General features: G+C 74.6%; 89 protein-coding genes and 1 pseudogene. 37 read left to right on the top strand and 53 right to left on the bottom strand.

Annotated elements, in window-relative coordinates:
* The first annotated feature begins 118 nt into the window (after positions 1–118).
* Entirely contained in the window at positions 119–691 is a 573-nt protein-coding gene (locus tag ACZ55U_RS20265) for an alpha/beta hydrolase (protein WP_465527521.1), read from the top strand.
* Between the two features lie 147 nt (positions 692–838).
* Here the strand turns inward: ACZ55U_RS20265 and ACZ55U_RS20260 are convergent, their stop codons facing one another.
* A complete protein-coding gene (locus tag ACZ55U_RS20260; protein WP_465527520.1) occupies positions 839–1,231 on the bottom strand; it encodes a ribonuclease domain-containing protein in 393 nt (130 codons plus the stop codon).
* Positions 1,232–1,352: 121 nt separating this feature from the next.
* Positions 1,353–2,423 carry a phosphatidylinositol-specific phospholipase C domain-containing protein gene (locus tag ACZ55U_RS20255; RefSeq protein WP_465527519.1) on the bottom strand — a complete coding sequence of 357 codons (1,071 nt, stop codon included), beginning with the start codon at positions 2,421–2,423 and terminating at the stop codon, positions 1,353–1,355.
* Between the two features lie 285 nt (positions 2,424–2,708).
* On the opposite strand from ACZ55U_RS20255, the gene ACZ55U_RS20250 reads away from it, so the two are divergent.
* Complete coding sequence (locus tag ACZ55U_RS20250; protein ID WP_465527518.1) at positions 2,709–3,353, top strand: dihydrofolate reductase family protein; 645 nt, start codon at positions 2,709–2,711, stop codon at positions 3,351–3,353.
* Positions 3,354–3,438: 85 nt separating this feature from the next.
* On the opposite strand, the gene ACZ55U_RS20245 is transcribed toward ACZ55U_RS20250, so the two are convergent.
* Together ACZ55U_RS20245 and ACZ55U_RS20240 are read right to left on the bottom strand one after the other, a co-directional pair.
* Positions 3,439–4,317, bottom strand: coding sequence for a geranyl diphosphate 2-C-methyltransferase (locus tag ACZ55U_RS20245; protein WP_465527517.1), 879 nt, complete (start codon positions 4,315–4,317; stop codon positions 3,439–3,441).
* Between the two features lie 96 nt (positions 4,318–4,413).
* Entirely contained in the window at positions 4,414–5,907 is a 1,494-nt protein-coding gene (locus ACZ55U_RS20240) for a family 2 encapsulin nanocompartment cargo protein terpene cyclase (RefSeq protein WP_465527516.1), read from the bottom strand.
* Positions 5,908–6,416: 509 nt separating this feature from the next.
* Between ACZ55U_RS20240 and ACZ55U_RS20235 the strand changes: the two genes are divergently transcribed.
* Complete coding sequence (locus ACZ55U_RS20235) at positions 6,417–7,736, top strand: radical SAM protein (RefSeq protein ID WP_465527515.1); 1,320 nt, start codon at positions 6,417–6,419, stop codon at positions 7,734–7,736.
* A 73-nt stretch (positions 7,737–7,809) separates the two neighbouring features.
* Here the strand turns inward: ACZ55U_RS20235 and ACZ55U_RS20230 are convergent, their stop codons facing one another.
* Both ACZ55U_RS20230 and sph read right to left on the bottom strand, forming a co-directional pair.
* Entirely contained in the window at positions 7,810–8,613 is an 804-nt protein-coding gene (locus tag ACZ55U_RS20230; protein ID WP_465527514.1) for a thioesterase family protein, read from the bottom strand.
* Between the two features lie 152 nt (positions 8,614–8,765).
* Complete coding sequence (sph, locus tag ACZ55U_RS20225; RefSeq protein ID WP_465527513.1) at positions 8,766–9,743, bottom strand: sphingomyelin phosphodiesterase; 978 nt, start codon at positions 9,741–9,743, stop codon at positions 8,766–8,768.
* A 262-nt stretch (positions 9,744–10,005) separates the two neighbouring features.
* On the opposite strand from sph, the gene ACZ55U_RS20220 reads away from it, so the two are divergent.
* Together ACZ55U_RS20220 and ACZ55U_RS20215 are read left to right on the top strand one after the other, a co-directional pair.
* Positions 10,006–11,238: a GNAT family N-acetyltransferase gene (locus ACZ55U_RS20220; RefSeq protein ID WP_465527512.1), complete on the top strand. Its 1,233-nt coding sequence runs from the start codon at positions 10,006–10,008 to the stop codon at positions 11,236–11,238.
* 337 nt (positions 11,239–11,575) lie between these two features.
* Positions 11,576–12,868, top strand: a complete 1,293-nt coding sequence (locus ACZ55U_RS20215) for a hypothetical protein (RefSeq protein WP_465527511.1) — start codon at positions 11,576–11,578, stop codon at positions 12,866–12,868.
* A 179-nt stretch (positions 12,869–13,047) separates the two neighbouring features.
* On the opposite strand, the gene ACZ55U_RS20210 is transcribed toward ACZ55U_RS20215, so the two are convergent.
* Genes ACZ55U_RS20210 through ACZ55U_RS20185 form a run of 6 tightly spaced genes read right to left on the bottom strand, consistent with a single transcriptional unit; the run spans position 13,048 to position 21,268 of the window.
* Complete coding sequence (locus tag ACZ55U_RS20210; RefSeq protein WP_465527510.1) at positions 13,048–13,758, bottom strand: ribonuclease H family protein; 711 nt, start codon at positions 13,756–13,758, stop codon at positions 13,048–13,050.
* Positions 13,759–13,800: 42 nt separating this feature from the next.
* A complete protein-coding gene (locus ACZ55U_RS20205; RefSeq protein ID WP_465527509.1) occupies positions 13,801–16,011 on the bottom strand; it encodes an MGH1-like glycoside hydrolase domain-containing protein in 2,211 nt (736 codons plus the stop codon).
* Positions 16,008–18,122, bottom strand: coding sequence for a beta-galactosidase (locus ACZ55U_RS20200; RefSeq protein WP_465527508.1), 2,115 nt, complete (start codon positions 18,120–18,122; stop codon positions 16,008–16,010). Before ACZ55U_RS20200 ends, ACZ55U_RS20205 begins: the two co-directional genes overlap by 4 nt.
* A complete protein-coding gene (locus ACZ55U_RS20195; protein WP_465527507.1) occupies positions 18,119–18,991 on the bottom strand; it encodes a carbohydrate ABC transporter permease in 873 nt (290 codons plus the stop codon). The genes ACZ55U_RS20200 and ACZ55U_RS20195 overlap by 4 nt, the downstream gene beginning before the upstream one ends.
* The gene (locus ACZ55U_RS20190) at positions 18,988–19,929 is read right to left on the bottom strand and encodes a carbohydrate ABC transporter permease (protein ID WP_465527506.1); all 942 of its coding nucleotides are present in this window, start codon (positions 19,927–19,929) and stop codon (positions 18,988–18,990) included. Before ACZ55U_RS20190 ends, ACZ55U_RS20195 begins: the two co-directional genes overlap by 4 nt.
* Positions 19,930–19,939: 10 nt before the next feature.
* Positions 19,940–21,268, bottom strand: coding sequence for an ABC transporter substrate-binding protein (locus ACZ55U_RS20185; protein ID WP_465527505.1), 1,329 nt, complete (start codon positions 21,266–21,268; stop codon positions 19,940–19,942).
* A 159-nt stretch (positions 21,269–21,427) separates the two neighbouring features.
* On the opposite strand from ACZ55U_RS20185, the gene gcvPA reads away from it, so the two are divergent.
* From gcvPA to ACZ55U_RS20150, 7 genes are all read left to right on the top strand, one after another.
* The gene (gene gcvPA / locus ACZ55U_RS20180; protein WP_465527504.1) at positions 21,428–22,786 is read left to right on the top strand and encodes an aminomethyl-transferring glycine dehydrogenase subunit GcvPA; all 1,359 of its coding nucleotides are present in this window, start codon (positions 21,428–21,430) and stop codon (positions 22,784–22,786) included.
* Positions 22,783–24,369 carry an aminomethyl-transferring glycine dehydrogenase subunit GcvPB gene (gene gcvPB / locus ACZ55U_RS20175; protein WP_465527503.1) on the top strand — a complete coding sequence of 529 codons (1,587 nt, stop codon included), beginning with the start codon at positions 22,783–22,785 and terminating at the stop codon, positions 24,367–24,369. Before gcvPA ends, gcvPB begins: the two co-directional genes overlap by 4 nt.
* A complete protein-coding gene (locus ACZ55U_RS20170; RefSeq protein WP_465527502.1) occupies positions 24,366–25,577 on the top strand; it encodes an ATP-NAD kinase family protein in 1,212 nt (403 codons plus the stop codon). Before gcvPB ends, ACZ55U_RS20170 begins: the two co-directional genes overlap by 4 nt.
* Positions 25,578–25,596: 19 nt before the next feature.
* Positions 25,597–26,343 carry an SDR family NAD(P)-dependent oxidoreductase gene (locus ACZ55U_RS20165; protein WP_465527501.1) on the top strand — a complete coding sequence of 249 codons (747 nt, stop codon included), beginning with the start codon at positions 25,597–25,599 and terminating at the stop codon, positions 26,341–26,343.
* Positions 26,344–26,501: 158 nt separating this feature from the next.
* Positions 26,502–27,155, top strand: coding sequence for a GntR family transcriptional regulator (locus ACZ55U_RS20160; RefSeq protein ID WP_465527500.1), 654 nt, complete (start codon positions 26,502–26,504; stop codon positions 27,153–27,155).
* Between the two features lie 352 nt (positions 27,156–27,507).
* On the top strand, positions 27,508–28,164 hold the full coding sequence (locus ACZ55U_RS20155; RefSeq protein ID WP_465527499.1) for a DUF4937 domain-containing protein: 657 nt from the start codon (positions 27,508–27,510) through the stop codon (positions 28,162–28,164).
* An 11-nt stretch (positions 28,165–28,175) separates the two neighbouring features.
* Positions 28,176–28,661, top strand: a complete 486-nt coding sequence (locus tag ACZ55U_RS20150) for a hypothetical protein (protein ID WP_465527498.1) — start codon at positions 28,176–28,178, stop codon at positions 28,659–28,661.
* Positions 28,662–28,929: 268 nt separating this feature from the next.
* Here the strand turns inward: ACZ55U_RS20150 and ACZ55U_RS20145 are convergent, their stop codons facing one another.
* From ACZ55U_RS20145 to ACZ55U_RS20085, 13 genes and pseudogenes are all read right to left on the bottom strand, one after another.
* Positions 28,930–29,550, bottom strand: a complete 621-nt coding sequence (locus ACZ55U_RS20145) for a hypothetical protein (protein WP_465527497.1) — start codon at positions 29,548–29,550, stop codon at positions 28,930–28,932.
* Between the two features lie 62 nt (positions 29,551–29,612).
* Complete coding sequence (locus ACZ55U_RS20140) at positions 29,613–31,889, bottom strand: hypothetical protein (protein WP_465527496.1); 2,277 nt, start codon at positions 31,887–31,889, stop codon at positions 29,613–29,615.
* A 52-nt stretch (positions 31,890–31,941) separates the two neighbouring features.
* Complete coding sequence (locus ACZ55U_RS20135) at positions 31,942–32,739, bottom strand: hypothetical protein (protein ID WP_465527495.1); 798 nt, start codon at positions 32,737–32,739, stop codon at positions 31,942–31,944.
* Positions 32,740–32,866: 127 nt separating this feature from the next.
* On the bottom strand, positions 32,867–33,523 hold the full coding sequence (locus ACZ55U_RS20130) for a Crp/Fnr family transcriptional regulator (RefSeq protein ID WP_465527494.1): 657 nt from the start codon (positions 33,521–33,523) through the stop codon (positions 32,867–32,869).
* A 31-nt stretch (positions 33,524–33,554) separates the two neighbouring features.
* Entirely contained in the window at positions 33,555–34,109 is a 555-nt protein-coding gene (locus ACZ55U_RS20125) for a Pycsar system effector family protein (protein WP_465527493.1), read from the bottom strand.
* Positions 34,110–34,346: 237 nt separating this feature from the next.
* The gene (locus ACZ55U_RS20120) at positions 34,347–34,754 is read right to left on the bottom strand and encodes a baeRF2 domain-containing protein (protein WP_465527492.1); all 408 of its coding nucleotides are present in this window, start codon (positions 34,752–34,754) and stop codon (positions 34,347–34,349) included.
* 338 nt (positions 34,755–35,092) lie between these two features.
* Entirely contained in the window at positions 35,093–35,497 is a 405-nt protein-coding gene (locus ACZ55U_RS20115) for a hypothetical protein (protein ID WP_465527491.1), read from the bottom strand.
* A gap of 156 nt (positions 35,498–35,653) precedes the next feature.
* Positions 35,654–36,570, bottom strand: a pseudogene (locus ACZ55U_RS20110) (aminoglycoside phosphotransferase family protein).
* 159 nt (positions 36,571–36,729) lie between these two features.
* Complete coding sequence (locus ACZ55U_RS20105) at positions 36,730–39,102, bottom strand: PP2C family protein-serine/threonine phosphatase (protein WP_465527490.1); 2,373 nt, start codon at positions 39,100–39,102, stop codon at positions 36,730–36,732.
* Positions 39,103–39,148: 46 nt separating this feature from the next.
* Entirely contained in the window at positions 39,149–43,474 is a 4,326-nt protein-coding gene (locus ACZ55U_RS20100; RefSeq protein ID WP_465527489.1) for a HAMP domain-containing protein, read from the bottom strand.
* Between the two features lie 150 nt (positions 43,475–43,624).
* Positions 43,625–43,996 (bottom strand): STAS domain-containing protein, encoded by a 372-nt coding sequence (locus ACZ55U_RS20095; RefSeq protein ID WP_465527488.1) that lies wholly within the window; start codon positions 43,994–43,996, stop codon positions 43,625–43,627.
* A gap of 123 nt (positions 43,997–44,119) precedes the next feature.
* A complete protein-coding gene (locus tag ACZ55U_RS20090) occupies positions 44,120–44,605 on the bottom strand; it encodes an ATP-binding protein (protein ID WP_465527487.1) in 486 nt (161 codons plus the stop codon).
* Positions 44,606–44,616: 11 nt separating this feature from the next.
* Entirely contained in the window at positions 44,617–45,066 is a 450-nt protein-coding gene (locus ACZ55U_RS20085; protein ID WP_465527486.1) for an STAS domain-containing protein, read from the bottom strand.
* Positions 45,067–45,455: 389 nt separating this feature from the next.
* Here ACZ55U_RS20085 and ACZ55U_RS20080 point away from each other — a divergent pair, with 389 nt between their 5' ends.
* The 7 genes from ACZ55U_RS20080 to ACZ55U_RS20050 all read left to right on the top strand — a co-directional run bounded on the left by ACZ55U_RS20080 (position 45,456) and on the right by ACZ55U_RS20050 (position 51,471).
* Positions 45,456–46,136 carry a phosphoribosyltransferase gene (locus tag ACZ55U_RS20080; RefSeq protein ID WP_465527485.1) on the top strand — a complete coding sequence of 227 codons (681 nt, stop codon included), beginning with the start codon at positions 45,456–45,458 and terminating at the stop codon, positions 46,134–46,136.
* Between the two features lie 173 nt (positions 46,137–46,309).
* Positions 46,310–46,867 carry a GNAT family N-acetyltransferase gene (locus ACZ55U_RS20075; protein ID WP_465527484.1) on the top strand — a complete coding sequence of 186 codons (558 nt, stop codon included), beginning with the start codon at positions 46,310–46,312 and terminating at the stop codon, positions 46,865–46,867.
* 100 nt (positions 46,868–46,967) lie between these two features.
* Complete coding sequence (locus ACZ55U_RS20070; protein ID WP_465527483.1) at positions 46,968–47,405, top strand: hypothetical protein; 438 nt, start codon at positions 46,968–46,970, stop codon at positions 47,403–47,405.
* 114 nt (positions 47,406–47,519) lie between these two features.
* Positions 47,520–47,876: a hypothetical protein gene (locus tag ACZ55U_RS20065; protein WP_465527482.1), complete on the top strand. Its 357-nt coding sequence runs from the start codon at positions 47,520–47,522 to the stop codon at positions 47,874–47,876.
* Positions 47,877–47,933: 57 nt separating this feature from the next.
* A complete protein-coding gene (locus tag ACZ55U_RS20060) occupies positions 47,934–49,025 on the top strand; it encodes a PLP-dependent cysteine synthase family protein (RefSeq protein WP_465527481.1) in 1,092 nt (363 codons plus the stop codon).
* A 50-nt stretch (positions 49,026–49,075) separates the two neighbouring features.
* Positions 49,076–50,317 (top strand): MFS transporter, encoded by a 1,242-nt coding sequence (locus ACZ55U_RS20055; RefSeq protein WP_465527522.1) that lies wholly within the window; start codon positions 49,076–49,078, stop codon positions 50,315–50,317.
* A 275-nt stretch (positions 50,318–50,592) separates the two neighbouring features.
* On the top strand, positions 50,593–51,471 hold the full coding sequence (locus ACZ55U_RS20050; RefSeq protein ID WP_465527480.1) for a S1 family peptidase: 879 nt from the start codon (positions 50,593–50,595) through the stop codon (positions 51,469–51,471).
* 69 nt (positions 51,472–51,540) lie between these two features.
* Here the strand turns inward: ACZ55U_RS20050 and ACZ55U_RS20045 are convergent, their stop codons facing one another.
* Positions 51,541–54,729 carry a cytochrome P450 gene (locus ACZ55U_RS20045; RefSeq protein WP_465527479.1) on the bottom strand — a complete coding sequence of 1,063 codons (3,189 nt, stop codon included), beginning with the start codon at positions 54,727–54,729 and terminating at the stop codon, positions 51,541–51,543.
* Between the two features lie 174 nt (positions 54,730–54,903).
* Here ACZ55U_RS20045 and ACZ55U_RS20040 point away from each other — a divergent pair, with 174 nt between their 5' ends.
* Positions 54,904–55,572, top strand: a complete 669-nt coding sequence (locus ACZ55U_RS20040; RefSeq protein WP_465527478.1) for a helix-turn-helix transcriptional regulator — start codon at positions 54,904–54,906, stop codon at positions 55,570–55,572.
* A 9-nt stretch (positions 55,573–55,581) separates the two neighbouring features.
* Here ACZ55U_RS20040 and ACZ55U_RS20035 read toward each other — a convergent pair whose 3' ends face one another.
* Positions 55,582–56,385, bottom strand: coding sequence for an SAM-dependent methyltransferase (locus ACZ55U_RS20035; protein WP_465527477.1), 804 nt, complete (start codon positions 56,383–56,385; stop codon positions 55,582–55,584).
* Between the two features lie 264 nt (positions 56,386–56,649).
* Here ACZ55U_RS20035 and ACZ55U_RS20030 point away from each other — a divergent pair, with 264 nt between their 5' ends.
* Both ACZ55U_RS20030 and ACZ55U_RS20025 read left to right on the top strand, forming a co-directional pair.
* Positions 56,650–57,399, top strand: a complete 750-nt coding sequence (locus ACZ55U_RS20030) for a hypothetical protein (protein WP_465527476.1) — start codon at positions 56,650–56,652, stop codon at positions 57,397–57,399.
* Positions 57,400–57,649: 250 nt separating this feature from the next.
* On the top strand, positions 57,650–58,912 hold the full coding sequence (locus ACZ55U_RS20025; protein ID WP_465527475.1) for an MFS transporter: 1,263 nt from the start codon (positions 57,650–57,652) through the stop codon (positions 58,910–58,912).
* A 4-nt stretch (positions 58,913–58,916) separates the two neighbouring features.
* Here ACZ55U_RS20025 and ACZ55U_RS20020 read toward each other — a convergent pair whose 3' ends face one another.
* The 7 genes from ACZ55U_RS20020 to ACZ55U_RS19990 form a co-directional block, all read right to left on the bottom strand.
* The gene (locus tag ACZ55U_RS20020; RefSeq protein ID WP_465527474.1) at positions 58,917–59,792 is read right to left on the bottom strand and encodes a helix-turn-helix domain-containing protein; all 876 of its coding nucleotides are present in this window, start codon (positions 59,790–59,792) and stop codon (positions 58,917–58,919) included.
* Between the two features lie 105 nt (positions 59,793–59,897).
* Positions 59,898–60,743, bottom strand: coding sequence for a class I SAM-dependent methyltransferase (locus tag ACZ55U_RS20015; RefSeq protein WP_465527473.1), 846 nt, complete (start codon positions 60,741–60,743; stop codon positions 59,898–59,900).
* Positions 60,740–62,239 carry a 4-hydroxyphenylacetate 3-hydroxylase family protein gene (locus ACZ55U_RS20010; protein WP_465527472.1) on the bottom strand — a complete coding sequence of 500 codons (1,500 nt, stop codon included), beginning with the start codon at positions 62,237–62,239 and terminating at the stop codon, positions 60,740–60,742. The genes ACZ55U_RS20015 and ACZ55U_RS20010 overlap by 4 nt, the downstream gene beginning before the upstream one ends.
* Complete coding sequence (locus ACZ55U_RS20005) at positions 62,236–62,781, bottom strand: flavin reductase family protein (RefSeq protein WP_465527471.1); 546 nt, start codon at positions 62,779–62,781, stop codon at positions 62,236–62,238. Before ACZ55U_RS20005 ends, ACZ55U_RS20010 begins: the two co-directional genes overlap by 4 nt.
* A complete protein-coding gene (asnB, locus tag ACZ55U_RS20000) occupies positions 62,778–64,613 on the bottom strand; it encodes an asparagine synthase (glutamine-hydrolyzing) (RefSeq protein ID WP_465527470.1) in 1,836 nt (611 codons plus the stop codon). The genes ACZ55U_RS20005 and asnB overlap by 4 nt, the downstream gene beginning before the upstream one ends.
* A 1-nt stretch (position 64,614) precedes the next feature.
* Positions 64,615–65,412, bottom strand: a complete 798-nt coding sequence (locus ACZ55U_RS19995) for a hypothetical protein (protein ID WP_465527469.1) — start codon at positions 65,410–65,412, stop codon at positions 64,615–64,617.
* A gap of 282 nt (positions 65,413–65,694) precedes the next feature.
* A complete protein-coding gene (locus ACZ55U_RS19990; protein WP_465527468.1) occupies positions 65,695–66,603 on the bottom strand; it encodes a LuxR C-terminal-related transcriptional regulator in 909 nt (302 codons plus the stop codon).
* 653 nt (positions 66,604–67,256) lie between these two features.
* On the opposite strand from ACZ55U_RS19990, the gene ACZ55U_RS19985 reads away from it, so the two are divergent.
* The 7 genes from ACZ55U_RS19985 (at position 67,257) to ACZ55U_RS19955 (ending at position 74,604) form a co-directional block, all read left to right on the top strand.
* Entirely contained in the window at positions 67,257–68,201 is a 945-nt protein-coding gene (locus ACZ55U_RS19985) for an ABC transporter permease (RefSeq protein WP_465527467.1), read from the top strand.
* A 1-nt stretch (position 68,202) separates the two neighbouring features.
* Positions 68,203–69,105 carry an ABC transporter permease gene (locus tag ACZ55U_RS19980; protein WP_465527466.1) on the top strand — a complete coding sequence of 301 codons (903 nt, stop codon included), beginning with the start codon at positions 68,203–68,205 and terminating at the stop codon, positions 69,103–69,105.
* Entirely contained in the window at positions 69,102–69,884 is a 783-nt protein-coding gene (locus ACZ55U_RS19975) for an ABC transporter ATP-binding protein (RefSeq protein WP_465527465.1), read from the top strand. Before ACZ55U_RS19980 ends, ACZ55U_RS19975 begins: the two co-directional genes overlap by 4 nt.
* The gene (locus ACZ55U_RS19970; RefSeq protein WP_465527464.1) at positions 69,881–70,714 is read left to right on the top strand and encodes an ABC transporter ATP-binding protein; all 834 of its coding nucleotides are present in this window, start codon (positions 69,881–69,883) and stop codon (positions 70,712–70,714) included. Before ACZ55U_RS19975 ends, ACZ55U_RS19970 begins: the two co-directional genes overlap by 4 nt.
* Positions 70,715–70,780: 66 nt before the next feature.
* The gene (locus tag ACZ55U_RS19965; protein ID WP_465527463.1) at positions 70,781–72,394 is read left to right on the top strand and encodes an ABC transporter substrate-binding protein; all 1,614 of its coding nucleotides are present in this window, start codon (positions 70,781–70,783) and stop codon (positions 72,392–72,394) included.
* Positions 72,395–72,450: 56 nt separating this feature from the next.
* Complete coding sequence (locus ACZ55U_RS19960; RefSeq protein ID WP_465527462.1) at positions 72,451–73,476, top strand: LLM class F420-dependent oxidoreductase; 1,026 nt, start codon at positions 72,451–72,453, stop codon at positions 73,474–73,476.
* A 33-nt stretch (positions 73,477–73,509) separates the two neighbouring features.
* A complete protein-coding gene (locus tag ACZ55U_RS19955; RefSeq protein WP_465527461.1) occupies positions 73,510–74,604 on the top strand; it encodes an LLM class flavin-dependent oxidoreductase in 1,095 nt (364 codons plus the stop codon).
* Positions 74,605–74,686: 82 nt separating this feature from the next.
* Here ACZ55U_RS19955 and hypE read toward each other — a convergent pair whose 3' ends face one another.
* From hypE to ACZ55U_RS19880, 15 genes are all read right to left on the bottom strand, one after another.
* Complete coding sequence (gene hypE, locus ACZ55U_RS19950) at positions 74,687–75,775, bottom strand: hydrogenase expression/formation protein HypE (RefSeq protein ID WP_465527460.1); 1,089 nt, start codon at positions 75,773–75,775, stop codon at positions 74,687–74,689.
* A complete protein-coding gene (hypD, locus tag ACZ55U_RS19945; RefSeq protein ID WP_465527459.1) occupies positions 75,768–76,910 on the bottom strand; it encodes a hydrogenase formation protein HypD in 1,143 nt (380 codons plus the stop codon). The genes hypE and hypD overlap by 8 nt, the downstream gene beginning before the upstream one ends.
* Entirely contained in the window at positions 76,907–77,197 is a 291-nt protein-coding gene (locus tag ACZ55U_RS19940; protein ID WP_465527458.1) for a HypC/HybG/HupF family hydrogenase formation chaperone, read from the bottom strand. Before ACZ55U_RS19940 ends, hypD begins: the two co-directional genes overlap by 4 nt.
* Before the next feature lie 6 nt (positions 77,198–77,203).
* Positions 77,204–79,516, bottom strand: coding sequence for a carbamoyltransferase HypF (hypF, locus tag ACZ55U_RS19935; RefSeq protein ID WP_465527457.1), 2,313 nt, complete (start codon positions 79,514–79,516; stop codon positions 77,204–77,206).
* The gene (gene hypB / locus ACZ55U_RS19930; protein WP_465527456.1) at positions 79,513–80,292 is read right to left on the bottom strand and encodes a hydrogenase nickel incorporation protein HypB; all 780 of its coding nucleotides are present in this window, start codon (positions 80,290–80,292) and stop codon (positions 79,513–79,515) included. The genes hypF and hypB overlap by 4 nt, the downstream gene beginning before the upstream one ends.
* A 5-nt stretch (positions 80,293–80,297) precedes the next feature.
* Complete coding sequence (locus ACZ55U_RS19925) at positions 80,298–80,678, bottom strand: hydrogenase maturation nickel metallochaperone HypA/HybF (RefSeq protein ID WP_465527455.1); 381 nt, start codon at positions 80,676–80,678, stop codon at positions 80,298–80,300.
* Positions 80,679–80,794: 116 nt separating this feature from the next.
* Positions 80,795–80,899, bottom strand: a complete 105-nt coding sequence (locus ACZ55U_RS19920) for a DUF6893 family small protein (protein WP_380733517.1) — start codon at positions 80,897–80,899, stop codon at positions 80,795–80,797.
* On the bottom strand, positions 80,893–81,393 hold the full coding sequence (locus ACZ55U_RS19915; protein WP_465527454.1) for a hydrogenase maturation protease: 501 nt from the start codon (positions 81,391–81,393) through the stop codon (positions 80,893–80,895). Before ACZ55U_RS19915 ends, ACZ55U_RS19920 begins: the two co-directional genes overlap by 7 nt.
* Positions 81,390–82,760, bottom strand: a complete 1,371-nt coding sequence (locus ACZ55U_RS19910) for a hypothetical protein (protein ID WP_465527453.1) — start codon at positions 82,758–82,760, stop codon at positions 81,390–81,392. Before ACZ55U_RS19910 ends, ACZ55U_RS19915 begins: the two co-directional genes overlap by 4 nt.
* Complete coding sequence (locus tag ACZ55U_RS19905; RefSeq protein WP_465527452.1) at positions 82,757–83,401, bottom strand: DUF6084 family protein; 645 nt, start codon at positions 83,399–83,401, stop codon at positions 82,757–82,759. Before ACZ55U_RS19905 ends, ACZ55U_RS19910 begins: the two co-directional genes overlap by 4 nt.
* Positions 83,398–84,045, bottom strand: coding sequence for a DUF5947 family protein (locus tag ACZ55U_RS19900; protein WP_465527451.1), 648 nt, complete (start codon positions 84,043–84,045; stop codon positions 83,398–83,400). Before ACZ55U_RS19900 ends, ACZ55U_RS19905 begins: the two co-directional genes overlap by 4 nt.
* Positions 84,042–84,515: a thioredoxin gene (locus tag ACZ55U_RS19895; RefSeq protein ID WP_465527450.1), complete on the bottom strand. Its 474-nt coding sequence runs from the start codon at positions 84,513–84,515 to the stop codon at positions 84,042–84,044. Before ACZ55U_RS19895 ends, ACZ55U_RS19900 begins: the two co-directional genes overlap by 4 nt.
* Positions 84,512–86,299 (bottom strand): nickel-dependent hydrogenase large subunit, encoded by a 1,788-nt coding sequence (locus ACZ55U_RS19890; protein WP_465527449.1) that lies wholly within the window; start codon positions 86,297–86,299, stop codon positions 84,512–84,514. Before ACZ55U_RS19890 ends, ACZ55U_RS19895 begins: the two co-directional genes overlap by 4 nt.
* A 95-nt stretch (positions 86,300–86,394) precedes the next feature.
* On the bottom strand, positions 86,395–87,492 hold the full coding sequence (locus ACZ55U_RS19885; protein ID WP_465527448.1) for an NADH-quinone oxidoreductase subunit B family protein: 1,098 nt from the start codon (positions 87,490–87,492) through the stop codon (positions 86,395–86,397).
* Positions 87,493–87,625: 133 nt separating this feature from the next.
* Complete coding sequence (locus tag ACZ55U_RS19880; RefSeq protein ID WP_465527447.1) at positions 87,626–89,314, bottom strand: hydrogenase maturation protein; 1,689 nt, start codon at positions 89,312–89,314, stop codon at positions 87,626–87,628.
* Here ACZ55U_RS19880 and ACZ55U_RS19875 point away from each other — a divergent pair.
* Together ACZ55U_RS19875 and ACZ55U_RS19870 are read left to right on the top strand one after the other, a co-directional pair.
* Positions 89,313–89,438 (top strand): hypothetical protein, encoded by a 126-nt coding sequence (locus ACZ55U_RS19875; RefSeq protein WP_465527446.1) that lies wholly within the window; start codon positions 89,313–89,315, stop codon positions 89,436–89,438. The genes ACZ55U_RS19880 and ACZ55U_RS19875 overlap by 2 nt on opposite strands.
* 24 nt (positions 89,439–89,462) lie before the next feature.
* Positions 89,463–89,894 carry a GNAT family N-acetyltransferase gene (locus tag ACZ55U_RS19870; protein WP_465527445.1) on the top strand — a complete coding sequence of 144 codons (432 nt, stop codon included), beginning with the start codon at positions 89,463–89,465 and terminating at the stop codon, positions 89,892–89,894.
* Positions 89,895–89,915: 21 nt separating this feature from the next.
* Here ACZ55U_RS19870 and ACZ55U_RS19865 read toward each other — a convergent pair whose 3' ends face one another.
* Positions 89,916–91,058: a PP2C family protein-serine/threonine phosphatase gene (locus ACZ55U_RS19865; RefSeq protein WP_465527444.1), complete on the bottom strand. Its 1,143-nt coding sequence runs from the start codon at positions 91,056–91,058 to the stop codon at positions 89,916–89,918.
* Between the two features lie 316 nt (positions 91,059–91,374).
* Here ACZ55U_RS19865 and ACZ55U_RS19860 point away from each other — a divergent pair, with 316 nt between their 5' ends.
* A complete protein-coding gene (locus ACZ55U_RS19860) occupies positions 91,375–91,851 on the top strand; it encodes a signal peptide protein (RefSeq protein ID WP_465527443.1) in 477 nt (158 codons plus the stop codon).
* A gap of 240 nt (positions 91,852–92,091) precedes the next feature.
* Positions 92,092–93,345, top strand: coding sequence for a PP2C family protein-serine/threonine phosphatase (locus ACZ55U_RS19855; protein ID WP_465527442.1), 1,254 nt, complete (start codon positions 92,092–92,094; stop codon positions 93,343–93,345).
* Positions 93,346–93,390: 45 nt separating this feature from the next.
* Here ACZ55U_RS19855 and ACZ55U_RS19850 read toward each other — a convergent pair whose 3' ends face one another.
* From ACZ55U_RS19850 to ACZ55U_RS19840, 3 genes are all read right to left on the bottom strand, one after another.
* Positions 93,391–94,023, bottom strand: coding sequence for an AAA family ATPase (locus ACZ55U_RS19850; RefSeq protein WP_465527441.1), 633 nt, complete (start codon positions 94,021–94,023; stop codon positions 93,391–93,393).
* Between the two features lie 25 nt (positions 94,024–94,048).
* Entirely contained in the window at positions 94,049–94,627 is a 579-nt protein-coding gene (locus ACZ55U_RS19845; protein ID WP_465527440.1) for a hypothetical protein, read from the bottom strand.
* A gap of 176 nt (positions 94,628–94,803) precedes the next feature.
* Positions 94,804–96,012, bottom strand: coding sequence for a GNAT family N-acetyltransferase (locus ACZ55U_RS19840; RefSeq protein ID WP_465527439.1), 1,209 nt, complete (start codon positions 96,010–96,012; stop codon positions 94,804–94,806).
* A 526-nt stretch (positions 96,013–96,538) separates the two neighbouring features.
* Between ACZ55U_RS19840 and ACZ55U_RS19835 the strand changes: the two genes are divergently transcribed.
* The 4 genes from ACZ55U_RS19835 to ACZ55U_RS19820 all read left to right on the top strand — a co-directional run bounded on the left by ACZ55U_RS19835 (position 96,539) and on the right by ACZ55U_RS19820 (position 98,912).
* Positions 96,539–97,261 (top strand): DUF5709 domain-containing protein, encoded by a 723-nt coding sequence (locus ACZ55U_RS19835; protein ID WP_465527438.1) that lies wholly within the window; start codon positions 96,539–96,541, stop codon positions 97,259–97,261.
* Between the two features lie 130 nt (positions 97,262–97,391).
* Positions 97,392–98,087: a DedA family protein gene (locus ACZ55U_RS19830; RefSeq protein WP_465527437.1), complete on the top strand. Its 696-nt coding sequence runs from the start codon at positions 97,392–97,394 to the stop codon at positions 98,085–98,087.
* A gap of 93 nt (positions 98,088–98,180) precedes the next feature.
* Positions 98,181–98,525, top strand: a complete 345-nt coding sequence (locus ACZ55U_RS19825) for a hypothetical protein (RefSeq protein ID WP_465527436.1) — start codon at positions 98,181–98,183, stop codon at positions 98,523–98,525.
* 141 nt (positions 98,526–98,666) lie between these two features.
* Entirely contained in the window at positions 98,667–98,912 is a 246-nt protein-coding gene (locus tag ACZ55U_RS19820; RefSeq protein ID WP_465527435.1) for a hypothetical protein, read from the top strand.
* Positions 98,913–99,001 lie beyond the last annotated feature (89 nt).

The following is a 99,001-nucleotide window of genomic DNA, read 5'->3' as shown; positions in this document are numbered from 1 at the left end:
AGACGCTCGGCTGGGAAACCCCAGCCGAGCGTCTGGCTAAACTCCTCGCGGCCTAGACAACCGACCACGTGTTGCAACGACCGCTAGAAACCGCCCCTCCAACGCGGCCTGGAACGGTGTGCTCGGCCGACTCTACGGCGGCGAGAAGGCCTGGAGCGGTCTGCGCAACGCCCTCGGCTGGGCCATGGTGCGCGGCAAGGGCGACGACCTGCTCGCCCTCGCCGACGGCATGAACGGCCGCGACAAGGAGGGCCACTACAGCCCCTCGGTGGACGCCTACACCGCCATCCACTGCATGGACGGCGCCACCGACGCGCCGACCGGTGAACAGCTCCAGGCCGCACTGACCGACCTCGCCGCCAAGGCCCCGCTGGTCAGCAAGCACGACCCGACGGGCGCGCTGTTCGACCCGGACTGCCGGGTCTGGCCGGCGAGCGCCACCGAGAAGCCGCACGTGATCAAGTCCACCGCCGCCACCCCGATCGTGGTCGTCGGCTCCACCGGCGACCCGGCCACCCCGTACGCCTGGGCCGAGAAGCTCACGGCCGAACTCGGCAACGCCGTCCTGATCAGCCGCGACGGCGAGGGCCACACCGGATACGGCGCGAGCAAGTGCATCCGCGCCTCGGTGGACGCCTTCCTGCTGGACGGAACCGTCCCGGCCGCGGGCATCCACTGCCCGACGGACTGATCCCGTCCCCCGTTCCGCCGGCGGCGCCGGGCCCGTGAGCCCGGCGCCGCCTCCGCCTCCTCACCGCCGGGCGCCGGGACGCGCCCGGGCCCCGGCGCGGGTGCTTCGCCGGGGCCCAGGGGTTCCTGCGGTGGACCGGCGGCCCGGTCAGCAGCCGAAGTCGACCTTGCGGAAGGTCACGTAGTGGTCGGCGGTGTAGTAGTCCTCGTGGTACTGCTGGCCGGTGACAATGCGACGGGTGCCGCGGGTCGGCGAGCCCGGGGTGACCACGGTGTACTCGTGGTAGTAGCCGGTCGACCGGGCGGGCAGCACGCCCTCCCGGTTCTGGAAGACCACGCCGTCCTGGCTGTAGGGGAAGGGACCGCCGGAGGCGATCAGGTCGAGGGTGGTGTGGGCCTGGGCGGGCAGGGCGGACAGGCACACCGAGCCGCTCACCGCGGCCTGCGCCTCGGTGGCGACGGCGATCGGCGCGAGGGTCACCAGGGCGACGGCGGCGGTGGCGGCGACACGAGTCTTCCACGCGCGTAGAGTTCGGTTCATGACAACCAGGATGACGACCGGACGCAACCACCGGAAGCCCCGTTCCGACTCTTCACCCGCAGTCAACTCGGCGTACGCTCCGGCGCCTTGACCTGGTCAGCCGTCGCTCGCTCCCGACGCCTCAGCCGCGCGGCAGCACCAGGGACTGCACCGAGGGCAGCTTGCGCCAGTCACTGGAGACGATGCTCGCGTGCGCCTTCGCCAACTGTTCGGTGCGGGCCCGCGCCTGGTCGGCCGTCGGATCGGTGTTGCTGATCGCCGGCGCGACCAGGTGGGCGTCCGTCATCACCAGCAGGTAGTGGGCGTTGTCGTACCAGGAGGTGTCGACGGTGTTGACGTAGGTGGAGGCGTCGCCGTCGAAGACCACGAACCAGGGGCGGATCGAGGCGTCCGCGCCGGTGTACTGGGCGCGCGGGTCACCGGTGGCGGCGCCGAGCACGGAGGGGAACACCTCGGCCTGGCCGATCCGCCCGGCCGCCGCCAGGTCACGCAGGTGCCGGCCCTGCTCGACGTCGGTGTGCAGGGTGTCGAAGGGGTTGCCCAGCTCGACCGTGCCCGGGATCGCGTACAGCAGCACCTTCCCCGCCAGCGCCGAGCGGCTCGGCCAGTTGCCCGCCCGCACCGCCTCGTCGACGCTCGCGTACGCGCCACCGCCGGGCTTGGCCAGCAGGTCGGCCGGGCGCAGCACGGCGGAGCCGAGGTGCTGGGCGATCACCGCGTCCAGCTGGTCCGGGCCCATCCCGAGGTTGGCCGAGTAGCCCGGCTTGAGCTCCAGCTTGATCACCAGCGGTCCGGCGCCCGGGTGCGCGGCGAGCCAGACCCGGACGTCGTCCAGGCAGCTCTCCAGGTTCTGGTCGGTGCTGCCGGCGTAGAGCTGCGCGGGGGTGCTCGCGGCGGTGCAGTTGTTGGAGTTGCCGAACGGGTTGGAGTGGCTGACCTGCCACTGCTTGGTCACCACGTTGGGCCAGAGGTCCAGTTCGATCATCCCGGTGCCGGTGTCCAGGCCCTGGGCGAGGTACTGGTAGGCGGCCGGGTCGTAGGTGTTGTGCAGGCCGACGGTGGTCGCGGAGCCGAACGGCAGGTCCCCCGGGCCGGCGGGGGTGGCGTCCGCCGGGGCGGTCGCGATCAGCGCCGCGGCGGCGGCGATCACGCCGGCGGCGAGGAGTCCGGTCAGGGTGCGGCGTGCGGTCATCGTTGTGGTTCCCCCAGGTCGTGGCGTCGGCCGCCCTGCTCCCGGGCGGCCTGACGAAGCATCGCGCACCCGGGCGTGCTCCGGATGAAGAAGGCACGACAATAACGTGACGGCCGCACCGCTTCTCCCCGGCTCGCCTCCCCTTCCTCCACCCGGCCCCCATCCACCCCGCCCGCCACGCCCACGGCGGTGACGGAGCGTCATGGCGCCCGGGTGCCGGGTTAGCGTGGCCCGCGAACGGGGGCGGCCGGTCCCGCCCCGAGGTGCCAGCAGCGGAGGAAGCCGATGTCCCTGGTCCGGGTCCACAACTTCTCGATCTCCCTGGACGGCTACGGCACGGGCGAGGGCCAGAGCCTCGACGCGCCGTTCGGCCACGCCGCCGACCGGCTGCACCGCTGGTTCTTCCGCACCCGGACGTTCCGGCGGATGCAGGGCCAGGAGGGCGGTGAGACCGGCGTGGACGACGCCATGGCCCGGACCTGGGCCGACGGCATCGGCGCGGAGATCATGGGCCGCAACAAGTTCGGCCCGCAGCGCGGGCCGTGGCAGGACGAGGACTGGCGCGGCTGGTGGGGGCCGAACCCGCCGTTCCACACCCCGGTCATCGTGCTCACCCACCACCCGCGCCCCGTGCTGGAGATGGACGGCGGGACGGTCTTCCACTTCCTCGAAGCCTCCCCCGAGGAGGCGCTGCGTCGGGCCCGGGAGCTCGCGGGCGGCCTGGACGTGCGGATCGGCGGCGGTCCGAGCACCGTCCGGGCCTTCCTGGCGGCCGATCTGGTCGACCACCTGCACGTGGTCGTGGTGCCGGTGCTGCTCGGCCGGGGCGAACCGCTCTGGGCCGGGCTCGAAGGGCTGGAGCAGCGCTTCCGCACCGAGGCGGTGTCCAGTCCGAGCGGTGTCACCCACCTCACCTTCACCCGGCGGTAGCGGGCTCCCGGGAGCGGACGACGGCGGCCTCCCCGCGCCACGCGGGGAGGCCGCCGTCGCCTTGCCGCTCTCCGGTCAGACCTTGTCAGACCCGGTCGGCGGCGATCAGCACGTACTGGAAGGAGCCGTCCTTGTAGGACTCGATGAACGCCTCCTCGATGCCGGTGACCAGCGAGGTGGTGTTGCGCAGCTCCCAGTAGGGCAGGGTGTCCGGGGTCAGGTCGATGACGGCCTGCGGCACCAGGCGGTTGTCGGCCATCGCCCGCAGGTACTCGCGGCGCGAGTGGATGTTGCACTCGAAGTGGGCGTTGATCTGCGAGACCCACTTCGACGGCTGGCCGTAGCGCGGGTTCCAGCAGCCGGTGATGGTCACGTACCGGCCGCCGACGCTCAGCACCCGGGCGTGCTCGGCGAACAGGTCGTGCAGGTCGACGTACATGCTGGACTCGTTGTTCCAGGAGCCCGCGATCGAGCCGGTCTCGATGGGCATGTTCAGCATGTTGGCGACCCGGGAGCGGACGAAGTCGCCGATGCCCAGCTCACCGGCGCGCCGGTTGCCGAAGTCGGCCTGCTGGGTGGAGAGGGTCAGGCCCTCGACCCGGCAGCCGAAGCGCTGGTGGGCCATCACCATCGAGCCGCCGCGGCCGCAGCCCGCGTCGACCAGGGTGTGGTCGGCGCGGATGTCGCCGAGGTGGTCGAGCAGCACCTCCGCCTGGGCGGACTCCAGGCGGTGCAGCTCGGCGATCACCTTCTTCTCCCGCTCGCTGTCGGCCGGGTCCCCGATCGCGGCCTGGTCGATCTCGCCGATGCCGTAGTGGTGGTGGTACAGGCCGTCGACGTCACCCAGGCGGAGGTTGACCGGACGGGCCTCGTGGTCCCAGTAGCGCGCGATGTCGCCCTGGTACGGAGTCGCCGGGCCGGGGATGGCGTCGCCGGGGGTGGTGATGTCGTCGGTCACGGACATGGGTCAGCTCCTAGCGGATGGTCAGGGGAAGGATCGGAAATGGTCATCGGCGGCCGCGCGTCGCCGGCCGGAGGTGGCCCCACCGCGGGGGTGGTGTCACCAGAAGTCGGGCAGGGTGTAGCGGTAGCTGTTGGTCTGGTGCCAGAAGTGGTTGCCGTCGACCCACGCGGCCACACCACGCAGGAACCGTACGAGGGTCGGCACGGGGCAGGACACGGCCAGCGCCGCCGCCTCGGCCTCGAAGGCGTGCATCAGCTCGTTGTGGACCTCGACCGCCTTCAGGTAGCCGTCCTTGCGGGAGACGCCCTCGCGCTCGGAGATCACCACCGGCAGGTTCAGGTGCAGTCCGGGGCTGGACAGCTCCTTCACGTACGAGTAGAGGTCGTTGACGATGGTGGTCGCGTTGCCGGCCAGGGCGATCACCCGTTGCATGGCGGGCAGCGCGTGTAGCTCGGCGGGCAGCTCGTAGCCGCCGACGGTGTCCGTGATCGTCGGGCAGGGGCGGAAGTTGTTGAACTGGCGCATGGCCAGGTACTCCCACACCTCCGGGACGTGGCCGGCCTCGTCCCAGGCGGCCTCGGCCAGGTATCCCAGGTGCAGCCGTGCCATGTCGTGCCGGAAGCGGTCCGACTGGGAGGGCGTGGCGGCCCGGCTGAAGTACTCCATCGCCGAGTGGTAGGCGCGCCGGGGCGCGTCCGAGGACAGCGAGGCCTCCCAGCCGGGGTGGTACTCGGGGGTGGTGTGCAGCGGGTCGAGCGCGGTGTGGGCGAGCAGCAGGCGGCTGCCCAGGCCGACCGGCGAACCGCCGAGGTCCTCGCAGTAGCAGTCGTCCACCGCGTTCTCGGCCACCATCAGGCGGGCCGCGAGCATCAGGTGGTCGATGCTCGGGGCGTCCGGGTGGCAGGCCACCATGTAGCGCCCGGTGGAGAAGCCGTCGAAGTCCTTCTCCCACTCCGGCGGGTAGAGCTCGATCTCCTCCATCGCCCAGACCTTGAGCTTCGCGCTCAGCGCCTCCACCCGGACCGGGTCGGGCTCGGCGATCGGGTGGTGGTACAGGCCGGGGATCGCGTCGCCGGGCTTGGGCTTGCCACCGCCGGGCGCTTCGGCGGCCGGGGGTTCGACGGGGGAGGTCAGGGCGGGCGGGACGGGGAGGACGTGGCCGGACGGCACCGTGAACCCGGGGGTCCCGAGCACCGCGCCCCCGGGCACCGTGGCCTCGGGCACCGTAGCCCCGGGTACCGCGGCCTCGGGCACGGCGGTCTCCGCGGCCGAGACGGCGGGCACGGCGGCCACCGGCGCCGTCGTCACGGGCACCGAGGTCACGGGCATCGAGGTCACGGACTCCGCGACCTCCGGCTCCGGGACCTGCGGCTCCGGGACCTGCGGCTCCGGGACCTGCGGCCGGAAGAACAGGCCGGAGGTGCCCAGCCCGGTGGGCCCGGCCAGTGCCCGGTCGATCGCCGGGGAGCTCATGGGCCCACCGCCGGGGCGGGGGCGGGCCCGGGTGGGGCGTCCGGTCTGGCGCGCAGGGGCATGGAGCCTCCTCTGAGGGGGATCACGATCGTGACGGGTCGTCAGCCCGCCTGCCACGAAGGGGACTCCGGCCGCTCGGGCTCCGCCCCGTTCGGTCCCCTACCGTAGGCGCGAAGGCGCGTTCCGCATCGCACCGGACGATCTTCCTCACCCGATAGGGTGAACGTTCCGGAGGGCGACGTTTGGACGTGCCCCTGTCGTGCATCCGTCCGCCCAGCGCCTGTGCGCCCCGTCGGCGAGCCCGCCCGCCCCGGCCGGCCGCCGCACGCGTCAACCCGGCGAACACCCCCGTGTCCCGACCGGACCGCCCGGACCGCACCGGGCCGCACCGGGCCGCACCGCTCGCGGCCCAGGCCGTTCGACCGCGAAACGGGAGCGCGCCCTCCCGGACCTACGTCCGGAGCCCCTGCTCCCCCGGGACCACGGGCCGAGGCGCGGGCCCGCCACGGCCCCCACCATGGACGAGTCGATCTTCCCCGGCGGCACCGGCGCACGCCCGGGCGCGTAAGGGGGACCAGAATGGGCGGGGCGCCGTGAGGAAGCGGGGCCAGGAAGGAAGACCGCGCATGGAGAGCCAGGCCCGCAACCGCACCGCGCTCGTCGAGGAGCTCATGGAGCGCTATCCCGACGTGCCCCGGGAGGCGGTGATCAAGGAGGACCTGCTGCGCGGCGGCATGGCCTTCGACGAGTCCGCGCTCAGCGGCAGCGCCGACGGGGGCGGCGAGGTCAAGCCGAAGTCGTACTTCATCTTCTCCTTCGACCACCGCACGCTGCCCGAGCTGGGCGCCGCCGCGCTCAACCGGCCGCCGGAGGAGGTCGTGCTGACCGGCGGGCCGTACGGGCTGCGCCGCACGGTGGTGTCGGTGCGGGTGAACCCGGACTCGCCGTACCGGGTCGGCGCCGGGGAGGACGGCACGCTCGGCCTCTACCTGGACGGCACGCGGATCGCCGACGTCGGCCTGCCGCCGATGCCGGACTACTACCGGCACACCCTGGCCAACGGGAAGTCGGTGATGGAGGTCGCCCCGACCATCCAGTGGGGCTACCTGATCTACCTCACGGTGTTCCGGGTCTGCCAGTACTTCGGCGCCAAGGAGGAGTGCCAGTACTGCGACATCAACCACAACTGGCGCCAGCACAAGGCCGCCGGCCGCCCGTACACCGGGGTCAAGCCGGTCGAGGAGGTGCTGGAGGCGCTGGCGCTGATCGACCGGCACGACACCGCCCGCGCCTCCCAGGCGTACACCCTCACCGGCGGCGCGATCACCTCGCACGTGGGCGGCCGGGACGAGGCCGACTTCTACGGGCAGTACGCCAAGGCCATCGAGGAGCGCTTCCCCGGCCGATGGATCGGCAAGGTGGTCGCCCAGGCGCTGCCGCGCGAGGACGTCCAGCGCTTCCACGACTACGGCGTGCGGATCTACCACCCCAACTTCGAGGTGTGGGACAAGCGGCTGTTCGAGCTCTACTGCCCCGGCAAGGAGCGCTACGTCGGCCGCGACGAGTGGCACCGCCGGATCCTCGACTCCACCGAGGTGTTCGGGCCCCAGAACGTGATCCCCAACTTCGTCGCGGGCGTGGAGATGGCCGAGCCCTTCGGCTTCACCACGGTGGACGAGGCGATCGCCTCCACCGAGGAGGGCCTGCGCTTCTTCATGTCGCACGGCGTCGTCCCGCGCTTCACCACCTGGTGCCCCGAACCCACCACCCCGCTCGGCAAGGCCAACCCCCAGGGCGCGCCGCTGGAGTACCACATCCGGCTGCTGCGGACCTACCGGGCGACCCTGGAGGAGTTCGGCCTCTCCTCCCCGCCCGGCTACGGCCCGGCCGGCCCGGGCAACGCCGTCTTCTCGGTGAGCTCCTTCATGGACTCGCTGCCCGGCTGAGGGCACACCCCAGTGGTGCGGGCCGCGGCGCCCGCACCACCGGGCCGCGTCAGCTCGCGTTCAGCGGGCCGCGTCAGCTCCCGCTCAGCGGGCGGACGGTGAGGATCTGCTCCGCCCGGCCGACCGGGCCGTGGAGGTCGTGCAGCACGGTGCTGGTGATGCCGTGCCCGGCCGGGCCGAAGCTGACGCTGGTGTCCAGGCCGGTCCAGCGGCCCTCGGGCCGGCGGTGGAAGTGGATCGTCAGGTCCGTGTTGGGGAACATCCACTCGGTGGGGTCCTGCCGCACGGCGATGCCGTTGGCGGTGTCCACCAGCATGACGAAGGAGGCGTGCGGGCCGCTGGGCTCCCCCGCGACCAGCTCCGCCGGGCTGGAGATCCAGGCGGCGGCCCGGCCCGGGGCGCTCGACCGGCGGCGGACGTCGATCGAGGCGATGTAGCCGCCGCCCCACACCCCGCCCATCGTCCAGGGCTCGAACTCCTCCGGGGCCGGCAGCGCCTCGTCATGGGTGCCGGCGACGGCGGTGGTGTCCAGTTCGGCGAGGAACCAGGCGCGGGCCCGCACCACGGCGCGCCCGCCGATCGCCACGGTGGCCTCGATCAGCTCGATGGTGCGCCCGGGGCGGACGGTCTCCACCGTGATCTCGCACTCGTCGAGGGCGATCAGGCCGAGTATGTCGTAGCTGATCCGGGCCAGCGCCAGGCCGTCGGCGGGGCGGCCGGCCCGGTAGCGGTCGATGGCGTGCACGATCAGGCCGCCGAGCGGGCTGAAGTGCTGCTCGTCGGGGTGCCAGGCGCCCTGCGCGTGGACGGTGGGCTTGTAGCTGTGCTCGCCGGTGCGCTGGTAGTAGCTGTCGGGCGCGGCGGTGGGGGTGGTCACGTGCGCTTCTCCTCGGGCCGGATCACTGGCTGCCGCGCGGGCGCCGCCGTGGTGCGACGGCGCCCGACCTCGGCGTTCAGGATCGTAAGGGGCCGAACCGCCCGCGGGGCGTCACGGGTGACGCATCCCACACCGCCGGAGCGCCCGGACCGTCAGTGCGCGGCCAGCGGGTAGTGGTCGGACAGGTCGGTGTACGTGTAGCTCTTGCCCCAACTGCTCACCGTCCACGGCGCGCTGTGCACCCGGAGCACCTCGTTGGTGTACTGCTGCGGGCGGGCGTGGTCGGCCCGGTAGAGGACGTAGTCCAGGTCCTCCTTGGGGTCGCCCGGGTAGCGGTAGGCGGCGACGGAGTTGTCGGCGGTGTCGAACGAGTACGGCCAGCCGGTGCGGGCCAAGGCCGGGGCGAGGTTGCCGTTGGCCAGCAGCGCCTGGTACTCGGAGCCGTGCGAGTCGATGTTGAGGTCGCCCGCGAGCAGGACCGGCTCGTCGGCCGGGATCCGCTTGGCGTCCAGGAAGCCGCGCATCGCGGTGAGCTGCTTGGCCCGGATGTCCGCCGCCTGGCCGCTCGCGCAGCCCGAGTCGGTGGACTGGAGGTGGGTGCCGACCACGTGGGTGCGGCGGCCGTTGACGTCCAGCACCGCGTAGACGAAGCCCTTGTTGGAGAACCAGTCCGAGCCGCACGCGTCCTTGTAGACGTACTGCTCCTTGCGCAGGATCGGCCACCTGCTGAGCAGGGTGACGCCGCCGTCCTCCGGGGTGGCGGAGCTGTAGCTGCCGGAGGTGGCGTCCCAGCCGCCGGTGGAGCGGCCGACCACCGGCGTGTGGTACGGGTAGGCGGCCGAGGCCTTGGCGACCAGCGCGTCGGAGGCCGAGTTGTCGAAGGCCTCCTCCAGTACGACCACGTCGTGGCCCTGGAAGAAGTCGGCCGAGGCTATCGCCTGCGCCCGGTACTGCTGGCCCCAGTTGGGGTAGAGGTTGGTGCTCATCAGGAACGTGTTGTACGTCAGCACGTCCAGCGGGGGCGCGGTCGCCGGGGCGCTCTCGGCCGAGGCCGGGGCGGCGCCGAGCACGGCGAGGACGGTGGCGGCGGCGCCGGCGGCGAGGGCGCGGCGAACGGACGACAGGGGCATCTGGGCTCCGGTGGGCGTGTCGTGGACCCGTCGGGTCGAGGGATGTTGTGTATCCAACTTGGCCGGCGGCACGGCCGGCCGGACAACGGGCGAGCATTGGGTGAACTCGCCGGTAACAACCTAGCCGAGTACATGACGAACCGTCACCGACCTGGTCCCGGTGGCGGATCGCGCTCCGGGGGGGCACTGGCACTCACTCCTGTTTTGCCGGTGCGGCAAAACCCCGTGGACAAGGGGAAGCCGCCGGTGCGAGGGTCCGGGAATGACCGTTGACGAACCGTTCGCCCTGCCTCTGCCACTGCCCGGCGGTCTGCTGCTGCGCGAGTCCCGGCCTGCGGACCTGGAGCGGATCGGTGCACTGCTCGCCGAGCGCGGCGTACCGGAGGACGCGCTCGACCACCGCCTGGTCGTCCAGGACCCGGACGCCGGCTGGTCCGCCTGCGCGGTGGTGGTCGACGGAGACCGGGTGGTCTCCACGGCCACCCTGCTGGACGAGGAACTGCGCCTCGGCGGCGTCCGGTTGCCGGCCGGACAGGTCGAACTCGTCGCCACCGACGAGGAGTACGAGGGCCGCGGCCTCGTCCGGGCGCTGATGCGGTGGGCGCACGCGCGCTCCGCCGCACGCGGGCACGTCCTCCAGGTGATGATCGGAATCCCGTACTTCTACCGGCTGTTCGGCTACGAGTACGCGATCGACATCCCGGTCTCGCGGCCGGTGCTCACCCCTCCGCCCGGCGGGGACGCGTCCGCGCTGCGCACCGCCAGGGCGGCGGACCTGCCCTTCCTGGCCGCACTCCAGGAGCGCGCGCAGCGCGGCTTCGACGTCGCGATGGGCCACTCGCGCGCCCGCTGGCGCTGGCTGCTGGCACACGACGCCTCCACGCTGCGGGTCGTCGAGCGCGCCGGCGAGGTGGTGGCGGTGGGCCGCACCACGCCGGTGGACGACGGCGAGTTCCACCTCGCCGAGGCGGCCGCCACCGACGAGCGGGCGGCACGCGACCTGCTGGCCGGGGTGGCCGCGCTGGCGCCCGAGGCACGGCTGCACGTGGTCGACCGGCCCGGCACCCTGCCGGCCACCGTCTGGCACGAGTCGCTGGACCGCACGCCCCGCGCCGAGGCGGAGCAGTACTACGTCCGCGTCCCCGATCCGGCCGTGCTGCTCGACCGGCTGCGCCCGCTGTTCCGGGAGCGGCTCACCGCCGCCGGCCTGGACCTCGCCGACCGCGAACTGCTGTTGTCCACCTACCGCGCGCACTACCGGATACCGCTGGGCGAGGCCGGGGAGGTCGTCACGGGCGGCACGATGCAGCGCCCGGACCAGGCCGGCGGCGTGAGCGTGGCGCCGGACCAGCTCGCGGCGCTGCTCTTCGGCCCGTACGGGATCGAGGGGCTCGCCGGGCTCCGGCCGGACGTGTACGTCCGCGGCGAGGAGGAGCCGTACCGGGCGCTGTTCCCGCCGCTGACGGCCGACCTGCTGACGTACTACCTGCCATGACGGCGGCCGCGCGGCGGCTCCGCCGCCCGGACGGGCCGTGTTCGGTGGGTGTCCGCACCGGCCCTCGCCGGAGCGGATCGTGCCGGTACGCATGGTTCGGGGCCACACCGCGCGGGCCGCAGGGCCCCGCTCCCGGCGCCTTGACCCGATTGTTAAAGCCCCGGCCAAAAATTCGTGCGACGTGCCGACGATAATGTGATCGCATGTGCAGGCACTGTGACGTTGGGCGTCGCAGGAGAGGGACCGGCCCGCTTCACCGAGCGCGCCCGATCAACAGGGGAGACGCACCATCAACACCACCATCCGCAAGGCCGCCCGCGGGGCGGTGCCCGTCGCCGTGACCGCGTCCGTGCTCGCCACCGGCCTCGCCGCCTGCGGCACCGTCGAGCAGCTGTCCGCCGCGCAGAAGGTGTCCAAGGCCTTCGACAAGGTCGGTGACGGCAAGTCCGCCGGCTTCACCTTCTCCATCGAGGCCACCCCCCAGCAGATCGCCGCCTTCGCCGGCGCCGGCGGACCCAAGAGCGGCAGCGGCCTGGTCGGCTCCGCCCGGCGCGGCAGCGGGGAGATGGACGAGCAGACCGCCAAGTCGCTCTCCGGCCTCTCCGTCTCCGTCTCGGTCTCCGCCGACAAGCCGCTGAAGGAGGTCGAGGCCTTCAAGAGCGCCGGCAAGGGCGGCGAGGGCGGCCGGAACACCGACCTGACGCTCGACAAGTCGGTGCGCCTCTCCTACCTCGTCTCCGACCACGCCGGCACCGCGCTGATGGAGTACCGCCAGGTCGACGCCCAGGGGTACCTGCACGTCGACGCCAAGGGCCTGCTCAAGCTGGTCGGCGAGGACCCGTCCTCGGTGGACGACATCCGCTCGAACCTGACGGGCGAGATGAAGCCGCTCGGGGACGTGCTGTCCGGCAAGTGGGTTTCCTTCGACCTCCAGGCGCTGGCGGACCAGGCGAAGGAGTCCGACGGCAAGAAGGGCGCCCCGGGCGCCGCGCCCACCGTGGACCCGGAGTTCGGCGGCCAGATCCTGAACTCGATCAAGGACGTGCTCGGCCGCACCGTCACGTTCGAGGACAAGGGCAAGAAGGACGGCGCCGAGCACCTCTGGGTGAGCGCCCCGGCCCGGCAGCTGGTGGACGAGATGTACAAGGCCGTCAAGCCGCTGGCCGGCAAGTTCCCCAAGCAGCTCGGCGGGTTCCCGGACCAGGCCCCGAGCGACGTGCCGGACCGCAGGATCGGCGTGGACCTCTACCTGAAGAACGGCGCCTTCTCCTCCGCCACCTTCGACCTCGCCCAGCTGGCCGACAAGGTCGAGCCGGGCGTCGAGTTCCCGGTGAAGCTCGCCTTCAACCAGTCGGCCCCCAACGTCCAGGCCCCGGGTGACGCGCTCAAGCTGACCGGGGACCAGCTGCTGGGCGCCGTGGGCGGCCTCGCCGCCGCGGGCGCCGGGGGCGGCTCCGACGACGAGGACCTGGGCGGCCTGCTGGACGGCGAGCCGCTGACCGACGCCCAGCTCAAGGAGCTGGCCGGGCTGGGTGTCGCCGAGGACCTGGCGCGCACCTACAACGACGCCGGCCTGGGCTTCGAGGACATCAAGCTCATCGCTCGGAAGTCCTCCCCCGCCCCCGCGTGAGTGTGACGACGGTCCGACCGCGACCGGCCGACCGCACCAGCGCGGTCGGCCGGTCGCGTGTTCCCGGTCACGGGTCGACGGTCGGGGGCGACGGACACGGGTTTCCGACCGGATTCTCCGTCCGGCGGCCCGCCGGGTGGGCGGCCCGCCCGCCTGTCCGGCGCGCGGGCCCCGACCGCTCAGGCGTGGGCGGCGGCGCACTCCGGGTGGCCCCAGGAGCCGCCGACCTTGGTGATCTTGTCGCCCTTGCCGTACGGGCGGCTGCACGGGCAGGTGCCCGGGAAGCGGGCGTTCAGGGTGCGGGAGGTGCCGGTGCGCTTGGCCGTGCCGCCGGTGGTGCCACCGGCGGCGGCGCCGGTGGCCCGGGGGCCGCGTGCCTTCGGGGCCTTCGAGGCGGCGGCCGGGTCGGGCACCGGCAGGTCGGCGGCGGTGCCGGAGGCGTCCTGCTGGGTACGGGCGGCGTCGCTGGCGGCCTTGTCGGCGATGGCGTTCAGCGGATCGCCGTCCACCTGGTGGGCCGGCACGTAGACGAAGATGACGTCCCGGCCCTCCAGCAGGGCGTCGATCGCCTGGATCAGCTCCTGGTTGGCCACCGGCTTGCCGGCCGCCGTCTTCCAGCCGTTGCGCTTCCAGCCCTTCAGCCACTTGGTCACCGAGTCGCGGGTGTAGGTGCTGTCCAGCCGCACCTCCAGCGGCACCGCCGGGTCCGTCGAGGCCAGCAGCTGCCGCAGCGCCGTCAGCTCGCCCACGTTGTTGGTGCTGTGCCCGAGGGCGCCCGCCTGCCAGCGCTGGGGCACCCCGGCGGCGTCCGCGACCACGTAGGCCCAGCCCGCCGGGCCGGGGTTGCCCTTGGCTGCTCCGTCACACGCTGCAATGACTCGTTCGACCATGCCCCGATCATGCCTGGTCGGACGGCCCGGAGCCAAAGCCGCTCAGTGGCGTAGCAGCGGTAGCAGCAGCGCGGCCGACCAGCTGAAGTTGGTCGCGTTGCGTCCCTCGCCGGTCAGCGGGTCGTAGTTCTCCCGCACCGGGCCGTCCCCGGCCAGGCCGGCGGCGCCGGCCAGCAGGCGCTCCACCGTCCGCCGGGCGTCCTGCTCCCAGCCGTACCGGCGCAGGCCCTCGACGGCGAAGTAGGTCTGGTCGAGCCAGGCCAGGCCGCGCCAGTAGCCGGCCGGGTCGAAGGACGGCGAGCTGCGGGCCACCGTCGGGAAGGGCAGGGGCGTGCCGAACTCCGCGGGGTCGAGCAGCAACCGGCGGACGGTGCGGGCCTGGGCGGCGGTGGCGGTGCCCGACCAGAGCGGGATCGCGCCCTCGATGCCGCGGCCACGGGCGGTGAGCCGGGCTCCGGTGGCCAGGTCGGTGTCGTGGAACCAGCCGGTGGCCGGCTCGTACATGGTGTCGCGCACGGCGGCGTCGATCCGTTCGGCACGGGCGCGCAGCCGCTCGGCGGTGGGCCGGTCGCCCAGTTCCGCGGCGATCAGCGCCAGGTGGCGGTGGTCGGCGGCGAGGTAGGCGTTGAGGTCGACCGAGCGCTGGTCGAGCGACCAGCCGAGCAGGGTGCCGTTCGCGTCCCGGTTGGGCACGACGGAGGCGGCGTCGAAGCGCGGGGCGTTGTCCATGCCGGACTCCCAGGCCGCCGCCTCCCGGCAGTCCTGCGGGGTCGCGTTGGCCGGGTCCGGGGTGGCGCCGTACTCGCACAGGCCCTCGCCGAGGTGGTCCCGGGTGCGGTACCACCAGTCCTGGTAGGCGGCCAGTTTGGGCAGCAGCTCGCGCAGGAAGGCGCGGTCGCCGCCTCGCCGGTAGACCTCCCAGACCGCCCAGGAGGCCAGCGGAGGCTTGGAGTTGCGCTCGTTCCAGTTGCCGCCGCCGGTGCTCGGGTCGTTGTAGAAGACGCAGTCGGGGACCATGCCGGCGTCCGGTGAGCCAGCGGGGAGCTGGTGGTCGAACACCGCCCGGATCTGGTCGGCGGCCAGGCCGGGCGCGAAGGCGGCGGTGCCGACGGCCTGTTTCCAGGTGTCCCAGGCCCAGACCCCGCTGAACCACTTGTAGGAGAGGGTGGGGGTGACGGCGTCGTGCCGGATCCGCCCGGCGGGGCTGCGCCAGTTGGTGACCAGGGTCTGCACGCACTTGACGGCGGTGCGGCGGCGGGCGGCCGGGACGCCCTCGGTGGCCCGGGTCAGGTACCCGGCCCAGCGGGCGGCGCCCCGGGCCGCCGCCCGGTCGGGGGCGCGCAGCGCGGCGTCGGCGTCTTCGGCGGCACGGGCGTACTCGGCCTCGGTGAAGGTGTAGCTCTCGGTCCAGTCCAGGCCGCGGCTCTCCCCCGGTGCCAGCCGCACCGGTTCGGTGAGTTCGGTGCGGTGGCCGTCGCCGTCCGCGTCGAGGACGACCCGGACGGGGTGGCCGTGGCGGACGGCGAAGCGCTCGGTGCCGTCGGTGAGGTAGTCCCAGGTCTGCCGGACCTTCGCGAAGCGCACCTGAACGCCGCGTTCGGCGGCGAGCAGCCGGGGTGCCGCGTGCTGCGGGCCGGTGGCGGGGCGCAGCAGCCGGCCGGCCCAGGCGACGGCCAGGGTCCGTACGGCCGGGCCGGTGTTGGCGAGCCGGGCCCGCAGCAGGGCGGTGCGGTCTCCGACGAAGCGCAGTTCCAGGGTGAGGGCGAGGCCGGCGCCGAGGTCGTGGGTGAGGCGCAGCAGGCCGGGCAGTGAGGTGGCGCGCGGGGGTGCGCCGGCGGTGAGGTCCAGGGGGCGGCCCCGTTCGGTGAGCTGGAGGCGGCTGAGGCCGTCGCTGAGCCACCAGGGGTACTCCTGGGCGAGGTACAGCGGGCCGGTGAAGCCGCCGGGCCGGTCGCCGGGGCGGGGCAGGGCGTAGGCGTGCCAGGCGCCGAGGTCGGCGAAGACGGTGATCGGGTTGTGGCCGTGGGCGTCGCCGGGGTAGGCCTGGGCGGGGGTGCCGTGGAGGTCGAGGACGTCGGCGTAGCGGTGGTCATCGGAGGCATGGCGGTCGTCGGCGGCGTAGCCGTCGTGGGCGGCGCCCGGGTCCGGAGCGGCGCCGGGGTCCGCGTGGGCGCCGGTCGGGGCGGCGAGGGTGCCGGCCGCGGCGAGAGCGGTGGAGCCGGCCAGGAAGCGGCGGCGGGTCAGCGGGTTCATGCGCGCTCCTGGGCGGCGGGGAGTCGGAGGACGGCGGCGCCGAGCGGCGCGAGGGTGAGGGCGTCACCGGTGGGGGTGCCGGTGAGCAGGTCGGTGCCGGGCGTGCGCAGCGGCACCCGGCGCTCCTCCCGGCCGTGGTTGAGCAGGAAGAGATAGCAGGTGCCGTCGGCGGCGTGCCGGCGGGTGGCCTCGACGCCCGCCGGCAGGCCGGGCGGCTCGGCGCTCAGCCCGGCTTCGGCGAGCGGCAGGTCGAGCACCCGGCCGACGTCGGCGCCGAGGTGGCAGCTCAGGTACCAGGCGCTGCCGGCGCCGTAGCGGTGGCGGGTGACGGCGGGCAGGCCGGTGAGCGGGCCGGAGGCGTAGTGGGCGAGGGGCTCGGCGCCCTCGGTCTCGATCCATTCGCTCCAGTGCTCGGCGTGCAGCTCGGTGCCGTGCCGTACGGGACCGTCCGGCTCGGGGCACTCCTGTCCGGGGCGCTCCTGTTCGCTGCCGTCGGGCTCGGCGTTGTCCGCGTTCCCGTCCAACCGTACGGCGGTGGTCGTGCCGTCCGGGATCGGCCAGTGCTCGTCCACCACGATTCCGAGCAGTCGGCGCAGCGGGCCCGGGTGGCCGCCGGGGTGGATGTGGTCGTGCCGGTCGGCGATGCCGCTGAACGGGCCGCAGACCAGCCGGCCGCCGGCCCGGACGTAGTCGGTGAGCCGCTCGGCGGTGGCGGTGTCGAGCAGGTAGAGGTTGGGGGCGAGCAGCAGCGGGTAGCCGTCGGGTTCGGCGGTGGGCGGGAGGAAGTCCACGGTGATGCCGCGCTCGTACAGCGCCGCGTACCAGGGGCGGAGCAGGTCGAGCCAGCGCATCCGGGCGGAGGGGTGGTCGTCCAGCTCCAGCGCCCACCAGCTGTCCCAGTCGAGCAGCACGGCGGCCTGCCCGCGCAGCCGGCTGCCGGCGATCTCTCCGAGGCGGCGCAGTTCGGCGCCGAGGCGGACGGTCTGCCGCCAGCCGCGCGCGGCGGTGCCCCGGTGCGGGAGCATCGCGCTGTGGAACTTCTCGGCGCCGGCCGCCGAGGCGCGCCACTGGAAGTGGAGCACGCCGTCCGCGCCCCGGGCCAGCGCCTGGAGCGACCAGAGGCGGTGGAGGTCGGGGGGCTTGGGCACGTTGACCGGGCGCCAGCTGACCGCGGAGGGGGCCTGTTCCATCAGCAGCCAGGGGCGGCCGCCCTTGAGCGAGCGCATCAGGTCGTAGTTCAGCGCGGCGTGGACGCGGGCGCGCGGGTCGGCCGGGTCGGGGTAGGCGTCGTCGGAGACGAGGTCCTCGTGCCGGCTCCACTCCCAGTAGTCGAGGGCCTTGAGCATCGACATGAAGTTGGTGGTGACCGGGACGCCCGGCGAGACCTCGTCCAGGACGGCCTTCTCGGCGCGGTGCAGGGCGAGCAGCGCGTCCGAGCAGAACCGGCGCCAGTCCAGCAGCTGGGTCGGGTTGACCGGGCCGGGCGCGGTGCGCGGCGGCTCGATCTCGGCGAAGGAGTTGTAGTGCTGTGACCAGAAGGCGGTGCCCCAGGAACGGTTCAACTCCTCGACGGTGCCGTGCCGTTCGCGCAGCCAGCGGCGGAAGTCGGCGGCCGAGGCGGGGCAGAAGCACTCCTGGACGTGGTCGCCGTACTCGTTGTGGATGTGCCACAGGGCGAGCGCCGGGTGGTGGCGGTAGCGTTCGGCGAGCGCGCGGGTGAGCCGGACGGCGGCCTGCCGGTAGGCGGGCGAGGAGGGGCAGTAGTGCTGGCGCGAGCCGAACTCCAGCCGGATCCCGTCGGCGGTGACGGGCAGCAGTCCGGGGTGGGCGCGGACCAGCCAGGCGGGTGGCGAGGCGGTGGCGGTGGCCAGGTCGACGGCGATGCCGTGCCGGTGGACGAGGTCGAGCAGCCGGTCCAGCCAGCCGAAGTCCCAGTGGTGCGCGTCCGGTTGGATGCGGGCCCAGGAGAAGACGCCGACGGTGACCAGGTTGACCCCGGCCTCGGCCATCAGCTTCACGTCCTCGGCCCACACCTCTTCGGGCCACTGCTCGGGGTTCCAGTCCCCGCCGTACAGCAGGCCGGGCACCCGGGTGAGGCGGTCCATGGTCATCCCTTCAGTGCTCCGCCCAGCAGGCCCGCCACGAACTGCCGCTGGAAGAGCAGGAACAGCACCATCAGCGGGAGCGTGGCCAGGAAGGAGCCGAGCATCAGGCCGGAGTAGTCGACGTGGGTGAGCCCGGTCAGCGTGTTGAGTGCCACCGGTACGGTGTACCTGTCCTGGGTGTCGAGCATCAGCAGCGGCCAGATGAAGCTGTTCCACTGGCCCATGAAGGTGAAGATCACCAGCGCGCCCAACTGCGGCCGTACGCACGGCAGGACGACCCGGTAGAAGGTGCGCAGCTCGCCGGAGCCGTCGATCCGGGCCGACTCCAGCAGTTCGTCGGGGAAGTCCAGGAAGCCCTGGCGCATCAGCAGGATGCCGAAGGAGTTGGCCAGGAAGGGCACGATCACGGCCTGGTAGCTGTCGATCCAGCCGAGGCTGGCCATCATCTGGAACAGCGGGACCAGCAGCACCTGGAGCGGGATCATCAAGGTGGCCAGCACGAGGCCGAGCAGCAGTCCGCGGCCGCGGAAGCGGTACTTGGCGAGCCCGTAGCCGCACATCGCGGACAGCAGCGAGCTGAGCGCGGTGTAGACGACGGCGATCCCGAGGCTGTTGAGCAGGACCCGGCCGAAGCCGATGGTCTCCTGGAGGTGCGCCAGGTTGCGCAGCAGGTCGCCGCCGGGCAGGAACGGCGGTGGGGAGTGGAACAGCTGGGAGCTGCTGTGGGTGCCGGCGATCAGCATCCAGGCGAAGGGCACCAGGCTGGCGACGGCGCCGAGGGTGAGCACGGCGAGGACGGCGAGGCGGCCGAGCCGGGCGGGCAGGGGCGTGCGGCCGGGGCGGGCGGAGGGGTGTTCCGCCGGAGCGCGGCTCATCGGCGGCGTTCCCTTCCGTAGAGCCGGAACTGGAGCAGCGAGACCGCCGCGATGATCAGCACGACCACCCAGGCGATGGCGGCCGCGTAGCCGAAGTCGAGCTGCTGGAAGCCGACCTTGTAGAGGTAGACCACCGGGGTGAGCGTCGCGTCGCCGGGGCCGCCGCGGGTCAGCACGTAGTTCTCGTCGAAGAGTTGCAGGGTGCCGATGGTGGAGGTGATGACGCAGAACAGCACCACCGGGCGCAGTTGCGGCAGGATGACGCCGGTGTAGGTGCGCCGGGTGCCGGCACCGTCGAGGGCGGCGGCCTCGTACTGGTCGCGGCCGATCGCGTGCAGTCCGGCGAGCAGGATGACGGCGTTGTAGCCGGTCCACCGCCAGGTGACGGACGCGATCAGCGAGATGCGGGCCCAGGTGGGCGAGTCGAGCCAGTCGACCGGGCCGAGGCCGAGTGCCTGGAGGAACTGGTTGGCGAGGCCGCCGTCGGTGCGCAGCAGGACCTGGAAGACCACGGCGTAGGCGACCAGGGTGGTGACCGCGGGCAGGAAGTACACGGCGCGCCAGCCGGCCCGCAGGCGCAGCCAGGACTGGTCGAGCAGGACGGCCAGGACCAGCGCGAGCCCGATCATCACGGGCACCTGGACGGCGAGGATCAGTGCGGTGTTGACCAGGGAGTGCAGGAAGGCCGGGTCGTCGAGCATCCGGCGGTACTGGTCCAGGCCGACCCAGACGTCGGCGCCGTCGCGGCGGGCGGTGAAGCTCTGGTAGAGGCTGGCGCCGAGCGGGTAGGCGAAGAAGGCGACGAAGAGGACGGTGGTGGGCCCGGCGAACAGCCAGGCGGCGGTGCGTGGGGAGCGCCGGCGGCGGGCGGTCGCGGCTTCGGCCGCCGGCTCTCGGGGGGCTCGCGGCTTGCTCGGGGAGACGGGAGGGCTGGTCATCGGCCCGCCCCTACCCGACCGTCTGGCGGCCGGTGGCGGCGGCGATCTGGCGGGCCGCGGAGCGCAGGACGGTGCCCGGATCGGCGCCGTTGTGCAGCACCTGGTTGACGGCGGTGGTGACGATGTCGCCGGCCTTGGAGTCGTCGGCGGTGCGCTCGACGGTGGGGATGGTGCGGACGAGTTCCGCGAACAGCCGCATGGCCTGCTGGCCGTCGTAGTACGGGGCGGGCTGCTGGAAGTACGGGTCGTCCAGGGCCGGGAGGTAGGCGGGGAAGAGCCCTTCGTGCCGCATCATCGAGGCCTGGTTGGCCTTGTCGGCGAGCAGGAAGGAGAGGAAGGCCCAGGCCGTCTCCGGGTTGCGGCTCTGCGCGGTGACGCACAGGGTGGAGCCGCCATTGTTGGAGGTGCGGGTGCCGCCGGGGGTGAAGGCGGGCAGCGGGACGACGCCGAACTTGCCGCCGAGATCGGCCATTTCGGCGGTGAGGGTGCCGTCCCACCAGGCGGCGATGGGTGTGGTGGCGGCCTTGCCGTCGTGGGTTCCGGAGACCAGGCCGTCCCAGCCGCTCTCGAAGTCCACCAGGTCGTGGTCGACGAGTCGCTTCAGCAGGGTGAGGGCGCGTTCGGCGGCCGGGGTGGCGACGGCCACCTTGCCGTCGACGAACCAGCTCTGGCCCTGCTGCTGGAGCAGTTGGGAGAAGAAGGTGTCCTGTCTGGAGTCCAGGATGAGCAGCTTCCTGCCGGTGGCGGCCTTGAGGGCGGTGCCGGCGGTGACGTAGTCGTCCCAGGTGGCGAGGCCCTCCGGGTCGATGCCGGCCTGCCGGAAGTGGTCGCGCCGGTAGAACAGGGCGCAGGGCCCGCTGTCCCAGGGCAGGCCGAAGACCTTCCCCCGGGCGTCCATCACGGTGCGCCAGGATGCCTCGGCGTACTGGGACTTGAGGTTCGCCGCGCGGCTGGTGAGGTCGACCAGGGCGTTGGGGAAGTTGCCGATGTAGCTGGACAGCCTGTGGCCCTCGACGGTGAGGACGTCGGGCAGTCCGGTGCCGGCGCCGAGCCCGACGGTGATCTTGTCGTAGGCGTTGTCGTAGCCGATGTCCACCACCTCGACGGTGGTGCCGGGGTGGGCCTGCTCGAAGTCCTTGCCGAGCCGCTGCATGGCCTTGGCGGCGACGTCCCAGGACCAGATGGTGACCTTGCCGGAGAGGGTGGCGCCCGGGTCGCGGGCGAGCTGTCTGGCGTCGCTCGACGCGGTGCCGCCGGTGGCGCAGCCGGTGGCTCCGGCCAGCAGCAGCGCGCCGCCCGCGAGGCCGGCCGAGAGGATCCGGCGACGGGATGTCGTCATGGTCAACCGGCTTGGATCACCGGGTGGTTGAGGGTGACTTCGGTGCCGGGTTTCTGCGGACATCTTGCCTCCCGACTGGTGAATGCCGAATGCTGTATACAGAACTCAGCATTCACAACCCCGTCAAGGTTTGTGACGGAAATCGCGGAAGGTGCCGGCATGAGCCCACGCGTCCCCCGATCCCATCCGTACATCCCCAACTCCGCTCCTCAGGTGAGGACTTCGATGCTGGAGGCGGTCGACGCCCGGAGCGTCGAGGAGTTCTACGCCGACATCCCGGCGGACCTGCGCCTGGACCGCCCGCTGCGGCTGCCCGAACCGCTCGACTCCGAGGCCCGGCTGGTCGCCCACCTGGAGGAACTGCTCTCCCGCAACACCGTCGTGCCGCCGGGCCGCAGCTTCCTCGGCGCCGGCTGCTACCGCCACCACGTGCCCGCCGTGGTGGACGAGATCGTGAACCGCAGCGAGTTCCTCACCGCCTACGCGGGCGAGCCGTACGAGGACCACGGCCGCTTCCAGGCGCTGTGGGAGTACCAGTCGCTGATGGCCGAGCTGCTGGCCGTCGAGGTCGTCAACGTGCCGACGTACGACGGGTTCCAGGCCGCCGCGACGGCGCTGCGGATGGCCGGCCGGGTCACCGGGCGGCGCCGGCTGGTGCTGGTCGGGGAGATCGACCCGGACCGGCTCTCCCGCATCCGGGACTACGTCCGGGGCGTCCACGACCTGGTGACCGTCCCGGCCGAGCCCGCCGCCGTCCGCGCCGCGCTCGCCGAGGGCGGCGCGGCCGCCGTCTACGCCCAACTGACCGACCACACCGGCCGGGTGGCGGTGGAGCTGCCGCAGTACGTCGAACTCGCTCACGAGGCCGGGGCGTTGGCGGTCGTGCACGTCAACCCGATGAGCCTCGGCGTGCTCACCCCGCCCGCCGAACTCGGCGCCGACCTCACCTGCGGCGACCTCCAGCCGCTCGGCATCCACCCGAGCTTCGGCGGCGGGAACGCCGGATTCATCGGCAGCCGGGACGACGAACGACTCGTCGCCGAGTACCCGAGCCGGCTCTTCGGCCTGGCCCCCACCGACGTCCCCGGCGAGTACGGCTTCGGCGACGTCGCGTACGAGCGCACCTCCTTCGCCCTGCGCGAGGAGGGCAAGGAGTGGGTCGGCACCGCCGCCGCCCTGCACGGCATCGCCGCCGGGGTCTACCTCGCCCTGATGGGCCCGCACGGCATGCGCGAGATCGGCACGACGATCCTCGCCAACACCGCCTACGCCCGGCAGCGCCTGGCCCGCGTCCCCGGGGTGGAACTGGCCGAGCCCGAGGCCGTGCACTTCGCCGACTTCACCGTCCGCTACACCGGCGCCCGCACCGCGGCCGAGGTCGCCGCCGCCCTGCTCGCGCTCGGCCTGCACGGCGGCACCCCGGCCGCGGCCGACGAGGGCCGCTACTGCGTGACCGAGCTGCACACCCGGGCCGACATCGACCGCCTCGCCGACGCGCTTGAGGAGATCGCCAAGTGACCGACAGCCCGACCGATCCGCGCATCGCCCCCAAGCCCGCCCTGCGCCGCTTCCACCAGGCCCGCTGGGACGAGAAGCTCGTCTTCGAGCTGGGCACGCCCGGCGAGCGGGGCGTGCTGCCCCCGCTGCCCGAGGCCGCCGTCACCGCCGCCGTCGGCGACCCGGCCGAGCGGCTGCCGGCCGCGCTGCGCCGCGGCGCGCCGCCCGCCCTGCCCGAGCTGGGCCAGCAACAGGTGCTCCGGCACTACCTGCGGCTCTCCCAGGAGAACCTCGGCGCCGACCTCAACGTGGACGTCGGCCAGGGCACCTGCACCATGAAGTACAGTCCCAAGGTCAACGACGCCTTCGTCCGCGACCCCCGGATCGCCGCCCTGCACCCGGCGCAGGACCCGTCGACGGTCCAAGGGGTGCTCGAACTCGTGTACCGGCTGGAGCAGTTGCTCCAGGAGATCTCCGGCATGGACCGGGTCAGCCTCCAGCCCGGCGCGGGCTCCGCCGCGATCTGGACCAACGTCTCGGTGATCCGCGCCTTCCACGCCGCCCGCGGCGGACTCGACCGGCGCGACGAGGTCATCACCACCGCCTTCTCCCACCCCTCCAACGCCGCCTGCGCCAAGACCGCCGGCTTCCGGGTGATCACCCTGCACCCCGACGCCGACGGCTACCCCGACATCGAGGCGCTGCGCGCCGCCGCCGGCCCGCGCACCGCCGCGCTGCTCATCACCAACCCCGAGGACACCGGCATCTACAACCCCCGGATCGCCGAGTTCGTCCGGATCGTCCACGAGGCCGGCGGCCTGTGCGCCTACGACCAGGCGAACGCCAACGGCATCCTCGGCATCACCCGGGCCCGCGAGGCGGGCTTCGACCTGTGCCACTTCAACCTGCACAAGACCTTCTCCACCCCGCACGCCTGCGGCGGCCCGGCGGCCGGCGCCTGCGGCGTCACCGCCGAGCTGGCGCCCTACCTGCCGCGCCCCACCGTGGAGTTCGACGGCGAGCGGTACCGCCTGGACGACGACCGGCCGGACTCGGTCGGCAAGATCCGCCCGTACCTGGGCGTGGTGCCCAACCTGGTGCGCGCCTACGCCTGGATCATGTCCCTGGGCGCCGAGGGGCTGCGCGAGGTCGCCGAGACCGCCGTGCTCAACAACAACTACCTGCTGCACCGGGTACGGGGGATCCGCGGCGTCAGCGTCCCGTACGCCGAGGGGCGCCCCCGGGTCGAGCAGGTCCGCTACAGCTGGCAGCGGCTCGCCGAGGACACCGGGCTGCACAGCGAGGACCTCGGCTACCGCGCCGCCGACTTCGGCACCCACTACTGGACCAGCCACCACCCCCACGTCGTCCCCGAGCCGATGACCCTGGAGCCCACCGAGTCCTACTCCCGGGCCGACCTGGACGAGTACGCGGCGATCCTGGCTGAGGTCGCCCGCGAGGCGTACGAGGACCCGCAGACCGTGCGCACCGCCCCGCACCGCTCCACCGTGCACCGGATCCGGCACGAGCCGCTGGACGATCCGGCGCTCTGGTCCGTCAGCTGGCGCGCCTACCGCCGCAAGGTCCTCGGCGAGCAGCCGTGACGTCCGCGCCGACGGGCGGCCGCCACCGCCCGGACCGGGCCGGCACCGGACCCCGGATCGGCCTCCTGGTCAACCCGGTCGCCGGCCTCGGCGGCCCGGTGGGCCTCCAGGGCAGCGACGGAGCGGAGGTCCAGCGCCGGGCCCTGGTGCTCGGGGCCCGCCCCCGGTCCGTCGAGCGAGCCGCCCTGACGATCAGTCACCTCCCGGATTCCATCGATCTGGTCACCGTCGACGGCCCGATGGGGGCCACGGCGGCACGGGCGGCCGGACGCCCCGCACGGGTGGTGCACCGGCCCTCGGGAGCGGCCACCACCGCCGCCGACACCCGCGCGGCGGTGCGTGCCCTGGCCGCGGCCGGCGCCGGCCTGCTGCTGTTCTGCGGCGGCGACGGCACCGCCCGCGACGTGCTCGACGCGCTCGGGCCCGAGCCGCGCCTGCCGGTGCTCGGCATCCCGGCCGGGGTCAAGATGCACTCGGCCGTCTTCGCCGTCCACCCCCGGGCCGCCGCCGAGGTCGCCACCGCCTGGGCGGCCGGCCGCGGGGTGCGCCTGGAGGCCGCCGAGGTGGTGGACCGGGACGAGGCCGCGCTGCGGGCCGGCCTGGTCTCCGCCCGGCTGTACGGGCGGCTGACCGTCCCGGTGCTGCCCGCCCGGGTGCAGCAGCGCAAGACGGGCAGCTCCGGCCCCGCCCCGGGGGCACCGGCCGGCATCGCCGCCGAGGTCGCCGAGCGGGTCGGCCCCGGCGGGCTGCTGATCCTCGGGCCCGGCAGCACCACCTACGCGGTGGCCACCGCCCTCGGCGCACCGGGCGCCAGCCTGACCGGGGTCGACCTGCTGCGGCTCGGTCCCGGGGACGCCCTCGGCCCGGACCGCACCGACGGTCTCGCCACCGCCGCCCGGGTCCTGATCCGCGACGCCCGGGCCGACCAGCTGCGCACCCTGTCCGCCGCCCCCTTCATCGCCCTCTCCCCCATCGGCGGCCAGGGCTTCCTGCTCGGCCGCGGCAACCAGCAGCTCACCCCCGAACTGCTGCGCGCCGCGGGCCGGGAGCGGCTGCTGGTGCTCGCCACCGAGGCCAAACTCGCCGCCCTGGCCGGCCGTCCACTGCTCCTGGACACCGGCGACCCCGCCCTGGACGACGCCCTCGCCGGGCACGTCCGGGTGATCACCGGCCGCCGCTCCGGCGCCGTCTACCGCCTCTCCGCCTGACCTGTAGAGGAGCTCCCCCATGATCGACCTGCACGGCAAGCGCGCGATCGTCACCGGCGCCGCCTCCGGCATCGGCCGGGCCACCGCCGCCCTGCTCGCCGAACTCGGCGCCGCCGTCATGCTCCTGGACATCGACGGAGAACGCGGCGAACAGGCCGCCAAGGAGACCGGCGGCACCTTCCTGCGCTGCGACGTCTCCCAACGCTCCGACTGCGAGCGGGCGGTGCGCGCCACCGTCGGGCAACTCGGCGGCGTGGACGTGCTGTTCAACAACGCGGGCATCATCCGCCGCTCCACCGTCACCGAGATCAGCGACGAGGACTGGGACCTGGTGATGGCCGTCAACGTCCGCTCGATCATGCTGCTGAGCGGACTGGTGGTACCGCTGATGGCCGCGAACGGCGGCGGCAGCATCGTCAACACCGGCTCCGGCTGGGGCATCAAGGGCGGCGGCCGGGCCATCTCCTACTGCGCCTCCAAGGGCGCCGTGGTCAACATGACCCGGGCCATGGCCATCGACCACGGCTCTGACAACATCCGGGTCAACTGCGTCTGCCCGGGCGACACCGACACCGGCATGCTCGCCGAGGAGGCACGCCAACTCGGCGAGGACCCGGCCGCGTTCTACACCGACGCCGCCGACCGCCCGCTCGGCCGGATCGGCCGGCCCCGGGACGTCGCCCAGACCGTCGCCTTCCTTGCCAGCGACGCCGCCGCCTTCGTCAGCGGTGCGGTCATCGCCGTGGACGGGGCCGGAACCGCCTGACGCGGCAGGGCTGTCGACGGCCGAGGCCGCCGGCCCGGGCGACCGAGGCAGGACGACCGGCCGAGGCGGCCAGCCGAGGACGACCGGCCGAGGCGACCGACCGTGGGGGGCCGGTCGCCCGGCCGGTACGCTACCGACCGAGGAAGAAGGGAAGCCCGATGGCGATCGAGCGGCGTCCGCTGCGCGAGCAGGTGAAGGACGAACTCCTGGAGCAGCTCGGCCGCGGCCGGTTCACCCCCGGCGAGTCGATCAACGAGGTCCAGCTCGCCGAGGAACTGGGCGTCAGCCGCACCCCGCTGCGCGAGGCCCTGATCAGCCTGGAGCGCGAGGGGATCATCACCAGCGAACGCGGCAAGGGATTCCGCTTCGCCCCCACCGGCAAACAGGAGTTCCGCGACCTCACCGCGATCGTCATCGCCCTGGAGTCGCTGGCGCTGCGCACCTCCGATCCGGCGCACCTCGCCGAGATCGCCCCCCGGCTGCTCGCCGAGGCCCGCGCCTTCTCCGCCCCGCAGGCGCCGCACGGCACGATCGAGCGCTACGACGACGCCTGGCACGCGCTGCTGCTCTCCGGCTGCGCCAACACCCGGCTGCGCGACATGATCGACTCTCTGAAACTCACCCTGCACCGCTACGAGCGGGTGGTCGTCGGTGACCACGAGATCCTGGAACGCGCCGCCGAGGAGCACGAACGGATCGCCCAGTGCCTGCTGGACGGCGACCTCGACCGGGCCGTCGCCGCGCTGGAGGCCAACTGGACCAGCGGCATGGACCGCATCCTGGACCGGCTGCCCCCCGTCGCCGCCCGCTGACCCGGCCCGTCCCGGCCGCCCTCCCGGCCGCGTCCCGCCGTCAGTCGAGCAGCTCGACGACGACCCGGCGGCAGCAGCCGTCCGGCCAGCGCGAGGATCTCGGCCGGCCCGGTCACGTCCAGCGCGTTCACCCCGGGGAACACCGGGATCACGACCAGATGGTCAGGCTGGGTGCGTCGTTCACGCCCCGCCCTCGCCCGGCGGAGCCCTTGGCGGCAATGACGGGACTCTGCAACATCCGGCCACGGCGTTCCGCGACCTACGGTTTTGCGACCTACGTCCGCGGTCGGACGACCCCCGCGACCAGCGCCCGATTGACGCCCGGCCACCTCCGCGCCGCATGATGGCCCGCATGTGGGGCAAATGGATCGACTGCCGGGTACGGCCCGAAGCACGTGAGGCGTTCACCGCCGGTCAGCGGCGCTGGTCGGCGATCTCCGACCAGCCCGGCCTGGTGGGCCAGACCGGCGGCTGGATCCCCGGCGCCGACCGGGCCCTCCTGCTCGCTCTGTGGACCGACGAACCCTCGTACGCCCGCTTCATGCGGGAACGCCACGACCGGATCGCCGCAGCAGCCGACCAGCGGTCCAGCTACACGGAGATCGAGGTGGCCACCGGTCCGGTCGTGCTCACCATGCCGGGCGCGGCCCCCTCGCTGCCCGCCGCCCTCACCCGTGCCACCGTGCTGCGGGCCGCCGACTGCCGTCTCCACCCCGGCCGCGCCGACCACTTCCTCGACGTCCAGCGCCTCCTCTGGGCCCCGGGCATGGCCGCCGCCGACGGCATGCTCGGCGGCGCCGTCACCCGCCTCGCCGCCGACCGCTACCTCGTCACCAGCCTTTGGGCCACCCCCGCCGCACATCACGCCTACACCACCCACCACCTCCCCGCCCTGCTCCCCCGCGCCGCCGTCCCCGCCGACGTCCACACCCTCACCGGGCACCTGCTGCCCCTCGAACCGTCCTGGCTGGTCCTGCCCGCCCGCACCAGTGGATCAGGCGCGCCCTAGACTCCGGGGCCATGTCACTGCCGCGCTCCGTAGGCTCCGTCGAAGACCAGCTGTCGGTCATCGACTCCCTGATCGCCGCCCCGTTCCCCGAGCGGGAGGACTCGAAGACCGAGCACGGCTGGGGCGGCCCCGGCTACCAGCTCGCCGTGCTCCGGGCCAGCGGCGAATTCCGGGACGCCCCCGACCTCGCGACCATCGCCGCGGCCGAGGAGGAGATCGAGGCCGACCTCACCGCCCTCGCGGCCGTCCTGACCGCCCGCTGGGGCGGCCCGACCACGCTCGACCTCTGGGCCCTCCTCGGCTACGACCAACCGGACCTCCCCGCCGCCGACGGCCCAGAACCCCTGTTCTCCCTCGCGCAGATGGTCTTCCACCTCCCGGTGTGGCGGGTGCCGTCCACCGGGCGCTGGGTCGGCCTCACCCTCACCCAGGCCGACCGGGAGCTCCCCGTCGAACTCCTCGCCGCGATCGGCGAGGAGTCCTGCCTGCCCCTCTGAGGTCACCGCTGCGGCGCTGCTGCCGACCAAGGCGGAGACAGATCCATGCCGACCGGACTCAGCGCGCGGTCCAGCGGCCCTTCACTCCGATCACCGGACTCACCGGCCCTGTGACCGTGGAGCAGATATCCGATCTCATCAGGACGCGTACGTACCCGGACTCCGCGCCATGCGACGTCGAAGTCGAGTCGTCCATCATGCGATCGGCTGAGCCGAAGCGCATTCCAGCTCGTCCGTGGCGCAAGTACCCAGCGCCAGAGTCCGGTTGTCACGGGGCTCCCTCCGTCTCCTCGCTCAGCCCGTACTCCTCGCTCAGCTCCGGAGCCGTCTCCCTGAACATCTTCAGGAGTCCCTTCATGACCGTCGCGTCCCCGCAGACCGGATTCGACGCCGAGATCAGCCTGGCCAGTGCGTCGAGCACCGGGTACCACGCCGCGTTGCCAGTCCGTACGGTCCTGGCCAACTGCTGGAACGGCTTGACGTCCACGCTCCCGCGCTGCTCCGGGTGGCGTTCGAGGTGGTCGAGCAGAAGGAGTACCGGATCGGAGTAGAGGGTGTTTCTCACGTACGTCAACCGCCGGACGCGAGCCCGGTCGTGACGCCACTGGCGAGCCGCCTCGGCGGTGTCTTCGTCCAGGAACAGCTGGACCGTGGCGACCAGACCCCGGTAGTACCCGTCCGGGCTGTCGTACTCCCGCCCGAGTTCCACGTTGAGCTGGTCCTGCGCGGGCCGCACCTCGTCGACGGACCAGTCCCCGGACAGCCGCGCCGCGCGCTCCAGGAGGTCCCGGGCCACCACCGACTCGGTGTTCCGGTGCGCCTCCTCACCGGGCCACCACTCCGCCGAGAAGGTGGCCGTGAAGCAGAGGTCCGGGGTCCCATTGCGCAATGGCCGGCGCTCCACCACGCAGCCCAGCCGCTCGGGCTCACGCCGGCGGCTGAAGCGACGCTTCACTCGCTCGCCCCGGCCAGTTCCGCCACCGGCGCCAAGTCTCGGTCGGCCTTCACCAGCCGCATGACGTCCTGCTCCGGCCTCCGGCCGTCCTCACGGACGACGCCGCCCAGGGCATCGGCCAGCAGTTTGAGGTCTTTGAGCCGACCGTACTTCAGCACGACTGCCCAGAGCGCCTTGAGGGACTCTTCGTACGGCGCACCGGTCGGGCGCCGCTCCAGCCACGTGGCGATCGTGGGAAACAGCTCGGGGTAGTCGTCCGGAGCCTCGAACATGCCGTCCAGCGCCGCACGGACCAGGCCGGTCGTCTCCGACTCCGCGGCTGGCGCAAGCGTGAGTTCGTCCGCCCCCATCAGGGCCAGCGCCCCGAGCCGCACTGCCGTGGTCGCACCCGATCGCTGCTGTACGGACCGGAGGGTGCCGATGAACCACGGCAGCAGGTTCGGCGTGCGCAGCACAGCGGTGAAGGCGCCCAGAACATCACCCCGGACCGCCGGGCTGCCGCTGTCGGCCACCCGCCTGATCCTGGTCAGGGCCGCGTCGGCCTGGTCTTCGAGCAACTCTCGGCACACCTGGACGACCAGCCGCTGGCCTTCTTCGGACTTCCGCGCGGCGGTGTCGTAGAGCAACGCGCGGGTGGGGCGGCCGAGGCTATCGTCCTTGGCGGCCGCGACGAGCACAGCCGCGGCGAAGGCCCGGCTTCGAGGCGTCGTGGCGAGATCCCGAAGGACCGCGAGGCCCTGGGTGTCCCGGGTGGCGAGCACCACGTTGGTCACCGCCCGGATCGGGGCTCCATCGGGCTCGGCCCGCTGGTCGGAGGAGTCGGACATGATCCACTCCAGCACCCTGCGCCGCACGTCCGGGTACTCACGCCACACCCTGATCAGTAGCTCGTCCCCGTATGCCGGCGCCCGGAACGAGGCCACACCGGATTCGTCGACGCCGGCGCCCACCGCCTTCAGGCGGGTCTGCAAGCCGCGGCCGGCGAATGAGCCCCGGAGGTCCGGGCGCCTGTCCTTCGCGGTCGCCTCCCTGCTCTCGACCCCACCGGCGAGGAGGTCGACCAGCCGGTGCCCCTCCTCGATCGCCTGCTCGACCTTGACCGAGCCTCGAACGGCGAGCACGAGGGAGTAGCAGCGCTCCTCCAAGGTCAGAGGGGACACCTGGCCCACGCCGTCGATCGTCTTGGTCGGTGCCGACGCCTCCGCGAGCCGCTGGTCCAGTTCCTCGCTCCAACCTCGAACCAGCCGCTTGAGGAGTTTCGTGAACCTGACGGAACCTTCGGGATCGGACACCAGGGGATCGAACTCTGCCGTGATCTCGATGTAGTCGCGGATGAAGCGGTTCGAACGGACCGCGCTCCACTCCTCGATGTCCTGGTCGATCCCGCGCTTCTGGAGGTCCGCAACGCGGGCGTCTCCACAGCCGGCCGCGATGTGGTTCCGGACCACCTCCCACGCGGGTGGCGAGTCCTTGAGCTCGACCACCGCGATCTCAGTCGGCACTTCGGCCTTGCGCGCCGCCCAGAGCTCCTCGGTCACCGTGACGAGGAGGAAGGAGTCCTTGGCCCGAAGCTCGGCCGCATACTTCGGAAGCTTGCTGAGAAAGCTCTCTCGTAGCTGATCGGTCTCGCTGTCGCGCAGTTCCAGGAGTTGTCCCCGCCCTGGCTTGCACGGCAGCTGGGCCATCGTGAGCCGCTGCCAGTCACCGTCCAGGAGCACGGTCTCCCGCTCCTGTCCCGCAGCCAGGGCCAGCTCGTGCTTGGCGAAGGTCGTCGCCCCGATCTCCGGCCGGACGACCACCAGGACGATCGGGTGCTCCGAGCTCAGCGCCTTCTGGACCTTCTCGGCAGCCGCCGCCCAGCTCTCCGGTTCGACGTAGACCCCTTCCATCAGGGCCTTCTGCCGGTCGATCGGGGTCTCCTCCAGGAGCTTCTCGACCGTCGTCGGGTTGAAGATCGGATTGAAGAGCAAGTCTCGAGCGTTCTCGATGTAGAAACCGGCTCGAGGACCATCCTCGACCGCCTGGTCAGGAGGCTGTCCCTCCTGCCCGACCGGTCCGGCGTCGAGAGCCGGTTCCTCCTTCGAAGGGCCGCCTTCGGCGTCCCCGTTGGAGAGCGGCTCCCCGCCCTCCTGGTCTCCCCGGTGACCGGGTGCTTCGGTCGGCTCCTGCGGATCCTTGTCCGCCCCCAGAGCACCGGCCGGCGGCTCGACTTCGCTCACGGCCTTCTCCTCGTCCCCACCCGAAGGATCAGGCGCGTTCATGACACCGAACATGGTCTCGTTCTCCCTCTGAAGCCCCGTACGGACGGAAACGGATCCCGGCGAGTCACCGGCTGTCGGCGCTGGGGGTGTTGATCGTGAGGTCTCCGGTCTGCTCGAAGTACTTGTCGATGGCCCCGAAGTTTCGCGTTCCTCCGGTGATCCGGTGCGATGCTCGCGGAGGTTCGATCGGCTCCTCCTTCCCTGCCGACACGAGCTTCGGCCACGGGTCGGCAGCCTCCAGCAGTTCCGCGTTCACCCTCGGCACGTGCACCCAGGCCGGCTCGGCGAACTTCCCGTCCACCACCGCCCGCGTGAGCCGGAAGTCCTCGGCCCGCAGGCGCTCGGTGCGACCGGCCCGGACGATCACCTGGAAGGCCTCGTAGGACAGGAGCAGCGCCACGAAGGCGTTTCGCTCCTCGGCGACCTTCACCGTGACACGAGCCGCATCGCTGGCCACGAAGCGGCAGAGGTCGTTGATCGAGTCGCCCCGGCGGCTGTCCGGCAGCGGCCCGAGGTGCACGCTCGCCCGCACCCTGATCGGCGGCACCGCTGCCGGTCGCATCCGGTCGTGGTCGGCGAGCAGCCGGTGCAGGTTCTCCGGCAGCGGGTCGACCAGGAGCCGCGCCCTCGCCAGCGGCAGGGCCAGGATCAGGCCGTCGCCGGTGGAGTCCCGGTACAGCGGCTCGCGCCACTCCGCCTCCAGTCCGCTCTGGAAGAAGGCCCTGGCCAGCATGGACTCGAAGTCCTCCCAGTAGTCCGTCATGCGCCACGATTCGACGGCGCTGTATCCCTTCATGTCGATCACGAACAGCGCCCGGTAGTCCGGGATGTCCCGGGGGTCGGAGGTGACGGAGTCGAGCATCGTTGACGCCCTTTCACTGCGGGACGGAAGGGAACATCGGCAGCCGCGTTCGGCGGTCCCTCCGATGATGCGGCGACGGCTGTGGCCCCGCTGCACAGTCCTGGGCAGGAGCCCGGTGAGCCACGTCTCAGACCACCGATCGGCAGGCCCGCAGGCCGGCGAGGTCGAGAACCTCCAGACTGCCCGCGAGCGACTGGACGAGTCCACGTGCGCGGAGCGGCCTCAGCGCCTCCACGACGGAGTTGCGCGAGCACCCGATCAATTGGGCGATCTCATCCTGCGACAGCTTGATGCGGACCGGACCGCGGACCGGTTGGGCCACCGACTCCGCCAGCCGCAACAGCGCCGCGACGAGCCGGACCGGGACCGAGGCGGTCGCGAGTTCCTGCCTGATCTCCTCGCTCTGTCTCACCTGTCCCACCGCGTGCCGCATGAGCACCTGGAACAGGCCGTACTCGTCGATGAACGCGTGGAACTCGCGGGCCGGGACGATGTGGACCGTACACGGCTCCAGCGCCGTCACCGTCGCGCTGCGCTGCTCCTCGGCCAGGACCGCGAGTTCACCCAGCAGGGCACCGGCGTTCCGGACCGCCAACATCGTCGCCTGGCCGCTCCTTCCATGCCGCGATACGGTCACTGACCCTGAGGCCAGGACCAGGACATGGGTCCCGGGGGCTCCTTGGAGCAGCAGGATGCTTCTGGTCTGCTTGTGCCGGGGAGGTGCGAGCGCACACAGCTTCTCCCAGAGCGGCTCACCGAACAGCTGTCGATGATTTTGATACACATCTCCTCCGAATCCTGCCCGGCCGAGAACGTCAGAAGGCGCCGAAGGCAATGACCACGGATGCCACAACCAGAACAAAACCGAACTGGAGCACGGTGATCGAAACCCTCAGCAGCCGGTACTTCCTCATCGCCAATGTGCTCAGCTCCACCGCCCTCCTGCTGTCAGCGGCATCGAGATCGGTCGCCGACAAGCGGTGCACGACCGACAACAGATGGCATTCCGTCATGGAATTGATATCGAGGAAGGAAAGCCGGTCCGGCCCGACCGACGGGGGCAGTGAGGGCGTGAGCGCTGCCGCCGCGAAGAGAAGCGCGACCCCTGTCGCGCCCACCCCCAGCATTGCCGGGACGGCCGCCCACGGCGAGACTCCCGATGCCACCGCGAGGACCGCCACCTCCAACGCGCCCGCGATGCTCGCCATCGAGCAGACCGATCCCGCCTTCGCATCGGCTCGTCGGACCTCGTCCCCCGCCTCTGCCACGAGCAACCTCAACCGCTGGGGAACCGGCCCGGCATCGGCCCCTGCCGGGACCGATGCCACCGCGCTCCGACTTGCCGACCGACTCCGCACTCGCCGGACCATCTCGCCTCCCTAGTGAACCGACGGCATGTCCTGCGATCTCATCGTTTCCCCAGGCCGCTCGCCCCAGCGCCCAGATCCTGGCTGGTCGAGGGTGGCCCACAACACAGCACCCGGATGGTCACGCCGAATTTCCGGCCCCGGTCGGACCAGGCGCGCTCGAAGAATCGTAAAGGGACTCTCAGTAACTCGCCGAGACTCTGCCGATTTTCGCAGGACTATGCGGGAATTGATCAGGTCTCATTCAACATGCCACCAAGGCAAGGCGTCGTCGCAACATTCTCGATCGTTGCGGTCGTGGACGGCCCGGCGCTCGCGGGCATCCCCGGTGAGGACGAGCAGCGGGGCGCCGCTCTGCGGCCAGGTCCGGGCGAGGTGCTCGGCGACGATCGCGGCGGTGCGCTCCCAGGTGTCCTCGACGCGGTGCCGGTGGTGCCACTCGTAGCGGTCGGCGGGCGGGGCGCGGTGTCCCTGGCCCTGCCACCGCGGTCCCTCGACCGCGCCCAGCGGCTCGCCGTGCTCCGACCGGTAGCGCTCCGGGTCGGCCCCGGTGCGGTCGACGGCGGCGACGAGGCAGGCGGGCACCGCGTCCTCCAGCAGGCCGAGCAGCGGGCCGGTGTGCGGGAGCGCGGCCCAGATGGCGCCCACGTCGGGGGCGACGCGGCGAGCGGGACGTCCAGTGCCACCTCGCCGTCGGCCGCGAACAGTGCCACCCGGGTGGGGCCCCGGCGGCGGGTTCCCCGGCCAGGTGGTCGCGGACGGCCGCACGGGCGGGTCCGTCAACCCCGGCATCGGCCAGCCGCTGGACGGCGGCGCGGTCGAGGAGCGACCGGCGCCGGGCGGCGTCCTCGGTGGCGCGGGAGGTGTCGAGGTAGCCAGAGGCCCAGGGCCCGGGCCGGTCGCGCAACGGGGTCAGGAACGCGAGGTCCATCGCGCCTGCCGTGGTGAGTGAAGCGGTGCGGACGGGCGTCCCGGGAGGCGGGTGTTCAGCGCCCGAACAGGTGCCGGATCCGGCCGTTCGGCCGCGCCGCCGTCTCCCGGCCGCCCTGCTCGGCGGCCCGCTCCTCCGGCGGTGCGGTCATCTCGACGGGGCCGTGCGGCGGGCGGTCCACATGGGCGGACCGTCGGATCGGCCGGTCCGCGTCGGCGGCCGTACCGACCCGCCGTGCGCGGCGCGGAACCCGCCGGGACAGCCACATCATCGCGAGGCCGAGGCAGAAGATCAGGCCCAGGGCCGCCCCGGCGAGGAAGATGCTCAGGCTGTTCAGTGTCACCAGGTTGGTGCCGAGGATCGTCACCTGGTAGTCGGGCCCACCGGAGAGGTTGTCCGCGATCAGCAGTCCGACGAAGGCGCCGGACGCCGCCATCAGCAGAAGTCCCAGCAGCAGCATGGGGATCCCTTCCGTCCTGGTCTCGATCGACCCCCCGCGTGAGGGCGCGCCTACCCACCGCGGGCGGCCCGTAACGACCGGCGGGGACGTCGGCGGGAGCCGAGTGACGGACCGAGGCGGCCTGCGGCGGTGGGAGACGGATCAGCGGTCGGCGGGTCAGCGATTGACGGCGGCGGTGAGGCGGCGCAGCGCGGCCTGGGCGGGCGGGCCCCAGCTGGGCTTGCCGCCGGGGCGGCCGTGGACGCCGGCGTCCCCGATGAGGAGGCAGACCAGGGCCCGCAGCACCGCCCAGCCGCGCGCCCGGCGCAGGGTCGCGGCGTCCGGGGCGGGCCGGTAGGCGGCGAGGAAGCGGTCGGCGGCGCCGTCCGGCAGCAGCGTCCAGGCGGCGGCGAGGTCGCAGGCCGGGTCACCGGCGAAGAGGTCGCCGAAGTCGATCACGCCGCAGATGGTGCCGCCCGCGGTGAGCACGTTGGCCGGGTGCAGGTCGCCGTGCAGCCACAGGGCCGCGCCGGTCCACTCGGGTGCGGCGACGGCGTCCTCCCAGACCGCTCGGACGGCCTCGGGATCGGGGAGCAGCCCCCGCTCGGCGGCCGTGGCGAAGCGCCGGTCGAATCCTTCGGCGTGGTCGGCCGGCGGCCCGCCGCGCCCGCGACCGGCGGGCGCCCCGACGGGCGCGGGTCGGTGCAGGGCGGTCAGGAAGGCGGCGAGCGCGTCGGCGGACGGTTCGGCCCGGGTGGCGGGGGCACGGTCGGCGGGCTCGCCGGGCACCCAGGTGGTGACCAGCCAGGGACGGGGGAACCGTTCGGAGGGCTCGCCCAGGCGCTGGGGGACGGGGACGGGCAGCGGCAGCCGCGGGGCGAGGGCGGGCAGCCAGGTGTGCTCCTTGCGCAGCAGTTCGTCCGCGGACTCGGTGGCCCAGGGCAGCCGGACGGCGAGGTCGTCGCCGAGCCGCCACAGCTGGTTGTCCCAGCCTCGCGCGCCGAGTTCCAGGGGGCGGTCGGCCAGGTCGGGGGCTGGTCGTGCAGCAGGTCGCGGATCAGCTCCGCGGTGATCTCGGTGCCGGGGTGCGTCATGCCCGGCAACGGTAGCGGGCGGCGGCGGTGGTCGAGCGACGACGGTACGGCGCGGCGACGGCGTTCGAGCCGGAAGCGGCGGCGGTACGGCGCGGCGACGGTGGCGCCCGGCAGCGGCGGCGGTACGGCGCGGCGACGGTGTTCGAGCCGGGAGCGGGCCTACTCGGTCTGGACGGCGATCAGGCAGGTGTCGTCGTCGGTGTCGGCGGGGCTGAGTTCGAGCAGCCGGTCCAGGTACTGCTCCAGGTCCGGGCCGGGCGCGCCCGCCGCCCCCAGCAGCTGCTCCACCGACTCCTCCACCGGGCGGTCCCGGCGCTCGACCAGTCCGTCGGTGTAGAGCAGCAGCACGTCCCCCGGGTCGAGCCGGTCGGTGCGCTCCTCGTACTCGGCGTCGTCCATCGCGCCCAGCAGCACGCCGTGCGGCAGCGGCAGCAGCCGGGCGCCGTCCGCGCCGAGCCGGACGGGCGGCAGGTGGCCAGCCCGGGCCCAGCGCAGTTCGCCGCCCGCCGGGTCCACGAGGACGCAGACGGCGGTCGCGGTGACCTGGCCGGGTTCGCGCAGGGCGACGGTGTTCGCCCAGGCCAGCAGCCGGCCCGGGCCGGCTCCGGTGACGGCGAGCCCGCGCAGGGCGTGCCGCAGCGCGACCATCCCGGTGGCCGCGCCGACGCCGTGCCCGGCCACGTCGCCGACCGCGAGCAGCACCCGCCGGTCGGGCAGCACCAGCACGTCGTACCAGTCGCCGCCGACCCGGTCGCGCTGGGCCGCGGGGCGGTAGCGGACGGCGGCGTGCAGGCCGGTGACGGCGAGCGGGGGCGGCGCGGCCGGCAGGATCGCCTGCTGGAGCCGCAGGGCCAGCTGGGCCCGCTCGGCGGACTCCTGTTCGCTGTCGGCCAGCCGCTCCCGGGTGGCGCCGAGCGCGACCTCCGTCCAGTGCTGGGCGGACACGTCGTGGTAGGCGCCGCGGACCGCGACCAGCCGGCCGGTCTCGTCGACCACCGGCTCGGCGATCACCCGGGTGAAGCGGTGGGTGCCGTCCGGGCGGTCCAGCCGGACGACGGCGGAGGCGGTGCGGTGGTGGTGGCGGACGGTGTCCAGCAGCCGCCGGATGGCCGGCCGGTCGTCCGGGTGGGTGTGCCGGGCGAGCCGGTCCAGCGGTACCGGCTCGGCGTCCGGCGGCAGCCCGTACAGCTCGCGCAGGCCCTCGCTCCAGCGGATCCGGCCCTCGGCGGGGCGCTCCTCGAACCCGGCCACCCGGGCCAGCCGCTGGGCCTGGTGGAGCAGGGCGGTGCGCTCGTCCCGGTCCTGCTCGTCGTCCAGCAGCCAGCAGACCATCAGCCGGTCGCCGAGCGGGACGACCGACAGCAGGACGGCCACGGGGGCGGCCGGCCCCTGGTCCCGGAAGGCCAACCGCACCCGCTCGCCGGTCGAGGGCACGCCGGTCTCGTACGCGCGCACCAGCCGGTCGAGCAGCCCGGCGGCGCAGGCGACCGGGTACGTCTCCAGCAGCGAGGCGCCCTCCGCCGCGTCCCGGGGGCGGCCGAGCGGGTCGCGGAACCGGGCGCTGACCCGCAGCACCGTGAAGTCGGCGAGCCGGTCGGCCCGGAGGACGGGGGCCAGCAGGAGGGCGGGGGTGAGCAGGCCGTCCAGCAGCGTGGCGGCCTGCTCGGGAGTCACGGGCTCCGGGGGCGGGCCGAGCAGGGTGGTGCAGAGGTCGGCGAGGGCGCACAGCTCCCGGCGCTGCCCCGGTCCCAGCGCGGGGGCGGGGGCGGCGGCCGGCCAGAGCAGTTCCAGGGCGCCTTGGCGCCGGCCCCGGTCGAGCAGCGGCAGGACGGCCCGGGCGGCGCCGGCGCCCACCGAGGGGCCGTCCGTGCCGGGCTCGCCGGGCCACAGCTCGATGCCGCCGACGACGGCCAGGTGCGCCGGGGTCGGCAGGCCGGGCGGCACCCGGGCCCAGTCGGCCGCCTCCTGGGCGGAGAGCCCGGCGTGTGCGGCGAGGCCGAGCGCCCCGCCGGGCAGCCGCTGCCAGACGGCCACGGCCCGGACGCCGAGGGCCGCGGCGGCCTGGTCCAGCACCGCTCCGGCGGCGTGCCGCAGGTCGGGGACGGCGGCCAGCGCGGGCGCGACGGGCGGGCCGGCCTCCAGCGGACCCACGTCGGGCGGGCCGGTCCCGGGCGCACCTGACTCGGACGGGCCGACGGACGCCGGGACCGACTCCGCCGAAGGCCGGGGCGCCACTTCCGGCAGGCCCGCGATGTCCGCCGCCAGCGCGAGCACCGGCACCCCCGCCTCCCGGGCCAGCCGGGCGAGATGGACGGCGGCCTCGGTGACCGGCAGTCCGAGCCGCTCGGCCAGGACACCGGTGGCGAGGTCGACGGCGGCCCTGGTGCGCGCCTCGGCGTGCGCCCGGGCGGCGGCTGCCTGGAGGCGGCGGACGGTCTCGGCCAGGGCCCGGGCGGTGCGTTCGGCGGCCTCCCGACGAGCCGACTCCTGACCAGCGGACTCCCTGCGGGCGGAATCCTGGTCGCCGGTCACGGCCGGCCCCCGCCGCGGGCCCCGCCGCCGCCGTGCCGAGTCGCCGTCATGGCGCGCCCAGCCACTCGCGCATCCGCTCCAGCAGCCGAGTGGTGTCCACCGGCTTGGTGACGTGGTCGTCGGCCCCGGCGGCCAGGCTGCGGTCCCGGTCGCCGGGCATCGCCTTGGCGGTGACGGCGATCACCGGCAGCCGTTCGAAGCGCGGATCGGCGCGGATCGCCGCGATGGCCGCGTAGCCGTCCAGCCCGGGCATCATGACGTCCATCAGCACCAGGTCGACCTCCGGGTGGGCGCGCAGCAGGCCGAGCCCGGCACGGCCGTCGGCGGCGAGCAGGACGGTCAGCCCGTACCGTTCCAGGGCGGCGGCGAGCGCGAAGACGTTGCGGATGTCGTCGTCGACGATCAGCACGGTCCGCCCGGCGAACGGTCCCGCCGGGCCTTGGGCCTGGGCCTCGGCCTCCGGGCCGCCCTCGTCCCCGACCGACCCGACCGACCCGACCGACCCGACCGACCCGACCGACCCGAGCGACCCCACCGACCCGACCGACCCCGCCGACCCGACCGACCCCGCCGACCCGAGCGACCCCAGCGAGTCGAGCGCCTCCGGTGCCTCCGGCGCCCCGAGCACCCTGGCCACCCGCGCCCACAGCTCGTCCAGCCCGCCGACGTGCTCCACGCCCCGGGGCGGCTCGCCGCCGCCCCCGTACCCGAGCACCGGGGTGCCGCCCGCCGCGAGCCCGCCGAGCAGCGGCGCGAGTTCCCCGGCGCCGACCAGGTCCACCAGGACGCACCGGTACGGCCCGCCCGCGAGCGCCGCCCGCACCCCCGCCTCGTCGCCCACGCCCTCCACCCGCACCGCCGTCCCCCCGCCGTCCTGCGCCGGCTCCTCCGCCGGTTCCCCTGACGACTCCCCCGACGGCGGGCCCCCCGACGCTCCCAGCGCGCCCCGGGCGAGGTGGGTGAGCAGCCCCGGCGGGTCGGGCTCGACCACCAGCACCCGCGGCGGCTCGGCCGCCGCCTGCGCCTCCGGCCCCCGCCCGGCCTCGCCCTCGGGCGCGGGCCCGCCCTCCGGGTCGTGCCCGTCCAGCGGCAGGTACAGCGTGAACCGGCTGCCCTGCCCGGCCGTGGAGCGGACGGCGATGGTCCCGCCGAGCAGTCGGGCGAGTTCCCGGCTGATCGACAGCCCGAGGCCGGTGCCGCCGTAGCGCCGGGCGGTGGAGCCGTCGGCCTGCTGGAAGGCGCCGAAGATGGTGTCCAGGTGGGCCGGGTCGATGCCGATCCCGGTGTCGTCCACGTGGAAGGCCACCGCGGCGTGCGCCAGGCCGAGCCCGGGCGGCAGGTCGGCCTCCTCGATCCGCTCGATCCGCAGCTCGACCCGCCCGGTGTCGGTGAACTTGACGGCGTTGGACAGCAGGTTGCGCAGCACCTGGCGCAGCCGCGCCTGGTCGGTGACGATCCGCTCCGGCACGCCCCGGTCGACGGACACCTCGAAGGCGAGTCCCTTCTGGTCGGCCAGTGGCCGGAAGCCGGACTCCACGTACTCCAGCAGCTCGCGCACCGTGAAGGGCTCGATCGCCAGCTCCATCTTCCCGGCCTCCACCTTGGAGAGGTCGAGGATGTCGTTGATGAGCTGGAGCAGATCGGTGCCGGCCGAGTGGATGACGCCCGCGTACTCGACCTGTTTGGCGGTGAGGTTGCCGCCGGCGTTCTCGGCGAGCAGCTGGGCGAGGATGAGCAGGCTGTTGAGCGGGGTGCGCAGCTCGTGGCTCATGTTCGCCAGGAACTCGGACTTGTACATCGAGGTACGGGTCAACTCCCGGGCGCGGTCCTCCAGTTCCTGACGGGCCTGTTCGATCTCCAGGTTCTTCGCCTCGATGTCCCGGTTGCGCTGGGCGAGCAGTGCGGCCTTCTCCTCCAACTCGGCGTTGGAGCGCCGCAGTTCCTCCTGGCCGGCCTGCAACTCCTCGGACTGGGCCTGGAGTTCGGTGGTGAGCCGGCGGGACTCGCCGAGCAGCTCGTCGGTGCGGGCGTTGGCCAGCAGGTTGCCGAGGTTGACCGCGCAGACCTCGGCGAACCGGTCCAGGAAGTCGCGATGGACCTGGGTGAACGGCTGGAAGGCGGCGAACTCCATCACGCCGATCAGCCACTCCTCCAGGGCGATCGGCAGGACGACCAGCGAGCGGGCGTCCGCCGCGCCGGTGCCGGAGGAGACGGTGGCGTAGCCGGGCGGCAGCCCGTCCACGGCCACGGTCCGCCGGCTGCGGGCGGCCTGGCCGACCAGGGACTCCCCCGGCCGCAGCCGCCGTTCCTCGCCGGCCGGGCGGCCGTAGGCGCTGATCAGGACCAGTTCGGTGCCGTCCGCGCCCTCCTCGGCGAGGAAGAACGCACCGTACTGGGCGCCGACCAGCGGGGTCAGCTCGTCGGTGATCATCTCGGCGACGGAGCGGATGTCCCGCCGGCCCTGGATGGCGGCGGAGAAACGGGCCAGGTTGGTGTTGAGCCAGTCCTGCTGCTGGTTGGCGATGGTGGTCTCGCGCAGCGACCCGACCATCGCGTTGATGTTGTCCTTGAGGTCGGCGACCTCGCCGGAGGCGTCCACGCTGATCGAGCGGGTCAGGTCGCCGGCCGCGACGGCACTGGTGACCTCGGCGATCGCGCGGACCTGCCTGGTCAGGTTGCCGGCCAGCTCGTTGACGTTCTCGGTGAGCCGCTTCCAGGTGCCGGACACGCCCTCCACCCGGGCCTGCCCGCCGAGCCGGCCCTCGCTGCCGACCTCCCGGGCCACCCTGGTCACCTCGGCCGCGAACGAGGACAGCTGGTCGACCATCGTGTTGACGGTGGTCTTCAGCTCCAGGATCTCCCCGCGCGCGTCCACGTCGATCTTGCGGGTGAGGTCGCCCGAGGCGACGGCGGTGGTGACCTGGGCGATGTTGCGCACCTGGCTGGTCAGGTTGTGCGCCATGAAGTTGACGTTGTCGGTGAGGTCCTTCCACGTCCCGGCGACGTTGGGCACCCGGGCCTGGCCGCCGAGGATGCCCTCGGTGCCGACCTCGCGGGCGACCCTGGTCACCTCGTCGGCGAAGACGGACAGCGTGTCCACCATGGTGTTGATCGCGTCGGCGAGGGCCGCGACCTCGCCCTTGGCCTCGACGGTGATCTTCCGGGACAGGTCGCCGCGCGCCACCGCCGTCGCCACCTCGGACATCGAGCGGACCTGGCCGGTCAGGTTGGAGGCCATCACGTTGACGTTGTCGGTCAGGTCCTTCCACGTCCCGGAGACGCCCCGGACGGTGGCCTGGCCGCCCAGGTTCCCGGCGGTGCCGACCTCCCGGGCGACCCTGGTCACCTCGTCCGCGAAGGAGGACAGCTGGTCGACCATCGTGTTGATGGTCTCCTTCAGGTCCAGGATCTCCCCGCGCGCGTCGACCCGGATCTTCTGGGTCAGGTCGCCCTCGGCGACGGCGGTGGTCACCTCGGCGATCGAGCGGACCTGGGCGGTGAGGTTGTCGGCCATGACGTTGACGGACTCGGTCAGGGCCCGCCAGGTGCCGGAGACGTCCCGGACGTCCGCCTGGCCGCCGAGCCGGCCCTCGGTGCCGACCTCGCGGGCCACCCTGGTCACCTCGGCCGCGAACGAGGACAGCTGGTCGACCATCGTGTTGATGGTCGTCTTGAGTTCCAGGATCTCGCCGCGGGCGGCGACCGAGATCTTCTGGGTGAGGTCCCCCTCGGCCACCGCCGTCGCCACCTGGGCGATGTTGCGCACCTGCCAGGTCAGGTTGCCCGCCATCGCGTTCACCGACTCGGTCAGGTCGCGCCACGTCCCGGCGACGCCCGGCACCTGGGCCTGACCGCCGAGCCGGCCCTCAGTGCCGACCTCCCGGGCCACCCTGGTCACCTCGTCGGCGAACGAGGACAGCGTGTCCACCATGGTGTTGACGGTGTTCTTCAGCTCCAGGATCTCGCCGCGGGCGTCCACCTCGATCTTCTGGGTGAGGTCGCCGCGCGCCACCGCCGTGGTCACCTGGGCGATGTTGCGCACCTGCCAGGTCAGGTTGCCCGCCATCGCGTTGACCGCGTCGGTCAGCTCCTGCCACGTCCCGGCGGCGTCCGGCACCTGGGCCTGGCCGCCGAGCCGGCCGTCGCTGCCGACCTCCCGGGCCACCCTGGTCACCTCGGAGGTCATCCGGGCCAGCTGGTCGGCCATGCCGTTGAAGACCTCGGCGATCTCCCCGAGCACCCCGGGCCGGTCCGGGGCGAGGCGGGTGCGGAAGTCCCCGTCGCGCACCGCCGTCAGCCCGGCCAGCAGCTGCCGCAGGGCCTGCTCGGCCGGGTCGGCCGCCGGGGCGCCGGGTACCGGGCGCTCGTCCATCCCTCCACCGTCCGGATCGCTCGGCGGACGGGATGCGCCGTCCGGGCACCTCGGCCGCGAAGGCGGCGGGCCGCCGCCCTGCTCCCACTCTGCCACCCCGGGCCGGGGGCGACACTCGGGGGCGAGCACCCGAGCCCCCGCGAGGGGGCCTCAGCCGGGAACGGTCTCGCGGATGGGGAAGGCGTCGGTGGCCCCGGTCAGTTCGAGCATCCGCAGGATCAGCGGCCGGGGCCGGGCCAGTTCGATCCGGCTGCCGTCGGCCTCGGCCCTGGCCTTGGCCCGCAGCAGGGCGTTGAGCCCGGTGGAGTCGCAGAACTCCAGCCCGGCGCAGTCCACCACGACCACGGAGGCGGGCTCGGCGACCGCCCGGTCCAGGGCCGGCCGCAGCTCGGCGAGCGAGTCGAGGTCCAGTTCGCCGAGCAGGGCGAGGACGGTCCCCCGGGCCCACGGCCGGACCTCGACGGTGAGCCCGACGGTGCGGCCGACGGCCGGGCTGCCGGGAATCGACGGGCGGTTCCTCATGGCGGAGGGCTCCTCTCCTCGCGAGCGGCCGGGCGGGCCTGCGGCCGACGCCGACACCTCGCGGCTTTCCGCTGCGGCGCGCGGGAAACGACGGGCGGCGCTCCGGCGTGTTCCGGGCAGTTCTCAGCCCGGTCCGTCCGGCTCCCCGGCCGGGCGGGCGTCGGACAGCGCCCTCGGCCGCGGCACCTCCAGCCACACCGACTTCCCGCCTTCCTCCGGCCGCGAGCCCCAGGCCCGTGCGAGCCGGTCCACCACCCGCAGACCGTGCCCGCCGGGCCGCCCCGGGCCGGCCGAGGGCCGCAGCCTCGGTGGGACGGGGCTGCCGTCCGCGACCTCCACCCGCAGCCGGGCGCCGTTCCAGGAGAGCCGAAGTTCGCGCGGGCCGCCACGGGCGTGCAGGCAGGCGTTGGTGACCAGTTCCGAGACCATCAGCAGCACGTCCTCGGCGGCCGCCCGCCGGTCGGCGTCCGCGGCCGGCAGCCAGTGCCAGGACTGCAGCGCCCGCCGGCTGAACTCGCGGCTGCGCTGCACCGCGCCGTCGCGGCCCGCCAGGGCCAGTCGTCTGGTCTGCTCCCGGCCCGGTGGCGCTCCGTTCGCGGGACGGTTCACGGCCGCGCTCCTCAGGCCTGCCCGGAGGGTGCGGTGGGCCCGCCGGGGCCGTCCTCGCCGGCCGCCAGGGCGGAGCGCAGGTCCGGGTGGACCCGCAGCACCGCGTCGGCCCCGGTGATCGCGAACAGCCGAGCCACCGGCGGGCGCGGACCCGCCAGTTCCAGGCGCAGCCCTGCCGTCCGCGCGTCCAGCCGGGCGCGCAGCAGGATGTTCAGTCCGGTGGAGTCGCAGAAGCGCAGGTCGGCGAGGTCGATCACGATCCGTTCGACGCCCTCCGCCTCGGGCGGGGCGGCGAGCGCGGCGCGCAGCCCGTCCGCGCTGTCGTGGTCCAGTTCCCCGGAGACGGCGACGATCCGCACCGGGCCCCGGTGGCCGACCACGACGCGCAGGCCGCCGGGTTCGGGTTCGCCGGATCCAGGCCGGCCGACGGGCTCGTGGGGTCGCTCGGAAGGCCCTGGCATGGCTCGCTCCCGGTCCGGTCGGAACGGCGGGGCGCCGTCGTGCCCATCATCGCGCGCGCCGAACCGGGTCGCACGGACGGCCGCACCCGCGGGCACCGCGGGTGCGGTCGCGCCCACGGGCGCCACGAGTACGGGCGGGGGCGCCGTCCGTCGATCGTCCATGCCCCGCGTCTGCCCAGGGCCCGCCGGGCCACACCCCCAGGCCGGCGGTGCTCGCCATGGCACGGCGCGACCCGCCGGACCCGCCGGACCCGCCACCGGACGTTAGCGCCCGCGCCGACGGGGAAGCCGCCCGGTGCCGGGGTCGGCAGGCGCCCGATCAGGGCCACCGGCGCCCCGTCCGAACGGCGACGGAGCCGTCCGACGGCCCCGGGGAGGAGGACACGGCCGTGAGGTTCCTCGACCGCAGCACCGCGGGACACCAGCTCGCCGGGAGGCTCGCCCCGCTCCTCCGCGGGCGGTCCCGGGTGGTCGTCCTCGGCCTCGCCCCCGGCGGCCTGCCGGTGGCGGCCGAGGTCGCCGAGGCGCTGGGCGCCCCGCTGGACGCCGCCGTGGTGCGGCCGCTGGCCGTGGCGGGCCACGACCGGCCGGTCGGCGCGATCGCCGACGGCGACCCACCGCTGGTCGACCGGCACACCCTCGAAAGCCTCGGGGTGACCGCGGCCGAGCTGGGCGTGAGCGTCAAGCGCGAGCGCGCCGAGGTCCTCCGCCGCGAGGCGCTCTACCGTCAGGGCCGGTCGCGGCTGCCGCTGCACGGGCGGACCGCCGTCCTGGTCTCCGACGGCCTGACCGACGCCCTCAGCACCCGGGCCGCCGTCCACGCCCTCGCCGCCGACCAGCCGGAGCGGCTGGTCCTCGCGGCGCCCGTGGGCGACGCCAGGGTCGCGGCCGACCTGTCCCGGGACGTGGACGAGCTGGTCTGCCTCCACCTACCGCGCTACGCCCACGCGGCCGGCCCCTGGTACGACGAGTTCCACGAGGTCACCGACCGCGAAGCGGCCGTCCTGCTGCACCGGCTCGCCCCCTCCGACCAGCCCGGGGCCGAACCGGGCCCCGGGGGACCGACCTGAGCGTCGGGTGACGCGCCCGGCCCTCCGGGCCGCCACGCACCGATCGCCGCACACCGGCCGCCACGCACCGATCGCCACCGTCCTGACCACCACCGTCCTGACCAGGCCGGACGGTCCGTCACCGCCGACAAAACCCGTTGCCGGACGGAGGGCGTACGGACCATCCTTCGTACATGGACCTCCCCCCGCCCGTCATCGCCCTGGACGACTTGACCCTGCGCCGCTTCGACGCCGCCACCGACCTGCCCGAGTTCCTCGCCGTCATCGAGGAGTCGCTGGAACACCTGCGGCCCTGGATGCCCTGGGCGGCCGACCAGAGCCCGGCCCAGACCGCCGCCTTCCTCGCCGAGCGCCCCCGGCTCTGGGAAAGCGGACGGGACTTCACCTACGCGATCACGCGGGACGGCGCGATCGTCGGCTCCTGCGGGCTGTTCCGGCGCGAGGACACCCCGGAGGACGTCCGGGAGATCGGCTACTGGCTGCACCCCGCCGCCACCGGGCGCGGCCTGGCCACCCGGACGGCGCGGGCCCTGGCCGCCGAGGCCTTCCGGCTCCCGGGTGTGGAGTGCGTCGAGATCGTGCACGACCCGGCCAACCGGGCCAGCGGCGCCGTTCCGGCCCGGCTCGGCTTCACCCAGCACCTGCGCCGCCCCGCCGAGGTGCTCGCCCCGGGCGAGACCGGCGAGGAGCTGGTCTGGCGGCTGACCCGGGAGCAGGCCCAGGGCCTCTGAGCCGATCCGCCTGAGCGCTTCACCACCCAGCCATTTGACGGCTCATCACATCAACTGAGACCCACTACGCCGGAGACGGAAGTCGGGCTAGGATCACGGCATGGTCACCGCCCGGTCGCCGTTTCGTGCACGACGCGCCCGCCCCCGAGGGGCGGTGGCGCGGCTGTTCTGGCTGGGCGCCCTCCTGGTGGCCGTGTTCGCGTCGCACGGCCTCAGTGCGGAGAACGGCGCCGGGCACTCCGATCCGCTCCGGATCGTGTGGTCCGCACCGGTCACGGCCGCAACCGACGGTCCGCACGCCGTGCAGCACCAGGAGCACGGCCAGGACCACGACGAGGACGGCGACCACCCCGGCAGCGAGTGCCTGTCCGGTAAGCCCGAGGACGGCCCGGGCAGCGAGGCCGCCTGCCCGGCGGCCGCCGTCCAGCCCGTCGGCACGGAGGCCGCACCGGCGGCCGGTCCGGCGCGCCCGGCCGACGCGCGGCCCACGGCCAGACCTTCCCGGCTCCCCCACCGGATCGCGCGACTGAGGGTCTAGACCGGCCCGGCCCGCCCCTGCCCCGCCTCGCGGTGCGGTTCGGCGTGCCCGCCCGCGTCCCCTCCCGTTCTCGCCGATCCGCTGCCGCCCCGTGCGGCCGCGCGGAGTCCCGTCATGCCCGTCAGGCTCCTGGCCGCGCTGCTGCTCGGCCTGTTCTCCCTGCTGCCCGTCGGCTGCGCGCAGCAGCACCTCGACACCCATCCGCTCCGCCCGGCCGGCGCCGCCGCTCCGGCCGAGCCGCACGCCTCCTCCCCCGGGTCCGCCGAACGGCACTGCGGCGGCGGGGAGACCGCCGAACCCGCCCAGCGGTCCGTCCGCTCCACCTCCGTGCCCGCGCCCGTGCCCGCCGCCGCACCCTCCGGGGACCGGACCTCCCCGGCGGTCCTCCCCGCGACGCGCCCGACGGCGGCCCCCGGGCGCGCCACCAAGCCCGGAGTCCCCCTGCTCGTCACCGGCCGGTGGCGGATATAGCGGCTCGGCACCGCCCGAGCCGTTCCGTTCCGCCAACCTCCCGACAGGAGACGAGACATGACGTCCATCACCCCCCGCACCGACGACCGCGCGGCCCTCACCGGCCTGGTCGGCAACACCCCGGTCCTGCGGATCGGAGAGCCGCTGGCCCCGGAGGGCCGCGGCTTCTGGGCCAAGCTGGAAGGCTTCAACCCCGGAGGCATCAAGGACCGCCCGGCCCTGCACATGGTCCAACGAGCCCTGGAGCGCGGCGAGTTGCGCCCGGGCGGCCGGATCGTGGAGTCCACCAGCGGCACGCTGGGCCTGGGCCTCGCGCTGGCCGGCCAGGTGTACCGCCACCCGGTCACGCTGGTCACCGACCCGGGCCTGGAGCCGTCCATGACGAGGCTGCTCACCGCGTACGGCGCCGAGGTCGAGGCCGTCACCAGCCCGCACCCGAGCGGCGGCTGGCAGCAGGCCCGGCGCGACCGGGTGGCCGAGCTGCTGGCCCGCCACCCCGGCTCGTGGTGCCCGGACCAGTACAACAACCCCGACAACACCACCGCCTACACCCCGCTGGCGCTCGAACTCGCCTCCCAACTGGGCCACCTGGACGTCCTGGTGTGCAGCGTCGGCACCGGCGGGCACTCGGCCGGCACCTCCCGGGTGCTGCGCCAGCTCTACCCGGGCCTGCGGGTGGTCGGCGTGGACACCATCGGCTCCACGATCTTCGGCCAGCCCGCCCGCCCCCGGCTGATGCGCGGTCTCGGCTCCAGCATCTACCCGCGCAACGTCGCCTACGGCACCTTCGACGAGGTGCATTGGGTCGCCCCGGCCGAGGCCGTCCGGACGTGCCGGCGGCTGGCCGCCTCGCACTACGCCACCGGCGGCTGGAGCGTCGGGGCGGTCGCCCTGGTGGCCGGCTGGCTGGCCCGCACCCAGCCGGCGGGCACCCGGATCGCCGCGATCTTCCCGGACGGGCCGCAGCGCTACCTCGGCACCGTCTACGACGACGAGTACTGCGCCGCGCACGACCTGCTCGACCGGCCGCCGGCCGACAACCCGGACGAACTGGCCCGGCCCGACGAGCGGGAGGTCACCCGCTGGTCGCGCTGCGCCGAGGTGGTCGACCCGCTGACCCTCACGGCCCCCCTCGGCGGTGCCCGGTGAGGGACCTGACCACCCGGTTCCGCGGCTACGAGCGCAGCGTCCGGCTGCTGATGGTCAACCAGTTCACCATCAACCTGGGCTTCTACATGCTGATGCCCTACCTGGCCGCCCACCTGTCCGGCGGCCTCGGCCTGGCCGGCTGGACGGTCGGGCTGGTGCTCGGGGTGCGCAACTTCGCCCAGCAGGGCATGTACCTGGTCGGCGGCACGCTGGCCGACCGCTTCGGCTACAAGCCGCTGATCGTCGCGGGCTGCCTGCTGCGCACCGGCGGCTTCGCCGCGCTCGGCGTCTCGTCCGCGCTGCCCGCCCTGGTGGCGGCCTCGGCGGCCACCGGCCTGGCCGGGGCGCTGTTCAACCCGGCCGTCCGGGCGTACCTGGCGCGGGACGCGGGCGAGCAGCGGGTGGCCGCGTTCGCGCTGTTCAACGTGTTCTACCAGGCCGGGATCCTGCTCGGCCCGCTGGTCGGCATGGCGCTCACGGCGGTGGACTTCCGCGCCACCTGCCTGGTCGCGGCCGGGGTGTTCGCGGCGCTCAGCGCCGTGCAGATCCGCTCGCTGCCGGCCCGCCGGGGCGCCGAGCCGGCCGGCGGCCCGGAGCGCGCGGGCGTCCTGCGGCAGTGGCGCGGGGTGCTGGCCAACCGTCCGTTCCTGCTGTTCGCGGCGGCGATGACCGGCTCGTACGTGCTGTCCTTCCAGGTGTACCTGGCGCTGCCGCTGGAGGTCCGGCGGCTGGGCGGTGACGGCACCGGCGGGACGGTGGCCACGGCGCTGCTGTTCGCGGTGTCCGGGCTGGGCACGATCCTGCTCCAGACCAGGGTCACCGCCTGGTGCCGGGCCCGGACCTCGCCGGGCACCGCCCTGGCCGCGGGGGTGGCCGTGATGGGCGCGGCGTTCCTGCCGCTGCTCGCCGCCTCGGCCGTGCCCGTCCCCGGGGCGGGCCCCGGACGCTGGGCGCTCGCCGCCGGGCCGCCGGCACTGGCCGCGTTCCTGCTGGCGCTGGGCACCATGCTCGCCTACCCGTTCGAGATGGACACCGTGGTGCGGCTCTCCGGGGACCGCCTGGTCGCCACCCACTACGGGCTCTACAACACCGTCTGCGGGGTCGGCATCACCGTGGGCAACCTGCTGACCGGCGCGGCCCTGGACACCGCCCGCGCGGCCGGGCTCGCCGCGCTCCCCTGGCTTGCGCTGTGCGCCCTCGGAGTGCTCTGCGCGCTCTCGCTGCGCCTCCTCCACCGTGACCGGCGGCTCGCCGGCCCCGAGCCGGTGCCCGCCGGGCAGCCGGCCGGGTGACGGAGGCCGGGTGACAGGGGCCGGGTAACGGGCGGCCGACGGGAGCTCAGCAGCCTCCGAACGGCGGACCCGTGGACTCCCAAGGGTCCACGGGTCCGCCGACACCCCATCAGGAAGCTTGTACCGAACGGTCAGTTTTCACATACTTCCGGTCAGCGCCTGTCAGGAGCAGATCATCCGCCGTGCTTACGGAGAGCACCGGCCGAAGTCCACCCACCGCCTGACCGCGCTTCACGGCCCCAACCCTCAGGGCCGCTCGCTCCCGGAGGAGATCGGTGAGGACCATGCGCAGAACCCCCCGCACCACACGCCGCTTCCGCCTGCTCGCCGCGGCCCTCGGCCTGCTGACCGCCACCGCGGTCGCCGCGCCGGGCGCCGCCGCGGCCCCCACCGGCACCGCCCGGCCGGAACAGCTCGCGGCGGTCAGCGACGCCATCCTGAAGGCCGAGGTCGACGGCACCGCCTGGTACGTCGACGAGGCCGCCGGACGGGTCGTGGTGACCGCCGACAGCACCGTGTCCCCGGTCTCGCTCGGCAAGCTGATGAGCGCCGTCGGCCCCAACGCGTCCACCGTGGCCATCCACCGGGTCCCCGGGGTGTTCAGGCCCCTGGTCGCCCCCGGGGACGCCATCTACGGCGGCCAGTACCGCTGCTCGCTCGGCTTCAACGTGGTCAGCGGCAGCACCTACTACTTCCTCACCGCCGGGCACTGCGGCAACGTCGCCCCCGACTGGTACACCGACCTCGCGCACAGCAACCGGATCGGCCCGACCATCAGCTCGACCTTCCCCGGCCACGACTACGCCCTGGTCCGCTACGACAACTCCGCGCTGAGCCACCCGGGCGGCTTCACCTCCGCCCCGAACGCCTTCGTCGGCGAGGCGGTCCAGCGCACCGGGTCGACCACCGGCACCCACGGCGGCACCGTCACCGGGCTCAACGCCACCGTGCGCTACACCGACGGCGGCATCGTCACCGGCCTGATCCAGACCAACGTCTGTGCCGAGGCCGGCGACTCCGGCGGCCCGCTGTTCGACGGCGCCAAGGCGCTCGGCCTCACCTCGGGCGGCAGCGGCGACTGCACCTCGGGCGGGACGACCTTCTACCAGCCGGTGAACGCGGCGCTCGCCGCCTACCACGTGAACGTGTTCTGATCCTCCAGGAGTCGGCCGTCGGCCCGCTGCCGGGTGCAGCGGGCCGACGGCCGTGTCCGGCTCCGGCGGTCAGCCCGCGTACACGTCCTCGACGTACCGGCCGGCCTCGACCAGGCCCTGGAGCCACTCGCGCGCCCGCTGCTCGTCGGCGCCCGGCGTGCGCTCCCGGTACAGCGTCCGGAAGGCGTCCCGAACGCCCGGGGCCATCCGGGCCCCGTCGCCGCACACGTACACCTCGGCACCGGCCTCCAGCAGCTCCCACAGCTCGGCCGCCTCGGCCGCGATCCGGTCCTGCACGAAGCGCCGCCCGTGCCGCGGCCGCTCGCTGAAGACGGGCCGCAGCGAGACCGCGCCGGAGCGCTCGGCCGCCTCCAGCTCGTCGCGGTGCAGGTAGTCCGCCGCCTCGTCGTCGCAGCCGAAGTACAGCAGCGCCGGGGCCAGGTCCGCCCCCTTCGCGAGCAGCGCCCGGCGGTCGGCGACGGCGCCCCGGAAGGGGGCCAGGCCGGTGCCGGCCGCGATCATCACCACCGGGGTGCGGTGGCCGATCCGGAACGCCTCCCGGCAGGGCCGGACCCGGGCCAGCACGGTGTCGCCGACGGCCACCCGGCCCAGGTGGCCGGAGCCGGTGCCCAGGAAGACGCCCCGGCCGGAGCGGGCCGGCCCGCTGAGCAGCGAGACCATCAGGTCCACCTCCCCCGGGCGCTCGGCGGGCGAGGAGGAGATCGAGTAGTGCCGCGGCCGGATCGGCGGCAGCAGCTCCAGCAGCACCGGCCAGGTCAGCCGCTCCCGCAGTGCCGGGTGGTCCTCGATCAGGTCCAGCAGGGTGCGCGGGTCGTCCTCGGGCAGCGCCAGCAGCGCGGCCCGCTCGGGCGGGCAGGGGTTGAGGTCGGCCAGCACGGCGCGCTGTCCCGCGCTCGGCCGGTCCTGCAACTCGACGTGGTGGGTGAGCAGGTCGCGCACCGTCAGCGGGCGGTCGACGGCCGGGCCGGTGCGCCGGTGCGCCACGATGTTGAGCACCGTCCGCAGGTCCGCGCCGAACAGCTTGGCGGCGCGCTCGACCAGCAGCGGGTCGTTGGCCGGCAGCACGGTGAGGTGGTCGGCGGTCCGGTAGCCGGTGCCCTCCGGCAGGGCGAGGCGCACCAGCCGCTTGACCCGGTGGTAGCCCGGGTCGGTCAGGCTGCCGACGGCGGTGACGGTCAGCTCCGCCAGGTCGTGCCGGGCGGCCAGCGCGGCCAGCGGGCCGCCGGTCACCTCGGTCACGGTGAAGGCGGCCGTCGGCCGGGGCGCGGCGGGGGCGTCGGCGTCCCCGTACCGCGCCAGCAGGACCTCGCGCAGCTGCTCGGTGAACCGCCGTACGGTGCCGTCCAGGTCGCCGGAGGCGTCGGCCTCGGCGCGCTCCAGCAGCCGGGTGCCGCCGAGGGCGGCGAGCCGGTCGTCGATCAGGGCCGGGACGCGCTGGTAGGTCGCCGCGTAGGTGCGGTCGCCGATGCCGAGCACCGCGTACGCGACCCCGTCGGCCCGGAGCCCGTCGGGCGCCCCGTCGGACTCCTGGAGCCGGCGGACGAAGACGGCCGCGTCGTCGGTCGGCTGGCCGTTGTACGAGGCGGCGGTGATCACCACCGGCCGGTCGGTGGGCAGCCCGTCCGGGTACGCGTCCAGCGGGGCGGTCGCGGTCTCGCAGCCGAGTTCGGCGGCGGCCTCCGCGAGCCGGCGGCTGAACTCCCGGCAGGCGCCGTAGTTCGAGCCGTGCAGGAGCAGCAGCCCGGTGCCCCGGCGGACCCGGCCGGGGCGCCCGGCGGCGGTGCCGGTGGCGGCGGCGGCGGTGGTGTCGGCGGCGTGGGCGGCCGGACCGGCCTCGGGTGCCCGGGCGGGCTCGCGCCGGGCGAGGAGCAGGGTGAACCCGTCGGGCTTGATGGTGAGCGTCTGCTTGATCGTCAGCCGGTAGTCGGCGTGGTCGATCAGCCGGTAGCGGTGGACCAGCATGCCCAGCAGCATCGTCGCCTCGTGCAGCGCGAACTGCCGCCCGATGCAGGCGCGTTCGCCCGTGCCGAAGGGCTTGAAGGCATGCGGGGAGCGGGACTGCTCGCGCTCCGGGTCGAACCGGGAGGGGTCGAACAGCTCCGGGTTGTCGCCCCACACGGGGTCGCGGTGCAGCATCGGCGTGTGGACGAAGACGGTCTGCCCGGCGCGCAGCGGGATGCGGCCGCCGAGCAGGGTGTCCTCGCGGGCCTCGCGGCTGAAGGCGGGCGCCGTCGGCCACAGCCGCAGCGCCTCGTTGAGCACCTGGCGGGTGAGGCGCAGCCGTCCGACGTCCTCGTAGGAGGGCTCGGGATCGGCCTGGGCTCCCCAGAGGCCGTCCACCTCGCGCTGCACCTGCCGCAGCACGGCCGGGTGCTTGGCCAGGTAGTGGAGCGCGAAGGAGAGCGCGCCCGAGGTGGTCTCGTGGCCGGCGATCAGGAAGGTGATGACCTGGTTGCGGATGTTCTCGGCGTCCAGCCGGCTGCCGTCGGAGGGGCGCACCGCTCCGAGCATCAGGCCGAGCAGGTCCTCGGCCGGGCCCTGGGCGCCCTCCCCGGCGCGGGCGGCGATCACCTCGTCGACGACGCCGGCCAGGTAGTCGGCGTCGGCCCGGAAGGCCGCGTCGCTCTCGCCGTGGTCGGCCTCCGGGTCGCGGGTGAGCTTGGTCATCGCCCAGTTCAGGCAGCGCACCATGGCCTCGACGAAGGGGTGCGGCTCCTCCCGTTCGAAGGAGCCGAAGTCGAAGCCGAAGCCGGCCAGTCCGATGGTGTCCAGGGTCATCCGGGTCATGTCGCCGGGCACGTCCACCGGCAGTCCGGCGGCCTGGCGCCGGTCCCAGGAGTCGACCAGCCGGCGGGCCACCCGCAGCATCACCGGGTGGTAGGTGCGCATCGAGCCGAGCGCGAAGGCGGGCATCAGGATGTCGTGCGCCCGGGCCCAGTTGGGCTCGTCGTTGTAGGCGGTGAACAGGCCGTCGCCGGTGAACTGACGGACGTTCACCAGGCCCGGGCCGATCGACTTGGTGAAGCGGGTCTCGTCGGCCAGTTCCTCGACCAGCTCCAGGCCGCTGACGACCAGGGCGTCGTGGCCGTGCAGCCGCTGGACGAACGCCGGGCCGTGCTTTCTGGCCAGTTCCATGGTCCGCAGCATCGGCACGGCGACCGGCGGCGCCGACGAGATGTCCACCAGGGGGACGGTCGGGCTCTCGCCCTCGGTCGTGTTCTCCACCGTCTCGGTCATCGCGGTCCCTCCCACAGCGGCACGGTTCGGATGCTTCCACTGTGCGCCCACCGGGCGGGGGGTCGAGCGGCGATCACTACATGATTGTGTAGTACCCGCGGTGCCCGTGGACTTGCCCACGGGCCGTCAGCTCTGGTGCGCGCGGGCGCCACGGGGAGGAGGAGCGTACATGCGATGACCGAGGGGTGCCCCGGGCCCGTGCCGGGCAGCCGGCCCGACGCCGCGGTGATCTGGCGCAACCGGGCGCTGCGGCTGCTGGACCACGTGAAGCTGCCCATCGCGGTGTGCGAGTTCGGTGGCCGCATCCTGATCGTCAACCGCGCGATGGCGGCCGAGTTCGGCCTGTTCCCTGGGCAGTTGCGCAACCGCAGGATCCTGGAGTTCTTCACCCTCGGGGACAGCGCGACGATCCAGACGCTCACCGAGGCCGTCCGGCTGCACCGCCGCTCGCGGTATCCGGCCCGGGTCTCCTGGACGCCGGTCGCAGGCCGCGAGCGGCACGGCGAGATGGCCGTCGAGCTGGTGGCCGACACCCCGGAGCAGACCCCGAGCCTGCTGCTCTCGCTCCGGGCGGCGGAGCCCGCGGAGCCCGAGGGCGAGGCCCCGCCGGACGGCCCCCGGGCCGAGGTCAGTCCGGTCGAGGCCCGCATCCTGGCCGCCGCCGCGCGGGGGGACACCACCGCGCAGATCGCCCGGGAGATCGGCGTCACCACGGACGGGGTCAACTACCACCTGGCCCGGCTGTCCCGCCGCTGGCGCGTCCCCAACCGCACCGCCCTGGTCGCCCGTGCCTACGCCACCGGCGTGCTGGTCACGGGCGCCTGGCCGCCCCGGCCGGCCTGACGCCCCCGCTCAGGAGCGGACCGCCTCGACGAAGGCCGTCGTGATCTCCGGGTCCGGGAGCGGGCGCCCGTAGGCCTCGCCGAGCCGGACCAGGGTGGTGAGCTCGGTCTTCCAGCCGTGCCCGTCGAGCCACCGGTCGGTGCCCGGCCCGAGCCCGCCGCGCCACAGCGCGGTCATCTCGGCGAGGGCCGGGTCCTCCGGGGTGCGGCTGACGTCCCGGCCCTGCTCCAGCAGCAGCCGGCTGCCCGGGGCGGCCAGCGCGGCCACCGCGGTGAGCAGGGTGGCCGTCTCCTCGGCGGTGAGGTAGACCAGCAGCCCCTCCGCCAGCCAGGCCGAGGGCCGCGCCGGGTCGAACCCGGCCTCGACCAGCCGGTCGGTCCACCCGGGGTCGACCAGGTCGGCGGGCAGGGCGGTGCGCTCGGCGCGCGGCACGGCGCCGAGCCCGTCCAGCACCCGCGCCTTGAACTCCAGCACCGGGGCCAGGTCCAGTTCGAACAGCCGGGTGCCGGCCGGCCAGTGCAGCCGGTGGGCCCGGGCGTCCAGGCCCGCCGCCAGCAGGACCACCTGGTCGGCGCCGGCGGCGAGCAGCCGGTCGTCGTAGAAGCGGGTGCGCAGTTTGCCGTGCACCATCAGGATCCTGCCGAGCCTGCCGGGCCGGTCGGAGGGAGCCAGCGGCAGTCCGGCGGCCGTGACGAACGCGGCGGCGTACGGGTCGACGAACAGTGGATCGGGGCGGGAGCTCTCGTAGGCCCGCACCCTGGCGACGGACAGGGCGGTGCGGGAGACCGGGCTGAGCGGTTCGGAGGTCGTCATGGCCGGCAACTTACAACCGGACCCGGAGAAGGCGCGCCGGGTCACCGAACTGCTCGACGAGCTGGCCGGCCTGCTGCTGCCCTGACCCCACCTCGGGTGCCCTGACCCCGCCTCGGGCGCCGCCCCGCCCGATTTCCACAACTCGGTGACAATCCGCTCCGGTCGCTCCCCCCGCCACGCCGGGCCCTGCCATCATCCGGCTGAACACCCGGGAACGCGCCCGGCCGGCCGAGGGGAGAGCGATGGACGCGCGGAGCGACGCCGATGAGTGAACCGCACGACGCCCCGGGCCCGAGGGACGCGGTGCCCGCCCCCGACGCCCCCGCCCCGGCACCCCGGCACTCCGGCGCCCGCACCGCGCTCAGGGCCGTCGTCCCGGCCGTCCTCGGGCTCGTCCGGGTGCTGGCGGTGGTCGCCGGCCTGTCCGTCGTCGTCCTCGGCTTCCTCCGGTTCGACGACGCCTACGACGAGGCGGTCGCCCACATCGGCGCCCCGTCCTGCGGCTCCACCGTCACCACCGGCTGCACCCGGCAGGAGACCGGCAAGGTCACCAGGATGCGGGCCGACCGGAGCTCCGATTCGGAGAGCTACGAGCTGACCGTCTCCCGCGAGACGCAGCCCTCCGCCACCTACAGCGTCTCCGAGGGCCTCTACGACAGCGAGGAGATCGGCGGCGAGGTGGAGCTGACGCTCTGGCGGGGCCGCGTGGTCGCGCTCTCCCACCAGGGCCACCGCTCCCCCTGCCTGAGCTACCCCTGGCTCACCTCCCTCACCGTGGGCTGCCTGGTCGGCGCGGGCACCGTTCTCGGCCTCTACGGCGCGCTCGGACGCCGGCTCACCGGCTGGGCGGTCCCGCTCCTGGCCCTCCCCGCCATCGCCCTCCTCACCCTCCCGATCGCCGCCTTCCTCCTCGCCCTCTGCCTGCCCTTCCCCGTCGTCCTCGCCATCGCGGTCCTCGGCTGGCTGGTCCTCACCGCCATCGCCGTCGGGGTCTCCTGGGACGAGCCCGTCTGAGGCCCCGTCGGCCCGCTCCGGCCTGAAGCCGGTCGCGGCTTCCGCCGCCCGCCGCCGGCCCTGCCGCCTCCGGCACCGGGAGCCCGCCGCCATCCTGTGAGCCCGAGTCACAGGATCACCGCCTGTCTGGCTGGGCACCGGGCCGGTCCGCAGGATGGCCGCATCGGACTTCCTGTCATCCTTCGCGGTCGCTCGCGCCCACCGTCCGATGGCCCGGCCGCGCCCTGGTACGAGAAGGTGGTACTTCGCCGTGAGCAGCATCTCCGACCCGCCCGCGCCCGACCGGGCCGAGGACGTGCCGCCGCTGGACGCGTCGGCGCGGGGCTTCGACCGGTGGCGCTACGCCGGGGTCTTCCTCCTGCTGTTCCTGTTCGGCACCGAGACCTTCCTGGTCTCGCCACTGCTGCCGACCATCGCGGACTCGGTCCACACCACCGAGGCCGCCGCCGCCTCCAGCGTCACCGCCTACGTGCTGGTGTACGCCGTCGCGGCGCCCTTCCTCGGCCTGCTGAGCGACCGGTTGGGCCGCCGCCGCACCCTGGTCGCGGGCAGTCTGCTGTTCGTGCTGTCCAACGTGGCGGCGGCGCTGTCCACCGGGCTGACCCTGCTGGTCGTCTCCCGCGCGGTGGCCGGACTGGCGGCGGCCGCGGCCGGACCGGCGATCTGGGCGCACATCGCCGAGACCGCGCCCGACGCGGTGCGCGGACGGGCACTGGGCCTCGGCATGGCGCTGTTCTCCTGCGGCCAGGTGATCGGGGTGCCGCTCGGCGCCTTCCTGGCCGGGCTGGCCGGCTGGCGCTCGGCGTTCTGGGCGCTGGCCGTCGGCACCGCCGCCGCCGTGCCGCTGCTGCTGCGCCAGGTCCGGGCCCGCACGGCCGAGCCGGCCGCGGCTCGCGTGGGGGCCGTCCGGGCGATCCTGGCCGGCTGGGCCGATCCCACGCTGCGCCGCGCCCTGCTCGTCAACACCGTCTTCAACGCCGCCAACCTCGGCGCCTACACCTTCCTGGGCGCGGTGCTGGTGCAGCGCTTCGGCCTCTCGGTGCAGGCGCTCGGCCTGGTGGGCGTGCTGGTCGGCGTGGGCAGCATGGCCGGCTCCCTGGTGGGCGGGCGGCTGGGCGACCGGGCCAGGACGGCCGGGCGCTCGGACCTGCCGCTGCTGCCGCTGTGGGGCGTGCTGCTGGCGGTCGGCGTGGCGCTGGCGGCCGAGGGCCCGGGCCTGGTGCTCGCCCTGGTCGGGGTGACGCTGTGGTTCCTGGCCTCCGGCGGCTTCGTGACGGACCAGCAGACGCTGGCCGGCACCATCGCCCCCGAGCTGCGCGCGACCTCCAGCGCCTGGCTGACCTCGACCATGTACGCGGGCACCGGGCTCGGTGCCTGGGCGGTGGGCTCCTTCGGGGACGTCGTGGACGGCACCCTGCTGGTCGGCACCGGCCTCGCGGTGCTGGCCGCGCTCGGCGCCCTGGTGGTCAGCCTGGGGCTGCGCCGGGCCGCCACCCGCACCGCGGCCCCGTAGCGGGTCAGCCGACCCGGCGCCCCTCCTCCACGCCGCCGACCGCGCGCAGCGGATGCTCGACCAGTTCGGACATCCGCGCCCGGTCGGCGGCGTCGGTCGGGGTGAACAGCAGCACCGTCGCGGAGGGGTCGTCCACCGGGTGGAAGGAGGACAGCGTCAGCCGGACCGGGCCGAGCCCGGGCGGCTCGACGGTGACGGTACGGACGGTCAGCTCCGCCACCGAGTGGCACCCCCACCAGTGGCGGAGCTCGGGCGCGTCCTCGTCCAGGCGGCGGTAGACCTCACCGGTGCGGGGCTCGGCCAGGGCGGGGCCCGCCTGGGCGCGGAAGTGCTGGAAGACGTTCATGGCGAGCGGTTCCCAGTCGCGCAGCACGGCGCGCACCCGCCGGTCGGCGGCCATCACCCACATCAGGTTGCGCCGGTCGGCGGGCAGCACCTCGGGGGCGCCCCAGAGCGCCGTCCAGGCGGCGTTCCAGCCGCGCAGGTCGAAGTGGCGGTCCAGCAGGACGGCCGGGCTGGTGGGCCAGGAGTCGAGGACCGGCCGGATGGCCTCGGCGATCCGGCCGGTGCCCGCCGGGCCGACGGCCGGGGCGGGCTCGTGGAAGCCGGCCAGCCGCAGCGCGTGCCGCAGGCCGGCGTCGTCCAGCCGAAGCACCCGGGCGATCGCCTCCAGCACCTGCCGGGAGGCGGCGACCCGCCCCTGCTCGACCCAGGTGTACCAGGCGAGGCCGACGCCGGAGAGCGAGGCGACCTCCTCGCGGCGCAGCCCGGGGGTGCGGCGGCGGGTGGTGGCGGTGAGGCCCACGTCGGCGGGCTTGAGGAGTTCTCGGTGGGCGCGCAGGAAGGCGCCGAGTTCCCGTCCGGCGGGGTGGGTTGACACGGTTGGGCTCCTCGGCCGTGATCGGTGCGGTGGTTCGGTGGCTGCCCCCAGCGTAGGGGCAGCCCGCCGCTCGTCCCAGGGGTGAGCGGCGGGCTACACACGCTGTTAACGGGACGTCAGCGTCCAGAGCCTCACGGGCATGTGGCTGACGTGTCCGCGTTCGTTCTGCCGGCGCCAGGCGCTCTCGCCGACGGCGCGGAAGAACGCGGCCCGCTGCTCGGGCGGCACCAGGCGGCTGTAGTAGTCGCCGAAGGTGGCGGCGTGGAAGTGCTCGTACCGGGCGGCGCCGTCGACGGTGACGACGGCGTCGCGCTCCAGGTGGCCGGCCACCCTCAGGTGCCGGCCGATCACCTCCGTGAGGTCCTCGACGGTCCGGGTGCGGGTCGCGATCGGCAGGACGCCGCCGCGGGCGAGGAGGTCGGGCACCTCCTGGTAGGGGGTGCCGAGGGCCACCAGGGCGTCCCGTACCAGCTCGTCCTCGCCGCCGAGGCCGTGGGCGTCCCGGGCGGGGTGGTAGGTGGTCAGCAGGAAGCTGCCGCCGGGGGCGAGGTGGGCGGCGGCCCAGGCGAAGATCCGCTCCTCCCACGGGTAGAGCCAGTGCAGCACCGAGGTCTGGGTGATCACGTCGGCCCGCAGCGGCAGCGGCTCGGGGGCGGTGAGGTCGGCCGGGTGCAGGGAGACCCGCTCGCCGTACGGCTGGAGCCGGACGGCGGCCTCGGCGAGGCGGTGCTCGGAGCGTTCCAGGCCGACGGCGTGCCGCAGGGTGGGGAACCGCTCCAGGGCCGCCTGGAGCAGCTGACCGATCCCGCTGCCGAGGTCGACCAGGGTCCCGGGTTCGCCGGTGACCTGGTCGAGCACCCAGTCGCGGTCCTGGACCTGGCGCAGTCGGCTGGCGTCGGCGTACCCGGCGAGGGTGCCGGCCTGGATCTCCACGGCGGAGGGGGCGGTCACTTCTGGTTCTCCTCGGCGTCGGCGGGCCGGTCGACCAGGCGCAGCAGGCGCTCGCGGGCCTCGCTCTGGTCGTACCGCTTGAAGATGTTGATCCGGTTGCGGGCGAGGTCTCCCCGGTGCACGTACTCGTAGAGGTCCTGGCGCTGGCCGAAGCCGTCGCCGGTGAGCTCCCAGGCGATCCGGAACAGCCGGGACTTGCGCTCGGCGTCGATGCCGCGACCGCGCATGTAGCGGTCCAGGTGAGGGCGCAGCCGGGGGTTGGCGAGGTCCGCGGCGGTGGGCTGGATGAGCAGTCCCGAGGCGCCGATCCGGCGGACGATCTCGACGGCAGTGGCGGCCACCTCGGCGGACCAGACCCGGGAGGCGGCGGTGTCGCCGGGGGCGAACAGGCCGCCGTCGGTGAGGGCGCCGCGGGCCTCGGCGGCGTCCAGGAAGTACTCGGTCAGCTCGGCGTACCCGGCGAGGCGCCCGAGGTCCTCCTGGATGTTGCGGAAGCCGTCCACCCCGATCGACTCGGCGACGAGGGTGGCGGTGGCGAGCAGGGTGCGCAGCCGCTCGCGGTAGCGGATGTGGCCGACGTAGGCGCTCCAGGCGTTGATCCGGCCGAGGCCGAGCCGGGCGAGGGCGGCGTCGCGCAGCAGGAAGACGCGCTCCCAGGGCACCAGGACGTCGTCGAAGAAGAGCATCGCGTCCTGCTCGTCGTAGCGCGCGCCGAGCGGGTGGGCGTGGCCCCAGGGGGCGCTGCCGAGCGGCTCGCGGGCGAGCGTGACGAGCCCGGGGGTGTTGAGCGGCAGGGCGAACCAGGTCACGAACTGCTCGCCGCGGCCCTCGGTGAAGGAGGCGGAGAGGTAGACCAGCACCTCGTGGGCGAGCGGGGCGAGGGTGGTGAGCTGTTTGGCGCCGCGCACCACGATGCCCCGGTCGTTCTCCTCGATGACGCGCAGGGCGAGGTCCGGGTCGTCCAGCGGGTTGGCGGAGCGGTCGATCTGCGGGTCGCCGAGGGCGTGCGAGAGGACGAGGTCGTTGGTGGCGCAGTGGCGGTACCAGGCCTCGGCGTTGGCGCCGAAGCGCGGGTCGGCTTCGGCCAGCCGGTGGCGGAAGTCGTGGACGCCGACGGCGATCGAGGCCATGAAGGCGGGCGAGCGGCCCTGCTGGCCGAGGGCTTCGGCGTGCCAGAACTCGGCGCTGCGGCGCTGGAGGCGCAGGTCGTCGAGGGTGCGCGGGGGCTGGTAGGCGCGGGCCAGCCGCAGGCCGCTGTCCGGGTCCTGCCAGGTGAGCAGGTCGCGGTGGTCGGGGTGGTGCTGGAGGTCGAGCAGGCGGGCGAGTTCGTCGACGGCCGGGCGGAACGCGGGGTGGTCGGCGGGGTTCGTGATCCGCCGGCCGTCGAGGTAGAGCTCGCGTCCGTCGTCGAGTTCGGCCCGGTAGCGATCGCCGGTCAGCAGGCCTCGGGCGGTGGCGGGCGCGCCGCGACCGGTGGCGGTGTCCAACAGTGTCATGCGCCAACTCCGGTGGTGGTGAGGGGTGTCGGGGCCAGTGCGCGGTACTGGCCGTCGTGGTAGAGCAGGGGTGTGCCGCTGCCGCGGGCCGCGGCGGCGACCCGGCCGACCAGGATGGTGTGGTCGCCGCCGGGCAGGGCCGCGTGCAGCCGGCAGTCGAACCAGGCCAGGGCGGGCTCCAGGAGCGGGGCGCCGGTGGCGGCGGTGCGGGTCGGCAGGGCGGCGAAGGCGCCGGGCGCGCGCCCGGCCCCGGGGGCGGCGAACCGCCGGGCCAGGTCCTCCTGGTGGGCGGTCAGGACGGACAGGCCGAAGCGTCCGGCGGCCCGGACTGCGGCCACCAGCGGGCTGCGTCCGCCGATCGCGACGGTGATCAGCGGCGGGTCGAGGGAGAGGGTGCTGAAGGAGGAGACGGTCTTGGCGAAGACCTCCTCGCCGGCCCGGGTGGTGACCACCGCGACCCCGCTGGTCCAGCCCCGCGAGGCGGCCCGGAAGGCCTCGGCGGTCACCCGGGTGTCGGGCGGGGCCGGTGCGGCGCCGCTCATCGCAGCCCCACCCGGTAGGCGCGCAGCCACTCGTCGACCTGGACCAGGTGGTCGAGGCCGCCGACCGGGTTCGGCGCGGTGCGCGGGCTGGGCAGCGGACGGCCCTCGGCGAGCAGCCGGCGCACCGTGTCGCGGTCCACGAGGTCGAAGACCGGCGCGTTCGGGTCGGCCAGCAGCTCGTGGGCGCGCGCGGTCAGCACCTCGGTGTAGCGGACGGCGGGGGTGGACGGGTAGCCGCTCTTGGGCCGGTCGGTGACCTGCGGCGGGAGGAGGTCCCGGACGGCGTCGCGGAGCAGCCCCTTGGCCTGTCCGTCCGGCGCCTTGAGCGCCCAGGGGACGTTCCACAGGTACTCGACCAGCCGGTGGTCGCAGAACGGCACCCGTACCTCCAGTCCGACGGACATGGACACCCGGTCCACCCGGTCCAGCAGCGGGGGCAGCCAGCGGGTGAGCGCCAGGTGGAAGACCTCGCGCACCCGCGCGTCGGCGGCCGCCTCGCCGGGCAGGCGCGGCACTTCGCCGAGCGAGCGGTGGTACGCGGCGGCGGTGTACTCCTCGGGGCGCACCTCGGCCCGGACGTCCGGGCGCAGCAGGTCCGCCGGGGTGGCCCTGCCGTGCAGCCAGGGGAAGGTGGCTGCGGCGAGGGCCCCGGCGTCGTGGAAGTACGGGTAGCCGCCGAAGATCTCGTCGGCGGCCTCGCCGGAGAGCGCGACGGTGGAGCGCCGCCGCACCTCGCGGAAGAGCAGGTGCAGGGAGGCGTCCATCTCGCCCCACCCGGGGCGGTCGCGGGCGCGCAGGACGGCGTCCCGGGCGTCCAGCAGGTCGTCGTCGGGCACCAGGACGGTGGTGTGCAGGGTGCCGATGTGCTCGGCGGCGGCGGCCGCGTAGGGGGCGTCGCGGGTGGTGCGCCAGGCGTCCGGGGTGCGCTCGGCGCTGCCGGGGAAGTCGACCGAGAAGCTGGTGATCTTCCCCTGGCCGGCCCGTTCCCGGGCGGCGGCGGCCAGGGCGGTGACGGCGCTGGAGTCGACGCCGCCGGAGAGCAGGGTGCACAGCGGCACGTCGCTGATCAGCTGCCGTTCGACGGCGTCGGCGAGCAGCTCCCGGACGGTGCGCCGGGTGGTCGCGGCGTCGTCCCGGTGCTCGGCGGACTCCAGCCGCCAGTACCGGACCTCCCGGGTGGCGGCGCGGCCGACGACCAGGAAGTGGCCGGGACGCAGTTCGTGGAGGCCGCGGAAGAGCCCGTGGCCGGCGCTCGGCGCGGCGGGCAGCGCGAACAGTTCGGCGATGCCCTCGGCGTCCAGTTCGGCGCGGAACAGCGGGTTGGCGAGCACGGCCTTCGGCTCGGAGCCGAAGAGCACGCCGCTGCGGTGGGCGTGCCAGTACAGCGGCTTGATGCCCAGGTGGTCGCGCACCAGCAGCAGTTCCTCGCGCCGGGCGTCCCAGAGGGCGTAGGCGAAGATGCCGTTGAACCGGGTGGGCGCGTCCCGGCCCCACTGGAGGTGGGCGCGCAGCACCACCTCGGTGTCCGAGCGGGTGCGGAAGGTGTGGCCGAGGGCCTCCAGTTGGGTGCGCAGCTCGCGGTGGTTGTAGAGCTCGCCGTTGTAGCCGAGGACGGCCGTGGGGTCGGCCCCGGGGCGGTCGGCGAACGGCTGGACGCCGCCGTCGAGGTCGATCACGGCGAGCCGGCGGTGGCCGAGGGCGGCGTGCCGGGAGAGCCAGACGCCGTCGGCGTCCGGGCCCCGGCAGGCCAGGGTGGCGGTCATCTCCCGGACGGTCCCGGCCTGGTGGAGCAGGTCGGTGTCCCAGTCGATCCAGCCGGTGATGCCGCACATGTCAGGACTCCCCGGGTTCGTCGGTGGCGGTGGCCGCGGTCGGGCCGGGCACGGCGGTGGACTCCCAGCGGCAGCCGTGGCCGGTCGGGCCCTGGGTCAGGCGGTGCGCGGGCCGGTAGCCCTTGGCGCGGATGTTGGCGGACAGGGCCTCGGTGCAGTAGGTGCAGGGCGAGGCGAGGGTGAGCCGTACGCCCGCGCGGCGGGCCTTCTCGCGGTAGTCCCAGATCGCGCAGTGGGTGATGGTGAGCGCCGCGTGCTCCGGTCCGGGCGCCGCGTCGTCGTCGAACTCGTAGTCGGAACCGTACAGTTCGGCCTGCCGGGCGATCCGGTGGATCGGGTCGGCGGCGCCCCGGCCGTAGTCGGGCTCGACCTCGCGGTGCACCTCGGCGTTGGAGCGGGCCCAGTCGGCGAGCACCTCCTCCCCGTGGCGCAGCACGAGGAACCGTTCCATCAGCGCCTGGTCGCGGAAGAACACCCGCTGCCACTCGACGGCCGGGGCGTCCGGCTCGGGCAGGTCGGCGAACAGCTCGGACTGGAGGACGAACCAGTCGGTGAGGTGGAGTTCGTCCCCGCGGGAGACCAGGTAGCGGGTGAGGCCCGCCTCCGCCTCGTGCAGCCGCCGGCGCCAGAGCGCGGACCGCTCGGCGTCCGACATCGCGCGGTACGGGGATCTCGGCTGCACCGGGCCCGGGGCCGGTCGGCTCCCGGCGGCCAGCACCGCGGTGTGCGGGCCGGGGTCGGCGCACGCGCGCACGGCGGAACCGCCCGGAGCGCCGGCCCTGTCGGACACACCCCCCATCGGGTCATCTCCCTTCGGCTGACGGCCCGTGGGACCGTCGTGTCGTCGTCGTACCCGCCACGCTACGAACCCGCCGGAGGGCCCCGGTAGCCCCGAAGGGCGCCGGTCAGGGCGCCGATCGTCGCCGTGCGGATGCTCCGAAGGTCGCCCCGAGCCGGGCCGCGTCCGGACCGGGGCCGGGACAGGGCCGGAACAGCCCCGGGCAGGACCGGGGCCGGGCACGACGAAGGGCGGGCCCCGCGTCGTGCGGGACCCGCCCCGGGGGCGGTGGATGGCGCCGGGCTAGCCGGCGAGCCCGTGCCGGTGGGCGTAGAGCGCGGCGCGCAGCCGGTCGGGCTGCCCGATCTTGCGCATCGCCTGGGTGAGGTGCTTCTTGACGGTGGCCTCGGCCAGCGCGAGTTCCCGCCCGATCTCGGCGTTGCTCAGCCCCTGGCCGAGCATGACCAGCACCTCCCGCTCACGCCCGGTCAGCCCGGCCTGCTGCGGCGGCGGCTCGCCGACGTGCCGGGCCGGGACCGCCGCGTGGATCCGGGCCGGCGGCGGGGCCGGCAGGAACACCGAGCCGCCGGCCGCCGCGAGCTGGACGGCACCGATGATCCGCTCACCCGCCAGGTCGAGCGGGAAGCACCCGCCGGCTCCGGCCAGCAGCATCCGGCTCGCCTCGGCGGTCGACTCGGCGCGCCGCAGCAGCAGCACCCGGGCGCCGGGCGCCCCGTCGGGCCCGCGCAGCGCCACCACGGCCGCCAGGTCCTCCTCCAGGTCCTTGCCGCCGCCGAGCAGGATGACGTCCGGCGCGGTCCGGTGCACCGCCGCCACGGCGCGCAGCGGATCGCCGGTGGAGCCGACCACCGCCAGCCCGGGCGCGGTGGCCAGCACGCTGCGCAGCCCGGCGCTGGCCACCGAGTGCCGTTCGACCAGGAACACCCGGGCGGGCGCGGTGCGGGCGCGTTCCCCGTCCGCGCACATCGGGTGGCCGCAGGCACAGTCCTCGTGGACCCGGCCCGCGGCGGGCGGTGCCGGTTCGGCGAGCAGCTGGTGCCCGGCGATCAGGTCGAGCGGATTGTCGATCTCGGCCTGCGGCGTGGCGGGCGCCGTGACCGGGGCGTCCCCCGGGGCGGCGCCGCCGCACGCGCCGCGGCGGCCGGCGTGCCGTCGGCCGCGCGGGCCGGCGAAGGTGGTCACTGCTGCCATCGGGCCCCTCCGGTGACGGAGGCGGGTCGTCTGTGATCGGACATGGCTGTGCGGTCCCCCTAGTCGGCGGGCCGTGTTCGGCCCCTGGACTGGTGCTGCTGCGGAGGGGATGCGCCGGGACGCGAACGGGCGTCGGGGCGGATCCGGGAGAGGAGGGAAGGGGACGCCGACCGCGGCGGGTGTGGACCGGGGCGGTCAGCGCGTCGCGCGCGGTCGACAGGACTCGTCGAAACACCTGCGGTGCCACGAGCCGCCGATCCCGACCAGGGTGAAGTCGGTCCGCCGAATAGCCATGCCGCGAACCCTAGGTCCGGTCCCTTGTGCAGGTCAAGGACGGGACCGGGCCCCGGTGGCCCGGGCAGCGGCACTGCGGCCACCGCCGATGCTGTGACCGGAAGTAACAGCATCAGGACCTGACTGGCTGTCCGGGCCGTACGTCCGCAACGCTCCTTCAAGCAGCCGCCGCCGTCCCGGCGGTGCCCGGCGCACCCGCGACGGCCTCCGCCCGCGCACGGCGAATCCCGCGCCGCGAGGCCGGGACGACGCCCGGCCCCCTCCCCACCGCCATCCCGAAGGAGCAGCACAGCCATGCCCGCCCCACCCGACCGGCCCGCCGCCGGCCCGACCGGCGCCCCGCTCCGGAGGGCCGGCGGGTGACCCGGTTCCTGCTGCGCCGGCTCCTGCTGGCCGTCCCCACGCTGGTCGGCGTCACCGCCGTCGTCTTCGCGACCGTCGCGCTTGTCCCCGGCGACCCGGTCACCGCCTTCCTCGGCCCGGGCGCGCCGCCCGAGGCCCGCGCGGAGCTGGCCGAACGGCTCGGCCTGGGCCGGCCGCTGCCCGTCCGCTACGCCGAGTGGCTCGGCCGGGCTCTCACCGGCGACCTCGGCACCTCCGTCTCGGGCCAGCGCCCCGTCACCGACCTGCTGTTCCCGGCGCTCGGCCAGACGCTCACCCTGACCGCCGCCGCCTTCCTGCTGGTGCTGGTCGGCGGGGTGGCGCTCGGCGCCCTCGGCGCGCTGCGCCCGCGCGGGCCCGGCGGGCGGATCTCCGGCGCCCTGTCCACCCTCGCGGTGTCCGCCCCGCAGTACTCGGTGGCCCTGCTGCTGATCGCCGTGTTCGCGGTCGGGCTGCGCTGGTTCCCCGCCGGCGGCACCCACGACGTGTTCGGCTCCGGCGGTCCGGCCGACCTGGCCCGGCACCTGGTGCTGCCGGCCGTCGCCGCCGCGCTGGTGCCGCTCGGGCTCACCGCCCGGGTGTTCCGGGCCGCGCTGGGCACCGTCCTGGCCGGCGAACTGGCCGACTCGCTGCGCGCCCGGGGCCTGCGCCCGGCCGCCGTGCTGCGGCACTGCGCGCACAACGCCTCGCCCGCGCTGCTGACCATCGGCGGCCTGCAACTCGCCTACCTGCTGGAGGGGGTGGTCTTCGTGGAGACCCTGTTCGCCTGGCCCGGCGTCGGCCGGCTGCTGTACGACGCCCTCACCTCCCGTGACCTTCCCCTGGTGCAGGGCGGGGTGCTGGTGGTGGCGGTCGCGTTCGTCGGCGTCAACATCCTGGTGGACGCGGCGCACGCGGCGATCGACCCGAGAGTGCGGGCCTGACATGACCTCACGACCCGGACTCGGCCGCGACCTCGGCCTGATCGTCCCCGCGGCCCTCGCCGCGCTGCTGCTCCTGCTCGCCCTCGCCGCCCCGCTGGTCGCCCCGTACGACCCTGCCGCCGGGCGGCTCGCGGACCGGCTGCTCGACCCGGGCAGCCCCGGCCACCCGCTCGGCACCGACGGGCAGGGCCGCGACCTGCTGAGCCGGCTGATCTGGGCCGGGCGCGCCTCGCTCACCGGCGCCCTGGTGCCGGTCACCGTCGCCACCGCGGCCGGCACGCTGCTCGGCATCGCCGCCGGGATCGGCGGCCGGGTCACCGAGCAGGCCCTGCTGCGCACGCTGGACGTGCTCTACGCCTTCCCCGGGGTGCTGCTGGCGATCGCCGTCGCCTCGGTGCTCACCCCCGGCCTGGGCGCGACCGTGCTCGCGCTGTCCGTGGTGCTCACCCCCGCCGTCGCGCGGGTCGCGTTCACCGAGACCCGGCGCATCCGGGGCTCCGAGTACCTGGAGGCCGCCAGGGTCAGCGGCGCCGGCTGGGGCGCGCTGGTGCTCCGGCAGGTCGCCCCCGTGGTGGCGCCGGTGGTGCTGGTGTACGCCTCCTCGCTGGTCGGACTCGCCGTGGTGTACGCCGCCGGGCTGTCCTTCCTCGGGCTCGGCGTCGCCCCGCCGACCGCCGAGTGGGGCGCGATGCTGGACGAGCTGCGGCCCGCGCTGCTCACCCACCCGTGGCTGGCGGTGCTGCCGGCCCTGGTCATCCTCGCCGTCTCGGTGGTGTTCAACACCCTCGGAGAGGCACTGCGCACCCGCGTCGGCGACTCCGCCGCCCACCTGCCCCGTGCCGCCCGGGCCACCCGGACGGCACGGACCCCGGTGGGCCGAGCCGCGAAGCAGGGGGAGCGGTGAACGCGCTGCTGGAGGTCGACGGCCTGGCCGTCGAGTACCCCGGAGGCGTCCGGGCCGTCGACGGGGTCTCCCTCACCCTGCCGGCCGGCGGCGCCCTGGTGCTGCTCGGCGAGTCGGGAAGCGGCAAGACCACCGTCGCCCGGACGGTGCTCGGCCTGCCCGGCCGCGGCGCCGCCGTCCGCGGGGCCGTCCGGCTCGCCGGGACGGACCTGCGGGCCCTGGACGAGCGCGCGCTCTGCGACGTGCGCGGCCGGCGCGTCGGCTACGTGCCGCAGGACCCGAGCGCCTCGCTCGACCCGCTGCGCCGGATCGGCGCCCAGCTCGCCGAGGTGCTGCGCCGGCACGGGATCGCCGGCGGACGCCGGGCCGCCCGCGATGCCGTCCCCGGGCTGCTGGAGACCGCCGGCGTGCCCGACCCGGAGCGGGTCGCCCGGGCGTACCCGCACGAGCTCTCCGGCGGCCTGCGCCAGCGCGCCGCGATCGCCCTGGTGATCTGCTGCGGCCCGGAGCTGCTGATCGCCGACGAGCCGACCACGGCGCTGGACGCGCTGGTCCGCGGCCGGATCCTGGACCTGTTCGCCACCCTGCGCGCCGACTGCGGCATCGCGCTGCTGCTGGTCACCCACGACCTCGCGGTGGCCCGCCGGATCGGCGGCACGGTGGCCGTCATGCGGGGCGGGCGGGTCGTCGAACTCGGCCCCGCCGAGCGGGTGCTCGGCGAGCCCGACCACGCCTTCACCGCCGCCCTGGTGGCCGCCGAACCGGGAGCCCGCCGATGAGCACCGAGCCCCGCACCACCACCGACCGGCAGGCCGCGAAGGACCGCCGCCCCGGCCCGGACGCCGGCCCGCCGCTGCTCGTCCTGGACACCGTCGGCAAGCGCTACGGCGAGCGGACCGCCCTGGACGGCGTCAGCCTCGCCCTCGCCCCCGGCGAGACCCTCGGCCTGGTCGGCGAGTCCGGCTCCGGCAAGTCCACCCTGGCCCGCCTCGCCCTCGGCCTGCTCGCCCCCGACTCCGGCGAGGTCCGCTTCGACGGCCGCGACCCGTACCGGCTGCGCGGGCGCGCCGACCGCGCGCTGCGGGGCCGGCTCCAGTTCGTCCCGCAGCACCCGCGCGGCTCGCTCAACCCGAGCCTGCGGGCCGGGGAGGCGGTCGCCTTCGCGCTGCGGCTGCACGGCACCCCGCGCGCCGAGCGCCCGGCCGCCGTCGCCCGGCTCTTCGCCCAGGTCGGGCTGGAGCCCGCGCTCGCCGCCCGCTACCCGCGCGAGCTGTCCGGCGGGCAGCTCCAGCGGGTGGCCGTCGCCCGGGCCCTGGCCACCGGGCCCGACCTGCTGGTCTGCGACGAACCGACCTCCGCCCTGGACCGCGGCGTGCAGGCCCGGCTGCTCGACCTCCTCACCGACCTGCGCGAACGCACCGGCCTGGCCTACCTGTTCATCTCCCACGACCTCGCCGTGGTCCGCCACCTCGCCCACCGGGTGCTGGTGCTGCGGCACGGCCGGGTGGTCGAGCAGGGCCCGGCCGACCGCCTCTGGGACTCCCCCGAGCACCCCTACACCCGGGCCCTGCTCGAAGCCGCCACCGGCGCCGTCCGGTCCGCGCCCTGACGGGCGCCCCGCACTCCGTACCGACGAAGCACCACCGAAGCACCGACGAACCGACGAGGAATCACCATGACGCGCACCGCCCGTACCCGCTCCAGAGCCGTCGCCCTGCCGGCCGCCGTCGCCCTGCTCGGCGCGGCCGTCGGCTGTGCCGGGGCCGACGGCGGCGCCGCCGGGGCGGGCGGAGACGGCCGCGGCGGGACCCTGGTGATCGGGGCCACCGGCAAGCTGCCCAACACCGACACCGTGATCGGCGGCGCCGGCTTCGAGGGCAAGCGGCTGGTCTCCTTCCAGCTGTACGAGGGCCTCACCCGCTACGAGCTGCTCCAGGGCACCGACCGGCCGCCGGTGGTCACCGGCGCCCTCGCCACCGACTGGCAGGTCGCCGCGGACCGCCGGACCTGGACCTTCACGCTCCGCCAGGGCGTCAAGTTCCAGGACGGCACCCCCTTCGACGCCGACGCCGTGGTGTTCAACCTGGCGCGCTACCTCGACAAGAGCAGCCCCGAGTACACCGACGCCCTCGGCGCCGCCGCCGCGGAGTACGCCGGCGACATCGCCTCCTACCGCAAGACCGACGCCGAGCACGTCGAACTCGTCACCAAGGAGCCCAACGGCCACTTCCCGGAGGACCTCGCCCACGTCCTGATCGCCAGCCCGACCGCCGTCCGCAAGAGCGGGTCGGCGAACTTCGCCCAGCACCCGGTCGGCACCGGACCGTTCTCCTTCGTCTCGCAGACCGAGGGCCAGCAGATCGAACTCGCCGCCAACAAGGACTACTGGCGCGGCGCCCCCAAGCTCGACCGGCTCGTGGTCAAGGCGCTCCCGGACGCCGCCGCCCGCACCGCGGCGCTGCGCTCCGGCGGCGTCAACTGGATCGAGTACCCGAACCCGGACGACATCGAGAGCCTCAAGGCCGACGGCGTCACGATCGCCACCAACAGCTACGACCACCTCTGGTACTGGATCCTGGACACCTCCAAGGCCCCCTGGGACAACCCGCTGGTGCGCCGGGCCGCCAACTACGCCATCGACCGCGAGGCCATCGCCGAGAAGCTGCTGCACGGCACCGCCGACCCCGCCTACCAGGCCGCGCCCCGCGCCACCGGCGCCTACGACCCGAGCGGGGACGTCTACTCCCACGACCCGGCCAAGGCCCGGCAGTTGCTCGCCGAGGCCGGCCTCCCGAACGGCTTCAGCACCTCCGTCACGGTGCCCACCGGCGGCAGCGGCAACCTGCTGCCGGTGCCGATCGCCGAGGCCCTCCAGCGGGACCTCGCCGCCGTCGGCATCAAGGTCGAGCTGCGCACCACCGACTGGACCACCCTGATCGGCGCCGAGGCCAAGGGGCAGGTGGCGCTCGGGTCCGACGCCGTGGCCCAGTCCACCACGCTGTTCCAGTCCGAGGCGCTGCTGCCGCTGTTCATCGGCTCCAAGAGCCCGTTCTGGACGGGCCACTACGCCGACCCGCAGGTCGACGAACTGCTCGCCTCCTCGGCCGCCGACCCCGACCAGGCCGCCCGGCAGACCGGCTACCGCAAGGCCCTCGCCCGCGTCACCCAGGACGCGCCGTGGCTGTTCGTCGTCAACGACCGCAATCCGCGGGCCCTTTCGCCGAAGGTCCACGGCCTCGTGCAGCCCCGGTCCTGGTTCCTCGACCTGACCACCGTCTGGGTCCGCTGAACAGCCGCTGACACAGCCGCCCCACCCCGCGCACTCCAGTGAAGGACACCCGCCCGATGACCACGCCGCACCTGCCGCACCACCCCGCCGAGTCCCAGCCGCCCAAGTGGGGCATCACCCTCCCGCTGCCGGGCCTGACCATCGACCGGCACCGCTTCCTGGTCGAGCGGCTGCCCGACCTCGGCTACACCGACGTGTGGAGCGCCGAGGGCGGCGGCACCGACGCCTTCACCCCGCTGGCCGCCACCGCCGCGTGGTCCCCCTCGCTGCGGATCGCCACCGGCATCGTCCCGGTGCACACCCGCGGCCCGGCCGTCCTCGCCCAGACCGCCGCGACGCTCGCCCAACTCGCCCCCGGGCGCGTCCTGCTGGGCATCGGCGCCTCGGTGCCCGCCCACGTCACCGACATCAACGGCATCCCCTTCGACGAGCCGTTCAAGCGGACCCGCGACGTGCTGCGCTTCGTCACCCGGGCGCTGCGCGGCGAGTACGTCACCGGCGGGTTCGACACCTTCGACATCACCGGCTACCGGCTGCCGCACCCGCCCGCCGAACCGGTCAAGGTGATCCTGGGCGCCCTGCGGCCCAACATGCTCCGGCTCGGCTTCGACGAGGGCGACGGCGCCATCACCAACCTGCTGTTCCCGCAGGACGTCCCCAGGATCCTGGACACCGTCGGCCCGCAGCCGCCCGGCAAGGAGCTGGTGGTGAAGGTCTTCGTCTGCCCCACCGAGGACACCGACTACGCCCACCGCGCCACCCGGCCCTTCCTCGCATGGATCCTCAACCGCGAGCCGTACCGGAAGTTCCACGAGTGGCTGGGACACGGCGAGTTGCTCGCCGAGACCCACCGCCGCTGGGCCGAGGGGGACCCGGAGGGCGCCCAGAAGGCCCTGCCGGACGAGGTCGTCGACGGGCTCTTCGTCAGCGGCTCGCCCGAGGAGTGCCGCGAGCGCATCCTCGCCTACCACCGCCCCGGCGTCACCACCATCCAGCTGTACGTCTCGCTGCCGCCCGAGGTGTTCGTCAGCCGGGCCAAGCTGCTCGACACCCTGGCCCGGCTCGGCCCGGCCGCCCGCTGACCCGCCCCGCCACCACCCCCGCGAGGAGAACCCGTGCCCCTGGAGATCCGCGGCGGGGTCCGCGCCGCCCCCGTCCCCGGCGACACCCCGCAGGAGCGCCAGGCCCTGCGCTGGGCCCCGGACGGCCGCGACCGCACCGCCGACCCCGCGCACATCGCCCGCACCGCGCGCGAGAACGAGGAGGACGGGCTGGACAGCGCCCTGGTGGTGCAGTCCAGCTCGTGGCCCGACCCGTGGCTGGTCGCCTCCTGGGCGCTGGCCGCCACCAGCCGGCTGCGGATCGCCGTCGCCCACCGGGTCGGCACCACCGCGCCGACCGTCGCCGCCCGCTCCCTGGCCACCCTGGACCGCCTCTCCGGCGGGCGGGCTGCGGCCCACGTCATCATCGGCTCCAGCGACCTCGACACCGCCCGCGACGGCGACCACCTCGACAAGGCCGGGCGCTACCGCCGGGCCGAGGAGTACCTCGACCTGTTCACCCGCTACCTGACGACCGACCAGGACATCGACTACAAGGGCGAGTTCTACTCGGTGTCCGCCGCCCGCCCCGGCCTGCACCCCAGACCCGGCGGCGAGCTGCTGTCCTTCGGCGGCTCGTCGCCCCAGGGCCTCGACCTCGCGGCCCGCTACGCGGAGGTGTACGCCGTCAGCCCGCTGCCGCTGCCCGACACCCGGCGGCGGATCGCCCAGGCCCGCGCCGCTGCCGCCGCCCACGGCCGGAGCCTGCGGATCTGGCGGCACCTCACCGTCGTCCTCGCCGACACCGACGAGGAGGCCCGCGACCGGGTCCGCCGGCTGCGCCGCGACGCCCTGCGGCTCACCTCCGGCGGCGCCGGAGGCCGCTGGCGCGAGGCCGTCCAGCTCGACCGCGACCGCGAGCGCGGCCGCTCCGACCCGGCCCACGGCGACGAACAGGTCGCCGCGTACGTCCGCCGCTCCCTCAGCGCCGCCTACGTCGGCTCCCCCGCCTCCGTCGCGGCCCGGATCGGGCTGCTGCGCTCGGCGGGCGTGGACATCGTCCAACTCGACCTGCCGGTCGAGACCGACCACGACCGCGACCTCCGCCGGGCGCTCGTCCGCCGGCTGCGCGCCGGCCACGGCACCCCGGCCGACCGCCGGGGCTGGTGAGCCGGCCGGCGCCGGACCCACCCCTCGCCGCGAACGCCCCGCCGCCCCGGAAGCCTCTCCCGGGGCGGCGGGGCACCTGCCGTCAGCAGATCCGCGGCAGCTGCTCACCGATCGGCAGGTCGACCACCCGGGTGCCGCCGAACCCGGTGCGGGCGACGACCATCCCCGGGTGCTCCCGGACGCACTCGCCGATCACCACCGCCTCCGCACCGAGCGGGTGGGCGCGCATCGCCGCGAGGACGGCGTCCGCCGACCCGCGCGGGACGAAGGCGACCAGGCAGCCCTCGTTGGCGATGTACATCGGGTCCAGGCCCAGCACCGCGCACGCGTTGGCCACCGGCTCGGGGACGGGGACGGCGCGCTCGCTGAGCGCCACCCCCACCCCGGCCGCCACCGCGATCTCGTTGAGCGCCGCCGCCAGCCCGCCCCGGGTGGGGTCGCGCAGCACGTGCAGGTCGGGCGTGGCCGCGAGCATCGCCTCGACCAGCCCGCCGAGCGCCGCGCTGTCACTGCGCACCTCCACCCCGAACTCCAGCCCCTCCCGGACGCTCATGATCGCCACCCCGTGCAGCCCGATCGGCCCGCTGACGATCACCACGTCACCGGGCACGGCCCGCTGCGGCCGGATGTCGACCCCGGCGGGGACGAGCCCGATGCCGGCGGTGTTCAGGTAGACGCCGTCCCCGTGCCCGGCCTCGACCACCTTGGTGTCCCCGGTGGCGACCTCCACCCCGGCGGCACGGGCGGCGGCGCCCAGCGCCCGGGCCACCCGGTCCACCACCGCCGTCTCCACCCCCTCCTCCAGGATGAAGCCGCAGGACAGGTAGGCGGCCCGGGCCCCGCTCATGGCGAGGTCGTTGACGGTGCCGTTGACCGCGAGGTCCCCGATGCAGCCGCCGGGGAAGAACAGCGGACGCACCACGTAGGAGTCGGTGGAGAAGGCGAGCCGGGCGCCGCCGAGCTCCAGCACCGCGCTGTCGCCGAGCCCGGCGAGCACCGGGCCGCCGAAGGCCGGCGCGAACACGTCCCGCACCAGCTCGGCGGAGAGCGCCCCGCCGCCGCCGTGGCCCATCACCACCCGGGGGTGGTCGCGCAGCGGCATCGGGCAGCTCCAGCCGGAGAAGTCGGGCCGCTCGTCGGGCGGTTGGAGGAGCAGGTCGGTGTCAGCCAACGCGACTCGCCTCCTGGGGCTCCCCGGCCCGCAGGGGCACCTCCGGCACGCCCAGCCGCCGGTACAGGTAGTACGCCGCGCACGCCCCCTCGCTGGAGACCATCGTGGCGCCGAGCGGCGTGCGCGGCGTGCAGAGCGTGCCGAAGGCCTCGCACTGGTGGGGCTTGAGCAGCCCCTGCAACACCTCGCCGCTGCGGCACTCGGCGGGCTCGCGGGTGGTGATCCCGGAGACGTCGAAACGGTGCTCGGCGTCGTGGTCCCGGTAGCGCGGCGAGAGCCGCCAGCCGCTCAGCGGGATCACCCCGATGCCCCGCCAGGAGCGGTCGGCCACCTCGAAAACGTCCTCCAGCACGGCCCGGGCCGCCGGGTTGCCCTCGGCCCGTACGGCCCGCGGATAGGCGTTGTCGACGGTGTGCTCCCCGCGCTCCAGCTGCCGCACGGTCCGCCGGATGCCCTCCAGGATGTCCAGCGGTTCGAAGCCGGTGACGACGATCGGCACCCGGTGGCGGTCCGCCAGCGCCGGGTACTCGGCGGTGCCCATCACGCTGCACACGTGCCCCGCGGCGAGGAAGCCCTGCACCCGGCAGTCCGGCGAGTCCATGATCGCGTCGATCGCGGGAGGCACCCGGACGTGCGAGACCAGCATGCTGAAGTTGCCCAGGCCCTGCTTCCTGGCCAGGTGGACGGCCATCGCGTTCGGCGGGGCGGTGGTCTCGAAGCCGATGCCGAAGAAGACCACCTCCTTGTCCGGGTTCTCCCGGGCGATGCGCAGCGCGTCGAGCGGCGAGTACACCACCCGGACGTCACCGCCCTCGCCGCGGACCCGGAAGAGGTCCCGGTCGGTGCCGGGCACCCGCAGCATGTCCCCGAAGGAGCAGAAGACCACCCCGGGCCGGGCGGCGATCGCCAGCGCCCGGTCGATCACCTCCAGCGGGGTGACGCACACCGGGCAACCCGGCCCGTGGATCAACTCGACTTCCTGCGGAAGGAGTTGGTCGATGGCGTACCGGATGATGCTGTGCGTCTGGCCGCCGCACACCTCCATCAGCGCCCACGGCCGGGTGACCGCCGCCCTGATGTCGGCGAGCAGCCCCGCGGCAAGTTCGGGGTTGCGGAACTCCTCCAGGTACCTCATCGTCCGGCCTCCTCGGCCCCGCCGGCGCCCGCGGCCTCCCACGGGTCGCCGAACTCCTCCTGCAACAGCCCGAGTTCCTCGAAGAGCGCGAGGGTGCGCCGGGCCGACTCCTCGTCCAGGCGCTGGAGCGCGAAGCCCACGTGGACGATCGCGTACTCGCCCACCGCCAGGTCCGGCAGGTACTCCAGGCAGACGTCCTTGACGACGCCGCCGAAGTCCATCACCGCCATCCGGGCCCCGTCCCGCTCCCCGATCTCCGTCACCCTGCCGGGCACCGCCAGGCACATCCGCTCTCACTCCTCCCGGGCGGCCGACGACCGGGCGGCCACCATCAGCTGGCCGAGCGCCAGTCCTCCGTCATTGGGCGGCACCCGGCGGTGCCGCAGCACGGTGAAGCCGTCCTCCCCGAGGCCGCTCGCGCAGGCCGAGGAGAGCAGCGCGTTCGCGAAGACCCCGCCACTGAGCGCCACCGTGGTGGTGCCGTGGCGCTCCCGGGCGGCCGCGCAGATCCGCCGGACCAGGTCCGCCACGGCGGCGTGGAAGCGCGCGGCGACCAGCCCGGCGGGGGCGCCGGCCGCCACCTCGGCCACCACGGCGGCCAGCACCGGCCCGGGGTCGGCGGTCCAGCCGTCCGTCCCGGCCGACAGCCCGAACCGGTAGCCCTCCGCCGGGCCGAACGCGCAGGCCTCCGCCTCCAGTTCGATCGCCGCCTGGGCCTCGTACCCGGCCCGCTGGCAGACCCCCGCGAGCGAGGACACCGCGTCGAACAGCCGGCCCATGCCGGAGGTCGGAACGCAGTGCAGACCGCGCTCCAACTGCCGCCCCAGCAGCCTTAGTTCCTCCTCGCCGCAGGCCTTCACCGGCGGCAGCCCGGGCGTCCAGGGCAGCCCGGCGGCGCGCAGGTGGGCGAGCGCCGTGCGGTACGGCCGCTCGACGGCCGCGTCGCCGCCCGGCAGCGGCACGTACCCGAGGTGGGCCAGGCGGCGGAACCGGTCGTAGTCGGCCAGCAGCACCTCGCCGCCCCAGATCGCGCCGTCCTCGCCGTAACCGGTGCCGTCGAAGGCCACCCCGAGCACCGGCCGGCCGCCGTCCAGGCCGTGTTCGGCCATCACGGCGGCGATGTGGGCGTGGTGGTGCTGCACCCGGCGCACCGGCCGGCCGGCGGCGGTCCGCTCGGCGTGCCGCAGCGAGCGGTAGCCGGGGTGCCGGTCGGCGACGAGGAGTTCCGGCCGCACCCCGCTGACCGTGGCGAGCTGCTCCACCGCGCGGTCGAAGGCCCGCAGGGTGGCCAGGTCGTCCATGTCGCCGATGTGGCCGGACAGCCAGGCGTATCCGTCCCGGGCCAGGGCGAAGGTGTTCTTCAGGTCCCCGCCGACCGCCAGCGCCGGGCGGACGGGCACCGGGAGCGGGAGCGGCAGCGGGGCGTGGCCGCGCGAGCGGCGCAGCGGCAGCTGCTCGCCGTCGACCACCCGCACCACCGAGTCCTCGCAGGGCACATGGATCGGCCGGTCGTGGGTGAGCCAGCCGTCGACCAGCGGGGCGAGCCGCTCCAGCGCCTCCCCGTCCTCGGTGACGATCGGCTCGCCGGAGAGGTTGGCGCTGGTCATCACCAGCAGGTCCGGCCCGGGGGCGGCGAGCAGCAGGTGGTGCAGCGGCGTGTACGGGAGCATCATCCCGAGGTCGGGGCTGCCGGGGGCGACGCCCTCGGGCACCGGCCGGCCGGTGCGGCGGAGCAGGACGATCGGCCGCACCGGGCCGGTGAGCAGCTCCCGTTCGACCGGGCCGAGCGGCAGCAGGCCCTCGACGGTGGCGAGGTCGCGGGCCATCACGGCGAACGGCTTGTCACCGCGCCGCTTGCGCCGGCGCAGCAGGGCGACGGCCGCGGGGTCGCGGGCGTCGCAGGCCAGGTGGTAGCCGCCGATGCCCTTGACGGCGAGGACCGCGCCCTGGGCCAGCAGGCGCCGGGCCCCGGCGAGGGCCTCCTCCCCGGCCAGTGCGGGGCGCCCGGGCACGGTCAGCCCGAGCGTGGGGCCGCAGGCGTGGCAGGCGATGGGCTGGGCGTGGAACCGGCGGTCGGCGGGGTCGGCGTACTCCCGGGCGCAGTCCGGGCACATCGGGAAGCCGGCCATGGTGGTGTTGGCCCGGTCGTACGGCAGGCCGGTGACGATGGTGTAGCGGGGGCCGCAGTTGGTGCAGCTGATGAACGGGTGCCGGTGGCGCCGGTCGGCCGGGTCGGTGAGTTCGGCCAGGCAGTCGGCGCAGACCGCGGTGTCCGACGGGATCAGGGTGGTGCGGGGCCCACCGGGGCGGGACGGCACGATGCGGAAGCCGGTGGCGCCGGTGGCGGCGAGCGGGGTGTGCTCCACCGAGTCCACCCGGGCGAGCGGCGGTGCGTCGCCGGCCACCCGCCGGCAGAAGGCGTCGAGGGCGTCCCGGCCGCCCTCGACCTCGACCAGGACGCCCTCGCCGGTGTTGGTGACGCTGCCGGCCAGTCCGAGTTCACCGGCCAGGGTGTGGACGAACGGCCGGAAGCCGACGCCCTGCACCAGGCCGCGGACGGCGACCCGCCGCCGCTCGTGGTCGATCCCCGGGTGACCGGCCGTCACGCGTCCTCCCCGACCGCGCGGTAGCCGGGGCCGTGCGAGTGCCCGTGGTCGTGGTCGTGGCCGTGGTCGTGGCCGTGGTCGTGCGGCGCCGGGGCGGTCATCACCGGCCGGTGCGGCCGCGCCCCGCCCAGCACCGCCAGTGCCCGCTCCAGCAGCGCCCCGACGCCCTGCCCCGTCCGGGCCGAGGTGGTCAGCACCTCCACCCCGGGGTTGACCCGGTGGACGTTGGCCAGGAACGCCGCCTCGTCGAACTCGGCCGCCGCCGCGAGGTCCGCCTTGGTCACCAGCACCAGGTTGGCGAGGCCGAACGCCGTCGGGTACTTGAGCGGCTTGTCCTCGCCCTCGGTGACCGAGGCCAGCACCACCCGCAGCGACTCGCCGAGGTCGTAGGAGGCCGGGCAGACGAGGTTGCCGACGTTCTCCACGAACAGCAGCCGGCAGTCCGCCGGCAGCCAGCCGTCCAGGTGCCCGGCGAGCATCCGGGCCTCCAGGTGGCAGAGCCCGTCGGTGAGCACCTGCTTCACCGGCGCGCCCGAACGGGCCAGGCGCCGGGCGTCGTTCTCGGTGGCGAGGTCGGCGGTCAGCGCGGCGACCGCCAGACCGCGCCGCCGGGCCAGCCCCAACTCCGCCTCCAGCAGGGCGGTCTTGCCGCTGCCGGGGCTGGACAGCAGGTTCACCGCGACCGTGCCCCGCTCGGCCAGCGCCGCACGCAACCGGCGGGCGCTGTCGTCGTTGCGGGCGAGGACCGCCTGACGGAGGTCGACCGTGCGGCACATCGGCATCAGCCTTTCTGTTCGGCCCGGACGCCGGGGCCGTCGGCCCACCGGACGTCGAGGATCTGCAACTCCCGCCCGGACAACAGCTCCACGCCGCCACCGCCGGAGCAGTTCGGGCAGCCGAGGTCCGGCGGCATGCCGACCGCCCACTCGACCGCGCAGGGGGCGCAGCGCGCCCGGGCCGCGACGGGCTCGGTGACCAGCGCCGCGCCCGCCACCAGCGTTCCGGCGCAGGCGAGTTCAAAACAGAAGTCGAGCGCCTCGGGCACCACGCCGGCCAACTCGCCCACCCGCAGCCGGACCCGCGCCACCCCGGGGGCGCCGTGCTCGCGCGCCGCCGCGTCCACCTGCTCGACGACGGCTTCGGCGATCGACATCTCGTGCATGGGTCCCTTCCCGGGGCGGGCGGCAACGGGCCCCATTACAGGGCGCGGTGGCGGCGGCGGCCCGAAGCCGCGCCGCCGCCGGGGGCGGGGCTGCACCGTTCGCAGCAATCGGCGGCTCACATCCGCGAGATCCGCAGGTAGCGCTTGAGGTCCGGCAGGCTCTGCCAGACCGCCGCGCCGATCCCGGCCAGCAGCGCCGCGCAGATCAGCTTCCTCAGCATGGTGTCGTCTCCTTCTCCGGCTGCGCGGCCTCGTCCACGACCCGCAGGACCACTCGGACCGCCTCCTCCACGGCGGCGGTGACGGGCTCGCTGAGCCCGATGCCCTCCTCCAGCGAGGCCGGCTCGCAGCCGACCACCAGCACCCGTCCGGGCGGACGGCCGCCGGTGCCGGCGGCGAGCGTGGCGAGCAGCGCCAGCACCGCGTCCGGCCCCATCCGGTGCCCGTCCAGCACGGGTACGTCCAGCGGCTGCCCGGCGTCCGCCTCGATCAGGTAGACCGTGCCGGGCGCCCCGCCCCGGCAGGTGGCGTCCACCAGGACGGCGGTGCGGTGGCCGTCGAGCAGCCGGTACGCCAGGTCCACGCCTCGCACGCCGACGTCGACCACCTCGACGCCGGCCGGCAGCGGGTGGGCGCGGAGCCTGCGGACCGTCTCGACGCCGAAGCCGTCGTCGCCGAGGAAGATGTTGCCGATTCCGGCGACCAGGACGGTCACGGCCCCTCCAGGGGGGTGACCTCGTCGGGCTGGAAGTAGCGGAAGCGCCCCTGGGCGCGCCACAGGTCGGCGCCCGGGTCGTCCTCCACGGTGACGGCCAGGTGCACCGAGCCGTCGAGGTCGTGCAGCACGGCCTCCACGACGCCGGTGCGCCCGTCCAGGAAGAGGTCCTGGGCGTCGGTGCGCCGCCGCCCGGGCCGCAGCACCACCCGGCTGCCGGCGCCGACCTGCCGGCCGTCGACCAGGACCCGGTCGCGCCCGGGGTCGACCTCCGGGTCGTCGCCCGGGTCCCACCAGGGCTGTCCGGCCGGGACACCGGAGCCGCCGGTGGCCTCGCGCAGTCCGCGGATCGCCCCGTGCAGCCGCTCCAGCACCTCGGGCGGCATCGACTCGGCGAGGTCGACGACGGCTCCGGCCCGCTCGTCGGTGCCCCGGGCCTCGCGCTTCTCCTCCTCGGTCAGAGCCGCCGTCCGCAGCGCGAGGATCTCGTCGATCTCGGTGGCGTCGTACAGGGTGCCGAGGCTCTCCGGGGCGATCCGCGGGTGGTCCTCCAGGATGATCGGGGAGGAGAGCACCACCCGGCGCTCGCCCTCCGGGCCGGCCAGCACCGGCCAGGTGCGGTCGTTGCGGCACCGCTCGACGGCCGGGCGGGCCCACTCGGGCGGGTCGGTGACCGACAGGAAGCGGCCGTGCTCCAGTCCGAGCAGCAGGTGGGCGGAGACCAGCGAGCGCGGCAGCGCGTGCTCGCGGGTGGCCCGCCGGGGCGGCACCCAGGCAGAGGTGTTCTCCACCTCGACGGTCAGCCGCTGCGCCCGGTACGGGCCGGGCAGGTCCTCGGCGCGCACCCGGAGCAGGCCGTCCACCTGTTCGCGCCGTCGCACCACCCGGCCCGCCACGGCGCCGTCCTCGTGCACCAGCCCGGTCTCCCCGACGCCCGGCAGCCGGAACGGCCGCTGTCGCCCGCTGCCGGCCAACTCCTGGACCGGAACCAGGAGTTCGATCCGCTCCTCGACGCCCTCGTCCCATTCGACGAGGTCCCGGTCGGCCAGCTCCAGCCGCTTCACCGGCTCGAAGCCGGAGGCGGTGGCGCGTTCCACGGTGCGCCGCCGCACCCGCAGGAAGCGCAGTTCGACGGCCAGCACGTCGCCGTCGCGCGCCTCCATCACGCACTCGGTGCGCTGGTGGGAGTGCTCCCCGCCCTGGGCGGTGTACTCGGGCGGCACCAGGACGCCGAACTGCCAGCGCAGCCGGTTCTTGGCCGCCGAGGCCCGGTACGGGTAGAGGACGTAGCCCTCCAGCAGCACCGCGTCGGCGATCTGCCGGGCGGCGGCGAAGCCGCGCTCGATCGTTTCGGGGAAGCCGCTCACCTCGCCTCCTCCCCGATCGCCGCGACCGCGAGCAGTTCGCGCACCGTCGCCTCCCAGGAGGGCAGGGCCCGCCGGGAGCGGTAGGCCAGCAGTTCGTCCATCACCCGGTCCGGCAGGCGCAGCCACCCGCTGTCCGGGAAGTGCCGGTCGATCGCCTCCCGCCAGACGCGCACCGGCATCCGCACCCGGGCCTCCCGGTCCCAGGACACCGGGCTGACCTGGAAGCCGGCCGGGCCGGCGAAGGCGGTGCCGGAGAAGAGCAGCAGCAGCGGCACCTCGCCGCCGTCCAGCGCCCGGAAGTAGCGGGCCGAGGCGACGTCCTGGTCGTAGGTGCAGGGCACCGCGAGGTCGGTCTCGGTCGCGCCGGTGAAGCCGGGCACCAGCAGCGGCACGGTGGCGAGCTGGAGCGGGTTGAGCGTGGTCGCCCAGCGCTCCCGCGCGCCGAACAGGTCGGTCAGCCGCTCGCCCTCGGCGTCCGCGTACGGCCGGCGGGCCGGTTCGATCCGCAGCTGGCACCGGAGGGCGAGGGCGTGCACCCGGGTGTCGGCCGGGGCCGTGATGCGCAGCCGGAACACCAGGGTCGGCCCGGCCGCGTACGGGTCGGGGCGCACGCCCACGCAGGCGAAGTCGAGGGCCGTCACGCCGTCACCTCCGCGGGCAGCGGGCGGGCCCGGGCGGCCAGCCGGGCGAAGAACGCGTCGAGTTCGGCCCGGGCCTCGGCGCCGCCGTCGAAGCCGTGCCAGCGGCGTCGCAGCCGGCCGACCAGCTCGTAGCAGACGTCGATCGGCACCAGGTAGCACACGACGCGCTCCTCGGTGCGGCGCAGCAGCAGCGCCTCCACGTCCGGTTCCAGGGCGGCGGCCAGCCGGCTGCCGCCGAGGGCGCGCCGCCAGGCGTCCTCGTCCAGTTCGCTCTCGGTGGCGCCGGCCGGGCCGGGGTAGAAGGCGAGCAGCCGGTCCAGCACGGCGTTGCGGAACACGAAGGCGGTGCCCACCGGGATGCCCAGCGCCGACCAGACCAGCTGGTCCAACTCGCCCGCCGGGTCGGCGAGGTAGCGGTCCGGCACGGTGCGGTAGCGGCCGCCGGCCGCGCCGGGGCGGCTGAACAGCAGGCCGCAGGCGGTGCAGGCGCAGGCCAGGGCGCGCTCCTCGGCGTCCACCAGGTGGCGGTGGTCGGCGGGCAGGTCCCGGCCGCAGAGCGCGCACTGCTCGGGGCGCGGCGGGGCCGGTTCGCGAAGCCGGTGCAGCAGGGCGGTGCCGTCGCGGGAGATCCGGCGGGTGTTCATCGTGCCTCCGCGGCGCGCGGCGGGCGGGTGCCGATCTGGAGCAGCTGCGGGGCGCGTTCCAGTTCCACGGCCGTCACCTCGGGGGCGTGGCAGGCGAGGGCGGCCTCCACCTCCTGCTCGCCGCAGCCGCAGCCGGTGGCCGTCCGGCGCAGCCGCAGGGTGCCGGTGTCCGGGTCGAAGCCGAGCGTCTCGACCCGTTCGGGCAGGGCGGCCAGCGCCCGGTCGATCCGGGCGGTGAGGTCCTCGGGGTGCAGGTCGTGCAGGAGCAGCAGCCCGGCCACGGCCGGGTCGTCCAGCATCCGTTCCAGGGCGGGCGGGGGCAGCGCGGGGACGAGTCGGGCCAGGCCCTGGCCGTGGAACTCGATGATCTCGCGGACGAGTTGCTCGCCGGCCCGCTCGGCGTCGGCGCCGCTGTCGGCCAGCACGTCCAGGGCCTGCTGGATCCGCTGCCCGGTCTGCTCGGCCGTCATGCGGTGAGCCCGCTCAGGCCGGTGGGCACGTGCAGGGTCTTCACGGTGCGCCCGCCACCGACGTACATGTGCACGCCGCAGGGCAGACAGGGGTCGAAGCTGCGCACCGCGCGCATGATGTCGATGCCCTTGAACCGCTCCGGGGGGTTCTCCTCGAAGATCGGCGTGTTCTGCACCGCGTCCTCGTACGGGCCGGGCGTGCCGTGGCTGTCGCGGACGCTGGCGTTCCACGGGGTGGGCGGGTACGGGTGGTAGTTGGCGATCTTCCCGTCGCGGATCACCATGTGGTGCGAGAGCACGCCGCGCACGGCCTCGGTGAAGCCGCAGCCGATCGACTCGTCCGGCACCTCGAAGCGCTCCCAGGTCTGGCTGCGCCCGGCGCGGACCTCGTCGAGCGCCTTCTCGGTGAAGTGCAGGGCGGCGGCGGCCGCGTACGCCTGGAAGTAGGTGCGGGCGCGGTTGCGCTCGATGGCGTTGCTCCACCGGGGGATCTTCCACTCGAAGGTGACCTCGGGCCTGGTCATCGAGCGGGGCAGGTTGATCAGCACGCTGTGGCCGGTGGCCTTGACGTAGCCGATGTCGACCAGCCCGGACAGCGCGGTGGACCACAGGCGGGCGATCGGGCCGCCGCCGGTGTCGAGGGCGAGGTGCTCCTCGCCGTCGAACCAGCGCGGGGACATCACCCAGCTGTACTTGCCGTCGAAGTCCCGCTTCTGCGGGGCGGGGATGGTGTGCTGGTTCCACGGGTGGCGGGGGTCGACGGGGTTGCCCAGCGGGTCGTGGGTGACGAACAGCTCCTTGCCCTGCCAGTCCTCGTAGTAGGAGCTGCCGAGCAGGATGCGGATGCCGAGGTTGATCCGCGTCAGGTCGTTGGTGACGAGCTTGCCGTCCACCACGACGCCGGGGGTGACGAACATCCTCCGGCCCCAGTCCGTCATGTTGCGGTAGGTGAAGTCGCAGTGGTCCGGGTCGTTGAGGCTGCCCCAGCAGCCGAGCAGCACCCGCCGGCGGCCGACCTCCTCGTAGCCGGGCAGGGCCTGGTAGAAGAAGTCGAAGAGGTCGTCGTGCAGCGGCACGACCTTCTTCATGAACTCGACGTAGCGCATCAGCCGGGTCAGGTAGTCGGTGAACAGCTGCACGGTGGCGACCGTGCCGACGCCGCCCGGGTAGAGCGTGGAGGGGTGCACGTGGCGGCCCTCCATCAGGCAGAACATCTCCCGGGTGTACCGGCTGACCTGGAGCGCCTCGCGGTAGAACTCGCCCTCGATCGGGTTGAGCGAGCGCATGATGTCGGCGATCGTCCGGTACCCGTGGTCCCCCGCGTGCGGGGCCTCGGTGCGCTCGGCCAGCTCCAGGACGCCGGGATTGGTCTCGCGGACCATCCTCTCGCAGTAGTCGACCCCGACCAGGTTCTCCTGGAAGATGTTGTGGTCGAACATGTACTCGGCGGCCTCGCCGAGGTTGATGATCCACTCCCCCAGGTGCGGCGGCTTCACCCCGTACGCCATGTTCTGGGTGTAGACGGAGCAGGTGGCGTGGTTGTCGCCGCAGATCCCGCAGATCCGGCTGGTGATGAAGTGGGCGTCGCGCGGGTCCTTGCCGCGCATGAAGACGCTGTAGCCGCGGAAGACCGAGGAGGTGCTGTAGCACTCCGCGACCTTCTTCTGCTTGAAGTCGATCTTCGTGTGGATGCCCAGGCTGCCCACGATCCGGGTGATCGGATCCCAGGACATCTCGGTCAGGCCGCTGCCGTCGCCGGTCGCCTTCGTGATCGGTGTTGCCATCGTGTCTGTCGTGTCCTTCTCTGAACGGGGGCGGGGCAGGGGGCGGGGGCAGCGGCGACGGGCCGCACACCGGGCGGTGTGCGGCCCCTCCGGCGTCACCAGGGCGGCCGGTAGCCCGTGGTCAGGTGGCTGCCGGTGTGGCGCCACTTCGGTTCCTTGTCCAGGGTGTTCAGCGTGATCGCGCGAAGCCGGCGGATCACCGTGCCGTACGCGTTGCTCGCGTTGGACGAGACCCGCGAGCCGGGCGGCGGGTCCATGAAGGGCATGAACTTGTCCGGGAAGCCCGGCATGGTGCACGCGATGCAGATGCCGCCCACGTTCGGACAGCCGCCGATGCCGTTGGTCCAGCCGCGCTTGGTGACGTTGCACTTGACGACCGGGCCCCAGCAGCCGAGCCGCACCAGGCACTCGGGCGTCCCGTAGTCGGTGGCGAACTGCCCCTGCTCGTAGTACCCGCCGCGGTCGCAGCCCTCGTGCACGGTGGCGCCGAACAGCCAGGCGGGCCGCAGCTTGTCGTCGAGCGGGATCATCGGCGCGGAACCGGCCAGCTGGTACAGCAGGTAGGTGAGCGTCTCGGCGAAGTTGTCGGGCTGGATCGGGCAGCCCGGGACGCAGACGATCGGCAGCCCGGCCTTGGACCTCCAGTCCCAGCCCAGGTGGTCCGGGACGCCCATCGCGCCGGTCGGGTTGCCGGCCATCGCGTGGATGCCGCCGTACGTGGCGCAGGTGCCGATCGCCACCACGGCGGTCGCCTTGGGGGCGAGGCGGTCCAGCCACTCACTGGTGGTGATCGGCTGGCCGGTGGCGGGGTCGTCGCCGAAGCCGCACCAGTAGCCCTCCTCCTTGATCCTCTCGTTGGGGATGGACCCCTCGACGACCAGCACGAACGGCTCGATCTCGCCGCGCTCGGCCTTGAAGAACCACTCGACGAAGTTGTCCGCGCCCTGGACCGGGCCGCACTCGAAGTCGATCAGCGGCCAGTGCACCGCGACCTTCGGCAGGCCGGGCAGGGCGCCGGTGACGATCTCCTCGATGCTCGGCTGCATCGCGGCGGTCAGCGAGACGGAGTCGCCGTCGCAGCTGAGGCCGGCGTTGATCCAGAGGACGTGCACCACGTCGGTGTCGGTGGCCGCGCCTCCACCGGCCGGTTCGGCTGGTTCGGCCGTTGCAGGTGTTGCAGGTGTTGCACCCATGAGGATGCCTCCTCGGGGATGGGAGCCGGACGGGATGGCTCGAAGCCCAGTCATAGCAACGGTCCGGGCCGGGCGCCGGTCCGCGCGGCGGCAACCGGGGCCCGGGGAGGCCGGCCCGGCGCGGCCGTTCGGGTCACGCGCGGGCGGCCGGCCCCGTCGTCACGGGGCGCTTGTGGACGAACGCGGAACGCAGCGCGTGGTACGGCGATTCGGGTGTGAAGAACTGCCGGTGCATCACCGCGAGCTCCTCCTCCCGGTAGGCGTCCAGCGGCTTCGTCCGCTCGTCGGCCTCGCGCGCGGCCTTCTTCGCCGCGATCCGCTGCTGGGTGGTGGGCGAGGCGGCCAGCAGCCCGGCCAGGTGGGCCGCGCCGGGCCCGAACTCCTCCGGTCCGCAGTCGAGCACCCGGTCGACCAGGCCGATCCGCTCGGCGGTGGCCGCGGAGACGGGGAGCGCCTGGCGGATCAGCCGCTCGGCCGCCGCCGCGCCGACCCGGCGCGGCAGGGTGTACGTCCAGTACTCCGAGCCGTGCAGCCCCATCAGCCGGTAGTGCGGGTTGAGGACCGAGCCGCCGCGGCACCACACCTCGTCCGCCGCCAGCGCCAGCATCACCCCGCCCGCCGCCGCGTTGCCGCCGATCGCGGAGACCACCAGCCGGTCGGTGGTGGTGAGCACCGCGTCGACCAGTTCGTCCATCGCGGTGATGTTGTCCCAGGACTCGACGGCCGGGTCCGGCGCGGCCTCGATCACGTTGAGGTGGATGCCGTTGGAGAAGAAGTCCCGGCCGCCGCCGAGCACCAGCACCGAGGTCGGGCGGGCGAGGGCGATGCGGTACGCGGCCAGCAGCCGGCGGCAGTGCTCGGTGGACATCGCGCCGCCCGGGAAGGAGAAGCGCAGGATGCCCACGGCGCCCTCCTCCCGGTAGCGGATGTCCGACCAGATCCGGTCGTCCTCCTCGTCCTGCATCAGCGGCGCCGGCGCCTCCGGCAGCGGCGGCAGCAGGTCGCCGAGCGCCGTCACCGCCGGGAGCTTGATGCCAGCGCGGCCCTCGGGGGTGCGGCGGCTCAGCTCCGGGATCCACACCGCGCCGTCGGAGGTCGCCCGGCACACGGCGCCCGCCCGGGTGGCCAGCAGCTCGCCGGGGCGGCCCCGCAGCAGCGGCTCGCGGTGCCCGCCGTGCAGGAACCACTCGCCGCCGCACAGCTCGTCGGGCACCCCGGGCCGGGAGTCCGCGGCGCGGAGCCTGCGCAGCACCTCCCCGGTGGGGTGGGCCGCCCAGTCGATCCGGCGTTCCTCCCGGCGCAGCGGCGGCCGGGTGCGGACCGTCCCGTACCAGCCGGGGCCGGACTGGCGCTGGGGCACGTACCCGGGCGAGGCGAAGCGCTCCACGGCGAGCAGCGCGGCCCTCACCGCCGCGTCGGCGACCTCGTTGCGGTACAGGTCGCTCTTGCCGTACCCGGGCAGCCGGCAGGGCGCCCAGGCCCAGACCGGCCCGGCGTCCATCTCCGCCTCGGCCTGGAGCACCGTGACACCCCACTCGGTGCGGCCCTCCTGGATCGCCCGGTCGAGGGAGGACGGGCCGCGGTCGCCCGGTGGGCCGGGGTGGACGATCAGACAGGTGAGCCGGGACCAGACGTCCTGCGGGACGGCCGTGCGCAGCATCGGCGCGAGCACCAGGTCGGGCCGCAGACGGCCCACCGTCTCGCGCAACTCGTCGTCGTCACCGGCCAGTTGGACGTCGACGACGTGGCGCCGGTCGCGCAGTTCGGCGTGCAGCCGCTGGCTGAGGCTGTTGAACGCGCTGGCGAGGAGAAGAATCCGCATGTCCGCCTCCGACGGGTGGGGGTCCGGGAACCCGGCGATCATCGCCGCCGCCCCCGCGGCCCCCCGCCCGGTCTCCGGCATGTCGCGCCGCGCGTTCACCCGGGCGGCCGGAGCCCGGCGGTGATCACACCCGGGTAGCATGTAAGCCATGGAATCGACCAGTGACCCTTACGAAATCCGTTCCGGTGTGCCCACCGTCGAGGTCTTCCGCCGGCTGCGCACCGACGCCGGCCTGTCCGACAGGGCTCCCGAGGCGGTCGCGCTCGCCCTCCCCAACACCTGGTACGGCGTGGTCCTCCACCACCGGGGCGAGCCGATCGGCATGGGGCGGATCGTCGGCGACGGCGGCACCGCGTTCCAGATCACCGACATCTGCGTCCACCCCGCGCACCAGGGGAACGGCCTCGGCCGGCGGATCATGGCCGCGCTGACCGAGGAGCTGGAGCGCCGGGCGCCCGCCACCGCGTACGTCTCGCTGATCGCCGACGGCCCGGCTCGCCACCTCTACGAGAAGTTCGGCTTCGCGGACACCGCCACCCACGACTCGATCGGCATGTACCGCCTGATGGGCGGGAGCTGACGGAGCACCCGGCGGGCCCGCTCACCAGGTGCCGGCGGTGTCGCGCGCGCCGGCGATCTGCCGCACGGCGAGCAGCGCGGTGTCGTCGGCCAGCCGGGCACCGGTGTGCCGGACGACCGCGGCGGCCACCTCGTCGACCAGGCGCCCCGGGTCGACGGCGCCGGGGGCGGCGGCCAGCCGCTCCAGGTGGGTGCGCAGCGGGAAGAAGGTCCCCGCCCGGTCGCGGGCCTCGGTCACCCCGTCCGTGACGACCAGGGCCGTCTCGTCCACGCCCAGCCGCAGCCGTTGGACCGACGGCAGCCCGCCGGACAGCTGGGCCAGCCCGATCGGGGCGCCGTCGCCCGGCGGCAGCTGCCGCAGGCCCGTGGGGCCGAGGACGTAGGGGCTGTCGTGGCCGAAGTTGACCACCTCGATCTCCCCCGGGGCGTCGAGCGGGAACCAGATGACCACCGCCGTGGCGAACCGCTCCTCGCGCTCCCCCAGCCGCTCCGCGAGCAGGTTCTGCCGGCGCATCCGCGCCTCCATCCAGGACGCGACGGTGACCAGGTCCCCCTCGTGGAAGGCCGCCTCCCGGAAGCAGCCGACCAGCGCCGCCGCGGCGGAGACGGCCGGCAGCCCCTTGCCCTGGACGTCGCCGAGGATGACCCTGGCCCCGAACGGGGTGGCCAGCACGTCGTAGAAGTCGCCGCCCACCCGGGCCTCGACGTCGGCGGCCAGGTAGCGCGCCGCGGAGTCCACCCCTCCCCAGCCCGGCGGCACCGGGCGCAGCACCACCTGCCGGGTGGTCTCGGCGGTGCCCTGGAGGTGGCGCACGTAGGCCGCGGCCCGGGCGCGATGGACGCTGAGCGGCACCGACAGGAGGGCCCCGGCGGCCACCAGCAGGAAGTCCTCCACCCCCTGGGACTTGGCCCAGATGCTGTCCAGCGCCGGGTAGGCGGCGATCGCGGCCAGGGCGAACAGCGTGGTGGCCTGCGGCCCGCAGAGCGCGGCGGCCACCACGGGCACCATCACCAGCCAGCTGACGGAGGCGAAGGAGACCGGTGTGGCCGCGTCCACGCCCACCACCAGCGCGAGCACCGCCAGCGGCACCAGCCAGGAGCGGTGGCCGTACCGGATCAGGATCGGCAGCCGCTGCCTCGGCTCCTCCACGGAACGCGCCCGCAAGCCGTTCCTCCCCTGCTCGCGACGCCCCCCGGCGCGGAGCAGCGGAGGCTGCGGCCCAAGGTACGGTTCCCCGGCTCCGGCGGGGGTGGCGCAGCGGCGTGGTGGCCGCGGCCGTCGCACGTTCGGCCCAGTGCGAACCGCCCTGCCGGCCCGGCTCCGGCGCCGCCGGCGGGCCGCTCGCCGCACCGCTCCGGAGGCCCGGCGCGGGCTCGCGGCATGCGGCTTTCCGGGTGAGGGGGCAGGGTGGTGTCTTGCGGACCCGCTGCCGGGACCACCGGCGCGTTCCGCGAACCGGCCGTCGACCGAAGGAGGCGCCATGCGCACCCGGAAGATCCCCCGTCGGAGCCTGGCGCTGGCCGCCGCCGTCGCCGCGCTGCCGACCGCCGCACTGGCCACCCCCGCCGTCGCGGCCCCGCCCAACGAGCTGATCTCCCGCTTCGTGGAGCTTCCCGGCAGCTCGCTGCCCGCCGGCCACGGGCAGCGGACGATCACCGTCACCTACCGCAACGACTCCCTGAAGGACCGGACGGTGGCCCCGCAGATCCTGGTGGCGTCCCCCGCCAACGGCCCCTTCCTCGACCCGGCGAGCATCCGGCTCGAAGTGCTGGGGCCCGACGGCCACTGGCGGACCACGGCGCTCGCCAGCCAGACCGGCACGCTGTACACCCGGCTCGATCCGGCCCAGCTGGTGCTGCACGGCCACGGCACCCTCACCAAGCAGTACCGGCTCACCGTCGTCGGACAGGGCCCGGTCCAGGGCATGATCGAGCCCCGGGTGGCGATCTACGCCTGAACCGCCCGCGCTTCCCCGCGCCCCGCTCGCGCCCGGCACCGGGAGCGGGCGGGGCGTTCGGGCACCGGCTCGCCGGACTGACGCCCCCTCGGATCGATCCGCGTCCGTCCGGGTCTCCTCCCGGAGGGCCGGGACTCTCTGCGCACGGTCCGCGGGGAGGTGGCCGCCAGGCGGCGGAGCCGGCGGCCGGGTGGGCGGGCGCCGACTGGGTAGGCGCGTCGTGTCAGGAGGTTCCAGGCGATGAGCGGTGACCACGCCGGGCTGGGCGGGGTGCTCGCCCGGCTGCTGGCGCGCTCCCGGGGATGCGCTCCCCGGGAGCTGTACGGGCTGGTCCGGGACGCGGCGCGCGGGCTCGGGGCGTCCGGGGCCCTGATCTACCTCGCCGACGTCCAGCAGCGGTACCTGGTCGCCCTGCCTGATCCCGAGACGTGGGCCGGGCCCGGTTCCGAGGAGGACTGGCAGCGGGTCGAGGTCGAGGGCACCCTCGGCGGGCGGGCCTACCGGCTGGAGCGGGCCCAGCTGTCCGCCGGGCCGCCCGCGACGGGCTGGTTCCCGCTGGTGGACGGGGTCGAGCGGATCGGGGTCCTGCGGGTCGAGGCCGACGCACCGGCCGAGGCCCTGCACGAGAGCAGGGTCCGCGGCTGGGAGGCACTGGCCTCCCTGGTCGCGCTGCTGCTCGTCTCCAAGAGCGCGTACAGCGACTTCATCGTCGAGATCACCCGCCGCCGGCGGATGAGCCTCCAGGCCGAGATGCTGTGGTCCTTCCTGCCGCCACGCACCATCGGCAGCCGGGACGTCACCTCCAGCGCCGTGCTGGAGCCCGCCTACGACGTGGGCGGCGACGCCTTCGACCACGCCATGACCGGCACCCGGCTGCACCTGTCCGTGTTCGACGCCATGGGGCACGACCTCGCCTCCGGCGGGGCCAGCGCCGTCGCACTGGCCGCCTGCCGCTCCACCCGGCGGGCCGGCGGCGGCCTGGCGGAGATCGCCCGCACCATCGACCGGACGCTGGCCCGGTGGATTCCGGACCGGCTGCTCACCGCCGTGATCGCCGAACTCGACACCGCCACCGGCGAACTGGCCTGGGTCAACTGCGGCCACCCGGCGCCGCTGCTCATCCGGGAACGCCACGTCGTCACCGGCGCACTCCAGCGGCACGCCGAACTGCCGCTCGGGTTCGGCTTCCACGAGCACGGCGACGCGCTGCGCGTCCACCGGGCCCGGCTGCAACCGGGCGACCGGGTGCTCGTCCACACCGATGGGGTCACCGAGGCCCGCTCGGTCGGCGGCGAGCTCTTCGGCGAGCGGCGCCTGGCCGAGACCCTCGTCCAGCACATGGCCGGAGGGGAGCCCGCGCCGGAGGCGCTGCGCCACCTGATCCACAAGCTGGTCACCCACCAGGACCACCGGCTGCGGGACGACGCCACCATCCTGCTGGTGGAGTGGCACCCGGACCGGCGCGGGGACCCGGTGAGGCCCGGGCCGGCCTGAGAATCCGCCGGGCCGACCTCCCGTGGGTGCCCGCGCCGCCCGGGCTCAGTCGAACCGGATGTGCCTGACCCCCGTCCAGGCCCGGCGGACGCGTCCGCGCAGCGGGCTCTCGGTGTTCGGGACGAGCCTCAGCCCCGAGGCGTCCGCGATGTGGTCGGCGACCTGCGGGACGGTGAGCCGGTCGGTCCACACCTGCCGGGCGAACTCCTCCCCGCCCAGCCGTTCCAGGCACAGGTCGAGCTTGGACAGGGCGAAGCTCTCCCGGCGCAGCGGGGCGTCCCTGCCGGCGACGAACCCCAGGACGTGCCCGAACCCGCGCTCGCGCAGCCGTTCCACCACCGTCGCTCGCTCGGCCAGCAGCGCGAAGTGGCGGACGTCATGGCCGCGTTCCCGCAGCCGGCCGACGGTCTCGCGGAAGTACACCGGCTCGACGACCGTCATCGGCGCGATCACCACGCCGTCGTGGGCGGCGAGCGTACGGTCCAGCACCTCGAAGACGCCCTGGCGCCAGGCGGGCAGGTCCTGGAAGTCCCCGCGCAGCGCCTGCGGCATCATCCGGTGCAGGCCGAACCCCACGTGCTCGGGGTCGCAGACGACGCTGCCGGGCAGCCGGCGCCGGATCTCGTGCGCGGTCTGGGTCTTGCCGGCCCCGAACGGGCCGTTGATCCACAGGAGCATGCGGCGACCCTACTGCGCCGCCGCCCTACCGCGCCGGGCCGGGCGTGGCACCGGCTCCACCGGTGTGGGGGCCGGGGGCGATCACGGGCGCCCCGGCGTTCCTCGCCAGGAAGTGCAGGAGGTTGGCGAAACCGCGCGCGTCGTCGATCGCCCGGTGCGTGTGCTCCACATCGCCGAGCCAGTGCGGGGGCAGCTCCGGTGCCGCGAGGTCGGCGGCCGGCCGGCCGGTCAACGCCGCCGTGTACGAGCGCAGGCACAGCGCCGGCCCGTGGAAGAGGCGGTCCTGCTCGTACGGGCCCTGGTGAAGGCCGTAGGGGGTGTACCGGCGCAGGTAGTGGTCGATCCACGTGCCGTCGAACGACAGCGGCGCCGCGGCGAAGGCCCGCCGGCCGGGCAGGGAGCGGATCCACTCCGTGTACCGGCGCATCACGTCGACGACGGGCTCCGGGTTCGCGGTGGCGGCCTCCCAGGTGCCCGGCTCGGAGTCGAACCACTCCTTCGTGCGCGGGTCCGGTGCCGATCCGGGGAGCGGTTCGAGGACGGCCTCGAACTCACCGAACGTCCGCCCGTCCACGGTCGTGGCGACGGACGCGAGGGACCGCATCGAGTGGGGGGCCCACCCATGGACCGTCGACCTCGATGTCGGTCACCACGTACGTCCAGTCGGTCGGTTCGCTCATGCGCTCGACGCTACCGCGGGGGCGGTGGGGCGCGAGCGCGATTCGCCCGGGACGTCGGCGGGGCCGACCTGCCGTGCGAGCGCCCGCCCCCGGGGCCCCGTCAGAACCAGTGGAGGCAGTGCGGGGCGCGCTCGGCGCGGAAGAGGTCGTCGGCGCGGGCGGCCGCGTCCGGGCGGTGGGCGCGGACGTGCCCGGCCCGGACGAGGGTGCTCGGGGCGGTACCGCCGAGGTAGACCGAGCCGAGGTCCCGGATGTCCAGCGACAGGTCGGGCTCGCGGTCCGTCGGGACGCACTCCGCCTTCCCGTCCCGGACGGTCAGCAGGTGGCGCCGGCGCTCGCCGAGGAACGGGTCGTCGACGTCCAGGGCGAGCTGCCCGTCCGTGAGCCAGCCGCGCGAGGTCAGGGCGCGCGGGACGTCCAGCAGCCGCACCCAGAGCCAGTCGGTCTCCCCGCTCGGCTCGGCGGCGTTGAAGTCCGCGAGCTGCCAGCGCAGCGGGTGGTCCGCCGGGCAGTGCCGGAAGACGACCTGGCCGACGAGGTCGTGGCCGAGGAGGAACCGGGCCAGCGCGGTGTACCCGGCGTCGTCGACGGCGACGGTCTCGTCCACCGTCAGGGTGTCCCCGTCCTTCCAGTAGCTGGCGTAGCCGTCCGGGGTGCCGCCGGCGTCCCGATGGACGGCGACGTAGCGCGGCGTCCGGGCGACCGGCGCCTGGCCCGCGCCCAGCGCCCACCAGCGGCGCGGCCGGGACAGCGCGCCCGGCTGGGTGCGGCGGTACCGGTCGTACACCTCCTCCAGCACCGCCTCGCAGTCGGCCCGCCGCACCAGCTCGACCGAGCCGGCCGGTGCTCCCTGCGCGCGGGGGGCGGCGAAGGCGGCCTGCTGGCGCCGCACCGTCAGCCGCCGGGTGTACGTCGCCGGCCCGTAGCCGAACCTGCCGTAGATCCCGGCCTCGGAGGCGAGCAGCACGGAGAGGAACTCGCCCCGGGCGCGCAGGTCGGCGAGCTGGCGCCGCATCAGCGCGGTGAGCACGCCCCGGCGGCGGTGGGTGGGCAGGACGCCGACCGACGTCACTCCGGCGGCCGGGACGACGACCTGCCCGGGCAGGGTGAGCTCGAAGGTGTGGGCACCGGCGGTCCCGACGGGCCGCCCCTGCGCGGTCACGGCGAGCAGGTTGCGGTCCGGCTCGGTCGCCGCCCACCAGACCCCGCCGCCCTCCGCGTCCGGCGCGTCCGGGAAGCGGCCCAGCGCGGCGTGGAAGGTGTGGACGAAGGTTGCGAGGTCCTGGTCGGTCGTGGAACGGATCTCCATGCGGTGCTGCCGCCTCCCCGTCGCGCCGGCCCCGCCCGGTGCGGCGCCCACCGCAGTCCAGCGTCACCGCGCTGCCGGGTCAACCGAATTACCGGGCCGGCCGGGCGGCGGGCGGCGCAAGGCCCTGCCGTCGGCCGTCGGGCGACGCTCTCGGCCGGGCCTGGCAAGCGGCACGTCGACGGGCCGCACCACGGGGCCACCGCCGGTCGGGGCCCCGGGCGGGCACGGGCCTTCCGGAGCCGCTCCACCAGCGCCACGGCCGGACCACCGCGCGCCGACGAAGCCGGGGCCCTCACCCCGGAGGTGATCCACGCCCTCGGCCGCGAGCGCTCCGGAGCGCCACGGCCCCAGGGGCGCGTTCTGAGCCCGGGGGGCGGTGCGGCGGCCGGCCGAGGCCCCGCCCGCCTTCCCGGTCCGGGTCGCGACCGCGCGGTCCGGGCCTTTCGGCCCGTGTGAGCGGCTTCGGAGCGGAAAGGCGCCACGGCGGGCCCGGTCGGTCCGGGCCGGAGACGCCAGGGAGGACGCCATGAACGGAACACCGCACGAACGGCCGCTGCACGACATGGGCGGGGCGATCGGGCCGGCGGACATGGGGGCGAAGACCGGTGAGGAGCCGGCCGAGGGTCCGGCGCGCGGGCCGTCGCCGGTCGGGAAGGGCGGCACGCCCAACGTCGCCGGGAGCGACGAGCAGCAGCCGGAGATCGCCGAGGGGCCGGTGCCCGGGGTCCAGCCCGGCGAGGAGTACGCGGGGCCGGAGCGTCGGACGCCGTCCCACGTCGATCCTCCACGCGGACCGGCTCAGGGCACCGGGGCCGGCGCGGCGTCGGAGGCGACGGAGGAGGTGGAGCCGCTGGAGCCGCTGCCGGAGCCCGAGCGGGGCCGCCACGATCCCGGTGCCGAACCGGAGGACGAGGGCATTCCCGACCTCCAGGACGGTTCCCCCGCCCGCACCTGGTCGCAGGACCCCCAGGTCCAGCCCGTCCCGGGCGACACGCCGGTGGCCGCCGAGTCCTTCGGCACCACCGGGGCCGAGCAGGCCGAGGGCGAGTCGCTCGACGCCCGGCTCGCCCAGGAGGAGCCGGAGACCGACGAGCGGACCGCCGTGGCGGACCCGGCCGAGCGGCCGGCCGGGCGGCTCGACCTCCCGGACCCGCACGGCGACCTGCGGGGCGACGCGCCCGGGGACACCGCGGGGCTGTCGGCCGAGGAGGAGGCCGTGCGGATCCGCTCCGACGAGGAGGAGGACTGAACCCTCGCCGTCGAGCCGGCCGGCCCGCGCCTCCCCGGGCCGGGGAGGGCCGCCACCTGCGCCGGGTCGGCGGAGGCCGCGGGCACTACATTGAGGCGGAGGGGGACGGCGGGCCCGGACGGGGTGGCTGATGCACGTGATCACCGACTGGTTGCGCGGGCTGTCCGGCCCGGTCGGGTACGTGGTGGTCGCGGGTCTGGTGTTCGCCGAGGACGCCCTGTTCTTCAGCTTCTTCCTGCCCGGCGAGACCGCCGCCGTGTTCGGCGGGTTCCTCGCCAACCAGGGCAGGATCGCGATCGGCTGGATCGTGCTGTTCGTGGTCTGCGCCGCCGTCCTCGGGGACACGGCCGGCTACGAGATCGGCCGGTGGCTCGGCCCGAAGATCGTCGACTCCCGGCCGATGCGGCGCCATGCGAACCGCGCCGAGCAGGCCCAGGACCTGATCCGACGGCGCGGGCCGGCCGCCGTGTTCTTCGGCCGCTTCGTCGCCTTCTTCCGCGCCATGGTGCCCACCCTGGCCGGGATGTCCCGCATGCCCTACCGGCGCTTCCTGCTGTACAACGCGCTCGGCGGCATCCTCTGGGGCATCGGGTTCACCCTGCTCGGCTACTTCGCCGGGGCGGCGTACACCCGGGTCGAGAGCACCGTGGGGCGGGCCCTCGCCCTGCTGATCGCCGCGCTCGCGGTCGTCGCCCTGGCCGTCTGGTACCTGCGCCGTCGCGGGCACCGGTCCGGCACGCCGACCCGCGGGGACCGGTCGGGCACCCCGACCCGCGGGGACCGGTCCGGCACCCCGAGCCGCGGGGACCGGGACGGGAAGCCCTGAGGCCGACGCGGGCGGGCCGGTGATTGGACCGGCCCGTTTCCGGGCAGCCGCCCGGCGTCGGCGACGACCGGTTTCGTCTGGAGGTGACAGGCGATGGACGGACCCGCGCTGTCCTGGCGGGAGCGGCGCGTCCTCGCGGAGGTCGAGAACGAGCTGCGGGCCGAACGGAAGCTGGACCGGGCACTGAGCACGATGCGCCCCTGGCCCCGGCACCGGATCACGGGCGTCTTCCGCGCGCTGGGCCGGGTGCCGTTCGGCATCGTGGTCACCCTGGTGGTCACCTCGCTGCTGATGGCCGCTCCCCGGGTGTGGAACGCCGGTGTGCTGGCCTTCTCCGGATCGGTCTGGCTCGTCACGGCCGTCCTGGTGGGCGCCAGGATCGCCGCCCGCCACCGGGGTCGGGGGCCGTGCCCGCCGGCCACCGGACCGCCCGATTGACGACGGGCATCCGGGGCAGCCGCACGATGTCCCGTCCCTGCTCCTCTCCCGACCGATCCGAGCCAGAGCCAGAGCCCGAATCCGAATCCGAATCCGAATCCGAATCCGACGAAGCCCAGCACTCGAAAGGGGAAACGAGCCATGACCACACCCGAGGACCACGGAACCCAGCCGGACCAGCCGACGCAGGAGCGGTCCGCCGAAGAGCGCGCGATCACCTCACCGACCCCGCGCGACGTGCGGTCGAAGGCCGAGGGGCGGGTCGGGGCCCGGGAGCGGTCCGCCGAGGAGCGCGCGATCACGGCTCCCACCCCCGCCGACGTCCGGAGCAAGGCCGAGACCGACGAGGAGCCCGAGCCGCCCGCGGCCGACGCCGTGGCTCCCTAGATGACTGATGCCAAGGGCTCGCCTGCGCGCATGACATGAAGCGAGGGAGTCCAAAGATCGGTTGTGACGCCTGATCTGGACTCCCTCGC

Source organism: Kitasatospora sp. NPDC034533 (assembly GCF_055575155.1).
This window is presented reverse-complemented; position numbering and strand designations above follow the sequence as displayed.

What these genes read in the sequence shown, in the direction of transcription:
- ACZ55U_RS20260 (WP_465527520.1), bottom strand. Translation starts at nt 1,231, where the DNA reads ATGAACCGAACTCTACGCGCGTGGAAGACTCGTGTCGCCGCCACCGCC.
- ACZ55U_RS20255 (WP_465527519.1), bottom strand. Translation starts at nt 2,423, where the DNA reads ATGACCGCACGCCGCACCCTGACCGGACTCCTCGCCGCCGGCGTGATC.
- ACZ55U_RS20250 (WP_465527518.1), top strand. Translation starts at nt 2,709, where the DNA reads ATGTCCCTGGTCCGGGTCCACAACTTCTCGATCTCCCTGGACGGCTAC.
- ACZ55U_RS20245 (WP_465527517.1), bottom strand. Translation starts at nt 4,317, where the DNA reads ATGTCCGTGACCGACGACATCACCACCCCCGGCGACGCCATCCCCGGC.
- ACZ55U_RS20235 (WP_465527515.1), top strand. Translation starts at nt 6,417, where the DNA reads ATGGAGAGCCAGGCCCGCAACCGCACCGCGCTCGTCGAGGAGCTCATG.
- sph (WP_465527513.1), bottom strand. Translation starts at nt 9,743, where the DNA reads ATGCCCCTGTCGTCCGTTCGCCGCGCCCTCGCCGCCGGCGCCGCCGCC.
- ACZ55U_RS20220 (WP_465527512.1), top strand. Translation starts at nt 10,006, where the DNA reads ATGACCGTTGACGAACCGTTCGCCCTGCCTCTGCCACTGCCCGGCGGT.
- ACZ55U_RS20210 (WP_465527510.1), bottom strand. Translation starts at nt 13,758, where the DNA reads ATGGTCGAACGAGTCATTGCAGCGTGTGACGGAGCAGCCAAGGGCAAC.
- ACZ55U_RS20205 (WP_465527509.1), bottom strand. Translation starts at nt 16,011, where the DNA reads ATGAACCCGCTGACCCGCCGCCGCTTCCTGGCCGGCTCCACCGCTCTC.
- ACZ55U_RS20200 (WP_465527508.1), bottom strand. Translation starts at nt 18,122, where the DNA reads ATGACCATGGACCGCCTCACCCGGGTGCCCGGCCTGCTGTACGGCGGG.
- ACZ55U_RS20195 (WP_465527507.1), bottom strand. Translation starts at nt 18,991, where the DNA reads ATGAGCCGCGCTCCGGCGGAACACCCCTCCGCCCGCCCCGGCCGCACG.
- ACZ55U_RS20190 (WP_465527506.1), bottom strand. Translation starts at nt 19,929, where the DNA reads ATGACCAGCCCTCCCGTCTCCCCGAGCAAGCCGCGAGCCCCCCGAGAG.
- ACZ55U_RS20185 (WP_465527505.1), bottom strand. Translation starts at nt 21,268, where the DNA reads ATGACGACATCCCGTCGCCGGATCCTCTCGGCCGGCCTCGCGGGCGGC.
- gcvPA (WP_465527504.1), top strand. Translation starts at nt 21,428, where the DNA reads ATGAGCCCACGCGTCCCCCGATCCCATCCGTACATCCCCAACTCCGCT.
- ACZ55U_RS20165 (WP_465527501.1), top strand. Translation starts at nt 25,597, where the DNA reads ATGATCGACCTGCACGGCAAGCGCGCGATCGTCACCGGCGCCGCCTCC.
- ACZ55U_RS20160 (WP_465527500.1), top strand. Translation starts at nt 26,502, where the DNA reads ATGGCGATCGAGCGGCGTCCGCTGCGCGAGCAGGTGAAGGACGAACTC.
- ACZ55U_RS20155 (WP_465527499.1), top strand. Translation starts at nt 27,508, where the DNA reads ATGTGGGGCAAATGGATCGACTGCCGGGTACGGCCCGAAGCACGTGAG.
- ACZ55U_RS20150 (WP_465527498.1), top strand. Translation starts at nt 28,176, where the DNA reads ATGTCACTGCCGCGCTCCGTAGGCTCCGTCGAAGACCAGCTGTCGGTC.
- ACZ55U_RS20140 (WP_465527496.1), bottom strand. Translation starts at nt 31,889, where the DNA reads ATGTTCGGTGTCATGAACGCGCCTGATCCTTCGGGTGGGGACGAGGAG.
- ACZ55U_RS20135 (WP_465527495.1), bottom strand. Translation starts at nt 32,739, where the DNA reads ATGCTCGACTCCGTCACCTCCGACCCCCGGGACATCCCGGACTACCGG.
- ACZ55U_RS20125 (WP_465527493.1), bottom strand. Translation starts at nt 34,109, where the DNA reads ATGGTCCGGCGAGTGCGGAGTCGGTCGGCAAGTCGGAGCGCGGTGGCA.
- ACZ55U_RS20115 (WP_465527491.1), bottom strand. Translation starts at nt 35,497, where the DNA reads ATGCTGCTGCTGGGACTTCTGCTGATGGCGGCGTCCGGCGCCTTCGTC.
- ACZ55U_RS20100 (WP_465527489.1), bottom strand. Translation starts at nt 43,474, where the DNA reads ATGGACGAGCGCCCGGTACCCGGCGCCCCGGCGGCCGACCCGGCCGAG.
- ACZ55U_RS20095 (WP_465527488.1), bottom strand. Translation starts at nt 43,996, where the DNA reads ATGAGGAACCGCCCGTCGATTCCCGGCAGCCCGGCCGTCGGCCGCACC.
- ACZ55U_RS20085 (WP_465527486.1), bottom strand. Translation starts at nt 45,066, where the DNA reads ATGCCAGGGCCTTCCGAGCGACCCCACGAGCCCGTCGGCCGGCCTGGA.
- ACZ55U_RS20075 (WP_465527484.1), top strand. Translation starts at nt 46,310, where the DNA reads ATGGACCTCCCCCCGCCCGTCATCGCCCTGGACGACTTGACCCTGCGC.
- ACZ55U_RS20070 (WP_465527483.1), top strand. Translation starts at nt 46,968, where the DNA reads ATGGTCACCGCCCGGTCGCCGTTTCGTGCACGACGCGCCCGCCCCCGA.
- ACZ55U_RS20065 (WP_465527482.1), top strand. Translation starts at nt 47,520, where the DNA reads ATGCCCGTCAGGCTCCTGGCCGCGCTGCTGCTCGGCCTGTTCTCCCTG.
- ACZ55U_RS20060 (WP_465527481.1), top strand. Translation starts at nt 47,934, where the DNA reads ATGACGTCCATCACCCCCCGCACCGACGACCGCGCGGCCCTCACCGGC.
- ACZ55U_RS20055 (WP_465527522.1), top strand. Translation starts at nt 49,076, where the DNA reads ATGGTCAACCAGTTCACCATCAACCTGGGCTTCTACATGCTGATGCCC.
- ACZ55U_RS20045 (WP_465527479.1), bottom strand. Translation starts at nt 54,729, where the DNA reads ATGACCGAGACGGTGGAGAACACGACCGAGGGCGAGAGCCCGACCGTC.
- ACZ55U_RS20040 (WP_465527478.1), top strand. Translation starts at nt 54,904, where the DNA reads ATGACCGAGGGGTGCCCCGGGCCCGTGCCGGGCAGCCGGCCCGACGCC.
- ACZ55U_RS20035 (WP_465527477.1), bottom strand. Translation starts at nt 56,385, where the DNA reads ATGACGACCTCCGAACCGCTCAGCCCGGTCTCCCGCACCGCCCTGTCC.
- ACZ55U_RS20030 (WP_465527476.1), top strand. Translation starts at nt 56,650, where the DNA reads ATGAGTGAACCGCACGACGCCCCGGGCCCGAGGGACGCGGTGCCCGCC.
- ACZ55U_RS20010 (WP_465527472.1), bottom strand. Translation starts at nt 62,239, where the DNA reads ATGACACTGTTGGACACCGCCACCGGTCGCGGCGCGCCCGCCACCGCC.
- ACZ55U_RS20005 (WP_465527471.1), bottom strand. Translation starts at nt 62,781, where the DNA reads ATGAGCGGCGCCGCACCGGCCCCGCCCGACACCCGGGTGACCGCCGAG.
- asnB (WP_465527470.1), bottom strand. Translation starts at nt 64,613, where the DNA reads ATGTGCGGCATCACCGGCTGGATCGACTGGGACACCGACCTGCTCCAC.
- ACZ55U_RS19995 (WP_465527469.1), bottom strand. Translation starts at nt 65,412, where the DNA reads ATGGGGGGTGTGTCCGACAGGGCCGGCGCTCCGGGCGGTTCCGCCGTG.
- ACZ55U_RS19990 (WP_465527468.1), bottom strand. Translation starts at nt 66,603, where the DNA reads ATGGCAGCAGTGACCACCTTCGCCGGCCCGCGCGGCCGACGGCACGCC.
- ACZ55U_RS19980 (WP_465527466.1), top strand. Translation starts at nt 68,203, where the DNA reads ATGACCTCACGACCCGGACTCGGCCGCGACCTCGGCCTGATCGTCCCC.
- ACZ55U_RS19970 (WP_465527464.1), top strand. Translation starts at nt 69,881, where the DNA reads ATGAGCACCGAGCCCCGCACCACCACCGACCGGCAGGCCGCGAAGGAC.
- ACZ55U_RS19965 (WP_465527463.1), top strand. Translation starts at nt 70,781, where the DNA reads ATGACGCGCACCGCCCGTACCCGCTCCAGAGCCGTCGCCCTGCCGGCC.
- ACZ55U_RS19960 (WP_465527462.1), top strand. Translation starts at nt 72,451, where the DNA reads ATGACCACGCCGCACCTGCCGCACCACCCCGCCGAGTCCCAGCCGCCC.
- hypD (WP_465527459.1), bottom strand. Translation starts at nt 76,910, where the DNA reads ATGAGGTACCTGGAGGAGTTCCGCAACCCCGAACTTGCCGCGGGGCTG.
- ACZ55U_RS19940 (WP_465527458.1), bottom strand. Translation starts at nt 77,197, where the DNA reads ATGTGCCTGGCGGTGCCCGGCAGGGTGACGGAGATCGGGGAGCGGGAC.
- hypB (WP_465527456.1), bottom strand. Translation starts at nt 80,292, where the DNA reads ATGTGCCGCACGGTCGACCTCCGTCAGGCGGTCCTCGCCCGCAACGAC.
- ACZ55U_RS19925 (WP_465527455.1), bottom strand. Translation starts at nt 80,678, where the DNA reads ATGCACGAGATGTCGATCGCCGAAGCCGTCGTCGAGCAGGTGGACGCG.
- ACZ55U_RS19920 (WP_380733517.1), bottom strand. Translation starts at nt 80,899, where the DNA reads ATGCTGAGGAAGCTGATCTGCGCGGCGCTGCTGGCCGGGATCGGCGCG.
- ACZ55U_RS19900 (WP_465527451.1), bottom strand. Translation starts at nt 84,045, where the DNA reads ATGAACACCCGCCGGATCTCCCGCGACGGCACCGCCCTGCTGCACCGG.
- ACZ55U_RS19895 (WP_465527450.1), bottom strand. Translation starts at nt 84,515, where the DNA reads ATGACGGCCGAGCAGACCGGGCAGCGGATCCAGCAGGCCCTGGACGTG.
- ACZ55U_RS19890 (WP_465527449.1), bottom strand. Translation starts at nt 86,299, where the DNA reads ATGGCAACACCGATCACGAAGGCGACCGGCGACGGCAGCGGCCTGACC.
- ACZ55U_RS19885 (WP_465527448.1), bottom strand. Translation starts at nt 87,492, where the DNA reads ATGGGTGCAACACCTGCAACACCTGCAACGGCCGAACCAGCCGAACCG.
- ACZ55U_RS19875 (WP_465527446.1), top strand. Translation starts at nt 89,313, where the DNA reads ATGTCCGCCTCCGACGGGTGGGGGTCCGGGAACCCGGCGATCATCGCC.
- ACZ55U_RS19880 (WP_465527447.1), bottom strand. Translation starts at nt 89,314, where the DNA reads ATGCGGATTCTTCTCCTCGCCAGCGCGTTCAACAGCCTCAGCCAGCGG.
- ACZ55U_RS19870 (WP_465527445.1), top strand. Translation starts at nt 89,463, where the DNA reads ATGGAATCGACCAGTGACCCTTACGAAATCCGTTCCGGTGTGCCCACC.
- ACZ55U_RS19860 (WP_465527443.1), top strand. Translation starts at nt 91,375, where the DNA reads ATGCGCACCCGGAAGATCCCCCGTCGGAGCCTGGCGCTGGCCGCCGCC.
- ACZ55U_RS19855 (WP_465527442.1), top strand. Translation starts at nt 92,092, where the DNA reads ATGAGCGGTGACCACGCCGGGCTGGGCGGGGTGCTCGCCCGGCTGCTG.
- ACZ55U_RS19850 (WP_465527441.1), bottom strand. Translation starts at nt 94,023, where the DNA reads ATGCTCCTGTGGATCAACGGCCCGTTCGGGGCCGGCAAGACCCAGACC.
- ACZ55U_RS19845 (WP_465527440.1), bottom strand. Translation starts at nt 94,627, where the DNA reads ATGCGGTCCCTCGCGTCCGTCGCCACGACCGTGGACGGGCGGACGTTC.
- ACZ55U_RS19840 (WP_465527439.1), bottom strand. Translation starts at nt 96,012, where the DNA reads ATGGAGATCCGTTCCACGACCGACCAGGACCTCGCAACCTTCGTCCAC.
- ACZ55U_RS19835 (WP_465527438.1), top strand. Translation starts at nt 96,539, where the DNA reads ATGAACGGAACACCGCACGAACGGCCGCTGCACGACATGGGCGGGGCG.
- ACZ55U_RS19830 (WP_465527437.1), top strand. Translation starts at nt 97,392, where the DNA reads ATGCACGTGATCACCGACTGGTTGCGCGGGCTGTCCGGCCCGGTCGGG.
- ACZ55U_RS19825 (WP_465527436.1), top strand. Translation starts at nt 98,181, where the DNA reads ATGGACGGACCCGCGCTGTCCTGGCGGGAGCGGCGCGTCCTCGCGGAG.
- ACZ55U_RS19820 (WP_465527435.1), top strand. Translation starts at nt 98,667, where the DNA reads ATGACCACACCCGAGGACCACGGAACCCAGCCGGACCAGCCGACGCAG.